Origin of the sequence: Micromonospora reichwaldensis (genome assembly GCF_031845925.1) — a bacterium.
GTDB lineage: Bacteria > Actinomycetota > Actinomycetes > Mycobacteriales > Micromonosporaceae > Micromonospora > Micromonospora reichwaldensis.
In genome coordinates, this window is record NZ_JAVRFL010000017.1 from 1 (window position 1) to 115,343 (window position 115,343).

Sequence of the window (115,343 nt, forward strand, 5' to 3'; positions counted from 1 at the left end):
GGGGGGGGCTGGGGGGGGGGGGGGGGGGGACGGGTCACTGGCTCTGACTGCCTTTCTTCGGGCCGGCCGGTCGGGTGGGCGACCGGCCGGCCGACGGGTGGGGACCTGGCGCTCAGCCCTTCGTCATCGCGACGGTGCGCAGGTCGAACAGGCCGAGGTTGGTCCACGGCAGCTGCTCGGCCCCGACGACCTTCGGGGAGGCGATGGTGGCGCTGGTGAGGTTGCAGAGCGGGATGAACCACGCCTCGGTGAACAGCCGCTGCCACAGCTGGTGGTACTGCGTGGCGCGCTCCCCCACGCTGGAGCGGGGGTCGGCGGCCCTGGCCGCGATCGGGGCGATGGCCCCGGGGTCGGTGGCGAGCCGGTAGTTGCCGGTGAAGTAGTTGTCCACCGTGCCCGCCGGGTCGAGGCGCGGGTTGAAGGTGTTGGACACCTCCAACTCGAAGTCGCCGGCGATGAAGCGCGCCTCGGTCTCGGAGTTCGGCGTCGGGTTGAGCGTCGCGTCGATGCCGGCCTGGGCCATGGCGGCCTGGATGGCGGTGGCGGGCTGCTCGGTGTTGGTGCCGGCGGAGAAGCTGATCGACACCTTGGCCCCGCCGGCCTCGGCGATCAGCGCCTTGGCCCTGGCCAGGTCGAACTCGTACGGGTAGGTCGCCGCCGGGTCCGCCCACGGGCTGTCCGGGTAGATGCTGCGGGTGGGCGTGCAGGTGTCGGCGAAGAGGGCGCGGATGGCGGCCGGGTCGACCGAGCGGGCGATGGCCTCCCGGACCCGCTTGTCCTTGAGGTCGCCCATGTCGGCGCGCAGCAGGATGCCGAGGACGTTGCGGAACGGGCGGGTGGTGACCTTGAGCTGGCCGGCCTCGCCGAGCTGGCGGGCCTGGACGACCTCGTTGGCCGAGGAGACGAAGCTGAGGTCGGTCTGACCGCTGATGACGCCGTTGAGTCGGGTGGCGCCCTCGGGGACGCGGGTGATCTCCATCCCGGCGAGGCGCCCGGCGTCCGGGTCCCAGTGGGTGCCTTCGGCGCGCTTGACGACGTACTTCTCGTTGGGCACGAACTCCGTGGCGACGTACGGGCCCGAGCCGGCGTTGCCGGGGGCGCGCTTGAGGTCGACGCCGTCGGCGATCGCCTTGGGCGAGACCATCATGCCAGCGGCGGTGGCCAGGGCCGAGGGGAGCACCGCGCCGGTGCCCGGCGTGAGGTTGAGGCGCACGGTGTGCGCGGCGACGACGGTGACGCCGGTGATGGCGGCGAGGTCTTGCTTGATGGTGCTCGTCGGCAGCGTCTTGCCGCGCTCGATGTTGACCTTGACGGCGGTCGCGTCGAAGGGCGTCCCGTCGTGGAAGGTGACGTCGTCGCGCAGGGCGAGCTCGAGGTAGGAGCCGTCCTTGGCGTAGGTCCACGAGGTCGCCAGGCCGGGGACGATCCCGTCCCTGGAGTCGACCATGGTGAGCCGGTCGTAGATCAGCGTGAGGTAGGGGTAACCGCCGGGAGCCGGCTGGGCCGGGTCGAGGTTCTGGAACGGGGACGAGGCCGTGACCCGCAGGACGGCGTCCGGGTCGATCTCCCCCGTGCCGGTGGCGCCGGGGTCGCTGGTCGGGGTGCCGGAGCAGGCTCCGAGGGCGAGGGTGGCGAGCAGGCTGACGGCGACGGCGAGGCGTCGGTGGTGCGGGATGCGGGACAAGGTGCTCCTTTCCTGACCTGCCGCTCCGCGCCGGGAGCGGCTCCGCGGCAGCCGGCGGGGTCCCGGGTGCCCGGGGCGCGGCCGGGTGCCGGCGGGTCGTTCGGCGGTGGCCGTACGGGCGCGGGGGTCACGGTGGGTGGTTGGATGGCGTCGGCGGCGTGATGCCCGCCTGGAGCTGCTCGGCCGTGGCGTCCCCGAGGCTGCCGGCATGCGACGCCCCCCGAAGCCAACCAAGCGCTCGATTGGGACGGTAGGGGCAGGCTGCGGGCGCGTCAATGGGCGGACGCCCGCCGCGACCCACCAAAGGACGCCACCGTGACCCACGAGGGACGACGCCCGGGGTGCAAGCGTTGCCAGCGCGCCACCGGGTCGCTAAAGTGCGATCAAGCAAGCGCTTGGTTGCCCTGATCGGCCGAAGGAGTCCGCCCGGTGGAAACCACCCTCGCCACGGCACAGCCCCGCGACACCGGCATCGACGCCGTCGCCTCAGCCACCCGCCGGCTCGTCGACGCGATCACCCGCGCGGGCGGGGCCATCGACGCCGACGCCGACCGGATCGTGGCCGACCTCGACGGGCTCACCGCCCGGATCGACGCCCACGCCCCGGAGCTTCCCGAGCGGATCGCGACGATGTGGCGCCAGCCCGGCCCGGGCCGTTTCGACCCCGCCGGCGGCACCGAGAACCCGCTGTCGCCGCCGGTGAGTCTCTGGGTCGAGCCGGACGGCTCGCTGCGCGGCGAGGTCACCCTGAGGCTGGCCTTCCAGGGACCACCCGGGCACGTGCACGGTGGCACCTCGGCCATGCTCATGGACCACGCCCTCGGCATCGCCAACGCCCGCGCCGGATACGCCGCGGTGACCGTCGGGCTCGACGTCTCCTTCCGCGCGGCCATCCCGATCGGCTCGACGATCACGATCCTGGCCCGGCACGAGGGGCGCGACGGGCGCAAGGTACGCAGCTCCGGCGAGCTGCGCGTCGGGGACCTGACGTGCGTCACGGCCACGGGCACCTTCGTGCTCATGGACGACCCGTCCACGCGGGACATGTTCCGGCGACTCCCGAGGGAGCAGGGATGAGCCCGACTCCCGACCCCACCAGCACCTCACCCGGTCCGCTCACCGGCCGCGGTGCGCTCGTCATCGGCGGGGGCGGCGGCTTCGGCCGCGCCATCGCCGCCGCGCTGGCCGCCGACGGGGCCGCCGTGACGATCATGGGACGCACCGGGGCGACGCTGCGGGCGGCGGCCACGACGATCGCCGCAGCCGTTCCCGGGGCGCTGCCGGTGCGGGTCAGCGTCGGCGACTCCGCCCTCGATCAGGACGTGGCCGCCGCGGTGCGCGCCGCCGACGAGACCCCGTTGGCGGCCGTCGTCACGACGGTCGGCGGCGGCACCTTCCGTCCCGTGCTCGCCCTCGACGCCGAGACCCTCGAGCACGACTTCCGGCGCAACGTCACGACGGCGCTGCACGCGATCCGGCACGGCGGACAGGCCCTGACCGCGCGCGGCGGGGGCGCGATCGTGTGCACCTCGTCGAGCGCCGGCGGGCACTCCTTCCCGTTCATGCCGTCGTACTCGGTGAGCAAGGCCGCGCTCGAGGCGCTCGTCCGGGTCGCCGCCGACGAGCTCGGCCACCTCGCGGTACGGGTCAACGTCGTACGCCCCGGCATCGTGGCCACCGACGGGAAGAACCCGGGCCTCCTGCTGGCCGACCCCGAGCTGGCCGCCGCGACCGTCGCCGAGAAGCCCCTGTCCCGGGTCGGACGCGCCGAGGACGTCGCCGCCGCGGTCCGCTTCCTGTGCGGTCCCGAGTCCTCCTGGATCACCGGCGCGTGCCTGCCGGTCGAGGGCGGGGCGCACCTGCGCCGCGCGCCCCGGCTGGAGAAGCTCGCCCGGATCGTCAGCGGCGACGAGGTCGTCGACGCCGCCCTGGCGGGCCGCATCCGATGACGGCGGCACAGGCGCCTGCCGGCCGGATGGAGCTGGTCACGACGCTGCCGCCGACGACGGCGCTGCGTGAGGTGCCCGCGGTCGTGGCGCGCATCGAACGGCTCGGCTTCGACACCGTGCACGTCCCCGAGACGACGCACGACTCCCTGGCGGTCGCCCTGCTCGCGGCCGAGCACACCAGCCGGATCACCGTACGCACCAGCATGACGCTGGCCTTCCCCCGCAGCCCGATGGTGACCGCGTACGCCGCGTGGGACCTCGCGCGGTTCTCCGAGGGTCGCTTCCAGCTCGGGCTGGCCACCCAGGTACGCGGCAACATCGTCGGCCGCTTCTCGGTGCCGTGGGACCGGCCGGCCGAGAACCTGCGCGACTACCTCGCCTCGATCCGGGCGATCTTCGCCGCGTTCACGGCGAACGGGCCACTGGAGCACGAGGGCAGCCACTACCGTTTCACCCGACTCCAGCCCTACTTCAACCCCGGCCCGCTGTCGACCGCGGCCCCGGCGCTCTACACCGGCGGGGTCAACCGGCGCGTCTGCGAGGTGGCCGGCGAGCTCGCCGACGGCTTCGTCACCCACGCGACGAACTCGCACCCGAGCCACCTGCGCACGGTCGTGCTCCCCGCGCTCCGCGCCGGGGCCGCGCGGGCCGGACGCGCCGGGATTCCGCGGGTCGTCGTCGTGTCCAAGTCGATCACCGGTCCGACGCCGGCCGCACTCGCCGCGAGCCGCGACTCCGCCCGCCAGGAGCTGGCGTTCCTCTTCTCCACGCCGGCCTACCGCACGACCCTGGACCGGCTCGGCCTGGGCCGGATCGGCGGACGGCTCGCCGGGATGGCCGCCTCCGGGCGCTGGGCGGGACTCGCCGACACCCTCGACGACGAGACCCTGGCCACGCTCATCCCGCACGGCACCTACGCCGAACTGCCGGGCGTGCTCGCGCGGGCCTACGGCGGGCTCGCCGACGGGCTCGGGCTCGGGCTGCCGCTCGACCCGGCGGACGACGAGGACTTCGGCGCGCTGCTCGAACGCCTCCGGGACATCCCGACGAGCACCACGGCCTGCGACCCGCCCGCGACCGACGGCCCCGACGACGAGGCCACCGGCGCGGCGCGCGGCGGCGCCGGAACGGAGGCCCTGTCATGACCGCACGCATCGGGCTGCTCACCCCGGTCGTCGTCCAGCACCCCCGCACCGCGGCCGCCTGGGAACGCGACGTCCTGGCCGGCCCCGACGTCGGCGGTACGCTGCTGGCCATCGCCCGCGCCGCCGACGACCTGGGCTACCACCACCTGACGTGCAGCGAGCACGTCGCGGTGCCCGCTCCGATCGCCGCCGAGCGGGGCGGGACGTACTTCGACCCCGTGGCCACGCTGTCGTTCCTCGCCTCGGCGACGCGCCGCGTCCGGCTCGCGACGAACGTCGTCGTCATCGGCTACCACCACCCGTTGGCCCTCGCCAAGACCTACGGCACCCTCGACCTGCTCAGCAACGGGCGCGTCATCCTCGGGGTCGGCGTCGGCAGCCTCCAGGAGGAGTTCGACCTGCTCGGCGCCGAGTTCGCCGGGCGCGGCGCGGTCGCGGACGAGGCGATCGCGGCCCTGCGCGCCGCCTGGGGCAGGGCCGTGCCGCACCACGAGGGGCCCCGGTTCACGTTCACCGACTTCGTCGTCGAACCACACGCGCCGCGCACCACGGTGCCGCTGTGGTTCGGTGGACGCACCCGCCGCTCGCTGCGCCGTGCCGTGGCGTACGGCACCGGGTGGGCGCCGTTCGGCCTCGGGCCGCAGGAGCTGACCCGCCTGTGGCACTCCGTGGAGCGCCCGGACGGCTTCGACCTCGTGCTGCAGGTCCCGCCGCTGGACCCGCTCGGTGACCCGGACGGCTCCCGCGAGCACCTGCGCACGGCCGATGCCGTCGGGGCGACCGCGGTCAACGCGAGCCTCGTGGCCACCTCGGCGGCCCATTACCTCGCGCAGATGGCCGCGCTGCGCGAACTCGCCCCGGAACGCTTCGAGACGACCGCGGCCACGACCTGACCGGCCACCGGCCCGCGAGAAGCCCGCTCGGAAGGAACCCACCATGACCGACTCGCAGCCCGACCGGCTCGCCCGACTCGAGGCGCGCCTGGAGCAGGCCGAACGGCGCCTCGCCGCCGCCGAGGACCGGCTCGCCCTGTGGCAGATCGTCGCCGGCTACGGCCCCGCCGTCGACAGCGGCTCAGCCGAGGCCACCGCCCGGATGTGGACCGAGGAGGGCGTGTACGACACGTACCCGGTCGTGCTCGACGGCCGGGACGCGCTGCGCGCCATGGTGACCGGTGAGCGGCACCAGGCCCTGATCCACTCCGGCGCCGCGCACCTCATGGGCCTGCCGCACATCGTCGTCGATGGCGACCGGGCCGTCGTGACGAACTACTCGCAGCTCGTGCTCCACGCTCCCGACGAGAACGGCTACCGGATCTGGCGCACCGGCTCCAACCGGTGGGAGTTCACCCGCACCGACGAGGGCTGGAAGGTGACCCACCGCTGGAACCGCCAGCTCGACGGCACCGACGAGGGCCGCGACATCCTCGCCCGCGCCGTCGACCCCGGGGCCTGAGCCCGTACGCGTCGGCCTCAGCGCCCCGGCCCGGCGCCCGCGCGTGGGGTCCGGCGCCCACGGTCAGGCCTCGTTGGGCATGTTCGACCAGCCCTTGCCGTCGACCCGCGCGTACCAGCCCGAGGCGGCCAGGGTCCCTCCGTCGACGGGAATGGTGTGCCCGGTGACGAAGCGGGCGTCGTCGCTGGCGAGGAACTCCACGACGGCGGCGTAGTCGTCGGGCTCGCCGAAGCGCCCGACGGGGATCCACGTGCGGATGAGCCCCGGGTCACGGCCGCGCAGCATCGCCGCCGCCGGCGTCTGGGGCGTGTCGGCGAGGTCGGGCGCGATCGCGTTGACCCGCACCCCGTGGCCGGCGACCTCGACGGAGAGGCTCCGGGTGAAGGCGCTGACCCCGGCGTTGTAGGCGGAGTACGGAGCGCACGCCGGGATGCCCCGGAAGGCCTCGACTGTCGAGTTGTTGACGATGGCGCCACGGCCCCGCTCGACCATGCCGGGCAGCAGCGCGTGGGTCATCGCGAGCACGTGCCACAGGTTGACCTCGTAGAGCGCCTGCCACTGCTGCGGGTTCGAGTGCAGGAAGGTCCTGGCGGCCGGACGGAAGTCGCCGACGTTGTTGACGAGCACGTCGACCCGCCCCGAGTCGAGGGCCGACGCGGCGGCGACCGCGGCGGCGACACCGTCGGCGGTGCGTACGTCGGCGAGGACGACCTCGACCTCGCCGCCGGCGCCACGGATGTCGGCGGCGGTGTCGACGGCGGCCTCCCCGTCGATGTCGACGAGGACGACGCGGGCACCCGCGGCGGCGAGACGGCGGGAGATGCCGCCGCCGATCCCACGGGCGCCGCCGGTGACGACCGCGATCTGGTCCGCGAGCCTGCGGGTGGCGCTCATCTGCCGGTCACTTCCTCGTCGGTCCTGATCGCGGAGACGCGATGGCGTTCGATCCAGTTGATGGTCACGGCGCGCCGCGTGAAGGCCCAGCCGTCGTCGGTGCGCGCGTACTCGTCGTCGTAGTGCAGGAACCAGACCAGGTCCGAGGGCCCTTCGCGACCGGGCAGCAGGTGGTGGGCCGTGCCGCGGACCCGGCCACGGGCCCCGGTCGGCGTCGGCAGGTAGCGGGCCCCGGCCACGACGTGGGTCGTCGCCAGCGTCCCGGCGAGTGCCCCGAGCGCGGCCACGACAGCGGGGCGACCGACGTGGGACACGTGGGGGTCGAGGTGAGCCGGCGGATCGGGGACGACGAGGACGCCGTCCGGGACGAAGAGCGCGCCGACCGCGGCGGCGTCACGGTCGTCGGCGGCCGCCGCATACGTCCCGGAGAGTACGCGCAACGCGGTGAGGTCGGCCGCGTCGAGGCTGGTCACGACCTGGGAGCGGTCGCCGCGCGCACGACCTCGACGAGCTCGGCGGCGGCACGCTCGCAGTCACCGCGGGTGTAGCCGAGCAGTGCGGTCTCGGCCGGATCCGGTTCGTAGGCGAGGACGGTCCCGCGGCCCTGGACGATCATCGAGTCGGGCATGAAGGGGTGCGGCTCGTCGCGCTCGGCGATGGTGCGGTTGCCCCCGGCCGCGTCGACGAGCAGCTGAAAGAACTGCGCGAACGTGAGGTTGGCGTCACCGACGAGGTACGCCGCACCCGCCGTGCCGCGGTCGAGCGCGCCGCCGATCGCCTCGGCCAGGGACCGGGCCGACAGGTAGTTCGTGCCGCCGGCCGGTGCGTGGTCGGGGATCTGCGGCTCGTTGCCGGCCGCCCAGGACACCATGCGGCGGTAGCGCTTGGCCGTGATGCCGGGGATGGCACCGATGATCGAGGGCGGGTTGAGGGTGCAGACCGTGAAGGAGGCGTCCGCCAGCGCCCGGGCCCCCTCGTCCGCGTCGCGGCGGGCGGCGACGTAGGCGTGGGAGTCGGCCAGGTCGGGTCGCAGGTGGTGGTAGTAGCTGCCGACCTGGACGAAGCGGGAGACACCCGCGCTCTTGGCGAGCGCGGCGAAGGCCGGCACTCCCGCGCTCTGGGTCTCCTTCCAGAACCGGGTCTCGTCCACGTCGCGGGGCAGGTGGCGCACGTCCTGGCCCGCGGCGAAGACGACCGCGTCGAAGGGCGCCAGGTCCGCGCGGGTGAAGGTCTGGCGGGTGTAGTCCCCGACCAGGACGGGCAGGCCGGCGACGGGCGAGTCCGCGTCGACCGCCCCCCGGGCGGCGACGGTGACGTCGTCCCCCCGGTCCCGCAGGTGGAGGGCGGCGTGGGCCCCGATCATGCCGGTACCACCGACGACGAGCACCTTCATCGTGAGGTCTCCTTGCGTAGTGAGGCGACTCTCCGGCGCGCGTCCGGGAGCCCGCATGGCAGCCGAGTTTACCAACCAAGCGATAGGTAGGTTAGTGGTGCGGGTGTGCGCGCTGACGCAACAGCTGTGCACTCGCCCGTAAGGACAGCCGTGTGCCGCGGCGAGCATGCTCGTTCCACAACGTCCGCAACAGACGGAGGAACCCATGCGAGATCTACGGAGAATCCGGGTCCTGGCGACAGCCGCCGCAGTCGTCGCGCTGCTCACCGCCGCCGCGTCCCCGGCGCGGGCGGACACCACGCTGGAGGTGAGACCGGGTCTCAGCCCGTTCTTCTCCGACGGCAAGAACGGCAGCGGACCCCGGGAGTACGTGACCCGCAACCTGAGCACGGAGGCCCGCAACCAGTACCTGCGCAGCTGCAGGTCGGGCTACTCCTGCTACGCCGTGGGAGAGGGCGACGGTCAGCACACCTTCTTCGAGCTCTACTACTGCGACAATCGGAATCTCACGAACTTCCTGGGCCGTGGCGCCGCCGTCAACCACCAGACGGACGAGGCGGTCGCGTACCTCCGCGACAGAGAAAGCGTGACGAGACAGGAGATCAACCCGGACAACATCCCGGTCTCCGTCGACTGGAACCCGATCTGGTACATCCACCCGTGCTGACCCGGCGAGCGGGCCCGCGCCGTCGTGATCCCGGGGGCGACGGCGCGGGCCCGCGGTCGTGCACGCACCTCTCCCCCGGGTGCGCCCACCGGCGGCCGGACGGCGACTACCCCGGCACCCCGAGCACGTGCGTGCTGCCGGTGCGCGCCGGCCACGGCAGCGCCGCGCGGTCGAGCTTGCCGTTGGCGGTGGCGGGGAAGCCGTCCACGAACACCACCGCGGCCGGCACCATGTAGTCCGGCAGCGCGGCGGCCACGTGCCGGCGCAGCTCCCGTACGGTCGGACGGCAGCCGGGGGCCGGCACGACGTAGACCACCAGGGCGCGCTCGCCGTCGCGGTCCGGCCGGGCCAGCGCCACCACGTCCTTCACGCCGGAGTGCCCGCGCAGGCGGTGCTCGACCTCGGCCAGCTCCACCCGGGCACCCCGGATCTTGACCTGCCCGTCGACCCGGCCGAGGAAGGTCAGCACCCCGTCGGGGCCGAAGCTCGCCCGGTCGCCGGTGCGGTAGAGCCGGCCGCGCGGGTCGGGCCCGAGCGTGTCCGGGACGAACCGCTGCCGGGTCAGCTCCGGCTGACGGTGGTAGCCGAAAGCGAGGACGTCGCCGCCGATGAGCAGGTCGCCCGGCACACCTACCGGGCACGGCCGCAGGTCCTCGTCGACCACCCAGTACTGCGCGTTGTCGATCGGCCGCCCGTACGGGATGCTCCGCCAGGCCGGGTCGACCGTGCCGACCTCGAACCAGTTCGACCAGACGGTCGCCTCGGTCGCGCCGCCGAGGCTGACGATCGTCGCCCCGGTGAAGACCGACCGCACCTCGTCCGGCAACGTCAACGGCGTGTAGTCGCCGCTGAGGTAGACCAGCCGCAGGTCGCCGGTTCCGGCGGCGCCCCCGTGCGCGCCGAGCAGCGGCGCGAGGTGGGCCAGCGTGGTCGGCGCCGAGTTCCAGTACGTCACCGGCTCCCGCAGCAGCACGTCGAGCAGCAGCTCCGGGTCGCACCGCTGCGCGTCGTCGGCGACGTAGACGCCCGCCCCGTACGCGGGCAGGCCGAGCAGGTCGAAGACGGACAGGTCGAAGCCGAGCGAGGTGACCGACAGGCCCAGGTCGTGCGGGCCGAAGCCGTGCGTGCGGCGGCACCAGGCGAAGAGGTTGTGCAGCGACCGGTGCGCCACGGCGACGCCGTTGGGGCGGCCGGTGCTGCCGGAGGTGAAGACCACGTAGGCGGTGGAGTCCGCGCCGGTGCCGGGCTCCGGGCTCCGCAGCTCGCGGTGGTCCGGGGCCGGGGCGTCGGCGGGCACCGTGCGCACCCCCGGCGGCGCCGGCCAGCCGTCCTCGCCCGCCGCGCCGACCAGCAGCCGCACACCGGCCTCGGCCAGCAGGGTGTGCGCGCGCTCCGCAGGGAGCGCCGGCTCGACCGGCACGTAGCAGCCGCCCGCCTTCAGCACCCCGTACACGGCGACCGCCAGCAGCGGGCCGCGCGGCACCCGGATGCCCACCGGCGTCTCGGGTCCGGCCCCCTGGTCGCGCAGCGCCCACGCCAGCCGGTTGGCGAGCCGGTCCAGCTCGCCGAAGCTGAGCGCACCGCCGGCCCAGCGCACCGCCACGGCGTGCGGACGGAGCCGGGCCTGCGCCTCGAACAGCCGGTGCACCGGGCCGTCCGCGGCGTACGCGCGGGCGGTGGCGTTCCACGCCCGCTGCTGCGCGGCCGGATCGGGCACGGCCGGGTCGGGTGCGGCCGGCCCGGGCACGGCCGGGTCGGTCGACGGGCGGCGCGGCGTGGTGGTCATCGGCTGCCGGCCAGCACGGCACTGATCACGTCGGTCAGGTGCACCAGGAGCGGCGGCTTCATGATTCCGATGTGGTCCCCCGGCACCCGGTGCAGCTCGATCCCGCCGTCGATCAGCTCCTCCCACCGTTCGAGGTAGTCGGCGAACGTCTGACCGGAGGACACCACGTGCTGGCCGTTGGCGAGCGCGTCGCTGGCGATCAGGTGCAGCCTGCCGGCGTAACGGGGGTTCGGGTACTCGATGAGCGCCTGCAACGACTCCCGCCAGACCCGGACCATCCGCGGCCAGGCGGCGCCGACGCCGCGCTCGGGCAGCGCCATGCCTTCCTTCTCGTCGATGTCGTTGGCCACCCGCTCGTAGAGGTCCATGATCTCGGCGCGCCGCTCGGGCGTGTCCGCCTCCGGCCCGCCCCGGTCGATCTGCAGCACCAGCTTCTCCAGCCGGCGCACGAAGCCCATCTGCTCGTAGAACTTCGGCCGGGTCTGCGCGTCCAGCACCGGGTCGAGGAGCATGAAGGTCACCTCCTCACCGGCGTCCAGCAGCAGGGTGGCGAGCTCCGCCGCGATCGTGCTGCCGCCGCACCAGCTGAACAGCCGGTACGGCCCGTGCGGCTGGGCGGCCCGCAGTTCGTCGAAGTGCCGGCGGGCCATCTCGGCGGCGGTCGGGATCGTGGCGTGGTCGCCGTGCGGCTTCGGCCACTCGAACGCGGCCAGCGGTAGCTCCGGGTCCAGGTACGGCAGGAAGCGCTGGAACCAGTGGGCGCTCCCCCCGCCGGGGTGGATGCAGAACAGCGGCGTGGCGCTGCCGCGCCGCAGCCACAGCAGCGCCCGGTTGCGGCTGCCGGGCGCGGCCGGCGCCTCGGGGCCGCCGACCGCGCCGTCGGTGATCGCGGCGGCCAGCCGCGCGACGGTCTGGTGCTCCAGGAAGGCCCGGAACGTCAGCTCCACGCCGTGCGACTCCCGCAACAGCGAGATGACCCGCATCATCGCCATCGAGTGCCCGCCGAGGTCGAAGAAGTCGTCGTCGATGCCGACCCGGTCCAGCCGCAGCACCTGCGCCCAAGCGTCGGCGACGGTCTGCTCCAGCGGCGTCCGGGGCGCCACCGGCGCGATCTGCGCGGCGGCGGGCCTCGGCTCGGCCGCGACCAGCGCGGCGCGGTCGACCTTGCCCGAGGCGGTGACCGGGAACTGCCCGACGACGTGGCAACGGGTCGGCACCATGTGCGCCGGCAGCCGGCGGCGTACGTGCTCGCGCAGCTCGGCCGGGGACGGGGCGGCGCCGCAGCTGCCGGCGGTGAGCCGGACGAACGCCACGAGCGTCGCCTCCTCGGTGCCCGCCGCGGCGACGGCGACGGCCGCGGCGGCGACGCTGGGGTGCGCCTCGAGCGCGTGCTCGACCTCGCCCAGCTCGATGCGGAAGCCGCGGACGCTGACCTGCTGGTCGCCGCGCCCGTGGAAGCGCAGCGAGCCGTCGGCGGCGCGGGAGACCACGTCGCCGGTGCGGTACATCCGGCTGCCGGGCGGTCCGAACGGGTCCGGGACGAACCGGTCGGCGGTCAGCGCCGGGCGGCCGAGGTAGCCGCGGGCCAGGCCCGCGCCGGCGACGTGCAGCTCGCCGCGCGCCCCGGCGGGCAGGGGCCGGCCGTCGACGTCCAGGACGTGGCACCGCACGTTTGCCAGCGGGGTGCCGATCGACGGCATCCGCTCCGGCGAGCCGGGGGCGACCGGCGCGTACGTGGCGGCGACGCATGCCTCGGTGGGGCCGTAGAGGTTGACGAACGCGGCGTGCCGCGCCCACCGGTCGGCCTGCCCGGCGGGGCACGCCTCGCCGCCGACCAGGGTGACCCGCAGCCGCGGGAAGTCCGCCGGGTCCAGTCGGCTCAGCATCGACGGCGGCAGGAAGAGGTGGGTCAGCGTGGCCGCCTCGGCGCGCAGGTCGCCCGGGTCACGGTCGGGCCCGGGCAGCACCAGCTCGGCGCCGGCGGTGAGCGCGGCGACCAGCTCCGACACGGACGCGTCGAAGCCCACCGGGAAGAACTGGAGCATCCGGTCGCCCGGCCGGACGTCGAAGACCTCCTGCTGGGCGTGCCGGAGGTTGAGCAGCGCCCGGTGCGGTACGGCGACCCCCTTGGGCCGCCCGGTCGAGCCGGACGTGTAGGTGACGTACGCCAGGTCGTCCGGCGCCACCGTCACCTCTGGCGCGGTGACCGGCATGTCGAGCTGGGCGGACTCGTCGGTCACGTCGACCGTCGGCACGCCCGCCGGACCGGCCTGGACGAGGCCGGCCGGCAGCCGCCCGGCGGCGAGCAGCACCGCGGCTGCCGTGTCGTCGAGCATGAACCGCAGCCGTTCGACCGGGTACGCCGGATCCAGCGGCAGGAACGCGCCGCCCGCCTTCAGCACGGCCAGTACGCAGACGGCGACGTCGGGCGTCCGCGGCAGGCAGATGCCGACGACCGTGCCCGGGCCGACGCCGAGCGCGCGCAGCCGGTGCGCCAGCCGGTTCGCGCGTAGCTCCAGCTCGGCGTAGTAGACCTTGACGACGCCCTGCCGCAGCGCGACGGCGGTGGGCGCGGACCGGGCCTGCCGCTCGATCAGCCGGTGCACCGGCTCATCGGTGGGGATCGCCCGGTCGGTGCGGTTCGGGTCGACGAGCACCCGCTCGCGGTCGGCCGGCGCCAGCGTCACGGTCCGCGGCGACGGCGACACAGCCGGGGTGGCGTCGGGGTCGCGGGCGGCACCGGGCCCGGCCGTGCTGGCGGCCATCGACGCCAGCACCTGCCGGTAGGTCCGGCCGACCAGCTCCAGGTACGGCCGGCCGATCCTGCTCGGCCGGCCGAGCAGGCGCAGGTGGCCGGGGAACGACACCGCGGAGAACGGCTGCTCGCTCGGGCTGAAGTCGGCCTCCAGGTCGATGCCGGAGTCCCAGTCGAGCATGTGGAAGTCCAGGTACGTGAAGCTGACGTCGACCAGCGCCGAGGCGTGCCGGCCGTCGCGCCGCATCGCGGCCATCGGGTAGCGCCGGTGCGGCCACATCCGGGCCTCCCGTGCGAAGACCGTCCGCACCAGCTCCGGCCAGCTCGCGGCGGTCAGGTCGGCGGGGAACGGCACCGTGTTCAGGTACATGCCGATCACCTCGTCGCCGCGCAGCCGCTCCGGCCGGCCGTTGCCGACCAGCCCGGTGAAGAAGCGCTGCCGCCCGGTGACCACGCCCCAGGCCGCGAGGTGGGCGGCGTGCAGCACGCTCTTCAGCGACGCCCCCGCGTCGGCCGCGAGCCGGCGCAGCGCCGGTTCCAGGTCGGCGTACTCGACGACGACCTGTTCCGGCGCGTCGTCGGCGCCGTCCGGCTCCTCGGCCCCGTCCGCCTGGCCGCCCCACTCGGCCGGGATCTCCAGCTTGTCGGCGGCCGTGATCGTGGCCGTCCAGAAGTCCCGGTCGGCCGCCGAGCGCAGCGACTCCTGCTCGGCGGCGACGAAGTCGGCGAACCGGACGGCCGGCAGCGGCACCGGCCGGGGCACGCCGCCCCGGCGCAGCGTCCGGTAGTACGCGAGCAGCTCGGCGATCACCGACGTGTGGCTCCAGCCGTCGAGGATCGCGTGGCACTCGACGTGGGTGAGCCACCACTCGCGGTCGCCGGTCTGGTGCACCGTGTAGCGCAGCAGCGGCGGCACGGCCAGGTCGAACGGCGCGGCACGCTGGGCGAGCAGGAAGTCGTCGAGGACCTGGCGCCGCGCGGCCGGCGGCAGGTCCCGCAGGTCGTCCAGGTCCACCGGCAGCTCGGCGCTGCGGTGCACCAGTTGCAGCGGCCGCGTGTAGCCGGCGAGCGCGAACGAGGTACGCAGGATCTCGTGCCGCCGCACCAGCAGTGCCGCGGCAGCGCGCAGGTCGGCCAGGTCGAACGGCGTCTCGTCCTCGATCCGGTAGCAGCTGACGTTCACGTAGACCGGCCGCTGCGCGGCCAGCATCTCGTACACCATTCCGGCCTGGATCTCGCCCATCGGGTACGCGTCGACCAGGCCCGGCGGCAGCAGCGCGCGGTCGGCCTCGGACAGCAGCGCGAACGGCGCCACGACCGGCTGCTCGGTCACCTCGGCCGGCTGCTCCGGCGCCCGGGTGCCGACCAGTTCGGCCAGCTCGGCCACCGTGGCGTGGCGGAACAGGTCGTGCACCGACACCGGCAGGCCGGCCGCCCGCAGCGCCCCGACGGCGCGGATGGCCCGGATCGAGTCGCCGCCGTGCGCGAAGAACGCGTCGTGCCGGCCCACCGCGTCGACGCCGAGCGCGTCGGCCACGGCGCGCGCGATCGTCCGCTCCACCGGGGTGCGTGGCGCTTCCGCCACCGGCGCGGTGTCGCTGGGCGGTGCGGGCAGCGCGCGATGATCGACCTTGCCGGCGGCGGTCAGCGGCAGCGCGTCGAGCACCACCCACCGCGCGGGCACCAGCTGGCGGGGCAACCGGGCCCGGGCGTACGCGGCGACGGCGTCCCGGTCGACCGCCGGCCCGACCTGCCCGGCGCCGGCCCCGGCGGCCGGGCCGACGAGGTACGCGACGAGCCGGTCGTCGTGCACGGTGACCACGGCGGCGGCGACGTCCGGGTGCGCGGTGAGCACCGCCTCGACCTCGCCCGGCTCGATCCGGTGGCCGTGCCGCTTCACCTGCCGGTCCAGCCGGCCCAGGTACTCGATCGTCCCGTCGGCGCGGTACCGGGCCAGGTCGCCGGTGCGGTAGAGCCGGTCCCCCGGCTGCGTGCCGAACGGGTCCGGCACGAACCGGTCGGCCGTCTGCGCGGGGCGGCCCAGGTAGCCGCGGGCGAGCTGGACGCCGGCCACCACCAGCTCGCCGGGCACGCCGACGGGCAGCAGCCGCAGGTCCGGGTCGACGACGTGGGCGCGGGTGTTGGCGACCGGCCGGCCGATCGTGACCGGTTCCCCGGGCAGGCACCGCGCCGTGGTCACGTCGATCGTCGCCTCGGTCGGGCCGTAGAGGTTGTGCAGCTCGCAGCCGATCCGCTCGGAGACGGCCGCCGCCAGCCCGTCCGGGAGCGGCTCGCCGCTGGCGAAGATCCGGCGTACCGAGGGCAGCCCGCCGATCGGCGTGTCGAGGAAGGCGCGCAGCATCGACGGTACGAAGTGCAGCGTGGTGACACCGTGCTCGGCGATCGCCGCCGCCAGGTACGCCGGGTCCCGGTGCCCGCCGGGGCGGGCGACGACGAGCGTCGCGCCGGTGATCAGCGGCCAGAACAGCTCCCAGACCGAGACGTCGAAGCCGTACGGCGTCTTGTGCAGCACCCGGTCGGTGGCGTCGAGCGGGTACTCGCGCTGCATCCAGGTGAGCCGGTTCACGAGCGCGCGGTGGGTGATCACGACGCCCTTGGGCCGGCCGGTCGAGCCGGAGGTGTGCAGCACGTACGCCGGGTGGTCCGGGTCGGGGTCGCCGGGCGGCGGCCCGTGCGGGGCGGTGGCGTCCGCGTCGGGCCGGAGCAGCCTGCGCGTGGCGGTGCCGATGGTGTCCCGGTCGGTCACCACGACCCGTACCGCGGCGTCGGTGAGCAACTGCTCCAGCCGCTGCGGCGGGCTCTCGGTGTCCAGCGGCAGGTAGGCGCCGCCGGCGGTGAGCACAGCCAGCAGCGCAATCACCAGGTCCGGGCCGCGCTCCAGGCACACCCCGACCACCGACTCGGGACCGACGCCGGCCGCGCGCAGCCGCAGCGCCAGCGCGGTGACGCGGGCGTCGAGTTCGGCGTACGACAGGCTCCGCTGCGCGGTCCGCACGGCCACCGCGTCCCCGGTGGCCGCCACCTGGGCCCGGAACAGCGCGGGCAGCGTGGTGGCCGGCACGTCGGTCGCGGTGTCGTTCCAGCCGGCCAGCAACTGCTCGCGCTCGGCCGGCGGGAGGATGTCGATGTCGGCCAGCGGGACGTCCGGGGCCGCCGCCACCCCGGCCAGCAGCCGACCGACGTGTGCCACGAAGCGCTCGATCGTGGCGCGGTCGAACAGGCTGGTGGCGTAGACCGCGGCACCGGCGAGCGAGCCGTCCGGGCCCGGGCCCACCGACAGGGTCAGGTCGAACTTGGCGTCGGCGAACGGGATCGGCACCGACAGGACGTCCAGTCCCGGCGCCTGGAAGCCGTCCGGCCCGGCCTCCTGCCAGACGAACATGGTCGAGAAGAGCGCCGTCCGGGCGGGGTCGCGGACCGGCGCCAGCTCCTCGACGAGCTGCTCGAACGGCAGCTCCTGGTGGGCGAAGGCGTCCAGCGACGTACGGCGGACCCGCTCGACCAGCTCGCCGAACGTCGGTTCGCCGGCCAGGTCGGCCCGCACCACGACGGTGTCCACGAAGAGCCCGATGAGGCCCTGCACGTCGTCGTGCCCACGGCCGGCGACCGGGGTGCCGACCGTGACGTCGGTCCGGCCGCTCCACCGCCCGAGCACGACCGCGTACGCCGCCAGCAGGACCATGAACGGCGTGGCCCGGTGGCGGCGGGCCAGCTCACCGAGGGCCGTCGCCACCTCGGCGGGCACGGTGAACGGCACGACGTCGCCGGCGGAGTCCCGTACCGCCGGCCGGGGCCGGTCGGCCGGCAGGTCCACCGGCGTGGCGCCGGCGAGCTGGCGGCGCCAGTACGGCAGCTGGGTCTCGCGCAGCTCGGCGGTCCGCTGCCGCTGCCAGGCGGCCACGTCGGCGTACTGGGCGGGCAGCGGGGGGAGGTCCGCCGGGCGACCGTCGAGCGCGGCGGCGTAGCGGTGGCGCAGCTCGTCGAGCAGCAGACCCTCCGACCAGAGGTCCATGGCGATGTGGTGGGTGGTGAGCAGCAGCAGATGCTGCTCGGGTTCCCGCCGCACGAGCAGGGCACGGAGGATGGGCCCGGCGGCCAGGTCGATCGGTTCGCGGTCGACGGAGACGAGCCGGTTCAGCAACCCACACTGGGTGTCGCCGTCCAGGTGGGTGAGGTCGCGGATCGGCAGCGGGACCGGGGCGGGCGGATCGATCAGCTGCACCGGCTCGCCGTCGGGGCCGACCGGGTAGCGGGTGCGCAGCACCTCGTGCCGGGCCACCAGCCCGTCCAGCGCGACCCGCAGCGCGTCGACGTCCAGCCGGCTACCCGGCCGGTCGGTCATGTGCAGCGCGATCTGCACCAGGTACTCGACGCCGCCGGGGCGCAGCCGGTCGAGGATCCACAGCCGACGCTGGGCGTACGACAGGGGTGGCGGGTCCGCCCGCGACGCCAGGGGGATGCCCGGCTCGGGGAGCGGCTCGAGGCCGAGCAGCCGGCGCTCCAGCAGCTTCTCGTGCGGGGTGGGCGACTCCAGCATCTCGGTCATCGGGTTCCTTCCCGGGCGGCTCGGGACAGCAGGTCCTGCACCTGGCTGTCGGAGAGTCGGCTGACGTCGGCGCGGACCGCGGCGGTGACCACGGCCGCGAGTCCGGCCACGGAGGTGGCCTCGAACAGGACCTGCAGAGGGAGATCGACGGCGAACGTCTGCCGCAGCGCGGTACGCACCCGGGCGACCAGCAGCGAGTGGCCGCCGAGGTCGAAGAAGTCGTCGTCGGCGGCGATGTCGTCGATGCCGAGCACCCGCGACCAGATCCCGGCGACGACCTGCTCGACCGGGCCGGCCGGCGCCGCCGGGTCGGGTGCCGGCGGAACTGCCGCAGACGCCGGCACGGCCGGCGCGCCGGGCGCCGGGGCCGGCCGGACCGCCGGGGCCTGCGGTTCGCGGGTCGACCGCTCCAGCAGCGCCACGTAGTCCTCGGCGAGCCGGAGCATCGTCGTCCGGTCGAACAGGCCGCCGGCGTACTCGAGAACGCACCGCAGGTCTCCGGCCGCGGTGCGGCAGACCGTGAACACCAGGTCGAACTTGGCGTCGGTGGCGTTCATGGGCAGCGGCCACACCGTGGCGCCGCCGATCGTGCCGGGCGTCTCCGCCGTGTGCAGGACCTGGAACATGATCTCGAACAGCGGGTTGCGGGCGGGGTCGCGACGGGGCCGGACCGCCGCCACGACGTCCTCGAACGGCACGTCGTTGTGCACGAGCGCGGCCAGCACCGTCGTGCGCACCCGGTCCAGCACCTCGGCGAACGACGGTTCGCCCGCCAGGTCGGTCCGCAGCACCAGGGTGTTGACGAAGAAGCCGATCAGGTCCTCGGTCTCCGGCACGTCCCGCCCTGCGGCGGGCATCCCGACGGCGATGTCGGTGCGGCCGGTCCGGTGCGCCAGCAGCACCTGGAAGGCCGCCAGCAGCGTCATGAACGCGGTCGTGCCGTGTCGCTCGCCGGCGGCGGCGACCAGCCGGGCGACGTGCCGCGGCACGTCCACGGCGAGCATGTCGCCGCTGGGGTCGCGGCGGCTGCCGCGCGGGCGGTCGGTGGGCAGCAGGACCGGTTCGAGCCCGGCGAGCTGGTCCCGCCAGTAGCCGATGCCGGCCGCGCCGGCGGCCTCGCGCCGGGCCCGCTGCCAGGCCGCGACGTCGGCGTACTGCACCGCCGGCGGCGCCGGCACGGGCCGGCCGGCCGCCAACGCGCGGTACGCGTGGTCCAGGTCGCGCAGCAGCACGTCGCACGACCAGGCGTCGGCGGCGATGTGGTGCAGGGTGAGGCCGACCAGGTGCTCCGTCGGCGCGAGCCGTACCACCATGACCCGCAGCGGGTGCTCCCGGCGCAGGTCGAACGGCCGGCCCGCCGCCGTGTCGAGCAGCGCCGCCGCCCGGGTCGTGGCGTCCGCTCCCCCGGTCAGGTCCACGACCGTCACGTCGGCCGGGCCGGGCGGGTCGACGACCTGCACCGGCTCGCCGTCGCTGTCCCGGTACCGGGTACGCAGCACCTCGTGCCGGCCGACGACCGCGGTCACGGCGCGGGCGAACACCGCGGGATCCCACGGCCCGCGCAGGCGCATCCGCAGCCAGACGAGGTATTCGGTGCCGTCGCCGTGCAGCCCGTCGAGGAACCACAGCCGCTCCTGCCCGGGCGACAGCCGCAGCGCGCCGGTGCGCGGCACCGGCCGGATCCGGGTGCCGCTCGGCGGCGGGGCGTTCGTCTGGTCGGGCATCCGGCTCGGCATCGGCGGTCTCCCCTTCACCGGCGGTCGGCGTCGGATCGAGACTGGTGGAGGCGAGCGGGCCGGAGCCAGAGAAGGACCGGCAGAGGCGTTGCCGGTCCTTCTCTGTCCGGGCACGAGCCGCGATCGGCAGAGTGGCATCGAGTCGGCGCACGGGACACCGGACGCAGGAGCGGGTCCGGACGCCCGGGACGGGACACCGACGACGGCCCCTGCTACCGAAAGGCGCGGCGACATGCCCGGAACGATCGCGGTACGGACGATGGCGTCGTTCCTGCCGCAACGGTCGGTCGCGGTGGCGGAGCTGCCGGAGCTGGCGTACCTGGGGCCGGCCGAGCGGGAACTCTGCGCCGGCCTCGGCATCGACCGGGTGCGTACCGACCTGGAGCTGGACGCGTTCGACCTGGCCGCGGGAGCGGCCACCCGGGCGCTGGGCGCCGCCGGGCTGGACCCGGCACGCATCGGGGCGCTGGTCGTGGTGGAGTCCCGCGCGCCGGCCACCCTGATGAGCTCCGCCGAGACCCGGCTACAGGCGTACCTCGGTGCCGACCGGGCCCTGACCTTCGCCGTCGGCGGGCTGGGCTGCGTGTCGACCACGCCGGCGCTGCTGGTGGCGCGCGGCCTGCTGGCCGCCGACCCGGACCTGACCGACGTCCTCGTCGTGCACGGCAGTACGCCGGCCACGCCCCGGCGCTACCGGCACCCCGTCACCGTCAGCGGCGACGGGGGCATGGCCGTGGTCGTCTCGCGGGACGGGCCGCTGCGGGTGCGCGACGTGCTCCAGGAGACCGACGGCCGCTACTGGGACCTGTTCCGGGTGGACTACCGGGACCGCCCGTCGGCCCGCTGGACCGAGCAGTGCCGCGACCCCCGGGAGTACTCCTTCCAGCTGGCGCTGGAGAGCCGCAACCGGCTGCGCGCGATGTACCGGAGCCTGCTCGACCGCAACGGGCTGACGCCTACGGACGTCGCCCGGCACGTGAGCCACAACCTGTCGGCGGGCGCGTTCCGGTTCGTCGAGGAGACGCTCGGGGTGACGGTCGCCCCGACCTGCCGCGACAACCTGCGCGACCTGGGCCACCTCGGCGCGAACGACGTCCTGCTCAACCTGGCGACCGAGATCGGCACCGGGCGGCTGCGGGGCGGCGAGCGGGCCGTACTGATCAGCTCCAGCCCTGTGGCCGCCTGGAGCATGGTGCTGGTCGAGTTCGACGGCGATCCCGTTGCGGCCGTCGCGGGAGACTGAGATGGGAGTGGGGATGGGAGCACCGGACCGGCCCGCGGTGGCGCGGGAGCTGCACGACTTCATCGCCCCGGCGGTGTCCGGACCGATCGGCCCGGACGAGGACTACTTCGCGCTCGGCCTGCTCAACTCGCTGTTCGCGATCGAGCTGGTGGTGTTCGTGGAGCGGCGCTTCGACATCGAGGTCGAGGTGGCCGACCTCGACCTCGACCACTTCCGCACGATCTCCCGGCTGACCGACTTCGTGCTGGCCAAGACCGCCGGCCGCACCGGGATCCCGGCGTGACCGCCGCGGTCGCGCCGCCGGCCCTCGACGGTCTCGGCGACGACCTCGCCGCGGCGGCGCGCGACGAGGCGGCCCGCTGGGACCGGGACGGCGCGCTGCCCACCGGGGTACGCCGCGCCGCGGCGGTCGCCGGGCTGCTCACCGCTGACCTGCCGGTCGGGCACGGCGGCCTCGGCGCCACACCGGCGCAGGTCGGTGAGCTGTGCGCCCGGCTCGGCGGCGTGTGCGGCGCGCTGCGCGCGCTGGTCACCGTGCAGGCCATGGTCGCCGCGGCCGTCCTGCGCTGGGGCACCGCCGGGCAGCGGGCGCGCTGGCTGCCCGCGTTCGCCCGCGGTGAGCTGCTCGCCGGCTTCGCCGCCACCGAGGCCGGCGCGGGCAGCGACCTGACCGCCGTCGACACCCGCATCCGGGCCGTCGGCGGTGGCCGGCAGCCGACCCTGGAGCTGACCGGGGCCAAGCGTTGGGTGACCTTCGGCCAGGTCGCCGACGTGCTACTGGTGCTCGGGGTGCTGGACGGCCGGCACACCGCCGTGCTCGTCGAGACCGACCGGGCCGGCGTGACGCGGCAGCCGGTCGAGGGCCAGCTCGGCCTGCGGGCCGCCCAGCTGGCCCACGTCCAGCTCGACGGCGTACGGGTCCCGGCGGCGAACCGCGTCGCACCGCCCGGGTTCGGCCTGTCGCACGTCGCTGCCACCGCACTCGACCACGGCCGGTTCACGGTCGGCTGGGGCTGCGTGGGCATGGCCGAGGCGTGCCTGCGGGACATGACCGACCACGTGCTCACCCGCCGGCAGGGCGGCACCCTGCTCGCCGAGCACCAGACCGTACGGGGGCTGCTCGGCCGGGCCGCGGTGGACACCGCCGCCGCGCGGGAACTCGCCGCCCGGGCCGCCCGGTGGCGGGCCGCCGGTGCTCCCGACGCGATCGCCGGCACGGTCGCGGCGAAGTACGCGGCGGCGCGCACCGCCGCCCTGGTCGCCGGCACGGCCGTGCAGGTCCTCGGTGCGGCCGGCTGCGCCCCGGACAGCCGGGCCGGCCGGTTCTACCGGGACGCCAAGGTCATGGAGATCATCGAGGGCTCCGTCCAGGTGGCCGAGCTGCACATCGCCGACCACCTGCTGCGACGCGCCCGTGCGGCGGGGCCGGGAGGGCGGCCGTGACCAGCATGGTGAAGTGCCTGGTCTGGGATCTCGACGACACGCTGTGGGACGGCGTCGTGCTGGAGGGCGACGAGCCGGTGCCGTTCCCCGCCGCCGTACGCACGCTGCACGCCCTGGACCGGCGCGGCGTCCTGCACGCCGTGGCCAGCCGGGGCGAGCGTGCCGCCGCCACCGCCCACCTGGCCGCGCACGGCCTGCTCGACCTGTTCACCCGGGTCGAGGTGGGCTGGGGCGCCAAGTCCCTCGCGGTCACCCGGATCGCCGCCGACCTGGGCATCGGCCTGGACACCGTCGCGTTCGTCGACAACGACCCGGTGGAGCGCGCCGAGGTGGCCGCCGCGCTGCCGGTCGTGCGCTGCCACCCGGCCGACGCCGTCGCCGAACTGCCGGCGCTGCCCGAGTTCGCCCACGAGTTCGTCACCGAGGAGTCCCGGCAGCGCCGCCAGCTCTACCGGACCGACGAGCGACGCCGGGCCGCCGAGGCCACGCATGCCGGGCCGCCCGCGGACTTCCTCGCCTCGCTCGGCCTGGTGCTGGAGGTGCGCCGGGCCGGCCCGGCCGACCTCGCCCGCGCGCACGAGCTGACCGTACGCACCCACCAGCTGAACACCACCGGAGTCACGTTCAGCCTGGCGGAGCTGCGCGCGCTGTGCGCGTCGCCGCGGCACGAGGTGCTGGTGGCGCGGCTGCGGGACAGGTTCGGCTCCTACGGCACGGTCGGGCTGGCCGTCACCGAGCTGCGGCCGGCCGCGACCGTACTGCGGCTGCTGCTGATGTCGTGCCGGGTGCTGTCCCGCGGCGCCGGCGCGGCCCTGCTCGACCACCTCGTGCACACCGCGCTCGCCGCGGGCCGGCGGCCGGTGGCGGAGTTCGTGCCCACCGCGGTCAACCGGCAGATGCTGGTCACGCTGCGCTTCGCCGGCTTCGCCGTCGAGGACGACGCGGGCGACCGGTGGACGCTCGCGATCGACCCGGCCCGGCCGCCGGCCGCGCGGGCACACCCGGTGCGGGTGGTGACGGCGTGAGCGGGCACAGCGGACGGATCATCAGGCGCGGCGAGGGGGGAGCATGAGCGGAACCGTCGGGGTGGTCGGCGCCGGCACGATGGGGCTCGGCATCGCCCAGTGCCTGGCCGAGGGCGGTTACGACGTGGTCGTGGTCGACCCGACGCTCGGGTCGGCGACCGGGGTGGCGGCGGCGGTGGACCGGCTGCGTACCGGGCTGCGGCAGGCCCGACTGCTGGCCCCGCACCGCGTGGGCGAGCCGGTGGCCCGGGTGACCGAGCGGATCAGCTGGGCCGACCGGACCGCCGGGCTCGACCGGGCCGGGTACGTGATCGAGTGCGCGCCGGAACGCATCCCGCTCAAGGAACGGATCTTCGGCGAGCTGGATGCCGTCTGTCCACCCTCGACCGTGCTCGCGTCGGTCACCTCCGCCATCCCCATCGACCGGCTCGCCGCCAGCACCCGCCGGCCGGACCGGGTGGTCGGGACGCACTTCATGAACCCCGCGCCCCTCAGGGACTCCGTCGAGGTGGTGCGGGCGCCACGGACCAGCGCGGACGCTCTCCAGCGCACCCTCGACCTGCTCGCCGCGATCGGCAAGACCGGCATCGTGGTCGCCGACGGGCCGGGCTTCGTGATCAACCGCGTGTTGATGCTCACCGTGAACGAGGCCGCCGAGGTCGTCGGTCAGGGCACCGCCGACGCCGCGACCGTCGACCGGGTCTTCCAGGAGTGCCTCGGCCACGCGACGGGTCCGCTGCGTACCGCCGACCTGATCGGCCTGGACACCGTCGTCGACACGCTCCTGGTGCTGCTCGAGTGCACCGGTGACCCCCGCTTCCGGCCCGGGCGCACACTGCGGGAACTGGTGGACGCGGGCCGGTACGGGCGCAAGAGCGGCAGCGGTTTCCACCAGTACCCGCGGCCGGTCGCGACCGCCGCCACCTGACCACCGCCGGGATCCGCGTCCAGCCTCCCGCACGGCTGGCCGGGTCAGCCTGGGGTGAGGACGCAGAACTCGTTGCCTTCCGGGTCGGCGAGGACCGTCCACGGGACATCGCGGTCCAGGTCGACGGCGGTGGCGCCGAGATTCCGCAGTCTGGCCGCCTCGGCCGCCGGGTCGTCACCCGGGTACGGGCGGACGTCGAGGTGGACGCGGTTCCACCCGGTCTTCACGTCGGGTGTGCGGAGGAACCGCAGGTAGGGGCCGACGTCCTTGGCGGAGCGCAGCACCGCCTCGTGGTCGGTCACCTCGTGCAGGGCCCAGTCCATGGCCTCGCCCCAGAACCGCGCCATGGCTCGCGGATCCGCGCAGTCGACCACCACCGCGGCGATCGGTCCGGTGTCGTGGTGGAGCGGTCGGGGGTCCAGCACGCAGAACTCGTTGCCCTCCGGGTCGGCCAGGACCGTCCACGGGACGTCGCCCTGGCCCACGTCGGCAGGTGTCGCGCCGAGCTCCTTCAGGCGCGCGACCACCTCGGCCTGGTGGGCTGCCGAGGTGGTGGCGAGGTCGACGTGCACGCGGTTCTTCACCGTCTTGGGTTCCGGGGAGACGATGAGGTCGATGCAGACCGCGACGGGGTCGGGGTAGACGAAGCCCTCGGGTTCGAGGTTGGTCACGCCGGGCCCCTCGCTGGAGACTCCCCAGCCGAGCGCCTCCGCCCAGAAACCGCCAAGCGCGGAGTCGTCCCGGGCCTTCATGTTGATCTGCACGAGCCGCGTCGCCACACCGGCAATGCTAGGGCCCGTCGAGTCGACGGTCGTGCCCGTACCGGGTGATCGTTCGGCGTGTCATCCCGGTGCCGGCTGGCGCACACCCCCTAAAGCGTCCTAGGACATTGGTTCCACGGTGGAGTCCTGGACCGGTCAGGCGCGCCGGCGGGCGTTGAGCCGGGCGGCCTGGCGCGTCAGGTGGTCCCGTTCGGCGAGGTTGGGCGCCTTCCGGGCCGCTTCGGCGTACAGCCGTGCCGCCGTCGCCAGGTCACCGTCGCGCTCGTGCAGGTACGCCGCCACCGCCGCGTGGCGGGGCAGCGAGTCGTCCAGCGCCACGAGCGCCGCCAGGCCGGCGCGCGGCCCGTCGGCCTCGCCGACGGCCACCGCGCGGTTGAGCCGGACGACCGGGCTGTCGGTCAGGCGCACGAGCTCGTCGTACCACTCGACGATCTGCACCCAGTCGGTCTCCCCGGCGGTGGGCGCGTCGGCGTGCAGCGCCGCGACGGCTGCCTGGGCCTGGAACTCGCCCAGCCGGTCGCGGGCGAGGGCGGCCTGCAGGATCTCGACGCCCTCGGCGATCGAGGTGGTGTCCCACCGGCTGCGGTCCTGCGCGGCGAGCGGCACCAGGCTGCCGTCGGGCGCGCTCCGGGCGGCGCGCCGGGCGTGGTGCAACAGCATGAGGGCGAGCAGCCCCGCCACCTCGGGATGGTCGATCGCCGCCGCGAGCTGCCGGGTGAGCCGGATGGCCTCGGCGGCGAGGTCGACATCGCCGGAGTAGCCCTCGTTGAAGACCAGGTACAGGACGCGCAGTACGGTCGCGACGTCGCCGGGCTGGTTGAACCGCACGCCGGAGACGGTGCGTTTGGCCCGGCTGATGCGTTGCGCCATGGTCGCCTCGGGCACCAGGTACGCCTGGGCGATCTGGCGGGTGGTCAGCCCGCCGACGGCACGCAGCGTGAGCGCGACCGCCGACGCCGGCGTCAGCGACGGGTGGGCGCACAGGAAGTAGAGCTGGAGCGTGTCGTCCACCGTGGGCGTGGGCCCGGGCGCGGGCTCCTCGTCGACGAGGTCCTCACGCCGACGGCGGGCGGCGTCCGCCCGCGTCGCGTCGAGGAACCGACGCCAGGCCACGGTGACCAGCCAGGCCTTCGGGTCGCGCGGCGGGTCGGCCGGCCAGGTGCGCACCGCCTCGACCAGCGCGTCCTGTACGGCATCCTCGGCCGCCGCGAAGTCAGCTCCGCGGCGGACGAGGATCCCGAGCACGCCGGGCGTGAGGCTCCGGAGCAGGGCCTCCTGCATCAGGTCACTCCGTGATGGTGGGCGGCGCGGTCAGGAACGGGCGCAGCTCGAGCCACTCGTGGATCGGCTTCCCGCCCGCCCCGGGGGCGGCCGACAGCTCCCCGGCCAGCTCGACGGCGCGCTCGTAGCTGTCGACGTCGATCACCATCCAGCCGGCGATGAGGTCCTTGGTCTCGGCGAACGGGCCGTCGGTGACCGGCGGGCGCCCCTCGCCGTCGTACCGGACGAACGTCCCCTCGGGGGCGAGCGCCTGACCGTCGACGAACTCGCCGGTCCCCTCGAGCCGGGTCGCGAAGTCCTGCATGTACTGCACGTGCGCCGAGATCTCCTCCGGCGTCCACTGGTCCATGGGTACGTCGTTGACCCCGGCCGGTGCGCCCCGGTAGTGCTTGAGCAGCAGGTACTTGGCCATCGTGTTTCCCCTCTCGGTGCGGGTGCGAACCCATTCTGATCGCGTCCACCACGGGGACGGAGCCGGTCCCGGGTTCTCGACATCGCCGTCCGGATATTTCTGGGTCGATCTCGCACCCGGGCCCGGAGCGCCCGGGGTTCTCCGGGCCGGAGGAGCCTTGCGCGAGCGTCACACGGAAACTATGTTATCGATAACATCGATGCTTTCCCATGGCTTGTCGGGCGGTCGCGCGGTCGTTCCGACCGCCGCGCCCGTGGCACGCACCACCCGTCCCGCACCTCTTCCCCGACGTCACGCCCGCCCCGGCGACGGCGTGCCGCCGGGCCCTTCGGCCGGCCGGACCACCCGCCGACGGCTGGCCCGTCCTGACTCGGCCGGTCCCACAACCAGCACCCGAAAGCACCCGGAGGCCTCGATGCCCACTCCCTTCCTCAACCGTCGACTCCTGCTCAGGTCCGCCGGCGTGGTCGCCGTCGCCACCACCGGCGGGCCCGTCCTCGGCGCCGTCGCCGGCGGCGGCGTGGCGAGCGCCGCCCTGCCCCCGGCCCGGTCCGACATCGGCGTCTCCGCCTACGCGTTCGAGCCCGGCCAGGTCCGGCTGTCGGCGAGCCGCTGGCAGGAGAACCAGAGCCGCACGCTGACCTACCTGCGGTTCGTCGACGTCGACCGGTTGCTCTACAACTTCCGCGCCAACCACCGCCTCTCCACGGCCGGCGCCGCGCCGACCGGCGGCTGGGACGCCCCGACGTTTCCGTTCCGCACCCACATGCAGGGGCACTTCCTGACCGCCTGGGCCCACGCCTGGGCGGTGCTCGGGGACGCCACCTGCCGGGACAAGGCCAACCGCATGGTGGCGGAGCTGGCCAAGTGCCAGGCCAACAACGCCGCCGCCGGCTTCAACGCCGGATACCTGTCCGGCTTTCCGGAGTCGGACTTCACCGCGCTGGAGGCGCGGACGCTGGGCAACGGCAACGTGCCGTACTACTGCGTCCACAAGACGCTCGCCGGGCTGCTCGACGTCTGGCGTCTCGTCGGCAACACCCAGGCCCGCGACGTGCTGCTGGCGCTCGCCGGCTGGGTCGACTGGCGCACCGCCCGGCTCACCACCGCCCAGATGCAGGCCATGCTGGGCACCGAGTTCGGCGGCATGAACGCCGTCCTGACGGACCTGTACCAGCAGACCGGCACCGCCCGATGGCTCGCCGCCGCCCAGCGGTTCGACCACGACGCCGTGTTCAACCCCCTCGCCGCCAACTCCGACCAGCTCAACGGGCTGCACGCCAACACGCAGGTGCCGAAGTGGATCGGCGCGGCCCGGGAGTTCAAGGCCACCGGCACCACCCGGTACCGGGACATCGCCAGCAACGCGTGGAACATCACCGTCGACGCGCACAGCTACGTGATCGGCGGCAACAGCCAGGCCGAGCACTTCCGCTCCCCCGACGCCATCGCCGGGTACCTGCGCACCGACACCTGCGAGGCCTGCAACACCTACAACATGCTGAAGCTGACCCGGGAGCTGTGGCTGCTGGACCCGAACCGGGCCGCCTACTTCGACTTCTACGAGCGGGCGCTGCTCAACCACATGATCGGCCAGCAGAACCCGGCCGACGACCACGGCCACGTCACCTACTTCACGCCGCTGAACCCGGGCGGCCGGCGCGGGGTCGGTCCGGCGTGGGGCGGGGGCACCTGGAGCACCGACTACGACTCGTTCTGGTGCTGCCAGGGCACCGGTCTGGAAACCAACACCACGCTGGCGGACTCCATCTACTTCCACGACGGCACCACGTTGACGGTGAACCTGTTCATGCCATCGGTACTCACCTGGACGCAGCGCGGGATCACGGTCACCCAGACCACCTCGTACCCGGTCAGCGACACCACCACCCTGACCGTGACCGGCCCGGCCGGCGGAGCGTGGACGATGCGGATCCGGATCCCCGGATGGACCAGCGGCGCCAGCGTCAGCGTCAACGGCACGCCGCAGAACATCGCCACGACCCCCGGCAGCTACGCCAGTCTCACCCGCTCCTGGGCCTCCGGCGACGTGGTCACGGTCCGGCTGCCGATGCGGGTCGTCATGTCCGCCGCCAACGACAACGCCGCGGTGCAGGCCGTCACGTACGGCCCGGTGGTGCTGTCCGGCAACTACGGCAACACCGCCCTGAGCGGGCTGCCCACGCTGAGCACCGGTTCGATCACGCGGACCAGCACCAGCGCCCTCGCGTTCACCGCCGTCGCCAACGGCGCCACGGTCGCCCTCGGGCCGTTCCACGACGCGCACGGGCACAACTACACCGTCTACTGGAGCGTCGCCGGCAACGGCGGCGGCGCCGCGAGCTTCCGCCTGGTCAACGCGGCCAGCGGCCTGGTGCTCGGCATCCGGGACATGTCCACCGCCGACGGCGGCCTCGCCCTCCAGTGGGGCGACACCGGCACCGCCGACCACGACTGGCAGCTCCTGCCCGGTGGGTCGACGGTCCGGCTGCGCAACGTCCACAGCGGCAAGGTGCTCGGCGTGGAGAACATGTCCACCGCCGACAACGCGCGCGTCCTCCAGTGGGCCGACAACGGCACCGCCGACCACGACTGGACGCCCGTCGACGTGGGCGACGGCACGCACAAGCTGCGCAACGCGCACACCGGCAAGCTGCTCGCCATCTCCGGCGCCGCCACCGTCCAGGGCGCCCAGGCGGTGCAGGACCAGGACAACGGCAGCCTGGACAACCAGTGGCGGTTCGTGCCCAACGGCGCCCGCCGGATCCAGAACCTCGCCAGCGGGCTCGTGCTCGGGGTGCGGGACATGTCCACCGCCGACGGCGGCCTCGTCATCCAGTGGGGTGACACCGGCACCGCCGACCACCTGTGGACCGCGATCGTGGACACCGGCGGCTATCTGCGGCTGCGCAACTCGCACAGTGGCAGGGTGCTCGGGGTCGAGGGCGGCGCCAGCGCCGCCGGCGCCCGGATCGTGCAGTGGGCCGACAACGGCGCGAACGACCACCGGTGGCGAGTGCGGTACGGCGGCAACGGCTACTTCCGCGTCCAGTGCGCCAACGGCGGCCGGGTCCTGGGGGTGAGCGGCGGCTCCGGCAGCCAGGGCGCGCAGATCGTCCTCGGCACCGACAGCGGAGCGGCCGACCAGCGTTGGCGGTTCGTCTGAGCCGTGTCGCGAGGACCTCCACCCGGCCCTAACGGCGCGGTGGCGCTCCGACGCTGCGGCGGGCGACCAGGCTCGGTGCGACCGTCTGCCGAAGCGGGCCGACGACCTGCGACGACTCGATCTGGGCGAGCAGCAGGTCCAGGCTCGCCCGGGCGACGGCGGCGAAGTCGGGCCGCACGGTGGTCAGCGGCGGGATGAAGTACGCCGCCTCGGGCACGTCGTCGAAGCCGACCACGCTGATGTCGTCCGGCACCCGCAGGCCGTGCTCGTGCAGCGCCCGCAGCACGCCCAGCGCCAAGTGGTCGTTGGCGGTGAACACCGCGGTGACCTCCGGCATCCGGGCGAGCATCTGCCCGCACCGGTAGCCGGCCGCCGCGGACCAGTCCGCCGGGATCAGCGGCGGCGCCTCGGCTCCCGCCGACCGCAGGGCCTCCCGCCACCCCTCGATCCGGCCCGCGCTGTCGAACCAGTCGGGCGGGCCGGACACGTGCCAGACCGTCCGGTGCCCGGCGTCGAGGAGGTGCTGCGTGGCGGCCCGGGCACCGGCGACCTGGTCGACCGTCACCAGCGGGATCGGCCGCCGCGGGTCGCCGTCGACGGTGACCAGGGGTACGTCCTTCGGCAGCCGTCCGAGCGCCTCCCCGGCCGACTCGACAGGCGCGATCACCACGATGCCGGCGACCCGGTGCGCGAGGTGCCGCTCCACCGCCGCGGAGATGGACTGGTGGTCGAGGTCGCTCACGCTGCCGACGCTGACCGCGAAACCCGCCTCGGCGGCCGCCTGCTCCAGGGCGGTCAGCAGCGACGCCGGGCCGAAGAGGGTGGTGTTCTGCGCGACCACGCCGATCACCTGGGACCGGCCGGTGACCAGCGCCCGCGCCGCACGGTTGGGCCGGTAGCCCAGCTCGGTGATCGCCGCCTGGACGCGCAGCCGGGTCTGCTCGCGTACGTTGGGGTGCCCGTTGAGGACCCGGGACACCGTCTGGTGGGAGACGCCTGCGAGGCGAGCCACGTCCGTCATCGCGGGACTGCGCACGGCCACCTCACTTCCCCCGCCTGCCCGTCGACGATCGCACACGTCGGCGTCGACGGGAGCGGCCATCGTGTTGCTGCCTCCGCCACGGCGACGTGTGCCGGGTGACCGGTGGAAACGCCGACAGTCTACGCCAGTTGTCCCGTCGGCCAGGGTGCGGCTGAGCCGGCACACCAGACGGGACTACCGGCGGCGCGCGCTCGGGGCGGGAGCGGTTTCCGATGGTTCCCCGCACCCGCCCCGGAGCATTCGCCGGACGATCCTCAGGCTCTCGTACGCCTGGGAACGGTGCCCGGTGTCATGGTGTCGTCAGGGTGAACCGGCGCACCGTCACCTGGCCGCCCAACGACTGGGTGGCGTAGTTGAAGATGCCGAACCGGTATCCCATGAAGAACTGCCAGGCGTTGTTGAGGGTCAGGGCGTTGCCCAGCGGAACGAACGTGACCCCGTCGGTGCTGTACGAGAACCTCGCCTGGCGCCCCGAGCCGGGCCGGATGTCGGCGTTGGCGCGCAACCAGATCCGCCCGCCGGACACCGGTGCGCTGGCGATCTCGGTGCCGGTGCCGGTGGTGTTCCAGTTGTCGGTACCCATGGTCAGGCCGTTGGTCATGACCACCCGCGTGGCCCCGTTGTCGCGCTTGACGCCGATCCACGCCGAGGTGTCGCGCAGCATCGCCAGCCCGGTCCGGTCACCGTCGCGCATCGTGGAGTAGTCCAGTTCGATGGTGCCCGTCGAGGTCGGACCCTGGATCCGGTGGGTCACCGTGTTGCGCGCCCGGTAGAGGTCGTTGGTCACCGTCGCGGTCTGCAGGCGCAGCCCGTTCTCCACCGACCACCGGCTGTTGTCCGGGTTGTGGTTCCACTCGTACTGGACGCCGAGGGTGGTGCCGGGGAAGGTGTCGGTCCCGGTGAGCGGCTTGACCGGACGCGACGGCAGCGGGTTGGGGTAGTTGACGCCCCAGGCGCCGTTGACCGTCTGCACCTGGGGCCAGCCGTCGCTGGTCCAGGTGATGGGGGCCAGCGTCGGCATCCGGCCACCGGGGTACGCGTCGGTGAACGCCATGTAGTACCAGCCGCCGTTCTGGGTCTGCACCAGTCCGCCCTGGTGCGGCACCCCACCGCCGGAGATCGGACCCGGCATGTTGAGCAGCACCTGCCGCTGCTCGTACGGGCCGAACGGGCCGTTTGTCGACTTCAGCACGTACTGGCCGTTGGCCGGGCGGGTGAGCCAGATGTAGTAGGCGCCGTTGCGCTTGTAGAAGCGCGCTCCCTCCAGCGTGCCGATGCTCGACGGTGTCTGGTACACCTGCTGGGCCCGCACCTGGTTGCGTCCGTCCGGCGACAACTGGGCCACGCTGATCGTGCCGTTGCCGTACGCGACGTACATGGTGTCGTTGTCGTCGACGAGCATCCCGGCGTCGTAGTAGCAGTTGGGGATGGTGGCGTGGCGGCTCCACGTGCCGTCGACGGCGGACGCGGTGTAGATGTGCGTCTGGGCGAAGTCGATGCAGCCGGCCCAGTAGAAGGTGCGGTTGCTCGGCCGGTAGTTCAGCGTGGAGGCCCAGATGCCGTCGACGTACCCGTGGCCGCCGTTGGCCAGGTCGTACTTCGGGCCGAAGTCCAGCCGGGGCACCGAGTGCCCGGCGAACTCCCAGTTCACCAGGTCCCACGACCGCAGCACGGGGGCGCCGGGCGAGTAGTGCATGGTGGAGGCCGACATGTAGTAGACATCGCCGACCCGGATGATGTCGACGTCGGCGAAGTCCTGCCAGACCACCGGGTTGGTGAAGGTGCCGCCGGGGTTGCCGCTGTCGCCGACGCGGACCAGCTGCCACTGCTGATGGCCACCGTTGAAGTCGTCGTACTGCACGATGTTGCCGCCGTCAGCGGTGGAGGCGTTCTGCACCTCGACCACCTTGTTCGAGTTCCGGTTGATCAACCGCACGTACCCGTCGGCTGAGTCCGCCAGCCGGAACTGCTGGTTCGTCCCGTTGCCGTCGCTCCACTGCACGATGCTGGCGCCGTTGGCCGTGGAGAAGTTGTAGACGTCGAGCACCTTGCCCGAGTGGCGGGACTTCAACCGGTAGTACCCGCCGCCGGAGTCGACGAACTGCCACTGCTGCCCGTTGCCGTTGTTGCGCGACCACTGCGTGATCCGCGCCCCGTCGTTCGTGGCCCCGTTGTACAGGTCCAGCACCTTGCCACTGTTGCGGTTCACCAACACGTACCACGCGTTGGTGTCCACCGTCGCCGCCGAAGCCGGCCCCGGAGACACCGCGACGAGCCCGCTCGCCGCGAGCACCGCGACCACCGCGGCCGAGACACGCGACAACCAACCACGCCGTCGGGGCACAGCCCGCGAGGGCCCACCAATGGCAACCATGATCCTCCTTCGAGAGCGCTGACACGATCCGGATTCCGTCGGGGGCGTCACCCGGGCGCCCGCGGCCACCGCGGCGATCATTCGTCCCGGATGTGATCGCTCACAGATTCGGCCACCGTCATGACGCGCAGAGTCGCACGACCCCGGCAAGGAGGTCTTCGGCCGGCATGCCCTTGGAGGCCGATCGCCCCATCCATCGACTGTGAGCGATAACATGGCGTTCGTCAAGACGTCACGCATGAGGCGGGACAGCGACCGGAACGCCGACGGGGGGCCCTCCCGGGGCACGGGAGGACCACCCGGGATCACCGACGGAATCGGCCAGCGGGCCAGGTCGAGGGCGCGCTGGTGGTTGCCCTCCTGCGCGGGTCAGAACCCCCGGGCGAGGCGGTAGTAGGCCTGGTTCCACCGGATCTCGTCGGCGAAGCGGCGTGGCTCGGTGTGCTCGTCGATGACGACCAGCTCCGTGCGTACCATCTCGGCCAGGTCGTGCAGCTCCTCCACGCCCACCGCCTGGGACAGCACGGTGTGGTGCGGGGCGCCGGCGGTGATCCAGGCCTCCGCCGAGCCGGCCAGGTGCGGGCGGGGCCGCCACACGGCCCGCGCGACCGGCAGCCGGCGCAGCGGGTGCGGCGGCGCCACCACGTCGACCTCGTTGGCCACCAGGCGGAAGCGCTCCCCCATGTCCGCGAGGCCGAGCACCACCGCCGGGCCGGGCGCGGCGTCGAACACCAGCCTGACCGGGTCCTCGCGGCCGCCGATGCTCAACGGGTGGACCTCGACCTTCGGGGTGTCACCGGCGATCGTCGGGCAGACCTCGAGCATGTGGGCGCCGAGCACCAGCTCGTCGCCCGGCGTGAGGTCGTAGGTGTAGTCCTCCATGAAGGACGTCCCACCCTCGACGCCGACCGCCATCGACTTGAGCGTGTGCACCAGCACCGAGGTCTTCCAGTCGCCCTCGCCGCCGAAGCCGTAGCCGTCGGCCATGAGTCGCTGCACGGCGATGCCGGGCAGTTGGCGCAGGCCGCCGAGGTCCTCGAAGTTGGTGGTGAAGGCCCGGAAGCCGCCCTCGTCGAGGAACGCGCGCAGGCCGAGTTCGAGGCGCGCGGCGTAGCGCAGCGAGTCGTGGCGCGCCCCGCCGGGCCGCAGCTGCGGGTCGACCCTGAAGGTGTCGTCGTACTCCTTGACCAGGTCGTCGATCTGCGCGTCGGCCACCTGGTCGACGACCGCGACGAGGTCGTTGACGCCGTACGTGTTGACCGAGACGCCGAAGCGCAGCTCCGCCTCGACCTTGTCGCCCTCGGTCACGGCGACGTCGCGCATGTTGTCGCCGAAGCGGGCCAGCCGCAGCGACCGCATCGCCGAGTAGCCGAGCGCGGCCCGGGCCCAGGCGCCGACCCGGGCGGTCACCCGGGGGTCGCTGACGTGCCCGGCGACGGTCTTGCGGGCGACGCCGAGCCGGGTCTGGATGAAGCCGAACTCGCGGTCGCCGTGCGCGGCCTGGTTGAGGTTCATGAAGTCCATGTCGATCTCGTCCCAGGGCAGCAGGACGTTGGCCTGGGTGTGCAGGTGCAGCAGCGGCGTCCGCAGGGCGTCCAGGCCGGCGATCCACATCTTGGCCGGTGAGAAGGTGTGCATCCAGGCGATCACCCCGACCACACCCTGCGCGGCGGCGTCCCGACAGGCCTTGAGGATGTCGGCGCTGGAGGTCAGGACCGGCTTCCAGACCACCCGGACGGGGATCCCCGGCGCGTCGTCGAGCTGCGCGGCGATCTGCCGGGACTGCTCGGCGACCTGCCGGAGGGTGTCCTCGCCGTACAGGCCCTGACTTCCGGTGAGGAACCAGACCTCGGGTTGGGGGTGCGTTGCCATGCAGTTGCCTTCCGCGAGATGGGCGGTCACTTGAAGCGGATGCCGATGAGGCGCTGGAGGAGGATGAAGGCGAAGAGCAGGCCACCGATCACGATCCTCGTCCACCAGGAGTTGAGGCTCCCGTCGAAGGTGATCAGGGTCTGGATCACGCCCAGCACCAGCACGCCCAGCACGGTGCCGAAGACGTAGCCGGACCCGCCGGTGAGCACGGTGCCGCCGATGACGACGGCCGCGATCACGTCCAGCTCCATGCCGATGGCGATCAGCGGTGCGCCGGAGAGCGTGTAGAACGACAGCAGGATGCCGCCGATGGCCGAGCAGAGCCCGCTGACCGTGTAGACGGCGATCCGGGTACGCCCCACCGGCAGGCCCATCAGCAGCGCCGACTGGGGGTTGCCGCCGATCGCGTACACGGTGCGGCCGAAACGGGTGTACGCCAGCACGTACGCGGCGACGAGCACCACCGCGAACGCGATCAGCACGATGATCGACACGAAGTTGCCGCGCGGGTCGCCGATGCGCTCCTGGGAGACGGCCGTCCAGAAGCCGTCGGTGATGGGGATGGACGCGTCGCTGATGAACGTGCACATGCCCCGGGCGAAGAACATCCCGGCGAGGGTGACGATGAACGGCTGGATCTCGAAGAAATGGATCGCGCACCCCATCAGGAACCCGAGCGTCGGGCCGATCAGCAGCGCGACGACCAGCACCAGGGCCGCGGGCAACCCGTCCTGGAGCAGTGACGCCGACACCATGGCGGTCATCGCGACGACGGAGCCGACCGACAGGTCGATGCCGCCGGTCAGGATCACGAAGGTCATGCCGACCGCGACGACCAGCAGGAAGCCGTTGTCGATGAAGACGTTGAAGACGACCTGGACGTTGGAGAACGCCCGGTACTGGGACACGCCGACGCCGTACATGACCAGCAGCAGGGCGAGGGTGGCCAGGACCGGGACGTGCCGCCGGGGCACCCCGGGTCGCCACGCGCGGCCGGTGGTCAGTGACGTGCTGCTCATGCCGGCACCTGCTCCTTCTCCCGCCGCGGTGCCGTGGGCCCGGGCGTGGTTCCGCGACGGCGACGGCTGAACCGGGCCCGGAACGCCGGCGCCTGGATGAGGCACACGGCGATGACGACGACCGCCTTGAACAGCAGGGCCGTCTGCGGCGAGATGTTCATGGCGTACACCGAGGTGGTCAGGGTCTGGATGATCAGCGCGCCGAGGATGGTGCCGCCGAGGGAGAACCGGCCACCGGCGAGTGCGGTGCCGCCGATGACCACCGCGAGGATCGCGTCGAGTTCCACCCAGAGGCCGGCGGCGTTGCCGTCGGCGCTGGACACGTTCGCCGTCATCATGAACCCGGCGATCGCGGCGCAGGCGGCGCTGACCACGTACACGAGGAAGACGACGCGGCTGGACCGGATGCCGGCCAGCCGGCTCGCCTCGGCGTTGCCCCCGACCGACTCGACGATCAGGCCGAGCGCGGTACGCCGGGTGAACGCGGCGATGAGCAGGGCCGCCGCGAGCGCGATGAAGACGGCCAGCGGCAGGGTCAGGAAGTGCCCGAGCCCGATCGCCCGGTACGGCCCGGAGTTGATCGTGATGATCTGGCCCTCGGTGACCAGTTGCGCGAGCCCTCGGCCGGCCACCATGAGGATCAGCGTGGCGATGATGGGCTGGATGCCGATGACGGCGACCAGCACCCCGTTCCAGGCACCGAGCGCGAGCGCGGCGCCGAAGGCCAGCGCGAGCGCCGTGAGCACGGTCGCCGGGCTGGTCTGGTCGGGCGCCTCGCTGATGTGGAGGCAGGCGATGGCGCCGCTGATGGCACAGAGCGATCCGACGGAGAGGTCGATGCCGCCGGTGGCGATGACGAGGGTCATGCCCAGCGCCACCAGCATCAGCGGTGCGCTCAGCCGGAGGATGTCGACCGGGGTGCCGTAGAGGTGCCCGTTCTTGACCTCGATGGAGAGGAAGCCGGGCCGGTAGATCGTGTTGGCCAGGATCATGACCACCAGCACGAGCGCCGGCCAGAACAGGCGGTGGCCGGTCAGCGGGCGGAGGCGGTCGGCGACGACGTTCACCGGATCACCTCCGCACCGGTGGTGCCGCTGGCGATGGTCCGCATGACGCGGTCGGCGTCGAGGGTGTCGTCGTTGTCGAGTTGGGCGACCATCGTCCGGTCACGCATCACGGCGACGCGGTGGCTCAGCCGCAGCACCTCCTCCAGCTCGGCGGAGATGAACAGCACCGCCATGCCGTCGTCGGAGAGCTGGACCACCAGTTTCTGGATCTCGGCCTTCGCGCCGACGTCGATCCCCCGGGTGGGCTCGTCGAGGATCAGCAGGCGCGGCTCGGTGATGAGCCAGCGGGCCAGGAGCACCTTCTGCTGGTTGCCGCCGGAGAGGTTGCGCACCGGCAGGTCCGGGTTCGCCGGCCGGATACTGAGCGCCCGGATGTACTTCTCGACCAGCTCGTCCTGCCGGCGGCGGGGAATCGGCCGTAGCCAGCCGCGTGCCGCCTGCATCGCGAGGATCATGTTCTCCCGCACCGACAGCTCGGGGACGACCCCCTCCGCGCGGCGGTTCTCGGAGCAGAACCCGACGCCTCGGTCGATGGCCTGGACCGGGTTGCGCACCTGCGTCCCGCCGCCGTCGACGACGACCGTGCCGTGGTCGGCGCGATCGGCACCGAACAGCAACCGTGCCACCTCGGTGCGGCCGGAGCCGAGCAGGCCGGCGAGCCCGACCACCTCGCCGGCGTGGATCCGCAGGCTGAAGGGGGCGACCGCGCCCTTGCGGCCCAGCTCCGACGCGTCCACCAGCGGGGCCGCGTCGGACCGGACGGCGGCGGTCCGCTTCTGCTGCTCGTCGAGGCGCTCCAGGACGTCGAGCTCCTTGCCGATCATCTTCTCGACGAGGCTGAGCTGGGGCAGCTCCCCGGTCCGGTACTCCCCCACCAGGGCGCCGTTGCGCAGCACCGTGATGCGGTCGGCGATGCCGTAGACCTGGTCGAGGAAGTGCGTCACGAAGAGGATGCCGATGCCCTCGTCGCGCAGCTGCCGCATGATCCGGAAGAGCTGCGCGACCTCACCGGCGTCCAGGCTGGAGGTCGGCTCGTCGAGGATCAGCACCCGGGCCCGCACGTCGATCGCCCGGGCGATGGCGACCATCTGCTGCACCGCCAGGGAGTACGTGCCGAGCTGCGCGGTGACGTCGATGTCGAGGTCCAGCCGGGCCAGGAGTGCCCGCGCCCGCCGCCGCATCTCGCCCCAGCGGATCGCGCCGAGACGACGGGGCTCCCGACCGATGAAGATGTTCTCCGCCACGGACAGGTTGGTGCAGAGGTTGACCTCCTGGTAGACGGTGCTCACCCCGGAGGCCGACGCCTGCATCGGGCCGGTGAAGGCGACCTGCTCGCCGTCGAGGACGACGGTGCCCTCGTCGAGGGCGTGGACGCCGGTCAACACCTTGATCAGGGTCGACTTGCCGGCACCGTTCTCGCCCATCAGGGCGTGGACCTCGCCCGGGAACAGCCGGAAGTCGACGTCGTGGAGCGCGCGTACCCCGGGGAAGGTCTTGCTGATCCCGGTCATGGTCAGGACCGGACGGCTATCCGTCATCCCATCGGACCTCTTCTGGATGGTGTCGGTAGGACAGGAGCGAGCGACGGGGCCGGGGTCGCCGTCAGCGGACGGCGACCCCGGCGTCGGTCAGTACTTGCGGGTGGGCAGTGCCGCCTTGGCCTGCTCCTGCGTGAAGGTGGTCTCCTCGGTCTCGATCCGGGCGGGCACCTCCTCGCCGGCGTGGACCTTCTTCGCCAGGTCCATCAGCTGCGGGCCGAGCAGCGGGCTGCACTCGGCGATGAAGTTGAACTTGCCGTCGGCGAGGGCCTGCATGCCGTCCTTCACCGCGTCGATGGTGATGATGGTGATGTCCTTGCCGGGCACCTTGCCGGCGGCGGTGATCGCCTCCAGCGCGCCCAGACCCATGTCGTCGTTGTGCGCGAAGAGCACGTCGATCTTCGGGTTGGCCTTGAGGAACTGCTCCATGACCTGCTTACCGTCGGCCCGCTTGAAGTCGCCCGACTGGGAGGCGACGACCTTCAGGTTCGGGTTGGCGGCGATCGCCTTGGCGAAGCCCTCCTTGCGGTCGTTGGCCGGCGCCGAGCCGGTGGTGCCCTGCAACTCGACGACGTTCACCGGCCCGCTGGCGCTCTTGGTCTGCTCCACCAGCCACTCGCCGGCCAGCCGGCCCTCCTTGACGAAGTCCGAGCCGAGGAAGGTCTTGTAGAGCGACTTGTCGGCCGAGTCGACGGAGCGGTCGGTCAGGATCACCGGGATGCCGGCGTCCTTGGCCTCCTTGAGCACGGTGTCCCAGCCGGACTCCACCACCGGCGAGAAGGCGATGACGTCGACCTTCTGCTGAATGAAGTTCCGGATCGCCTTGATCTGGTTCTCCTGCTTCTGCTGCGCGTCGTCGAACTTCAGCTCGATCCCCGCAGCGGCGGCGGCCTCCTTGATCGAGGTGGTGTTCGCCGTCCGCCAGCCGCTCTCCGCGCCGACCTGCGAGAAGCCCAGCGTGATCTTGCCGTCGTCGGCGGAGCCGCCGCCGGTGTCGCTGTTGCCGCAGGCCGCCACGCTGCCCGTGAGCAGCACGGTGGCGACGACCGCGAGCAGGGTGCGTGCCGTTCTCCTGGTTCTCATCGGTTCTCCTCGGTGGGGTGGTCCGGACACGTGGCGCGCGAGTGTCCCGGTGTGGTGGTGAGGTTGGTACGGGAAGGGGCCGTTCCCGGTCAGCCGGGTGCCGGGCGTTGGCCGTAGACGTTCTGGTACCGGTCGTGCAGCGAACTGATGTCGGCCTGCGCCATCGGCAGCGGCTGCCCGAGCGCCCGTGCCAGGTGCGCGGTACGCGCGACGTCCTCGCACATCACCGCGGCCTTGACCGCCGCGCGGGCGTCCCTGCCGATCGTGAAGACCCCGTGGTTACGCATGAGCACCGCGGGCGAGCGGTGCCCCGACAGGGTGCTGACGATCCCCTTGCCGATGTCGTCACCACCGATCAGCGCGAACGGCCCCACCGGTATCTCCCCGCCGAACTCGTCGGCCTGCGCGGTCAGCCAGCACGGGATGGACTCGCCCCGCGCCGCCCAGGCGGTGGCGTAGCTGCTGTGCGTGTGCACGACGCCACCGACCTCCGGCATGGCCCGGTAGACGTAGGCGTGCGCGGCGGTGTCGCTGGACGGCGCGCCGTCCCCGTCGACCACGGTCCCGTTCAGGTCGCACACGACCATGGTGTCCGCCGTCAGGGCGTCGTAGTCGACACCGCTGGGCTTGATCACCATGAGGTCCTGGCCCGGGACCCGCGCCGAGACGTTGCCGGCGGTCCAGGCCACCAGCGCGTACCGGGTCAACTCGCCGTGCAGGCGGGCCACCGTCTCCCGCAGGACGCTCACCTGCCGCGCCACGTCGGTGTTCATCCGATCGCCTCCAGTACCGTGTCGGTCCGCGCCGCGGCCGCGTCCAGGGCCGTGTTCCTGATCGCCCGCAGGCGGAGCATGACGTCGTTGCCGCCGCGGCCGAAGTGGTCGTGCAGCGCGCGGTACTCGGCGTAGAGGGCGTCGTAGGCCCGCGCGTTGTCCGGGTCCGGCTGGTACACGCCCTCGTCCACCCGGCCCATCGCCGCCGAGGCCCGGTGGACGTCCGGGTACGCCCCGGCGGCGACGGCCGCGTGGATCGCCGAGCCGAGCGCCGGGCCCTGGGCGGAGCCGATGATGCCCAGCGGGCGGTTGGTGACGTCGGCGTAGATCTGCATGAGCAGCCGGTTCGAGGCGAGACCACCGGCGACGACCAGGTCGGTGACCGGTATCCCGGCCTCGACGAACGCCTCGATGATCATCCGGGTGCCGAACGCCGTGGACTCCAGCAGCGCCCGGTAGACGTCCTGCGGCCGGGTGGCCAGGGTCAGCCCGACGATCAGGCCGCTGAGGTCGTGGTTGACCAGCGGCGACCGGTTGCCGTTCCACCAGTCCAGCGCGATCAGGCCGTGGGCCCCGACCGGTTGGCCGGCGGCCAGTTCGGTCAACCGCTCGTGCGACGCGGTCCCGGCCGGCGCGGCGTGCCTGACGAACCAGCCGAAGATGTCGCCGACCCCGCTCTGTCCGGCCTCGTAGCCCCACGCGCCCGCGCTGATGCCGCCGTCGACGACACCGCACATGCCGGGCACCTCGGCGGGGTGGGTGCCGTTGAGGACGTGACAGGTGGAGGTGCCCATGATGGCCACCAGTCGACCGGGGCCCAGCGCCTGGGCGGACGCGGCGGTGACGTGGGCGTCGACGTTGCCGACCGCGACCGCGATGCCCGCCGGCAGCCCGGTCCAGGCGGCGGCGCGGGCGCTGAGGGCGCCGGCCCGCTCGCCAAGGGACAGGAGCGGACCATCCAACTTGGTCACGAAGTCGGCGAAGCCCGGGTTGAGGGCGCTCAGGTAGTCGGTCGACGGGTACCGGCCGTCCTGCCGGATGCCCTTGTATCCGGCGGTGCAGACGTTGCGGGTCTCCTCGTCGCACAACTGCCACACGATCCAGTCGGCGGCTTCGACGAAGCGCTCGGCACGGCGGTAGACCTCCGGATCCTCCTCGAGGATCTGGAGGCCCTTGGCGAACTGCCACTCGGCGGAGATCTTGCCGCCGTAGCGGCCGATCCACGGCTCGTGCCGCTCGTGGGCCAACGCGTTGATGCGGTCGGCGTGCGACTGGGCGGCGTGGTGCTTCCACAGCTTCACCCAGGCGTGCGGCCGGTGGCGCAGCTCCGGGACCTCGCACAGCGGGGTGCCGTCGGCGAGCGTCGGCAGGACGGTGCAGGCGGTGAAGTCGGTGCCGATGCCGATGACCTGCGACGGGTCCACGCCGGAGTCGGCCAGGGCGGCGGGGACGGCGTGCCGCAGGACGTCGCGGTAGTCCTCCGGGTCCTGCAGGGCCCAGTCGGGGGGCAGTGCCGGGCCGCCGTCGGGGAGCACGGTCTCGATGACGCCGCGGCGGTACTCGTGCACCGCGGTCCCGACCTCGGCACCATCGCGAACCCGGACCACCAGCGCCCGTCCGGAAAGGGTGCCGTAGTCGACTCCGACCACGTACCGCTCGCCCGCACCGTCCACACTGCTCATGCCCACCTCCGATCAATGACCGGCATAGTGTTAACGCTCACATACAGCGCCGTCAAGACGTCGGCCGACAACAGCTCAGTAACGGAAGGATAGGCGGAGCGTGTGGCCCAGACCAGAGGCGTCACGGCCGGTCACCATTCCCGCACTCCCGGCTGCCCGGACGGGGTGCCGGCGCCCGCTCGGCGGGGACCCGGGGGCCGGAGCGCCCAGCACTGCGGCCCCGGCGACGGATCGACCGTTGTTAGCGAGAACATCAAGCTCTCATCTACGCTCCCACGGTCGCACGACACCAGCCGAGCGCGGACCACCCCTCCGGGGACGCCGACCTCGGTACGCGCACTGAGCTGCGACACTCTCCGACCGGAGACGGCCGGACCGCCACCAACCGTCGCGCAGACGACTCGGCATCGCCACGAGTGATTTACATCAATGGATGTCAGCGATAACATCCGTCTCATCGCGTGGTGTCCCCGGGCAGCCGCCGAGCCGGAGCCGACCGGGGACGCGACGACGGAGGGCGAGCGACGTGATCCGGCACGAGGTCGGCCGAGGGCCGGACGATCCCGTCCCGAGGTATGCCAATCGATGCCCGCGGGCAGGGCCGGGCGACCATCGGCACCGGCCACGCCCCGTGACGCCCTCGTTCGCCGTATCCCGGCGCCGGCGCCCGAACCGACGCCGCTCACCGCTCCGACCGAGGAGGAACACGTGCGCACACCGAGACAATGGCTGGCCGCCGCCCTGGGCGTCCTGGCGGTGGCCCTCGCGACGACCGTCGCGGACGGGGCCGTCGCGCCCCGTCCGGCACAGGCGCTGGACAACGGCGTCGCCCGGACGCCGCCGATGGGTTGGAACACCTGGAACACGTTCGGCTGCAACATCAACGAGACACTCATCCGCCAGACGGCCGACGCGATCGTCGCCAACGGGCTGCGCGACCTCGGCTACCGGTACGTCGTCGTCGACGACTGCTGGTTCAACCCGGACCGGGACGCACAGGGCAACCTCCAGGCGCATCCGCAGCGCTTCCCCAGCGGGATGAAGGCGCTGGGCGACTACCTGCACTCGCGCGGCCTGCTGTTCGGCCTCTACCAGGCGCCGCTGGACCAGACCTGTGCGCAGTACTTCGACGCCTTCCCCGGCTCGACCGGCAGTCTCGGGCACGAGTACCAGGACGCCCGGCAGTTCGCCGCCTGGGGCGTGGACTACCTGAAGTACGACTGGTGCTCCCCCACCGGGACCATCAACGACCAGGTCGCCAGATTCGGCATCATGCGGGACGCGCTGGCCGCCGCCGGCCGGCCGATCGTCTACAGCATCAACCCGAACAGCATCCACGAGAAGACCGGGCCGCAGCGCAACTGGAGCGACGTGGCGAACCTCTGGCGGACCACCGAGGACATCACCAACGCGTGGGACACCGGCCAGACCAACGGCTACCCGATGGGCATCCGGAACATCGTCGACGTCAACGTGCCGCTGGCCGGGTACGCCGCGCCGGGCGGGTTCACCGACCCGGACATGCTGGAGGTCGGCAACGGCGGGATGAACGACACCGAGATGCGCAGCCACTTCGCGCTCTGGTCGATCATGGCGGCGCCGCTCATGATGGGCAACGACCTGCGCTCGGCCAGCGCGGCGACGCTGACCATCCTGCGGAACCAGAACCTCGTCGCGATCAACCAGGACCCGCTCGGGCTCCAGGCGGTCCAGGTGTCGAACGACGGCACCCGGCGGGTGCTGGCGAAGCGGCTGGCCAACGGTGACGTCGCGGTCGCCCTGTTCAACCAGGGCAGCTCCGCCACGACGATCTCCACGACGGCGGCGGCGATCGGCAAGAGCGGCAGCTCGTTCACCCTGCGCGACGCGTGGACCAATGGCACCTCCACCAGCACCGGAACGATCTCCGCGAGCGTCCCGGCGCACGGCACGGTGGTGTACCGGGTCAGCGGCGGCACCACGAACCCGCCGCCCCCCACCACGTTCCGGCTACGCAGCGAATCGGCCGGCCGGTGCCTCGACGTCGACAACTCCCACACCGCCAACGGCACCGGGACGCTCATCTGGGACTGTCACGGCAACGCCAACCAGCAGATCAGCCAGAGCGGGCAGACGCTGCGCGTCCTCGGCAAGTGCCTGGACGTGCCGAGCACCGCCGCCAACGGCACCCGGGTGCAGCTCTGGGACTGCAACGGCGGCACGAACCAGCAGTGGACGTTCAACGGCAACGGCACGGTGAGCAACGTCCGCTCCCCGTCCCTGTGCCTGGACGTCAACAACGGCGGCACCGCCAACGGGACCACGGTCATCCTCTGGTCCTGCCACGGCGGCACCAACCAGCGGTGGAGCCGGGTGTGACCGACGGCCACCGACCGGGTCCGGCCGGCCGGGTGGGCGCGACTGCTCCCACCCGGCCGGCCGGACCGTTCGCCTCCTACTGGAACTGCGTGAAGAACCGCCAGGTCTCCCCCGGCACCCAGGTCCGGGTGCCGCTGTCACCCGGCGCCCCGTCCTGGGGCGCCGCGATGTGTCCCTCGTCGAACGCGATCCACTCCACCGGGTAGCCGGCGGCGCAGCCCGGGTACGCGGTCCGGACGTGGGTCAGGCTGCCGTTCGGGGGCTCGCGCGGGCTCTGCGCGGCGCAGGCGTTGTTCTGCACGAACCGGTCGCGCAGCCACCGGCCGCTCGCGATCGGAAGCACCCCGCGTCACGGGTGAGCCCAGAGTCGCATGTTAGCGATAACAGAGTAACGTATCAATTGATGAGACAAGGCGCGAGCTCGGCGCGGACGTTCGCCAGCCGCGCCGCGGTCGCGGCCCCGGGCACGGCGCACCGGCTTGACATTGACGCTCACCGCCGAGGCCAGTACGGTGCATCGCAGGTAATCGATGTCAACGACGCGACGTTTCGCGTTGCCATCCCAGCACGCGCGATTCTCCGCACGCGCATCGGACACCGCCCACCCGACGTGAGACAGCGTCAGGCAGCCTCGATGTTGATGTTAGCGATAACAGGCGCCTCGCGGTCTCGTGGGTGTGCCGTGGTGCAGCGCCTGCGGTGAGAAGCGCCGGACCGCCCGACACCCTGGGGGTGAGCCTTGAAGCTGACACGTGCACGCCGGATCGGGACGAGAGCCCGGCACGCCATCGCCGTACTCGCCGGCCTGATCTGCACCGTCGCCCTCCTGCCCGGCACCGCGCAGGCCGACAATCCGATCGTCCAGCACATCTACACCGCCGACCCGGCGCCGATGGTGCACAACGGACGCGTCTACGTCTACACCGGGCACGACGAGGACGGCTCGACGTACTTCACCATGCGCGAGTGGCGGGTGTTCTCCTCCGCCGACATGGTCAACTGGACCGACCACGGCGTACCGATGAACCTCGGCACCTTCGCCTGGGCGGACGCGGACGCCTGGGCCGGCCACGTCGTCCCGCGCAACGGAAAGTTCTACTGGTACGTCCCGGTACGGCAGCGCGGCGGCGGAATGGTGATCGGGGTCGGTGTCGCCGACAGCCCTACCGGACCGTTCCGGGACGCGCTCGGCCGCCCCCTGGTCGGCAACGGTGAGATCGACCCGCACGCCTTCGTCGACGACGACGGGCAGGCGTATCTGTACTGGGGCAACCCGAACCTGTGGTACGTGCGGCTCAATCCCGACATGATCTCGTTCTCCGGCAGCCCGACCCGGATCCCGCTCACCACCGCCGGGTTCGGCACCCGAACCGGCAACCCGAGCCGCCCGACCCTCTACGAGGAAGGCCCCTGGGTCTTCAAGCGCAACGGGCTCTACTACAACGTGTTCGCGGCGGAGTGCTGCTCCGAGTTCATCGGCTACTCGACGGCGCCCGGCCCGACGGGACCGTGGACGTATCGGGGCACCGTCATGCCCCGGCAGGGCACCAGCTTCACCAACCACCCCGGCATCGTCGACTTCAACGGCGGGTCGTACTTCTTCTACCACAACGGGGCGCTGCCCGGCGGCGGCGGATTCACCCGCTCCGTGGCGGTGGAGAAGTTCGCCTACAACTCCGACGGCACCATTCCCACGATGAACATGACCACCGCTGGCGCCCCGCAGGTCGGCACGCTGAACCCGTACACCCGGCAGGAGGCCGAGACGATCGCCTGGGGTTCCGGCATCGAGACCGAGCCGTCCAGCGAGGGCGGCATGAACGTCGGCTACCTCGCCAACGGTGACCACATCAAGGTCAAGGGCGTCGCCTTCGGCGCCGGCGCGACCTCCTTCAGCGCCCGGGTGGCGTCCGGGGCGGCCGGCGGCCGGATCGAGGTACGACTGGACAGCGTCACCGGCCCGCTCGCCGGCACCTGCACCGTCGGCGGCACCGGCGGCTGGCAGACGTGGACCACCTCCACCTGCGCGATCAGCGGGGCCACCGGGACCCGCGACCTGTACCTGCGGTTCGCCGGGGGCACCGGGAACCTGTTCAACGTGAACTGGTGGCAGTTCGGCGGCGGGACGGCCACCCCGGCGTACCGGGTCACCAACCGCAACAGTGGCCAGGTCATCGACGTCCAACAGCCGAACCTCGACAACCTCGCCGTGATCGGCCAGTGGACGGGCAACGGACAGAGCTGGCAACAGTGGCGGTTCCTCGACGCGGGCGGGGGCAACGTGCGCCTGCAGAGCGTCCACAGCGGCAAGTGCGTCGACGTGGTGGACTTCTCCACGGCCGACGGGGCCCGGATCGTCCAGTACACCTGCCACGACGGCCTCAACCAGGTGTTCAGCTGGCGATCCACCGGCGATGGCCACCACCAGCTGGTCAACGTCAACAGCAACAAGTGCCTGAACGTGGTCGGCGGCTCCACCGCTCCCGGTGCCGCGTTGGAACAGCGGACGTGCGGCTCCGCCCCCAGCATGCAGTGGTCCCGCGCCTGAGTCGACCTCGGGGAAGGGCTGTGCGGCGACGCCCGACCGTCGCCGCACAGCCCTTCGAGGATCCCGGCGAAACTCGCTGCCTCCGGCAGGAGCGTCGGTCGCGCCCGGGTGGTCATGCCCGGCCCACCCCGCGCTTGACCCGCCCTGCGCCGAAACCTAAACTCACGGTCTGTTAACGCTAACAGCGGCGTCAGTCGATGAGAGCCGACGGGTCATTGACGCCGGGGTCAAGGGCAGTCCCCAGGGCGGCGCTGACCGGTCCGGACCGGACCGGGGCACGCGCGTATCACCACCACCAGCCAGGAGGACGCAGAATGACGCACGATCAGAACAGGCCGGTCAGCGGCGAGCGGCGATTGCTGAGCCGGAGAGCCGTCCTGACGACGATGGGGGCCGTGCCGGTCGCGGCAGCGGCGACCACACTGCTGGGAGCCACGGGAGCCTCGGCCGCGCCGGCGACCGTCAACCTGTCGGCGCAGCGGCAGACGATCAAGGGCTACGGTGCCATGGCCCACGCGGCCTGGATCGGCGACCTGACGGCCGCCCAGCGGGAGACGGCGTTCGGCACCGGCGAGGGTCGGCTGGGCTTCTCCATCCTGCGGATCCCCGTCGGCGAGAGTTCGGCTGACTTCGGCCGTGACCTCGCGACGGCGAAGCGCGCGGCCGAGCTCGGGGTGACCGTCTTCGCCTCGCCGTGGAACCCGCCCGCCAGCATGATCGAGACCTTCACCCGCGGCAGCCAGACCAACGCGAAGCGGCTCCGCTACAGCTCGTACGCCGCCTATGCGCAGCACCTCAACGACTTCACCACGTACATGCGCAACAACGGGGTGCCCCTGTACAGCATCTCGGTGCAGAACGAGCCCGACTACGCGCACGACTGGACGTGGTGGACCTCCGCCGAGATGGTCAGGTTCCTGCGGGAGAACGCCGGCTCGATCAGCACCCGGGTCATGGCACCCGAGTCGTTCCAGTACATCAAGTCCGTGTCGGACCCGATTCTCAACGATCCCACGGCGCTGGCCAACGTGGACATCATCGGGGCCCACCTCTACGGGACGTCGTACTCGAACTTCCCGTACCCGCTCTTCACGCAGAAGGGCGCGGGCAAAGAGCTCTGGATGACCGAGGTCTACTACCCCAACAGCAACACCAACTCGGGCGACGCCTGGCCCGAGGCGCTCGACGTGGGCGAGCACATCCACCGCGCCATGGTGGACGCCGAGTTCCAGGCGTACGTCTGGTGGTATCTGCGGCGCAGCTACGGCCCCATGCGGGAGGACGGCCAGGTCAGCAAGCGCGGTGCCATGATGGCGCACTTCGCCCGGTTCGTCCGGCCCGGCTACACCCGGATCGACGCGACGGCGAACCCGGCATCGAACGTCTACGTCTCGGCGTACCGGGGCGGCAACACCGTCGTCATCGTCGCCGTCAACAAGAACACCTCGTCGGTGGGCCAGCAGTTCAGCCTGTCGGGCACCACCGCTTCCGGCAGCGTCTCGAACTGGCTGACCGACGCGAGCCGGACCGTCGCGCCCCAGAGCGCGCTCACCATGTCGAACGGCTCCCTCACCGTCACGCTGCCCGCCCGAAGCATCATGACCTTCGTGACCAGTGTGAACGGCACCCCGCCGCCCAGCCCGACCCCCACGCCCACCGTCACCCCGCCCCCGGGTGGGGGCACGGGACCCCGGGTCGCCTACACGATGAACTCCTGGGGCTCCGGCTTCACGGCCAGCATCGACATCACCAACACCGGCACCTCGGCGATCAACGGCTGGACGTTGGCCTTCAACCTGCCCTCGGGCCAGTCGATCACCTCGGGCTGGGGTGCCACCTACTCGCCGTCGAGCGGCCAGGTGAGCGCCCGTAACGTCGACTACAACGCCGCGATCGCCCCCGGGGCCACCATCAACATCGGCTTTCAGGCCAACACCAGCGGCAACACCGCCGAGCCGACTGCCTTCACCCTCAACGGCGTCGCCTGCACGGTGGTCTGACCGTTACGACGCAGGGCCCCCACCCTGGAGATTGACCAGATCCGGGTGCGGCCCCTCCGGCAACGGAGGGGCCGCACCCTTCTCAGGGGGCGCGCCGGGGCGTTACACCGAAAATCGAACACTCCACCGCCGGTGTCCCCCGGACGTCTACGACATCCGGGGGGATCCGGTGCCCGTCGTCAGCGTTGCAGGGTCAGCAGACCCGGCCGGTACGGCAGGCGGCCGTAGTCGCCGCCGGAATTGGGGGAACGGCCCTGGTAGAGCAACTGCAGGTTGCAGGGGTCGACGGTCATGGTCTGATCGGCGTTGCTGCGGATCAGCTCGCCGTGGCTGATGTCGTTGGTCCAGGTGGCGCCGCTGTTGGCCTTGCCGGCGAACGGGTTGCTCTCGGTGGCGGCCTGCGGCGTCCACGTACCACCCAGGCTGGTGGCCGTGAACGAGCGGAAGTAGCGCCCCTGCGCGCCGATCGCCTCGACGAGCATGAGGTACCGGTTCTGGCCCTGGAGCTTGTAGACCTGCACCGCCTCGAACAGGTTGTTCGTCGTGTCACTCATGATGGTCGTGTAGGTCGAGCCGAAGCTGCCCGGGAAGTTCCCGATGGGCATGCTGGCCCGGTAGATCTTCCCGTTGTCCCCGGCGAAGAACAGGTACATGTTGGTGTCGTCACCGATGATCGCCTGATCGATCGGCCCGGTGCCGGAGCCGGAGATGCTGCCGGTGAAGAGCGTCTGCGGCGACGACCAGCTGTTCACGTTGGTGGGGTCGCTCGACGTCCGGTAGGAGAAGGCGGGTCCGCCCCACTGGTAGGCGAGTACCCAGATGTTCCTGGGGGCGAAGTAGAACAGTGAGGGCGCGACGGCGGCGAAGGGCATCTGGTTCTGGCTGGCCGAGGCCATGTCGGACCAGTTCGTGAAGAGGCCGAAGTTCATCGAGCCCCACGTCGTTCCCGTGTCGTGCGTGGTCGCGTAGACGAGTTGCCGGCCGTTGTAGGGAGCGTGGGTGAAGTCCTTCAGCGACACCCACCCCGCCCTCGGTTGCGCCAGCGCGCCCGTCGACGACCAGCGGTACGTCGACGGCAGCGCACACGTGCCGGGCGGTGGCGTGGTGGGGTTGCCCCCGCCGTCGACGCGGACGAGCTGCCACTGCTGGTTGTTGCCGTTCCAGTCGTCGTACTGCACGACGTTCCCGCCGTCGGCGGTCGAGGCGCCCTGCACCTCCACCGCCTTGTTGCTGTTCCGGTTGATCAGGCGCACGTAGCCACCGGCGGAGTCGGCCAGCCGGAACTGCTGGTTGGACCCGTTGCCGTCGGCCCACTGCACGATGCTGGCACCGTTGGCGGTCGAGAAGTTGTAGACGTCGAGCACCTTGCCGGACAGCCGCGACTTCAACCGGTAGTAGCCACCGCCGGAGTCCACGAACTGCCACTGCTGCTGGTTGCCGTCGTTGCGCGCCCACTGCACGATCCGCGCGCCGTCGTTCGTGGCCAGGTTGTACACGTCCAGGGCCTTGCCGCTGTTGCGGTTGACCAACACGTACCACGCGCTCGTGTCGACCGTCGCCGCGGCGGCGGGTGCCGACGACACCACCGCCGCGGCGACGCCACCGACCAGCAGGGCCACCCCGGCGGCGACGACCCGCGGCAACCACCCGCGCCGCCGCGACGGCGGCGCAAGAGATGGAGACCTATCGAAGACAGACATGATCCTCCTCAGCTCAGAGATGCCAACGGGATGCCCGGAGATGGGCGCACCGCGACGCGTGGCCGGGCACGAGCGGCAAGAGGTTAGCGCTAACATGACCTGCTTGCGCCCAGGCGCACGCCTGATTCAAGGTCGACAAGCCAGCTCGCCCGGAAAGCCACGCGACGTCGGCCTCAGCCATCGACTGTGAGCGATAACATGCCGTTCGTCAAGACGTAACGTTCCCCACCCGGCTCGCATCGACGTGTCTGACTGGCCTGGTCGCGCGGGTCACCGCCTCCAGCCATGATCGTCTAGTCTGCGCGCGTCACCTCTCGCCGCCATCCTGGACGGTCACCTTGATCTGCATGACCTGCGGGGACGCCACGTCCCCGGCCTTCAACGAGTGCCGGCGCTGCAACACTCCGCTGGGCCAACCGGCGGTCACCCCGGGAGTGCCCACCCATCCCCTGCGCCGTCTGGGCACGGCTGCCGCCGTCGCCGTCGGCGTGGCCAGCCTGCTCTACCTGCCCAGCGGGCTGTTCCCCGTGTTCGGTGTCCAGCTGGCCCGCGCCGCCGCCGAACGCGGCGACCGCGATCTGCTGCTCGGCGCGGTGGCCGCCGAGGTGCTGCTCACCCTGCTCCACCTCTCGGCGGTCCTGACCGCCGCGGTGCTACTGATCATCTGGACCTGGCGCGCGCGCAGGAACCTGGAGGCGTTCCCGGGGGCCCTGCCGACACTGAATTCCGGCTGGGCCATCGCCGGCTGGCTGGTCCCCTTCGCCAACTTCGTCGTGCCGGCCCGGGTGATCGCCAACGTCGCCCGCGACAGCCTCTGGCGACGTGCCACAGCGCTGGTCGGGCTCTGGTGGGCCGCATGGCTGACGTTCAGCGTCGGAGACCGGATCCTGCTCCGCCTCGAGAACCAGCGGTACGACCGGCTGACCCCGTGGCCCCGCAGCGACACGGAGTTCGCCACGTACATCCGCTACTACCAGGACTCGGTCGGCCCCCGGCTGATCCCCACCGTCGCCTGCCTGGTCGCCGGCGCCTCGCTCATCGTGCTGATCCGCCGGATCACCGCCGCCCAGGAGGACCGCATCGCGAAGACGACGCCGATCGGTACCGGGCACGGCGGGCTCGCGCCGGACGCACCCTACGCGGCGCCTCGAAGCGCGCCCGGGCACCCGGCGCCCCCGGCGGGCTCGATGCCGACGTAGCGACGACCGCAGCCGCACGGCGACGCGCCGGGGCAGCCCGGTCACCGTCGCCCTGGGCCAGGCGCGGCAGCCCTCTCGTCCGCGCGGTCGTCGCGGGCGGTTCTCGTCACCGGCCTCGCCCGGCGGCGTCGTGGGCGGCCATGTCCTCCTGCCTGCGGGGTTCCTCACGCAGGACTGCGCAGTGCAGCCAGGTGTCCGGGATGCCGAACCCGTCCACGAGCGTCCGCATGTGCGGGCGCAGCTCCTTGAGCAGGCCGTTCACCACGCCGGTGATCGCCTTCGCACGGGCCGGCGTGAGACGGCCGTGTTCCAGGAACCATCCCTTGTGGGCCTCGATGACGGTGAGCGCGTACAGGTCGCAGACCCGGGAGAGCAGCGCCTGGACCTCCGGGTCCGTCGCGTCCTCGATGCCGGCGACGAACGCCTCCAGGGTGACCCGGTCGACGTGCGCGGCGGCGACGGCGAGGACATGGTCCTGGACGTCGTTGAAGATGTCGAAGGGGCGGTCCTTCTTCGTCGCCGCGCCGTTGCGCAGGCGGCGGACCACGCCGTCGAGGAGGTGCCTCTCGCGGTCCTCGAAGACCTTGAGCTGCCAGCCGCGATCGGTGACGGCGACCTCCTCGTCGCGGCCGGGCACGGCGCTGATCAGCCGCTCGATGACCGACCGCGCGGCGGTGCGCTCGAGCACCATCTCGCGGACCTGTTCGGCGACGAAGGACGCGCGTCCCCAGCCGTCCAACGAGCCGAACTCGTCCCGGTAGCCGGTGAGCAGCCCCTTGGCCACCAGCTGAAGCAGCACGGTGTTGTCGCCCTCGAACGTGGTGAAGACGTCGGTGTCGGCCTTGAGGGCGGGCAGCCGGTTCTCGGCCAGGTAGCCGGCGCCGCCGCACGCCTCGCGGCACATCTGGATGGTGCGGGTGGCGTGCCAGGTCTGTGCCGCCTTGAGACCGGCCGCCCGGGACTCCAGCTCCCGCTGCCGGTGCGCGTCGACCGGCCCGTCGCCGCCCTGCACCTCGTTCAGCGCGGCGACCAGCTCGGCCTGGGCGAAGTGCAGCGCGTACGTGGTGGCCAGGGCGGGCAGCAGCTTGCGCTGGTGGGCCAGGTAGTCGTTGAGCAGCACCTCCCGGTCCGCGTCGGGCGTGTCGAACTGGCGGCGGATGTCGCCGTAGCGCACCGCGATGGTCAGCGCCGACTTGGTCGCCGCCGACGCGGCGCCGCCCACGCTCACCCGACCCCGGACCAGGGTGCCGAGCATGGTGAAGAAGCGCCGGGCGTCGTCCTCGATCGGGCTGGAGTACGTCCCGTCCTCCGCGACCTGACCGTAGCGGTCCAGCAGCATGTCCCGTGGCACCCGCACGTGGTCGAAGCTGAGCCGCCCGTTGTCGACACCGAGCAGGCCGGCCTTGGGCCCGGCGTCGCCGATGGTCACGCCCGGCAGCGGGTCGCCCTGCGCGTCGCGGATCGGCACCAGCCACGCGTGCACACCGTGCCGCCGCCCCTCGGTGATCAGCTGCGCGAAGACCACGGCCATCCGCCCGTCCCGGGCCGCGTTGCCGATGTAGTCCTTGCGGGCCGCCTCGTGCGGGGTGTGCAGATCGAAGGTCTGCGTCCGCGGGTCGTACGTGCAGGTGGTGCGCAGCTGCTGGACGTCGGAGCCGTGGCCGGTCTCGGTCATCGCGAAACAGCCGAGGATCTTGCCCGAGATGATGTCCCGCAGGTAGGCGTCGTGGTGCCGGCGGGTGCCGAGGGCGTCGACCGCACCGCCGAACAGGCCCCACTGCACGCCCGCCTTGACCATCAGCGACAGGTCGACCTGCGCCAGCATCTCGCAGGCCACGATAGAACCGCCGACGTCGGATCTGCCGCCGTACTCGGTGGGGAAGGCCGACGCGATGCCCAGCTTGACGGGAAGCTCGGCGATCAACCGGGTGATCCGCTCACGCGCCTGGTCACCGGTCTCGCCGTACACCGGGAGGAAGCGCGCGTCGAGCTGGTCCCGGTGCGCGTTGCGGACCTCGGCCCACGGCCCGTCGAGCAGGTCCCGCAGGCGGGTGACCTCGATGCGGCCGGACGCGTGATCGGACATGGTCACCCCTCGGAATAGCGGATATATGGTCACACTCCGTACCCGATCCAGGATACCGGCCACCCCCGGCATCAAGATCCGGCAGGGACAGGTCGCGGCGACCGCCTCCGGGACGCTGGGCCAGCCGGCCGTCGCCCCCTCGGCCAGCGGCCGGCGGTGCGCCGGGTACCCGACGAATCCGGTTGGCGACAGCCCACGCCCCTTCACCCTCGGCGACGGCTCTGACACTCTGCACCCGACAGGTAACCCTTCGGACTGGGCGGGTCGAGAGCGATGGCGAAGCGTTGGTTGATCACGGGGTGTTCGAGCGGACTCGGTCAGGCCCTCGCGGCCCGGCTCGCCGCCGAGGGCGAGCAGGTGCTGGCGACGGCCCGGCGGCCGGAGACCCTCGACGCGTTGGTGGCCCGGCATCCGGGCACCGTGGTGGCCGCCGCGCTGGACGTACGGGATCCGGCGCAGTGCGTGGCGGCGGTCGAGCGGGCGGTGGACGCCTTCGGCGGCGTCGACGTCCTGGTCAACAACGCCGCCTACGGCCAGTTCGGGACCTTCGAGGAGGTCTCCGACGCGGAACTCGCCGCGCAGTTCGACACCAACGTGTTCGGGCCGTGGCGGCTCACCCGGGCCGTGCTGCCGGTGTGGCGGGCGCAGCGCCACGGGCATGCGGTCTTCGTCAGCTCGGTCGCCGGCATGGTTCCCTTCCCCGGGCTGGCCGCGTACACGGCGAGCAAGTTCGCGGTGGAGGGGGCGGCCGAATCGCTGGCCGCCGAGGCCGGGCACCTCGGGGTGAAGGTCACCATCCTCCAGCCGGGCGGCTTCGCCACCGGATACAGCGGCAACCTGGTGATGCCGGAGCAACGGATCCCGGAGTACACGGCGGTCAGCGACGGCCTGCTCGGCGCGCTGCGCAGCATGAACACCAAGATCGAGGTGAACTCCCCCGAGCTCTTCGCCGACGTGGTCTGGCGGCTCAGCCAGCTGGAGTCGCCGCCGCTCCGGCTGCCGGTGGGTCCGGACTCGGAGACCTTCCTGGAGGCCGCCTACGACGCCCGGCGCAGTGAGTACGACCAGGTCGTCAAGGCAGGTCATCACACCCTCGCGTGACCCTCGCCCGGGCTCGGCCGTCCACGGCGGTCGGCGGACGGGCCGATTTCGACGACAGCTGGACCCTCCCGCAGCCGCCGACGCCGGCCAGCAGGCACCTGTCCGGGACGTGGCCGGACGCGGGCGCAGCGGGACGGTGATCCCCCGCCGGGTGCGCCACCCGGCCGGGTCGGGGCGACGTCCGCGCGGGCCCCGGCCGGCACGACACGCACGCGGCCGGTCGCGGCTGACCGTCGCGGTGGACGGCGTCGCGCCGCGTTCAAAACTGCCGCACGGCCAGCAGGCCGAGGGCGGCCACGAGCACGACGCCCGCCGTGACGGTGATCGTCCGGATCCGTACCCGCAGGTCGGCGTCCCACCTGTCGCCGGTGCCGGCGGCGCGGCGGGCCAGCGGGGTCATCGCGCGTCCGACACCGAATCCGATCCCGGCGAGCATCGCGACGGGCAGCCGCTGGCCGCCGAGGAGCAGAGCGACCGCCAGCACGTACGGAGCGCTCGCCGAAACGTAGGTGCGCACCCCGGTGCCCATCTCGAAGCCGAACTGCAACGCCCCACGCCGCAGGCTGCGCTGGAGCACGTCCTGCGGCACCTGCCGGGCGTTCTGCGGCAGCCGGATCGGCACCAGACCCACCTCGCGGAGCAGCCCCAGCACCGCCACCGCCACGATGCCCGCGTACCGCCACGGGACGGGCAGGGGCGCGGACAGGCCGGAGAGCAACCCCAGCACCAACCCGCTGAGCAGGCCGCCGGCGATCAACCCCACGACGAACAGGGTGAGGACGACGCCCTGCCGATCTCGATCCCGCCACCCGGGCGAGGCCAGCGCGTGCGCGCTGTTGTGCGTTCAAACGGAGCCGGAGAGCGTGTAACCCGCGAGCCCTCCGATCATCGCCCAGGTGAGCACGTGCCCGTACGCGGCGGCGGCGAGCGCACCGACGGCGAGCAGCAGCAGGGGTACGAGAGGGTCGCCGGCCCGGCGTAGTGCCGCCCGGGCGTGCCCGGGCAGTGTCCGGGTCATACGGCGGCGCCGGTCAGCGTCCGCCAGGAGTTGACCCCGACGACCCCGTCGACCGTGAGCCCGTTCTGCCGCTGGAAGTCGCGCGCCGCGCTGTCCGTCGCCGAGCCGAAGGCCCCGTCGACCACCAGCGCGTAGCCGCGCCTGTTCAGCTGGCGCTGCACGGCGCTGACGGCGTGGCCGCTGTTGCCGGAGCGGACCGTGCTCACGAGCTTCGGCCAGGTGGTCGCGTCGACGACACCGGTGGCCCCGAGGCCCGCCGCCGTCTGGAAGCTCTTCACCTTCGCCTCCGTGTCGCCGCCGAAGATCCCGTCGATGTCGGTCGCGTGCCCGCGGGCGGTCAGCAGGTGCTGCACGGTGTAGACGTTCACCCCCGTGTTGCTCCGCTGGGTGGTGGGCCAGCTGGCCGTGCCCAGGCATCCGCACCTGGTGTTCCAGCGGCAGATCGACTTCACCCAGCCCGAGCTGGTCTTCTTGTACCCGTCGTGGCACCGGCGTTCGACCGAGCAGGCACAGGCGCCGCACGCCCCGTTGTACGCCCACAGCCAGCCGTCGTAGGTGCCGCCGTAGCACTGGTTCGGCCGCAGGATCCAGGTGACGCCGTCGTTCTTGTGGAATCCGACGTACGTTCCGCTGGTGTTGCAGGAGTCGGCGAAGATCGTGCTCGGGCCGCACCCCGGTGAGCAGTTGTGGTCGCTGGCGTACGTCGGGCACCCGGCATAGATCGTGTAGCCGTCGGCGTACGCGCGGCGGGCCGCCGGGAACACGCTGAGCGCGGCCATACCCACCGCGGTGCCCGCCCGGAGCAGGGTGCGTCGCGACAGCGCCCATCCCGCGCGCCTGCGGCCGCCCGGCTGCACCGGCACCCGCCGGACGGCGGCCCCGGTCCCCGGGTCGTCCCCGCGCAACCAGGGCACCGTGTCGATACCGGTCATGCCCGATCTCCCTGATTCGTGGCGACCACCGGTGCGGGGCCGCCGGGTGGGCTGTCGACTTCGTCGAGCAGGCGGTGCAGTGCCGCCCGGGAGCCGATCGGCTCGGCGCGGAGCACCCGCCCGGCCGCGTCGACCACGGTGGCGAACGGCGTGGCGAGGGCGTCGTACCGCTCGAACAGGTCCGCCTGCCCGCCGAGCACGGTGATCGGCAGCTCCGCCGCCCGCGCCGGGGGGTCCTCCCGGTAGAGAGCCCGGAACTCCAGGCCGGGACGGGTGTGCTCGCCCGCCTCGGCCAGCACCTCGGTGCACGTCCCGCAGTCGGGCTCCAGGAAGAGCAGCACCAGCGGAACCGTCGGGGCCGCCGGCGCCAGCCGGGCGAATCCGGGGGCCGGTGCGCCGGGCCGCAGACCGACCGACTCGGGACGGCGCTGGACCGCCCCGCTCGACAGCGCGTGCACCTGGCGTACCAGGCCCGAGACCGTGAAGGCCAACAGGAGGATCGCGATCCAGCTCAGGATCAGTGCGCTGGTCTGGAAGCTCATCCGGCAATGCCTCCCTCTGTCGTGCCGATGGACCGGCGGGTCGTGGGCCGCCCGGCTGTCGCCGTCGCCGGCTCGTACATCGCGGCGGGCAGGTGCCACAGCAGCGTGGTGAACGTGGCGGAGGCCAGCAGCACGACGGCGAGGGCGGCGTCGGCCCGTTCCGGCGCGACGATCGCGCCGGACAGCGACAGCGCGAGCACTGCCAGCCCGGCGAGGATCGCCGCCCGTGCCACCACCCAACCGGTCATCGGCAGGTCCACCCGGGAGCATCCGCACGGCCCGGCGCGCCCGGTCGCCCGCACGTACAGGCCGTAGCCGGCGTAGAGGGCGAGTAACGCGCCGCTGCCGACGAGGACGGCGACGAGCAGGCGCTCACCGGCGGGGTGGAGCAGCGCCACGATCCCGGCGCCGGCGAGCAGTCCCTCGCCGGCGATGGCGACGACGGCGACCGCGACCGGAGCCGGAAGCACCCGGTGCGCGGCCAGGGCCCGGGCGAGCGCCGCCGGCCGTGACAGGTGCTCGGCGGTGCTGACGAGCAGGGTGAGCAGGACGGTGTACGTGGCCACGCCGGCCAGCAGCCCGGACATCCCGACCTACCGGACCGTCTGGACGCGGAGCCGGTCGACCAGGGTGGGCACCTGCTCCACGGCCGTGTCGCCGAACGGCACCAGGCTGAGCCAGGCGTCCGCCGCGGCCAGCACGAAGTAGGGCTGCCCGTCGGGCAGGACGTCCCGGAAGAGCTCGCCCGCCCGCGTCTGGAGGCCGCGCCAGGAGGGCAACTGTCCGGCACGCTGCTTGGTGAGCGGTGCGATCTCCAGCAGGCCGAGCCCGGGGATCTCCTTGAGGACGGTGGCGGGTTCGGCGAACTCGGCCCCGGTCTTCGAGGCCGGGCGCAGGGCCAGCCCGTCGTCGTGCTCCTCGACGCGCAGGGTCCGCAACGCCCCGAGCAGATCGGTGGTCGTCGCGCCGTACATCTCGGTGAAGAAGCAGTGTCGTCGTCCCCGCCAGACCGCCACGAGCCGCTCCTCGGCCAGCTGGATCTGCGGGTCGTAGGACCGGATGCGCGCGGTCGCCAGCGTGCCGCCCTGGTAGGTGAGTTCCTCGTCGAACGTCTCGACGCCGAGCGTGCGGGCCACGTCGTCCGCGAGCCCGACCGCGCCGGCCGTGAACTCGTGCAGTCGGCCGCCGATCGTCACGTCGGCCACGGAGGTGAACGGTGCGCTCAGGTCGAGTGAGCCATCGAGCATGAACCGACCCTGGTCGATCGCCCGATGCGTCACCGGCGCCCCACTGGCTGCCATGCGCCCGCCCTTCGTCCGGGTACGGAACTTACCAACGGCACGGTATACGGATCTGTAAATATATGACAAGGTCGATTGTTGTCACCGGGTGGTGACAGTCCCGGCCCAGCGCGCCGACGCCGCGCATGCGCGCCGCCCGGCCCGAGCGCACGGGCCAGGGAGGACGCCGACCGGCCGGTAGGGTCGTCCGCGTGGATCTGGACGACACCGCCGCCCGGCTCGGCGTACCCGTCGAGGACATCGAACGCCTGCACCGGCTCGCCGGCGACCGGCCGTCGGCGCCGCTGCCCGCCAGGGCCGACGCGCCCTCACTCCTTGACCGGCTCGCGGTGCGGCCGGACGACGCCGCCGAGATCATGGCGGGCTGGCCCGGTCCCGACTCTCCGCTGTGGACTCCCGAGCTGCGCTGGCTGCTCGACCGGTCGATCGCCCTGGTCCGCGCCGACCTCGGGGGCCACGCCTGGCTGCCGCCCGGTCCGGCGCTGCCGCGCGAGCGGGGCCCCGCCTGGCGGCATCTCTACGTGTACGCGTACCTGGCCCTGGTCGACGTCGCCAGGGGGTACCACCGCGACCACGGCATCGCCGACGCCGTCTCGTGGGCGACCCTCGCGGACCTGGGCCGCAACCTCGCGATCGACCGGCGGATGCGCCGCGAGGGCTGGCCGGTCATGCAGAGCTGGCTGACGCTGCACGCGCGCGGCGGCCTCTACGAGCTGGGCCGGCTGCAACACCAGCGCGGAGACACCAGCATCGCCCTGCACATCCCCGAGTCGGGGCCGCTGACCCCGGAGGCGGTCACGGCGTCGCTCGACGAGGCCCGGGCGTTCTTCCCGCGCCACTTCCCCGACGAGCGCCACACGGCGTTCTCCTGCGGCTCGTGGCTGCTGGATCCGCAACTGCTGGAGTACCTGCCCGGGGACTCCCACATCGCCCGGTTCCAGCGGAGGTTCGAGCTGGAGCCCCACGAGGATCCGGATCCGGAGGGGCTGGACGCCGACGTCGAGGTGCTGCGGTTCGTGTTCCGCACGCTGAGCACGCCGCTCGACGAGCTGCCGCGCCGCACCGTGCTCCAGCGCGCGGTCGTCGATCACCTGAAGGCCGGCCGCCACTGGCAGTGGCGCCGCGGCCGCCTCCCGTTCTAGCCACACCCGTCAGCCGGGCACGGCGACCCGGGAACAGCAGCGGGGCCGCCGGTGTCCGGCGGCCCCGCTGCGGTGGCGACTGTCAGACGATCTCCACCCCGTAGACGCTCAGCGCCTCGGTGACCGGCTGGAAGTAGGTGGTTCCGCCGGAGGAGCAGTTGCCGCTGCCGCCCGAGGTCAGGCCCAGGGCGGTACTTCCGCTGAAGAGCGCGCCGCCGCTGTCGCCCGGCTCGGCGCAGACCGTGGTGCGGATCAGCCCACTGACGCTGCCCTCGGCGTAGTTCACCGTGGCGTTGGTCGCCTCGACCGCGCCGCCGTGCAGGCCGGTGGTGCTGCCGGAGCGCTGCACCGACTGCCCGACGTAGGCGTCGGCCGCGCCGGTGATGTCGCGGGTGGTGCCGTCGTAGAGGTAGACGCTGCCGTCGGCGGCGGCCGGGTTGGTGTGCTGCACGATGCCGTAGTCGTTACCGGGGAAGCTGCCGGTGCCGCCGGTGCCGAGCAGGTTGCCCTGCCCGGAGTCGGCGTACCAGTTGGCGGTGATGTCGGTGCAGTGCCCGGCGGTGAGGAAGTAGTGGGTGTCGCCGCTGCGGACGTTGAAGCCGAGCGAGCAGCGGCCGCCGCCCTCGGCGTAGATGGCCTCGCCGCCGGCGGCCCGGGTGCTGAGCGTGCCGGCCTCCCGCTGGATGCGGACGGTACCGCCGAGCCGCTCCGCGACGGCCTCGACGCGGTCCAGCTTCGCGCCGGTCACCGTGCTGTCGACGGAGACCACGACCTGGTTGGTCGCCGGGTCGGTCCACCAGGCGGTGCCGGGCACCCGCGCGGCGCTGTCCAGCGCGGCGGTGGCCCGGGCGAGGTCCTTCGCACCTCGGGCGACGAGCTTCGGGGTCGCGCCGGCCGCGCGGACCTTGCGGGCAGCGGCGTCGTCGGTCACGGTGACGACCATGGCGCCGTCGGCCCCGGCGTACGCCCCGCCGGAGCGGTCGCCGAGTGCGGCGGCGAGCGCGGTGGCCTGGTCGGGGGAAGCGGGCGTCGCGGGTGCTGCCTGAGCGGGACTGCTGGTCAACGTGCCGACGACCAGCGCGCCGGCCACCGACAGTGCGGTGACGCGGCGCAGCGAGGACCCGGAGTGTCGCATGTGGTACCTCCATGGAGCTGAGCACGGGCTGCCTGTCAGGTAGCCCCGGGCACCCGATCGGTTGGTGAGGCTCACCCGACCGGAGGCGTTTGATCTATTCATAGATCTCATATTGATTGCAAGAGTGATGGTTGGCCTGACTCGGCCGCTTCTCATACCTTGGGTCCGGAGAGCCCGACGAGTGGCGCCTGCGGCGATTAGTCGCTATTCGCCGCGACTTGGCAGGTCAGCAAGCCCGGCCCGCGACCCGCCTGTCGGCTCCCGCCACCCACCACGACCGGATGGCGGGACACCGCCGCAACATCGAAAAATCCGGTGGCGGCCGACGGCTCGGCCGGAACCGCACACGTCGACGCCCCCGCAACATCGACGGCCAGGCACCGGATCCGGCGTCCTGGGCCGGGCGGACCCGGCCCCCGCGCCGAACCCACCCCTCAGTTCCACCCGATCGCCACATCGAGTCGATCTGCACCTATCCCTAAACATCGATGTAGTGCTATTAATCGTTCACCAACCGGTGGACCTTGGAGGGGTACATGACCAGATCCCGAACGCTGAGCCTGCTCGCAGGCGTCCTCTCCGCGACACTCGCGGTACTGGGGCTGGCCAGCCCGGCGCAGGCCGCCGGCCACCACTACGTGGCGCTCGGCGACTCGTACGCCTCAGGTGTCGGCGCCGGCAGCTACACCACGGAGAGCGGCGCCTGCAAGCGCAGCACCAAGGCGTTCTCCGCCCTCTGGGCGGCGGCCAACGCGCCGGCCTCCTACAAGTCGGTGGCCTGCGGCGGCGCGAAGACGACCGACGTGATCAACTCCCAGGTCGCCGCGCTCAGCGCACAGACCACCCTGGTCAGCATCACCATCGGCGGCAACGACGCCGGGTTCGGCACCATCATGAGCACCTGCGCCCTCCAGGGCTCCAGCGCCTGCATCGCCGCGGTGGACGCGGCCCAGGTCCAGGCCCGGGCGAACCTCCCCGGCCTGCTCGACCGGGCCTACGCCGCGATCCGCAGCAAGGCCCCGAACGCGAAGGTCGTGGTGCTGAGCTACCCGGTCTTCTACCAGCTCGGCACGGTCTGCCTCGGCATCGGCGAGGCGGCCCGCGCGAAGGTCAACGAGGGCATCAACCTGGCCGACAGCCTGATCGCCGCCGCCGCGGCCCGCGCCGGGTTCACCTTCGCCGACGTACGCGGCATCTTCGTCGGCCACCAGATCTGCAGCGGCAACAAGTGGATCCACTCCGTCGACATCCTGAACCTGTCGAACTCGTACCACCCGATGGCGACCGGGCAGTCCCTCGGTTACCTCCCGGTGTTCACCCAGGCGGTCGGCCAGTCCGCCACCGCCAAGAAGGCCGGAGCCAAGGCGTAGCCGCGAGGTCTCCGGTTCGGGCCTGTTCCCGCCGAACAGCCCCCTACCGGAGACCTCGCCCCCGCCCGGCGTCAGGATGCCCCCGCCCAGGCCGTGGACGCACGCCCCACGTGGAACGACGCCGCGCGGGCTGTGGCGTCTCCCCCGGCCCCTGGGAAGCCGCCGTCAGGACTTCGCCAACAGCTCGAACAGGCTCGAGAATCCCTGAGCGCCGAAGCCGTCAGCGATCCGGCGGTCCATCAGGCCCTTGACCTCCCGCATCCGCACGGCCTCCACGCCGATGGATTCCCGATGGCTGATCAGGTCGTCCATCAGCGCTGCCTGGACCTTGAGCGGGCCGAGATCCGGTGGGTACTCGCCGGCCCTGACCGCGTTGCCGATCGACGTCAACAGCGGTGGCAGCGCGGCCACGTTGTTGGCGGCACGCTCCGCGAACTCCGCCACGTCGACCCCTTCCGCCTGCACCAGCCTGAGCGTGTGCAGGAATCCGATGAGGATCTCGTAGCCCACCGCGACCTGCGCCATGAACTCGACGGCGGCCGAGCCGGCATCCTCCCCGTGGTAGACGACCGTGCCCAACTCCCGCAGCATCGGCCCGTGCGCCTCGAAGGCGGTGCGGGAACCGCTGAACGGGAACATGACGTGCGGCGTACCGACGTAGGGCGGATCTCCCATGATCTTGCCGTCGAGGTACTCGGCGCCGCGCGCTCCCGCCCAGCGATCGTTGGCCCGTGCCTGCTGAGGCGAGCCGCTCGTCAGGTTCACCAGGACCTTGCCCGCGACTGCGGCGTCCACGGCATTGAGCACCTTGTCGACCGCTGCGCCGTCGAGCAGACACACCACGACGAGCGGGCTCGCGGCCGCCGCCTCCGCGGCGGTCGCGGCGGCCGTGGCGCCGGCGTCGACCAGCGGCAGGGCCTTGCTCGCGGTCCGGTTCCAGACCGTCGTACGGTGTCCGCGGTCGAGGAACGTCCTGGCGATCGCCGATCCCATGTCACCGAGGCCGAGCACGGTGACCTGGCTGGCCCGGTTGGTCGGATCGGCTGTGGTCGTTGTCAGCATGACTTCCTCTCGTCTCTCACTCAGGTGGTAGTGGTGCGTCAGGAGACGCGAGACCTCCGTCGCCACGCACGGTCTCGTCCTGCACGCCGTGCTGCTCCCGCCGCCGGGCTGCTACCCGAGCTGGCGCTCCGCGCGGACGGCGGCGACGGCGGCTGCCATGCGGGTGAGGCGCGCGCCCTGGAAGCGGGCCGTGTCGAGGACGGCCTGGGCATACCCGGGATCCTGGCCGGCGCGGCTCTCCACGAGACTGACGCCGTACGGGTTTCCACCGGCGGCGTGTGCGGTGTCGTAGTTCAGGTAGCCGGTGGGCAGGATGACCGCTCCCCAGTGGTGGAAGGTCTGGTAGAGGCTGAGCAGGGTGGCCTCCTGCCCACCGTGCTCCTCGTAGGTGGCGGTGAAGCCGGTCGCCGGCTTGTCGGCCAGTTCCTCCGCCTGCCATGGGGCGGTCGTGGTGTCGAGGAACTGGCGCAGCTGGGAGCAGACGTTCCCGAACCGGGTCGGCGTGCCGAAGGCGTACCCGTCGGCCCACCGGAGGTCGTCCAGGGTGGCGAGCGGGACATCGGCGGTGGCGTCGAGGTGGGCCCGCCACTGCGGTCTGGCATCGACGACCCGCTCCGGTGCCAACTCGGCCACCCGACGCAGGCGGACCTCCGCGCCGGCGTCGGCCGCGCCGTCGACGAACGCCTGCGCGAGCCGGTGCACGGTGCCGGTGGCGGAGTAGTAGATGACGGCGATCCTGGCGTCGGTCTGCACGGTTGCCTCCTGGGTCGGCGCGGTTCTCGGTCAACCGTGCCGGGCAGGCTTACCGTCCGCTGACCGTCCCCTGACCGATGCCGCCGAGCGCCGCGTCGTCGAGGTCGAACTGCGCGCCGCGGCTCATCTCGGCAGCGAGTTCCCCGCTGCCGAGCGCCTCCCGGAGGCGGCCGGTCACGCGCTGGACGTCGTGCCGTTCGCCGGGGGGCAGCGGCGCTCCGGCGGCCTCGCGCAGCGTGCGGGCCGCGCCGAGCAGCCGCGCGGCACGGCGCGGGTCACCGCCGAGGCTGGTGGCCCCGGCCAGCCCTTCGAGGGCCAGGGCGACCGCCCGGTGGTCTCCGGCGGCGCACGCCGCGTCGAGCGACTCACGGTGGCGGCGCTCGGCGAGGACGGCGTCGCCGCGGTGCTCCGCGATGAACCCCAACTCGGCCAGCGCGAGCGCGCGGCCCGGCAGGTAGCCGGCGTGCCGGTTCCAGTCGAGCAGGTCATGCTGCTGGGCCTCGGCGGCGTCGAGGTCGCCCCGCCGTCGCGCGATCATCGCCAGGCCCGTGCCGGCGAAGGCGGCGGCGGAGCGGCTCGACTGTTCCCGCGCGACCTGAAGCGCGCGGTCGTGATTGGCGGCGGCCTCGTCGAGGTCGCCGCGCAACAGCGCGAGCCGACCGATGCAGGCCAGCTGCCGCGACACCGACGTCCACAGCCGCAGGTGCTCGGCGGTGCGCAGCGCCTCCCGGTAGTGCGCGGCGGCCAGGTCGTAGTCGCCGTGGATCTCGGCCAGGGTCCCCAACAGGCTCGTCGGATGCACCTGTCCCCAGCGGTCGCCCAGCTGCCCGAACAGCGACCGGCTGGTCTCGCAGTCACGCTGCGCGGCGGGCAGGTCGCTGCGGTGTACGAGCGCGAGGTCCGCCCGGGTGGCGCAGGCGGCCGCGATGCCCCACTGGTCCCCGTCGGCACGGAACGCCGCCAGCGCCGCGTCGACCAGGTCGGCGGCCTCCCCCGGATCTCCGGAGCCGAGCATCATGGAGGCGAACAACCACCGCGCGAACGCCTTCTCCGGCCCGTCGGCGTCCCGGTAGCGCTCCAGGATCCGCTGCCGGGGAGCGGTCGGATCACCGTCGCGGGTGGCGAGGGCGGTCAGCCACATGTCCGCGTGTCGCCGCAGGGCGTCCGGTGCGACGTCGTCCGCGCTGCCCCCGACGATGTCCAACGCCGTCCGCAGGGACCGGCTCATCTCCCCGAACCGGCCCCGCAGCAGCCGGTACCAGCACAACGAGGTGGCGAGCGCCAAGCCCACGCGGGCCTGACCGTCGGTGGCGGCGACGTCGAGTGCCGCCCGCAGGTTCGCGTTCTCGGCGTCGAGTTCGCGCAGCGCGCGGCTCTGCTCGCGCCCACGTAGCCGCCCTGCGGCCTGCTCGGCGAGACGCGCGAAACACGCGGCGTGGCGGCGACGGGTCGCGCGCAGTTCGCCGGCGCTGTCGAGCTGCTCGAGACCGTAGGCGGCCACCGTCTCCGGCAGCCGGTAGCGTCGCGGGCTCTCGCCGTGCCGCACCATGACCAGCGAGCGGTCGATCAGGCGGGCCAGCACGTCGAGGACCTCGTCCGACGCCACCTGCCCGCCCGGGCACACCTGCTCGGCGGCAGCCAGGGTGGCGCCGTCGGCGAAGACCGCCAGCCGGCGCAGCACCGCGCGTTCGGGAGGCGACAGCAACTCCCAGCTCCAGTCGATCATCGCGCGCAGTCCCTGCTGACGCGCGGGCGCGGTGCGCCGGCCGGACGACAGCAGCCGGAAACGGTCGTCGAGCCGCGCCGCCAGCTCGCCCGGGTCGAGCACGGGCAGCCGGGACGCGGCCAGTTCCAGCGCCAGCGGTACGCCGTCGAGGCGCCGGCAGATGGTGGCGATCGTGTCCGTGTTCCGCGCGTCGACGGTGAACCCCGGCTCGGTGGCGCGGGCGCGGGCTGCGAAGAGCCGGACCGCCGGGGCGTCGGCGATCTGCTCGGCGGTGGCTCCGGGCTCCGGCAGGGCCAGCGGCGGCACCGGAAGGACGACCTCGCCGGGGATCCCGAGCGGTTCGCGGCTCGTCGCCAGGATGCGCAGGTCGGCCGCGGCGCCGAGCAGGCTCTCGGTCAGTTCGGCGATCGGCGCCACCACGTGTTCGCAGTTGTCGAGCAGCAGCAGCATCCGCCGGTCCCGCAGCGCGGCGACCAGCCGTTCCATCGGCTCGCGTGGTCGCTCACCGGGCAGGCCGGGCGGGCTGTCGTCCCGGATCTCCAGGGTCGCCGCCACCATCTCGACGAGCTCGGTGCAGGTCGCCTGGCCGCCGCAGTGCGGCTGGCCGGCCAGCTCGACGAGCCACACCCCGGCGGGGAACGTGTCGGCCAGCACCCGGGCGGCCTCGAGCGCCAACCGGCTCTTCCCCACCCCGCCCATCCCGGTCAGGGTCACCAGCCGCTCGCTCGTGAGCCGCTCCCGTACCGCCTCGACGGCCGTCTCACGCCCGATCAGTCCGCCGTACGGACCGGGTGACACAGGGGCCGGCAGGTTGGTTCGGGCCGGAGTCGACGGCGGTGCCGGCGGCCGCAGGGCGGGGTCCTGGCGCAGGATCGCCCGGTGCAGCTCGGCCAACTCCCGGCCGGGATCGATGCCGAGTTCGTCGCGCACCTGCCGACGGAACTGCTCGTACGCGGACAGGGCCTCACGCTGCCGTCCCGAGCCGTACAGGGCGCGCAGGTGCGCGGCCCGTAGTCGCTCACGCCACGGGTGGCGTGCGACCAGGTCGGCCAGCTCACCGGCGAGCAGGTGGTGCTCACCGAGATCGAGCCGGGCCTCGGCCAGGTCCTCCAGCGCGGCCAGGCGCTGTTCGTCGAGCCGCTCGGCCGCCTGGCGCACGAACCGCTCGTCACTGAAGTCGGCGTACGGGGAGCCGCGCCACAGCGACAGGGCTTCCGTCAGCGTCGCCGCCCGCCCCGCCGGCTCCCGCTGCGCGCGCGAACGCGCCACCAGCGCGGCGAAGCGATTGGCGTCGACCGACTCCGGCGACGCCCGCAGCCGGTAGCCGGCATCGCCGGACTCGACCAGCGCACGGCCACCCGCCTCACCCGTCTCCAACGCGCGGCGCAACTGCGACACCTTGGTCTGGAGTGCCCCGAGCGCCTTGCCCGGCGCCTCGTCACCCCAGAGATCCTCGATCAGCCGGTCGGCGGACACCGGGTGTCCCTCGTGCACCAGCAGGTCAGCCAGGAGAGCCCGAACCTTCAGGCCGGGCACGGTGACGGGTCTGCCGTCCGACGTCCAGACCGCGATCCCGCCCAGCACCCCGAACATCACGACCTTCACACTAGCCAGTCAGCGGTTCCGCCCCGCGAACGTCCGTCGGCCGTCGGCCCGACCACCGGGTCGCGGCGCCGACGCGTACGTCAGCCGGCCGTCAGCCGGTGGTGAGCGACCCCGGGCAGGCTGATCCGAGCCGACACCGGAGGAATGAGATGGATCGTCTGCAAGAGCCCCGGGCCGCTCACGGTCACCGGCCGTTCGCACCAGGGCGGGTGGCCACACCCTGGCTCGCCCTGCTGGCCGGCCCGCTGTCGTACGGGATCGCCGCACCGGCCCTGCTCCTCGACGACGTGGCGCGCGCGACGGGTACCGACGAACAGGCCGCGACCGCGGGCGTGACGGCCTTCGGCTGGGGGATCGCGTTGGGGACGCCGCTGTTGGCGGCGCTGCTGGCCCGGCGCGGCGTACGGGCGGTCCTGACCGTCTCGGCCGCGCTGCTGGGCGCGGGGACGCTCGTGCTCGTGCTGGTGCCGAGCGTGCCGGCGTTGGTGGCCGGTGCGGCGGTGCAGGCACTGGGGTCTGCCGGCCTCACCGTGACGGCGATGAAGCTGGCCGACTCGGCCCGGCAGATGGGGGTGGTCGCCGCGTCGCTGGCGGTCGTCGGGGCCACCGGCCCGCTGACCGGCGCGCTCGTCGCCGACATCTCCTCGTGGCAGGCGGCGCTGGCGTTGCCGCTGCTGGCGGTGCTCGCCGTGCCCGCGGCTCGCCGCGGCACCACCTCGCCGGACGCGGCGCCGGCGTCGTTCGATCCCCTCGGCATGGTTCTGCTGTCCATGCTGGTCACCGCAGCCGTCCTCATCCCGCACCGACCGCTGGTGGCCGGCCCGGCCACTGTCGCGCTGCTGCTCGCGCTGGTGGCCTGGATCAAGATCCGTCCGGACGGCTTCCTGCCCGCCGCGGTGGCAGGCAACGGCCGGTTCCTCGCGGCGTGCGCGTCGGCCTTCGCGCTGGGGGTGGTGAACTTCGCCCTGCTCTACGCCGCGCCGGACCTGCTGCGGGAGCACGCGGGATGGGACAGCACCCGCAGCGGGATCGTGCTGCTGGCGCCGTACCTGCTCGGCGGCTTCTGCTCCGGGTTCCTCGTCGCGGCGTCCGTGCGGGTGCCCCGCCGCGTCGCGGCCACCGCGTTGCTCGTCACCGGCGCCGCCGCGCCGCTGCTGGCGGCGGTCACCACCGCCGTACCGCTGCTGCTCGCGGCGATGACGCTCGGCTCGCTGGCCGCCGCGACCGGCCAGGGCGTACTCGCCCTGGGGGCGACCGGCGTCGTGCCCGCCTCTCACAAGGCCGAGGCCCTGGGCCTGTTCAACCTCGCCTACCTGCTCAGCGTCGCGTTCGGACCGGCGATCGCCGTGACGTTCTCGCATCCGACCGGCTGAGATCAGGCGACGTCCGGCGCGGTGCGCCCAGGCGTCGAGCCCGACGCCTGGGCCGGCCGGCACGAATGTCGCCAGGAGCGCCGAACCGCGTCCTGTCCGGCAGTGCCGGGCCGCCACACCGAGGTGACGGCACTCGAGTCGCTGATGGCGCCGGCCGGGGCCGGCACCATCAGCGGAGCGCAGCTCGACAACGGTGGAAGGTGGGAGGCCCTACTACCAGTTGCAGTTGGCGGCCGGGATCCAGCCGTCCTGCCCCGGCGCCTCGGCCCCGTGGCCGTAGTACCAGGTCTGAATGTCGCTGCCGCCGTACATCGAGTGAACGCGGAAGCCCCGCCCCGGGCTCAGGGTGCGCAGGACGTTGCCCCAGGGCTGGTCGCGCAGCCAGGTGGCCTGGTTGGTCACGCAGATGTCGCCGGGGCTGTCGCTGGCGGCGGCCGGCGCGGCTGCCACCGCCGATCCGGCCGCGACGACGGCCATGACCGCCAGCACGCGTACAACGTTGCGCTTCATACGTTTCCTCTCGATCAGGTGCCTTGCGAGCCAGCCGATTATGCCCAAGACCCCCGACATGGCAAGTCGGTCAGCCTGAGCAGCATCAGGACTTGTGACGGCGAGGAAATGATCGACAGGCGTAAGGCTCCAGGTTGGACGGCAGGCACGCTCCTCGACCGGGCCAGCGCGGATCCTGCGCGTGTCGTACGCCGTCACGGGCCTCCGGTCCCCACCACCGTCCGTGCCGGCGCGCTCCCGGCCACGGTCACTCCCCCAGGATCTCCTGTCGGTACCGGTTTACCGTTGCCGCGACCCGCTCGGGGTCGCGCGGGTCGGCCCGGATGACCACCCGTGCCACGCCCAACTCGCGCAGGGCGTCAGCCTCGGCCCGGGTGGCCGGCGCCCGCGAGGTCACCGCCACCTCGGTCGGATCCCGGCCGAGCGCCGCACACTCGGCTCGGAGCAGGGTCAACAGCTCGGCCAGGCCGGCGGCGTCGACGCCGAGCGGATAGAAGTCGGTGCCGTAGCGGGCGGCCCTGCGGACGGCCGCCCGGCTGTGTCCGCCGATCATGATCGGCACTCCCGAGGGCCGGGTGGGGCGTGGCGCGCTGTGCACCGCGTCGAAGTGCACGGTCGCGCCGTGGTGGGTGGCTGGCGCGTCGGACCAGAGCGTACGCAGCGCGTCGAGGTACTCGTCGGCCCGCCGGCCCCGGTCGGAGAAGGGCACCCCGACGGCGTCGTACTCCTCGCGCAGCCAGCCGACTCCGACTCCGGCGATCAGCCGGCCGCCGCTGAGCACGTCGAGGGTGGCCAGGCGTTTGGCCAGCGCGACGGGATGGTGCAGCGGAAGGATCAGCATCGCGGTGCCGAGCACCAGCCGACTGGTGTGCGCCGCCGCGAAGGTCAGCCAGTGCAGGGGGTCGGGGATGTCGTCGCCGGGCAGCAGGCTCATCCGGCCGCTCGCGTCGTAGGGATAGCTGGAGTGGTAGGCGTCGGGCATCAGCAGGTGCTCGACCGCCCACACCGACTCGCAGCCCAGGCTCTCCAACTGTCGGACGAAGGCGGCGGTGACCCCGGGCTCGGCGGCGCCCGGCCCGCCGAGCATCGGCAGTACGCCGAGTTTCCACCCCATGCGACCCACTCAGCTCGCCGGGCGCAGTTCCCGAGGGCGCTGCACACCCATCGCGGCGCGGTACGCGTCGTCCAGGGCACGCCCGCCGCCCTCCTCGCAGGTCAACACCTCGCCCCGGACGAGGACGTAGCCCCGCGAGACCATCCGACGCAGCACGCCCAGCGCCGGCTCGGCGAGCAGCACCGCCACCCCCTCGGCGGCCAGCGCGGTCACCGTCCGACCGAGTTCCTGCACGACCAGCGGGGCCAGCCCGGTGGTCATCTCGTCCAGCAACAGCACCCGGGGTGAGCCCATCAGCGCCCGCGCCACCACCAGCATCTGCTGCTCACCGCCCGACAGCACGCCGACCAGGCTGCGCCGGCGGGTCCGTAGGATCGGAAACCGGTCCAGCGCGCCCTGCACCGCGCTGCGGGGCAGGTGCAGCAGCTCCGCCATCACCTGGAGATTGTCGACGACGTCGAGATGCGGAAACAGCTGCCGCCCCTGCGGGACGATCGCGATCCCGGCCCGCGCCCGGGCCGCCGGCCGTAGCCGGCTGACATCGTCACCGTCCAGGAACACCCGCCCGGTCGCCGGCACCGAGCCGTAGGCGGCGAGCAGCAGGCTGCTCTTACCCGCGCCGTTCGGCCCGACCAGCGCGGTGACCGAGCCGCCCGGCACCGTCACCGCGGCGTCGGTGAGGGCGCTGGCGTGCCCGTACCGGACACTGAGCCCCTCCACCCTCAACTCATGAGCGGACATCCTCCACCCTCCCCTGGCGTGGCACGCTGTCGTCGGTCGGCGCGGTGGCGTCGGCTCCGGCGGAGGCGTCGCCAGCCACCGCAGCGGTCGCCGCGTCGTCCTCGTCCTCGTCGGCGTCGGTCGAGCCGAAGTAGACCTGCTGCATCTGCGGGCTCGCCAGACACTCCGCGGGCTCGCCGTCGAAGGCGACCCTGCCCCGGTCGAGCAGCAGCACCCGGTCGACCAGTCGGGCGACCAGATCCACGTTGTGGTCGACCAGGATCACCGCGTGACCCCGCCGCTGGACCGTCCGGATCACGTCGGCGATACCGGCCACTCCCTGCGCGTCGGAGCCGGCGAAGGGCTCGTCGAGCAGCAGCACCACCGGGTTCTGGCCCAGTGCCCGACCGACCTCGACGAGGCGTTGCTCGCCGAGGGTCAGGTCGCCCGCCTCGCGGTCGAGACCCTCGATGCCCAGCTCGTGCGCCAACTGGCGGACGCCTTCGCGGTCGGCCGCCCGCTGCGGCCGCACCACGCCGGTGAACGCACCCGCGATCATCCGCCACGGCGTGTTGTGCCGTTGCGCGTGCCGGCCGAGCAGCAGGTTGTCCCGGACGCTGAGGTGCAGCGCGAGCTGCGGGTACTGGAAGGTGCGGCCGAGCCCGGCGCGGGCCCGGCGGGAGGCCGGCCCGGTGAGCCGCTGCCCACGCAGCAGCAGCTCACCGGCGGTGGCCGCCTGCGCACCGGAGATCAGGTCCACCAGCGTCGTCTTGCCGGCGCCGTTCGGGCCGACCAGCCCGAGGATCTCCCCCGCCCGCAGCTCGAACGAGACGTCCGCCAACGCGGTCACCCCGCCGTACCGCTTGGTCAGGCCGCGACCGACCAGAAGCTTCGTCTCATCCACCGGTACGCCTCCTCCGTGGCAGCGCCATCGCGCGCCGTCTCAACTTGTCGGCGTATCCGATCACGCCCTTCGGCGCGACCAGCATGATCACCAGGACCCCCAACGCGAGCAGCAGCGTGCCACTGGCCTGGATCGCCGGGAAGTTCAGGGTCAGCTCGACGGCGAGCACCGCACCCGCGACCGCGCCCCAGGGCGTGCCCGAGCCACCGATCAACGGCATGAAGATGGCCAGGAAGACGATGTTGAGCGTGAAGGTGTCCGGCGTGATGCTGCCGGCCGAGTAGGCGAAGAGGCCACCACCGACCGCGGCGATGGCCGCGCCGAGCGCCAACGCCACCAGGTTCATCATCGGTACGCGGACGCCGGCCGCCTCCACCGCGCGGGGGGCGTCCCGCATGGTCCGTACGATCACGCCCCACGGCGACAGCCGCAACCGGTCCAGCAGGAAGGCGACCACACACACCACGATCACCGAGCCGACCACCACCTGGTAGTGGCTCGGCATCCAGCCGAACAGGCGCAGCGGGCGCAGGTTGCCCAGGCCGCCGGAGCCGCCGGTGAGCCGCTCGCCGTCGATGAGGAACGCGGTGAAGGCCATCCCGAAGAGCAGGGTCACCGCCGCCAGGAAGAACCCGGACAGCCGCCGGGTGGCCAGGCCCAGCAGGACCGCGATGATCGCCGCGACGATCGGGCCGGCGATCCAGGCGAGCAGCAGCGGCAGTTCGGTACGGGTCGAGATCAGCCCGACCGCGTATCCGCCGATGCCCGCGTAGGCGCTGTAGGCCATCGACAGCGAGCCCGCCATCAGGTACGGCACGTACATCCCGAGGGCGATCAGCGCGTAGGTGACGCTGGCGGTGACCAGCGTCTGCCGGTAACCGTCGGAGCCGACCCAGGTCAGGATCAGCACGGCGGCGGCAATCCCGAGGCCCAGCCCACCGATGCCGGGGACCTGCCGGATGTCCCACCTCGGGCGCGCGGCTGCGGAGTGGGGGGCGCTCACGTCGGTCATGCCCGCACCGTCCTGACGAAGAGGCCCTGCGGACGGAAGGCGAAGAACAGCAGCGCGATCAGGAGCATCCCGTAGACGTGCGACTGACCACCGAAGTAGTAGGGCAGGAACACCTCGACCAGGCCGAGCAGCATGCCTCCGAAGAGCGGCGCCCAGACCGAGCCGGTGCCGCCGATCACCACCGCGAGGAAACCGGACAGTGACCAGTGCAGGCCGGAGAGCGAGTGCACCCCGGCCTTCGGCGCGAAGAGCAGACCCGCCACCGCGGCGAGGAAGCCGGCGGCCAGGAAGGCGACCAGTCTGATCCGGTTGACCGGCAGGCCGAGCAGCGCGGCCGCCTGTTTGCTGTCACCCACCGCACGCAGCAGCCGGCCGGTCCGGGTGGCTCTGATCCAGACGGCGGTCACCCCGAAGGTGAGCACGGTCACCCCGATCAGCAGTAGCGAGCCGGGTTGGACGACGATGTCGCCGATCGGCAGGGGATCGAAGGTGGCCAGGTTCTGGCCCGGCAGCGTCGGATGACCGAAGAGGTACCCGGCGATCTGCTGGATGGTGAAGAGCACAGCGGCCACGGCCACCAGGGCGGGCAGCTCGCCGCCGCCGCTGCGCCGCTGCACCGGACGGACCACGCCCAGCTCGGTGCCGGCGGCCAGCAGCAGGGTGACCGCCACCGCGATCCCGGCCGCGGGCCAGACGCCGAGGTCGTACTCGATGACCAACCAGCTCGTGCAGAGCCCGCCCATCATCGCGTAGGGGCCGATGGCGAAGTTGAAGAAACCTGCGCCGACCTGGACCAGGTAGTAGGCCAGGGCCAGCATGCCGAAGAAGCAGCCCATCTCCATCGCGGAGAGCCAGAGCTGGAGGTCTGTCATGTGGAAACTCCTCGGGAACTGCCGCGGGGGCCGGTCGGCAGACCGGCCCCCGCGCCGATCAACCGGAACAGGGCGGTTGGAAGGTGGACCAGGGCCCCTTCGGCTTGTTGTCGTCGCCGAACTCGATCAGGGACAGCCCGCAGAGCCCGTCGGCGCCGAGGTGCTTGGTCGCCGAGAACGACAGGGTGAAGTTGCCCTGCCCGAAGGCGGCCTGGTAGCCGGTGATCCCCTGGATCGCCGCGTTGAGCTTGGCCGGGTCGTCCGGGCCGCCGGCCTTCTCGATGGCCAGCTTGAGCAGTTGCACCGAGTCCCACGCCTGCGCGTCGTACGCGGTCACCTCGTAGTCGTCGCCGTTCTTCTCCTTCAGCAGCTTGGTCAGAGCCTGGGTGCGGGGATTCTCCGAGTTGATCGAACCCATGAAGATCAGGCCCTTCAACGCACCGGCGTTGGCCAGCTTCCAGGAGGACGGCTGGTTGCCGATCGAGGCCAGCGAGAAGCGCGGCTTGCCGGAGAACTGCCTGGCCAGGGTGTTCTGGGCGAGCACCTCGAAGGCGCCGCCGACGCTGGTCACCAGGACGGCGTCCGGATTGGCGTTCTTGAGTCGGGCCACCTGCGCGGAGAGGTCGGAGGCGTTGGCCGCCCCCTTCTCGGTGGCCACCACCGTGACACAGGAGAGCCCGCCGAGCAGCGACTTGTTGAGCGCGGCGATGGTGGTGGTGTCGTCGGTCAGCACCCCCAGCCTGCTGATGTTCGCCGCCTTGAAGGCGCCGCAGTAGACCTCGGCCCAGTCCGCCGTGGTGTTGGCGAGCATGTAGATGAGCTCGTTGTTGGGTGGTTCGACCAACGTGGCGGTGACGCCGGTCGGCGCGATCGCCGGCAACTTGAGCTGGGTCAGCGTCGACTTGGCCTGCATGATCGCCGCGCTGCCGCTCTGCAGGAGCAGCGCCTTGGCACCCTGGCCGGAGAGCTTCTGCAACACCGCGGGCACCTTGGTCGGGTCACTCTCGTCGTTCTCGACGACGAGGCGTAATGGCCGGCCGAGCACCCCGCCCTTGTCGTTGATGTCCTGCACCGCCAGCCTGATCGTCTTGCCGGCGATGGTGCTGTAGGACGCGCCCGGGCCGGTGCTGTCCTCGTCCATCCCGATGATGATGGGCGCCCCTGACGCGGAGCCGTCGGTGGGCTTGTCACTGTCGCCGCCGCCCGCACCACAGGCGGTGAGGGCCAGCAGGGCCGCCAGACCCGCCGCCAGACCGGTGGAACCAATTCTCGATACGACCACTGCTATCCCTGCCTTGCCGGTTGTCAGTGATAGGTAGTTGTGGACTGCACGCGCGGAGCCGGATGACCGCCCCGGCGCGCCGCCCGGTTACCGCTGTCGCGCCCGCGATGGCGCCGATGTTCCCGGCGAGACGTCACTCTCCGCGAGAAACCTAGCAAGCGCTTGGTTGCTCCCCATGATGGTGCCGGCATGACCATGTGTCAAGCACCACAATGCGACGCGCAAGTTACGAAGAAATCAAGAAGGGCGCTCGCCGACGTCGGGGTTCCTCCGCAGGTCGGGGCCCGATCGGGCGGTATGGGCGCCAACTTCCCCTTCCGCCCGGCGGCCGGGGCGGGCGGCTGCGGCGTCCAGGCGGCCGTCGTCCCGGCGGCGCCGATCGGTCGCCCGTGCGCCGAGGGGCGTCGCGCACGCCAGCCACGACCCGGCCCGGGCACCCGCCAGGGCGGGCACCCGGGCCAGTGGGATCTCGCGCCGGCGGAGTTCGCCGGTCAGCGGGGGGCCGGGGTCAGTCGGCGGAGTTCGCCGGTCAGCGGGGGGGGCCGGGGTCAGTTGGCGGAGTTCGCCGGTCAGCGGGGGGCCGGGGTCAGTCGGTAGACGGAGAAGACGAAGTCGGGGCAGACCATCTGGCAGGCGGTGCAGCCGGTGCAGCCCGGGGTCAGCTCGGGAAACCGGTAGCCCTTCTCGTTGACCTCGGCGGACATCACCAGCACCTGGGGCGGGCAGGCCAGAACGCAGAGGTCACAGCCCTTGCACTTCTCGGTGTCGATGACCAGGGTGCCCCGGCTGGCCCCGGCGGGGCTCTTCCGCGCCGTCACGGGCGTGCTCCTTCCCTCGTCGCCTGCACGATGCCGAGCAACCGGTCGGCCTCTCCGGTCGCGGGCGGTGGGGTCTCTGCCACGAACACCCCGCGCCGGCGCAACGCCCGCACCGCGTTCTCGGCGGTCATGAGCACGTGGTCGAGACTCGCCGCGGCAGCGGCCTCGGGATCCCCGCCGACCAGCGCGGCATGTTCGCGACACAGCGCCGCCCGCTCGTCGTCCATCGCGTCCTCGATCGAGAACCTCGCCGCGACCGGCACCAGCCCGCTGAAGGTACGCAGCAGCGCGCGCAGGTGCGGGCCGGCGGCGGCGAGATTGACCACCTTGCGAAACTCACGAGCCAGCCGTTCGAACTCGTCCACCTGGCCGCAGTCGACCAGCGCCTCGATCAGTTTGTCGAGCGTCTCGCGCAGCCCGGCGTCCCCCGAGGCGGCGGCCCGACTGCTGGTCAGGGCGCTGAGCATGCCGTACAGCTCGAACGCCTCACGTACCGTGCCGGCATCGAATTCGGCCACGAACGCGCCCCGGTAGTGCGGCATGCTGACCAGGCCGTCCCGTTCCAGCTGCATCAGCCCTTCCCGGACCGGCACCCGGCTGACACCCAGCGTCGAGGCGATGCCGTCGAGGTCGATCCGGTCCCCGCTGCGCAGCGTGCCGTCGAACAGCAGCCCCAGGATGTAGCCGGCGACGGCCTCGCCCGCCTTCGCCCGCACCAGCGGCGTCATGTGACCAACTCCCCCAGTGGATAGGTCTGTTCCAGTGACCCGCCAAGGTAGCCGGGCCCCTCGGCGGTGGGGACGAACCACCCCGTGGGGCACATGGTGAGGATCTCCACCAGGCTGAACCCGGCACCGGCGAGCTGTGCCTCGAAGGCCTTGCGCAGCATCCGCCTGGTCTGCGCCACCCCGCCGGCGGTGGAGACCGTGCCCCGGGCGACGTACGCCGTCCCCTGAAGGCTGGCGACCAGGTCGGCGACCGGGATCGGGTACCCGTGGGTCTCCGCCTCCCGACCGGCGAGGCTCGTCTTGGTCCGCTGACCGAGCACGGTGGTCGCGGTGAGCTGGCCACCGGTGTCGCCGAAGACGCCGTTGTTGAGCAGGACGCAGGTGATCCGTTCCCCCCGGGCGGCGGCGTGCAGCACCTCCTGCAACCCCTCATTGGCCATGTCACCGTCGCCCTGCATCGTGAAGACGGCGCATTCCGGGCGGACCCGCTTGATGCCGGTGGCGCAGGAGGGCGCCCGCCCGTGCAGGCACTGGAGCACGTCGACGTCCATGATCCGTACGAAGCTGCCGTAGCAGCCGTGTCCGACCACGCCGATCGTCCGCTGCACGATGTCGAGTTCCTGCAACACCTCCAGCAGCAGCCGCAGGGCGACCGGCTCGCCGCACCCGGGACAGAGCGAGTGCTCGCCGAGCAGCAGCGGTGGTTTCGGGTCGGCCACCTTGCGGGCGGGCACGGAGGGCGGGCCGGTCGTGTCGATGATGATCGGTTCCCGGGTCATGCGGGGACACCTCCGGTGAGTGCGGCGAGGATCCGGTCGCGGATGACCGGGGCGTCCATCAGGTCGCCGTAGGCGAGGCCGGACTCGGCGATGCTGACCCCGCCGATGAACCGGACGACCGACCGGTCGGCGGCGTGGATGCGTACGTCGTCGAGCATCTGGCCGGCGTTGAGCTCGAACACCAGCACCCGGCGGGCGCCGGTGGTGGCGGCGGCCAGCGCCTCCCCCGGGAACGGCCAGAGCGACACCGGGCGGAACCAGCCGATCCGGTGCCCCTCGGCCCGCAGTTCCTCGACCACGTACTCGACGAAGAGTGCCGCCGTGCCGAAGGCCACCACGACCGTCTCGGCGTCGTCGACGTACGCCTGCTCGAACCGGGCCTCGACGCCGGCGATCGCGTCGAACTTGTCGGCGACGGCCCGCCAGTGCCGGTCCGGTCCGGGCCCGGGGTCGGTGGCCTTGCCCATGGCCCAGGTCCAGACCTGGCGGGAGCGGCCGGTGCCGCCGCCGGTGCCGTCGAGCACCCAGTCCCGCGCGGGCAACGGTCCGTAGTCGCGAGGTGCCACGGTGACGGAGATCCGGGTCTGGGCGATCAACGGGTCGCCGTAGAGGATCACCGGCGCGCGGTGCAGCTCGGCGAGATGGAACAGCAACTGGGTGTGCTCGACCGCCTCGGTCACGTCCTTCGGCGCGAGGGTGATGGTCCGGTAGTCGCCCCAGCCGCCACCCCGGGTGCACTGGAAGTAGTCCTGCTGGTTGCGGGCCATGTTGAAGACGACGAACGGCGTCTCGTTGAGCGCCGCCTCGGCGATGGTCTCCTGCATGAGGGCGATCCCCTGCCCGCAGGAGCCGGTGGCCGACCGGGTGCCGGCCGCCGCGGCGCCGAGCACCATGTTCGCGCCCTCGATCTCGCTCTCGGCGTTGACGCAGACCCCACCGACCGAGGGCAGTTCGCGCGACATGCTCTCCAGCAGCCCGGTGAACGGTGACATGGGGTAGCCGGCGAAGAAACGGCAGCCGGCTGTGATCGCGGCGGCGGCGATGGCGGCACTGCCCTCCAGCAGCTCCCGGGTCACGACGGCACCCCCACCGTGGCGGCGACCGGCACGGCGGCACCGGCCGCGAGCGCCCGGGCGTTGGCCGGGGCGTGCTGGCGGCGGTACGGCGGCAGCAGCTCGGTCATCGCCTCGACCAGGGCGGCCGGGTCGACCACTCCGGTCACCGCGTTGTACGCCCCGAGAAGGACGAAACCGATGGCCTGCGGCGCGTCGACCGACTTCGCCACGGCGGTGGCGTCCACCGGATGCACCGTCATGGCCGGCAGGCTCCCCGGGTCGACCAGCGGGACGTTGACGACAGCCGGGCCACCGGGGCGCAGCCGGGCCAGGGCCGGCCCGCTGAACCGGTGGTGCACGACGATCGCCGACCAGGCGGCGGCGAGCACCGGCAGGCTCCGCAGCGGCTCGTCACCGATCACCACACCGGCCCGGGACGGGCCGCCGCGCATCTCGCCGCCGTAGTCGGCGGTGAGCATGGCGTAGCGCCCCGCTCGGGTCGCGGCGAGGGCGAGGGTCTTGGCGAGCAACTGGATGCCCTGACCACCGACCCCGGTGACCACGAGTTCCCGCTCCATGCGTCCTCCTGAGTTCGGCACTTGACCTGCTTCGGATATTGAATACAAAATCTAATCGCGAGACAAGGGCAGGGTACGAGCCGTCGAGAGGAACCCGATGCGCGCCGCTGTTCTGCACGGTTTCGGAGACCTCCGGGTCGAGGAGGTGCCCGATCCGCAGGCCGGCCCGGGCGAGGTGCTGATAGACGTCTGCTGCGTACAGCCGAGCGTGACCGAGTGCATGCTGATCGCCGGCGAACCGGTCGCCCTGCACCGCCGGCTGGCCGACGCGCTGGCCACCGGGCCGGTCCGCTTCGGCGGCCACGAGTTCTGCGGCGTGGTGCGGGCGGTCGGCCCCGGGGTGCGCCGGTGCCGGCCGGGTGACCGGGTCACCGCCGTCGAGACCCTGGTCTGCGGAGACTGCGCCGCCTGCCGGAACGACCGCACCGACGCCTGCGTCCGGCCCGAGTTCATCGGGTTCACCCGGCCGGGTGCCCTGGCCGAACGACTGGTCGTACCCGAGACGGCCGTGGTGCCCGTCCCACCCGGGGTGAGTGCGGCCGCCGCGGCGGCGATCCAACCGCTGGCCGGGGCGCTGCACGCGCACGCACTGGCGGCCGTCGCGCCGGGCGAGACGGTGCTGGTCCTCGGCGCCGGGGTGATGGGCCTGTTGGCGATCCAGGTCGCCCGCCGGGGCAACGCCGGCCTGGTCGCGGTCAGCGGCCGGAGCCCCGCCAAACTCGCCCTGGCCCGGCGGTTCGGGGCCGATCTGGTCATCGACGCCACGGCGGCCGGCGCCGACGCGGCGGACCAGGTGCTGGCGGCGGTCCACGACGCGACCGGGGGGATCGGCGCGGACGTGGTGATCGAGACGGCCGGCGGGTCGCCGAGGCTCGGGCTGTCCGGTCCGGACACCCTGGAGTTGGCCGCCCGCTGCGCCCGTCGGGGCGGTCGGGTCGTCGGCGTCTCGGTACTGCCGGACGACGTGCCGGCGTCCCTCGGCCTGCTGCGCGAACGGTCGGTCTCCCTGCTCCACCCCCGCTCCGGAGCCGGCGGCTACTCGCCCTCCGGTAGCGTCTTCGCACACGCCCTGCGCCTGGTCGCCCGGGGCGACGTCGAAGTGGAGCCGCTGATCACCCACCGGTCGACCGGGATCGAGGCGATACCCGAGGCCGTGCGGGTCACCCGGGACAAGGCCGCGCACGGGGCGATCAATCCGGTCCAGGTCCGCCTCGATGTCGACTGGGGGCAGCCGTGAGCCTGCTGATCGGGGAGATCGTCCGGCTGACCGCCCGGATGACACCGACCGCCGTGGCGGCCACCCTGTGCGGGCGGCGGATCACCTTCGGCGAGCTGGACCGGCAGGCGAACCGGACCGCGCACGCGCTCGCCGGCCTGGGGGTGCGGGCCGGCGACCGGGTGGCCTGGTCGACCGCACCGACCCTGCGTACCCTCGACGGTTTTCTGGGCTGTGCCCGCCTCGGCGCCGTCTTCGTGCCGGTCAACCCGGCCCTGTCCGCCACCGAGGCCGAGGCAGTGCTCGCCTACCTGGAGCCCCGGCTGCTGGTCACCGACCGCCCCGACGGGCCGGCGGGCGTGCCGCTCGCCCGCGTCGGCGGGGGGCCGGGCGCGGGCGCCGACCTGGACGCGCTCGCCGCCGGGGCCGCGGCCGACGCGCCGGCCGGCGCCGACCTGCTGGCTGACACCGATCCGCACATCATCTACCTGACCAGTGGCAGCACCGGCCAGCCCAAGGGCGCGCTGGTCAGCCACCGGGCGAGCTGGCTGCGCGCCGCGCCGGGCGGCGGCACCTTCACCGCCGCGATCCGGGGCCCGGGCGGGGTCCTGTGCAGCTTTCCGCTCTACCACTACGGCGGCTGGCACTACGTGCTGGAGGCATGGCAGAACCGCACGGCCGTGCATCTGGTGCCCCGCGCCGACGCGCCCCGGCTCATCGACGTGGTGCGCACCGAACGACCGGCGGCCCTGTACTGCATCCCGGCGGTCTGGGAGCGGCTGCTCGACCCCGAGCACCGCCGGGCCGACCTCTCCTCGCTGCGGCACGCCGACACCGGCACCTCGGCCGTGCCGGTCGAGCTGGTCGAGCGGATCAAGCGCCGGCTGCCCGACACCACCACGACCATCCTGTACGGCTCCACCGAGGCCGGTCGGATGGCCGCGCTGCCCGACGCGGACCTGGCCCGCAAGCCCGGCAGCGTCGGCCGCCCGGCCTTCCCCGGCGCGCTCTGGGTCGCGGCGCCGGGGGCCGGGCAGGTCGGCGAGGTGCGGGTGACCGGGCCGGCGCTGATGTCGGGCTACCACCGGCTGCCGGCGGAGACGGCGGCGGCCCTGCCGGACGGCGTCTACCGCTCGGGCGACCTCGGCCACCTCGACGAGGAGGGGTACCTGCACCTGACCGGCCGGGTCCGGGAGGTGATCCGCACCGGGGGCGAGTCCGTCTCCCCGGTGGAGGTCGAGGGGGCCCTGCGCGACCTGGCCGGCGTCGCCGACGTGGCCGTGGTCGGCCTGCCCGACCCGCGCTGGGGCGAGGTGGTCTGCGCGGTCCTGGTGCTGGCGCCCGGCGCGACCCGGCCGGACGTCGAGGCGGTCCGTCGGCACGTCTCCGGTCGGCTGGCCGGCTTCAAACAGCCCCGCCGGGTGGTCGTGCTGCCCGCCATCCCGCGCACCGCCGCCACCGGTCAGGTGCAGCGCTCCCGGATCCGCGAGTCGTTGCAGTCCTGAGCCGTCCCTCGAGGGCCCGTCGACCGGCCGGCCGGTGGCCGCCGCTGATCCGGTGAGTGACGCCGGGGGCCGCGGCGGGCCGGTCAGCCGGTGCGCAGCCGGGCGCGCAGCTCGGCCTTGGCGATCTTGCCGCCGGAGCCGCGTGGCAGTTCGTCGACGAGTTCCAGCCGCTCCGGCCAGTTCTCCGGGGACACCCCCCGGTCGGCGAGGTGCGTCCGCAGCCCGTCCAGGTCCAGCGTGGCGCCGGGATGCGGCACCACCACCGCGCAGACCCGCTCGCCGTACGTCGGATCGGGCACCGCCACCGCCGCCACCAGGGCGACCGCCGGGTGGGTGCCGACCTGGTCCTCGACGGCCGCCGCGCTGACGTTCTTGCCGCCCCGGATGATGAAGTCCTGCTTGCGGTCGACCACCCGCAGGTAGCCCCGCTCGTCGGCGGTGCAGATGTCCCCCGTCAGCATCCAGCCGTCCGGGGTGAAGAGGTGCTCGTTGGCCTCCGGGTCGGCGAAGTAGCCCAGACAGGTGGCCGGGCCGGCGCAGGCCGCCTGCCCGGGGCCACCCGTGGCGGTGACGTCGGTGCCGTCCTCGGCGAGGAGCCGCACCCGCATCTCCTCGATCACCCGACCCGCCGTGCGCAGCCGGGCGTCGATCCCGTCGTCCACCGTGGTACGCGATAGCGCCCCGGTCTCGTTCGAGCCGAAGAACTGCAACACCTGGGCACCGGTACGGCGCTCGAAGTCGGCCGCCCGCGCGAACGGCACCGCCTCGCCACCGGTGAACATGCACCGCAGCGAGCTGAGGTCGTACCGGCCCGGGTCGGCGTTGAGCATCATGATGAACTGCGTGCTGACGCAGCAGAGCACGGTGACCCGTTCCCGCTCGATCAGCTCCAGCGCGCCGGCGGCGCTGAACCGGGGCATCACCACGGTCGGCGCGCCGAGCAGGGTGGGCGTGAAGTTGGCCGTCCACTGGGCGAAGCCGTACGGGGCGGGGATCAGGGTGAGGAAGACGTCGTCGCCGGTGAGCGCGCCCGCCTCGACGGCGAGATGGTGGTAGTACATCCACCGGTTCTGGTTGTGCACCACGCACTTGGGCATGCCGGTGGTCCCGGAGGTGCCGTTGAGCAGGTGGATCTCGCCCAGGCCGAGGGTCCGCCCGGCGAGCAGTCGACGTTCGACGTCCGTCGGCGCCGGCCAACCCACGTCGGCCAGCGTGGCCGGCAACTCCAGCCGTACGGTCAACGGTAGCCCCTCGACCAGCTCGGCGGCCGGACTCCCCCGGTGCTCGGCGAGACTGATCAGCGCGGTGGCGCCGCTGACGGTGAGCAGGTGTCGAACCTCCAGCCGACCGGCGCGCGGCCCGACCGCCACCACGACGACGCCGGCCTTCAGCGCCGCCAGGTACGCGACGTGCACCAGCACCCCGTCGGGGAGCAGCACCCCGACCCGCTCGCCCCGGGCGAGGCCCTGGCGGAGCAGTACCGCGGCGAGCCGGTCGGAGAGATCGTCGAGCTGCCGCCAACTGACCCGCTCGGTGCCGGTGACGAAGGCGGGCCGTTCGCCGATGGCGACGGCGTGCCGGCGTACCCGGTCGACCAGGGTGTCCGTGCCCCAGCGACCCACCTCGGCCAGCCGGTCCGCGACGTAGCGCTCGTGGGCGCTGCCGGGGGCCGGGGCCGTGCCGGGTGGATAGAGAGCCGAGACCTGGTTCACCTGCACCGCCCCCTACCAAACAAGCGCTTGTTTATGGCATTCTGTGGCCGGACAGCGAGACGTGTCAAGGAGGCGGGATGCGGATCTGGCGGACCTCGGCGGCGGCCGACCTGTTGACCGGGGCGGTCGAACTCGGCGAACGGACCCACCGGTCGTTCGAGGTCGGCGCGGGAATGCTCACCGACCACGTGCCCGGTTCCCCGTCGGTGCTCTCCACCCCGGCTCTGATCGGGCTGCTGGAGGACACCGCCGCCGACATCCTGCGTCCCCGCTTCGCCCCCGGCGCCGCCTCGGTCGGCACCTGGATCGGAGTGCACCACCGCTCCCCGGCACTGGCCGGGGAGCGGGTGGACGTGGTGGCGACGGTCGCCGTCGTGGCCGGCCGACGGGTCACCTTCGACGTGACCGCGTCGGTCGGCGGACGGACCGTCGGCGACGGCCAGGTCACGCAGACCCTGATCCGGGCCGCGGGGCACTGAGCCGGCCACGGCTGCCGTCCGTCGCGACCGCGCCGTCGCCGACCTCGTCACCGCGCCCGACGGGCCGGCCCGCCGTCGACCGCTCAGAGCAGCGCCCGCAGGGCCGACTTGTCGACCTTGCCACCGGCACCCAGCGGCAGCACGGGCAGCCCGACCAGCCGCTCCGGCCAGTTGACCTTGGAAACGCCTGCCGCCTCCAGGTGGACCCGCAACTCGTCCAGGGTCAGCCCGGCGCCGTCCCGGGTGACCACGAAGGCGCAGACCCGCTCCCCCAGCACGTCGTCGGGCATGCCGACCACCGCGACCTGGGCCACGTTCGGATGTCCGCCCACGGCCTCCTCGACCACCGGCGCGCTCACGTTGTGCCCGCCCCGGATGATGAAGTCCGCCGTCCGCCCGGTGATCGAGAGGTACCCGTCGGCGTCCAGCCGCCCCAGGTCTCCGGTGCGCAGCCAGCCGTCCGGGCGGAACAGCAGGCGGTTGGCCGGCTCGTCCCGGAAGTACCCGGAGGTGCAGCCGGGACCGTTCACCGCCACCTGGCCCGGCCCCTCGGTCACCGGGTCACCGTCCGGGTCGAGCAGGCGGAGCCGCATCGCCGGGACCGGCCGCCCGGCCGTCCCCAGCCGTGCCGGACGGGGGTCGGCCACCCGGGTCACCGAGATCGGCCCGGCCTCGTTGGAGCCATAGAACTGCAGGACGGCGCAGCCGGTCCGCTCCTCGAACTCCTCCGCCCGGTGCCGCGGCACCCGCTCCCCGCCGGTGAAGAGCACCCGCAGCGAGCCGAGGTCGCGCCGGGCGAACGCCTCGTGGTTCAACATCATGATGAACTGGCTGGTCACGGCGGCGAGAACGGTCACCCGGTGCCGTTCGATCAGGTCCAGCGTCCCGGCCGGGTCGAACTCGGCGGTCAGCACCGTGGCGAACCGGTACCGGGCGGGCATGACGTGGGCACTCCAGAGTCCGAAGCCGTACGGCGCGGGCAGCGCGCTCAGCACCACCTCGTCCGGGCCGAACGCGCCGGCCTCGGCGGCCAGCGCGGCGAAGTACTTGCGCACGTTCATGCTCTGTCGCACGCACTTGGGCCGCCCGGTGGTGCCCGAGGTGGAGTTGAGGAAGAACAGGTCGTCCGGGCCGAGACCCCGGCCGGCGAGCAGCCCGACGGCCTGCGCCACCGTCGGCACCGTGAGCGGTACGCCGGCCCGGCGCAGCACCGGCACCGCGTCGACCAGGTCCAGTTCCAGGTGCTCGGGAGCACCGGTGAGCCGGGCGATCTCCCCGGCGGGTCGTCCCCGGTGGCGGGACCGGCTGACCAGCGCGACCGCGGCGGTGTGCCGCAGCAGATGGCTGATCTCGGCGTCCCCGGCGCGGGGGCTCAGCCCCACCGTCACCAGGCCGGCCCGCTGCGCGGCCAGGTACGCGACGTGGGTGAGCGCGCCACCGGTGAGCAGCACGGCCAGCGGTTGCCCCGGCGTCCAGCCGGCGAGCACGTACGCCCCGGCCAGCCGGGTCGCCGCCGTGTCGTACTCGCGCCAGGTCAGCGCCCCTTCCGGGGCGTGGAAGGCGATCCCGTCCGGCGCGGCGACGGCGTTGCGCGCCACCAGATCGGCGATCGTGTCGGCGTCCCACGAGCCGTCGGCGTAGTACCGCTCGATCGTCGCCGAGGAGAACTCAGGCACCTGCACCACCGTCCATTCGCAGTACCGCTCCGGTGGCGAACCTCGCCTCCGGTGAACCGAGATAGGCGATCGCGGCGGCGATCTCCTCCGGCTGGGACACCGGCGGGTCGACCAGTGCCCGGCCGTGTGCCAGCAGTCGAGGGTCGGCCCCCGGCACGGGTGTCAAATTCCGGGTCAACGCCGTGTCGATCGATCCGGGGCAGACGCAGGTGACCCGGACCCCGGTGAGCGCGTACTCCACGGCGAGCGCCCGGGTCAACGCGACCACCCCGCCCTTGGCCGCCGAGTAGGCGGCGCTGTACCGGTAGCCACGCACTCCGGCCAGGGACGCGACCGTGACCAGCGCGCCCTGCCGCGCCCTCAGGTGCGGCAGCGCCGCCCGCGCGGTCAGGAAGGTGCCGGTCAGGTTGACCGCGAGCAGGCGGTCCCACTCGGCGAGCGCGACGTCGGTGGTGTGGCCGAAGGAGGCGACCCCGGCGGCGGTCACCACCAGGTCGATGCCACCACCCCAGTCGACCGCCCGGTCGACCGCCTCGGCGACGCCCGCCTCGTCCCGGACGTCCACCGCGATCGCCAGGCCGACCGGGCCGAGGCCGGCGTCGTCGGCGAGCAGGTCGAGGCAGGCGACGCGGGCGCCCTCGGCCGCGAGGCGGCGGGCCGTGGCCCGGCCCAACCCGCTGGCGGCGCCGGTGACCAGCGCGACCCTGCCCTCGTACCGGCCGTTCATCGGTCCACCGCACCGCCACCGGGCGGGACGTCCGGGCCCGGCCCGAAGGTGACCACGCTCAGGTCGGTCACCTCCGAGCGCAGCTCCGCCACGACGCCGTCCTCGGTCATCCGCTTGTCAGCCATCGCCGCCTTCTCGCCGCCGGTCCGCCCCGGCCATCCGCGGTCGCCCCGCGATCCGGCGCACGTCAGCGCGACTCGATCCGCGGAGGCACGCGAAATAACTTACCAAGCGCTTGGTTGGTTGCGCTACCCTGTACGACGAGCGGCACGAGCTGTCGATGCCGCCGGTACACTCCGGAGGCCGTCCGGCGGGAGGACCCGTCGGACGTCCAACGACCAAGGCCCCTGTTCCGTCGAGTCCGTCTGTGAGAAAACATGGCGCGAGAGCCTGGAGTCCGGCGCGAGGCGATCCTCGCCAGTGCCGCCGCACTGTTCGCCAGGAAGGGCGTGGCGGCGACCACGGTCCGGCAGATCGCCGACGACGTCGGCATCCTCTCCGGCAGCCTCTACCACCACTTCGACTCCAAGGAGACGATGGTCGACGAGATCGTCTCCTCCTTCCTCAAGGACCTCCAGCACCGGTACGAGCAGGTCCTGGCCGAGGAGATCGGCGCCCGCCAGCGCCTGCACGACCTGATCGTCGCCTCCCTCGAGGTGGTGGAGGCGCACCCGCACGCCACCGAGATCTACCAGAACGACGTCAACTTCCTGCTCCAGTTCGACCGGTTCGACTACCTGCGCAACGCCGGTCGCCAGGTGCAGAACGTCTGGCTCACGGTGATCGAGGCGGGCATCGCGGAGGGCACCTTCCGGGCCGACGTCGATCCGAAGATCCTCTACCGCCTGATGCGAGACGCGGTGTGGTTGTCCGTCCGCTGGTTCAAGCCCAGCGCGGACCACCCGATCTCCAGCCTGGCCGAGGACTGCACGTCACTCTTCCTGGACGGCCTGACCAGCCGCCCCAAGGACTGACGGCCACGGGCGTCCGGCCGGGCTTCCGACGGCTTTCGGCCACACCTTCCGGCTTCCGGCTCCTGGCCGGACCTCACGGCTTTCGGCCAGACCCTCGGCTTCCGGCCGGGCCCGCTCACGGCTGCTGGCGGAGGTCGCCGGCGAACGCCTCGGCCACGGCCGCGACCGTCCACTCCGGCAGCCGTACGGCGACGGCCGTGCGCGGCGGCTGCACCAGCGACAGTTCATCGCCGTCGACCCGGACGATCCGGCCCGAGATCCCCGCCGCCGCTTCGGAGAGCAGGTACACCACGGCCGGCGCGTTGCTCGCCGGCGGCTTGCCCACGTTCTGTCCGCGGGCCCGGGCGCCCAGATGCCGCTCGAAGGCGTCCGCCATCCGCGTGTGCGCGTTGGGCGAGACCGCGTTGACGCGTACCTCCGTGCCGGCCAGGTCCGCCGCCCAGCACCAGGTCAGCGAGGCGACGCCACCCTTGCTGGCACCGTACGCGGCGAGGGCGGCCGCGCCGGACTGGGAACCGGAGGTCACGTTCACCACCGAGCCGGCGCCGCCCTGCTCGAGCATCGCGCGGATGGCGTGCAGTCCGCAGTAGGCGGTGCCGAGCAGGTTCACCTCCAGCACCCGGCGGAACTCCTCCGGATCCTGCTCCCGGGGATCGGCCAGCCGGAACAGCCCGGCGTTGTTGACCAGTCCGTCCACCCGCCCGTACGCGCGACGACAGTTGTCGATCAACCGGCCGGCGCCGGTCCAGGTGGCGATGTCCGAGTCGTCGGCCAGCGCCCCGATCGCCCCGGCCACCGACGCGGCGGCCGCCGAGTCGACATCGTTGACCACCACCGAGGCGCCCTCGGCGGCGGCGAGTCGGGCGTAGGCCTCGCCGAGGCCACGCCCGGCGCCGGTGATCACGACGGCCTTGCCGGCCAGCACGCCCGGCATCACGAGAGCCGCTCGATGATCAGTGCCATTCCCTGTCCGCCGGCGGTGCACATGGTGACCAGTCCGAACTGCCGGTCACGGAAGCGCAGCGCGTTGATCAGGGTGGTGGTCATCCGGGCCCCCGTCATGCCGAACGGGTGCCCGACCGCGATCGCTCCGCCATGGACGTTGAGCCGGTCCAGGTCGATGCCGAGCATCCGGTAGCTCGGGATCACCTGGGCCGCGAACGCCTCGTTCATCTCCACCAGGTCGATGTCGCCGATGGTGAGCCCGGCGTTGGCCAGCGCCCGCTGGGTGGCCTGCACCGGGCCGAGGCCCATGATCTCCGGGCTGAGCGCGGAGACTCCGGTGGCGACCACCCGGGCCAGGGGGGTCTGACCGAGTTCGCGGGCGCGGATGTCGCTGAGCACCACCAGCGCGGCGGCGCCGTCGTTGAGCGGGCAACAGTTCGCCGCGGTGACCGTGCCGTCCGGCCGGAAGACCGGTTTCAGGGCGCCGACCTTCTCCAGGGTGACGCCCGCACGCGGGCCGTCGTCACGGTCGACGACCGTGCCGTCGGGCAGGGTGACCGGCGTGATGTCGGTGGCCCAGAAACCGTCCATGATCGCCTTCTCGGCCAGGTTCTGGCTGCGGACGGCGAACTCGTCCTGCTCCCGGCGGCTGACCCGGCAGTGCTGGGCCACGTTCTCGGCGGTGTGTCCCATGGCGATGTAGACGTCCGGCTCCGCACCGGCGGACCGCGGGTCGGACCAGTCCGCGCCACCGCCCCGGGCCCGGGCGGCGGTGCGCTCCTCGGCGACGGCGTAGCGGGGGTGATGGGTGCCGGGCATGCCGTCGGCCTTGCCGCGGTCGTAGCGGGAGACCATCTCCACCCCCGCCGAGAGGAAGGCGTGCCCCTCCCCCGCCCTGATCGCGTGCAGAGCCATCCGGGTGGTCTGCACCGAGGAGGCACAGTAACGCTGCACCACGGCGCCGGGCACCCCGTCCAGGCCGAGCCGCACGGCGAGCGTCCGGGCCAGGTTGTAGCCCTGCTCGCCGGCCGGCTGGGCGCACCCGAGCAGTACGTCGTCCAGCGTCCGCGGGTCCAGCGCGGGAACCTGCGCCAGGGCCGCACGGGCGATGTCGGCGATCAGGTCGTCGGCGCGCACGCCGACCAGCGAGCCCTTGCCGGCGCGTCCGATCGGTGAGCGGGCCGCGGCGACGATGACGGCTTCTGGCATCGGTTGTCCCCTTACTGAGTGACCATCCAGCCGCCGTCGACCGGCAGCAGCACGCCGTTGAGGTAGCCGGCGAGCGGGGAGAGCAGGAAGAGCACGGCGCCGGCGACCTCCTCCGGCCGGCCGGCCCGCCCCATCGGGTTGCGGGCCACGAGGTCCCGGCCCAGCCTGGAGGCGGCGAACCCGGCCGTACGCGGGGTGTCGATCAGCCCGGGCGCGACGGTGTTGGCCCGCACCGCCGGGGCGAGCCGGGTCGCCAGGTGCCGGGTGTAGCCGGCGATGGCCGCCTTTCCCGCGCAGTACCAGGCGGAGTCGGTGCCGACCAGGTTGCCGGCGACCGACGCGACGTTGACCACCGCCGCGCCGTCACCCGGTCGGCTGGCCAGCCAGGCGTCGGTGACCGTCCGCACGCTGCCCACGGTGAGCGCGAGCGCACGGTCGAAGTCGACGTCGACGCTGCTGGCCGGGCCGGCGTTGTTGACCAGGTACGTGGTCGGGCCGCTGTCGGCGAACGCGCCTCGCACCGCCGCCGGATCGGCCACATCGACCACCCGCGCGACGGCGCTGCCGCCTGCGGCGGTGATCTCGTCGGCGGTGCCGGTGACCGCGTCGCCGGCCAGGTCCCAGGCCGCCACCCGCAGGCCGACCCGGGCGGCCAGCAGCGCGGTCGCCCGGCCGATCCCGCTGCCGGCTCCGGTGACGACGACGGTGGCGCCGGCCGGGAAAGCGAACTCCATGTCGTTAACCTAACAAGCGCTTGCTTAGATCACAACGGTCGCCCCGCGTACGCCGCCGCCCGCCCGGTGTGCCCGGCTGCCGGGACAGAGCCGACAGCGACTGGGCACAGGCGCCCGGCGCGCCTGGACGTGCGGGCCGCCGCCGCCTCTGGTGACGGCGGCGGCCCGTCGCGGAGTCAGCAGGGGCCGAGGTCGCGCCACTGCGCGGTGAGCCCCGGCTCGGAACCGAGCGTCCACCAGTTCGCCTGCCAGAGCCGGCCGTTGTGCCGCACCCGCTGGCCGCCGAGGTACACCGTGTTCCGGTCCCAGTTCGGCGCGCCGGCACAGTTGGCCGGCGGCGGCGTCGAGGGCGGCGGGGTCGACGGCGGGGGCGAGGAGGGCGGAGACGAGGGCGGCGGCGAGCTGGGCGGCGGCGTGGGGCAGGCTCCGCCCGCGCCGACCGTGTCGGTGTGCGTGGTGCCGGCGGACCGGTGACCGGCCACCCGCGCGGCCACCTGGGCCGGCGTCAGCACCTGCCGGTCGGCGAAGTAGAGCCAGTCGGCCTGCTGCCGGAGCTTCGCGCCGCGCTGCTGGCCCGCCTCGGACGCCGCCCGGTGGCAGTCGCCGGCGACCCCGCCACCGCAGCGGCCTGGCTCGCCGCCCGCGACCTCGCGCCGCCCACCAGCACCGGACACCGCGCATTCGTCACCCCGTCCGCGTAATGGCGGGATCCGGCGGTCGGACCGCCGGCACAGCGAACGCCATCAGACGACATGGCGCTCCTCGTCGGCCGGCAGCCGTGCGGCGACCCGAACCGGTCGCCGCGAACGGGCCGGCGCTGAGTCCTGGTCGGCAGCCCGGCCTCGATGACTTGCGCGGACCAGCATCGAGTGGGGCGCCGGGCCGGCTGCGGTCGCTCCGCCGGATCCGGGCGGCGGCGGCAATGGGCGGAGGCCGCACAAAGGGCGCGCGCATTCGAGTAAATCATCGATGAGCGTCTTGACGGGCCGGTTCGCTGACTCGATAGTCAGGCAACCGTCCCTTGCGTCTGCGGCAGGGGATCTGGCTGCCTGACGGAGTTGAGGTATGAGACCACGTTCCCTGCGGCTGTTCGCGGTCGCGCTTTCGCCACGGCCGCCGGGCCGCCTCCGACGCGTACGTCCACACCGGCTTCGACGGGTCCACTGCCGGCGTCCCGCGCCGCTGACCAGCCACGTCGCCACGGATAGACAGGAGCTCAAGTGATCACGAGAAGAAGCCTGCTGGTTGCCGCGGGTGCGGCGGTGGCCACCGCCGGGCCGTTGGCCCGCCCGGTCGCCGCCGCGCTGCCCCAGGTCGACATGGAGGCGCTCATCAGGGCCGCCCAGATCGACCCCCGCCGGGCGGACACCGCCATCACTGCGGGCGCCAAGGACAGCGTGCTGCTGGTGGAGCGGGCTCTGCAGGCCAGAGGGCTGCTGTCGGCCACGTACGTCGACGGGCACTTCGGCACCAGCACGATCGCCGCGTACGCGGCGTACCAACGGTCCCTCGGCTACACCGGCCTCGACGCGACCGGGCTGCCCGGGCCGTCGTCACTACGGCTGCTCGGCGAGGGCCGATACACCGTCGTCCGCGCCATCTCGCCCGGAAGCGTCGTGACCCTGCGCGGCTTCCAGGTCAACACACGGACCAGGACGATGCTGCTCGAGGCCGAACGCCTGCTCGGGCGCCAACTCACCATCACGCAGGGGTCCTACAACACCGGCGTGGGCGCGTCGGCGGGCACCCACGACGGCGGTGGCGCCCTCGACCTGTCGGTCAGCGGTCTCTCCTCGGCCACCCGGACGGACGTGCTGCGCCGGCTTCGCACAGTGGGCTTCGCCGCCTGGCTGCGCACCCCGAGCCAGGGGGACTGGGGCTACCACATCCACGCCATCGCACTCGCCGACACCGACCAGTCGACAGGCGCGCAGAACCAGGCCGGCGACTACTACCTCGGCCGCAACGGCCTGGCGAACCGCGGCGCCGACGACGGTCCCGCGGTCAGCCCCAAGCGCACCTGGGAGGAATACCAGCGGACCCTCTGACGACGGCAGCCCAGCGTCGCCACTACTCGCATCGATTCCCATGACCAGCACGACCAGGAGGAAAGTTGTCCGTCCGTAGCAGCCGCCCCGTACGCGGCGCCGTCGCTGTGCTCACCACGGTCCTCACGACCGCGGCGGTCGGCCTCACCGGCGCCACCGCCGCACAGGCCGCCGTGAACACCTCCCCGAACCATCTGGTGGTCTACAACAACAACATCGAGAACTGGCTGCCAAGCTCCTGCGCCGACGGTCACATCTGGGACCGGCTGATCACCTACCTCAAGGGCCGGCCACTGAGCCCGGACATCTTCACCGTGCAGCAGGTCTCGAACCAGACGCAGCTCAACACCCTGACCAAGCGCCTCTCCGACGAACTGCCCGGCACCTACGCCGGACAGATCGCGATCGCGAACCCCGGCTCGATGGGCTACACCAGCACCTGCGGCAAGATGAAGAACCAGCAGACCAACGCGGTCATCTACCGCTCCGACCGGTTCACCTACGAGGCCGCCACCCGCTGGCGCTCCGACGCTCCCGCGAACTACGACGCGGGTACCGGCGGATGCCAGAACCTCGAACCCACCAGGAGCAGCCAGGACCGGGTCCACAACATCGGCATCCGGCTGCACGACAACGTCGCCAACCAGGACGTCTCGGTAGCCTCGATCCACTGGCCCACCAACACCTGGCACGGCCCCAAGTGCGCGGACGAGAACATCAAGGAGGCCGACGAGGCGATGGGCCGCCTCGGCGGCGACCTCAAGATCGTCGCGGGCGACGCCAACGCCGAGCCCGACGACGCGGGATGGTGGAACGACGGCAAGAGCTACGGCTACCGCGACCCGATCGCCGAGAAGTGCGGCAGCCGCAACTGCTCCTCGGCGTACGACACGCTGAACAGCCGGCGAATCGACTTCCTGCTGGTCAAGAGCGGCAACGGCTTCAGCAACGTCGCCACCGTCACCGAGTCGATGACCGGCGGGGCGTACTCCGACCACCGCGCCGTCACCGCGTACGTCAACTACTGACCGCGTGGGGCGGCGAGGCCGACAGCACAGGCGCGGCGTCGTCCCGCGTCCCGTGCCCTCGCCGCCCCACCGTGATGAGCAGCGACGTGCTGCACACTCGGCTGCCGCGCCAGCCAGCTGCGATCACGCCACAGGCCGGAGCCCCCGACCGCGGAAACCCGTTAGCGGACCACGGCGAGCACCGCTACCCTGCCAGAGGCCGTGCGAGAGATCGAGGAGGTGGTACCCGTGGATGCAGTATCGACATGGGTGCTCCCCTCCGGGGTCACGGTCGGGCGATAGGTCGTCCGGGAGCGCCGTTCACGAGCACTCCCGAAGGACACGACCATGCGATTCACCTCCGAACAGCGCCTCGACGACGGCGTCCTCGAACGTCGGTTCACCCTCGGTGAGATCCCCGGCATCCTGTGGACGCCGGGATCCGCCTCCGCACCGGTCCCGCTGATCCTGATGGGCCACCCCGGCGGGCTGCACAGGATGTACCCCCGGCTGGTGGCCCGGGCCCGGCACTGCGCGGCGGAGGGCTTCGCCGCAGCCACCCTCGAGCTCCCCTGGAGCGGTGACCGACCCCGTTCCGCCGCCGCCGAGGAGACCCGCGCCGACCTGCACCGGGCGCTGAAGGCCGGTGAGCCGGTCGACGACGAGCTCGTTGATCGGCTCGTCCTCCCGCTGGTCGAGAAGGCGGTCCCGGAGTGGCGGGCCGCCCTGGACGCCCTCCTTCCGCTGCCCGGGATCGGCGGCCCGGTCGGGTACTCGGGAGGGGTGATCTCCATCGGCATCCGGCTGGCGGTGGTCGAGCCGCGCATCTCGGCCGCCCTCCTGTTCGCCGGGAGTTTCGTGCCCCGCACCCTGTTCGAGGAGGCCCGACAGGTCACCATTCCGCTGCAGGTCCTGCTCCAGTGGGACGACGAAGGAAACGACCGGCAGCTGGCCCTGGACCTGTTCGACGCCTTCGGCGCCAGGGAGAAGACGTTGCACGCCAACATGGGCGGGCACACCGGCGTCCCGCACTTCGAGGGGGACGCCGGGAACCGGTTCTTCGCCCGGCACCTGAGGTGAGGCCGCGCCGTCAGGCAGGCACCGTCCCGTTGAGGTACGCGTTGATCTGGTCGATCTCCAGTGCGTTGAAGACCTCAGGCTGCGCGGCGGCCTGGTTCGAGTTGATGATCCGCTTGAACAGGTTGTAGTGCGCCATCGACCGCAGCCCGATGACGCGGTTGGGGGTGACCAGGTAACCGGTGCCGCCGGTGCTCCAGATGAGGTACATCAGTCCATCCTTAGTGACGATCTCAGGGGGAGTTCCGGGCGCCCCGGCGTACGGGGCACCCGTCAGAACCGACTCGGGGTCAACGCGCTGACCGTTCGGCTGGAAGATCTCAAGATGCAGGTGCGGGCCGGTGGAGCGGCCGGTGGATCCGACGTTGCCGATGTGCTGGCCGGCGGCGACCTGCACGCCCGTCCCGACTCTGGGAGCCTCCCGCATGTGCCCGTAGACACTCCGCCAACCGTCGGCGTGCGTGATGGTGGCGTTGTGGCCGAGGCCGCCCGCGCTGTACGACACGCTGGTCACGGTGCCCGCCGCGATCGCACGGATCGGATAGCCGAGGATTCCCGAATAGCTGTAGTCCGTGCCGTTGTGCATCCTGGACACGCCGGTGATCGGATCCGTCCGCATCCCGTACGAGGATGTGACCGGCACCCACTTGTCGAATGGCCGGTTCCATCTCGGCGTCGCGCCGTACGCGGCTTCCGCGAGCCACGCCTCCGGAATGATGCCGGCTGCCAGCGTGGCGGTGACCAGGCCAAGCAGATGGCGGCGGCCGATGCCCCGCGACTCCGCCCCGTCCCCCGGCAGTGTTTCGTCGAGTGTCCGCATTCGGCCCCTTGCTCGCGATGAATGACGACCGGAACCAATCCGCACCGAGGAGACCACCGACTGCGACTTCTGCCCACAGGGAGATGGCCGCTGGTTCGGAACGGGCCGACCAACCCCTTCGGCGGCGAACCAGCGAGCCCGCATGCATCTGGGATCTTGGATATTAGGGTATCGGGCTCCACTGGTGTCAAGACTCGCTTTCCGGCCCCGGTCGGTACGGTCCGGAACCGCGTCGGCCGCCTCAGCGGCGCCGGCACCCGTTCGAGGCCGGGACGTGGCAGGACGATTTACCCGGGCGCCCGGGGCGCCAGGGTCAGGCGGCTCCGCACCTCCGGCGGGCTGTCGAGGCGTACCTCGTACAGCCGCCCCTCGGCGTGCGCCGGCGTCTGGTCCGCGTAGTGCGGCGAGAGGGGGTGGCCCGAGCTGCCGTGGCGGAGCACGTCGCGGATGCGGGTGCTGCCGGAGGGGCCGAACTCCACGACGAAGCGCCAGGGCGCGCCCTCGACCACCTGGCCGTCGCGGTCGGGATACATCAGGCAGACGCTCTGCCCGCCGCCGCTTACCGGGGTCGGGGGCGATCCGTACAGCGAACGCAGCGTGTCCGACACCGCGGCCAGGGGATGCTGGTCCGCGATCCGGTTCGACCTGCCGTAACGCCAGCCGGCGGGGTCGTCGCCGAATCTGTCGGCGAGTCGACGCGCCGCCTCGGTGAGGGCGTCGGCCACGACGACCGGCAGTTCCTCCGTCTCGCCGAGCCGCCGGCGGGCGTCCGCGTCCATCACCAGGTGATCCACATGGAGGGTCACATCGGTCATGGCGTCGGCGACGGCCGCACCGAGCCGGCCGGTGATCCAGCGCTCGGTCAACACGCGGGCCAGCGCCCCGAAGACCAGAGGTGCGGCCTGATCGGCGTCGTCCCTGCCGTCCCAGGTGGCCAACGACTGATGGCCGAACACGGCCAGTGGCGACTCCGGTGGATGCTCGTCGAGCGCCTTCAGCAGGGTGGGCAGGATGCGCTGTGCCCTGCCGTTGCGCAGGTCCATCTGCCACGCGCCGAAGTCGTCCGGGCGGGCCGTCGGCGTCGCCGTCAGCAGTTCCTCGATCCGGTCGGCCCGGTACGGTCCGCCCCAGTCGCTGCCCAGGTGCGGGGCGACCCCGTCGGGCAGGATCTGGTGGTTGGCGCTGACCACGAAGCCCGCTGGCGGATCGACGATCTCCGGTAGCTCGTCGAACCCGAGCGTGGTGCGCCAGCGAGCGGCCACCTCGGCCGCGTCGGCCGGGGCGAGGCCCTCCCGACGGTCCCGGCGGGGCACGATGCCGGCCGCCCGCAGCGCGACCGTGCCGTCCCGGGTCGCGACGACGAGGTTGAGCACGGGCACACCGAAGCCCCGCAGGGTTTCGCGGAACGCCGGGTAGTCGCGCGCCCGCCACATCCGCTGGCAGCTCTCGGCCTCGGTGGACGGGTGCAGACCACTCCAGTAGAGGACCACCGGCTCCACTTCCGCGCCGTCCGGACCCGGCAGGTCGACGTAGCCCGTCCCGCCTGACGCGCGCACGGAGATCCCGGTCCCGCCGCGCACCCGGACGACGCTGGTCTGCGACCACCGTGGCTCTCCCGTCGGGTCCGGCCGCTCCCCCACGGCCAGGTCCTGGGTGTCGATGGTGGAGTTGGTCACCCCCCACGCGAGATCCGGGTTGGCGCCGATCACCAGTCCGGGCACGCCCGGCACCGTCACCCCGTACGCGCGTTCGCCGTCGAGGTCCAGTCCCAGCTGGTACCAGAGGCTCGGCTGGGTGAACAGGATGTGCGGGTCGTTGGCCAGCGCGGCGAAGCCGGTGGCGGACCTGGCCGCAGACACCGCCCACGCGTTCGAACCGCTCCCCTGCCGGCCCGCGAAGAGGTCAGCGAGGTGGGCGGCGCCGCCCGCGGAGAGCAGCGCGGTGTCGCCGCGCCGTGCCGCCGGCCCTGCCGGGGCGTCGGCCCTGATGGTGACGCTGCCGCCGGGCGGGTACTTCGGCGCCAGGAAGCTGCGGACGAACTCCGGTCGCTCCGCCAGCAGCCGGCTACGGAAGACCTCCTGCTGCAGGTTGCGACCCAGGTGGAAGCCGAGCTGCTTGACGATGGCCAGCGAGTCGCCGACCGACCACGGGCCCGGCCGGTACCTCAGGAGGTGGAACTCGGGCGGGAGCTGCCCGCGGCGCCGCATCCGGCGTACCGCGGTGTCGACCCCGTGCGCGAAGGCCGCGAGGTTGGCGCGGGCAGGCGGTGAGAGCAGGGCCTCGCTCTGGTGGGCGGCCCGTTCGAAGGCCAGGGTACGGGCGAGGACGTCCGAACCGGCGGCGCGAGCGCCGAACACCTCCGCCAGTCGTCCGGTCGCCCGCCGGCGCAGGACGTCCATCTGCCACAGCCGGTCGTACGCCATCGCGACCCCGACGCCCACGTGGAGATCACGCTCGTCGCCCGCACGGATCCACGGGATGCCGCGATCGTCGCGGTCGATGTCGACGGTCCCGTGCAGGGCCGCCAGGGAAAGTACCCGGGTGCGCCGGAGCGCACGACTGCTCGGCCAGGCGGCCAGGCGCAGGATGCCCGCCGCGGCTCTCATGACGCCTTTTCGGTCTCCGCCTCCGGGAGGGTGTCGTGGCGGCTCAGGTCGGGGATGCGCCGGCCGACCAGCAGGTAGAGCACGACGCTCACCAAGGCCAGAGAGCCGATGGCGAGGAACATGACCGGCCCGCCGAAGGACGCGAGGACGAGACTGCCGAGGAACGGTCCGGTGAACCCGCCGACCTGCGCGAAGGTCTGTGCGCCGAAGTAGGCTCCGCGCCGTTCCTCGGGCGCGATGCGGTCGACGAGCGCGAATTCCGACGGCACGATCAGGGTCTCGGCGACGGTGAACACCACCATCGCCACGATGTAGTGCCACATCTGCTCGGAGATCGCGAAGCCGGCCATCCCGACGAAGGTGAGGATCCCACCGAGGGTGATGGCGTTCAGCGGGTTGTAACGCTGCACGTAGCCGGCGGCGAAGAGCTGGAGAACGATCACCGCCACCGCGTTGGTGGTCATGACCGCGGCGAGCACCCGGGCGCTGTCGGCGAAGTCGATGACGAAGTTCTGGGCGAGCAGCACCGAGATCCTGCTGTGCACCGTCTCCAACAGGATCGCGCCGATGAGCAGGAGGAGCAGGCGGCGGTCCGACATCACCGCCCGGGCCGACTCGCCCAGCCCTCGGACGATGGCGCCCGTGCTGCGGCCGAGCGTCGTCAGCCCGCTGTCCTCCGTGGACGGTCGTGGCAGTTGCCGCGTGGCCGTCCAGAGGACGGCGAGGTAGACCAGGTACACGACGGCGGCGGCAGGGAAGGATATCCGGGCGCCGGTGAACCCGAGGGCCACGCCGATCAGCGGACCGACGGCGTAGCCGGCGTTGATCGCGAGGTACTGGTAGGAGAACCACTTCACCCGCAGCGCGACGGGGAGCAGGTCGCTGATGAGTACCTTCGCGACCGGGCTGAAGGCACTGGTGGCGAACGCCATGGACGCGTTGAAGGCGAAGGCCGTCACGGCGTCGCGGGCGAAGTAGAACCCGACGAAGCTGCCGATCACCACCAGCAGGCAGGAGAGCAGGACCCGGCGGCGTCCCACGATGTCGGAGAGCGCGCCGCCGAGGAACCCACCGGAGATGCCGAACAGGACGGATGAGCCGATGACCAGGCCGACCGTCGAGACGGACAGGCCGAGTTCGTTGCGGAGGTAGATGGCGAGGAAGGGAATCGTCACGCCGTTGGCCAGGCTCATCACGCCGGAACCGCCGACGAGGATCCTGGCCAGTCGCGGTGGGCGGAACGCTGCGCTCGCAGCCGGCTCCCGGGTCAACTCGGGTTTCCTTCCGTCTTGTCCTGCTGGTGCTGGAATTCGGTCATTGCCTCGGCGACGGTAGCCGCTCCGGGGTCACGCAACATGCCCTCGTGGCTGGTGGCCACCACCGTCTCGGTCAGGTCCGGCAGCACCAGGTGCCAGCCCTCGGTGTGCCCGCCGTCGTCGGTGGACCTCTCCAGGCCCGCCACCAGCAGCAGTGCGGGCACGGCCAGTGCGGGCGCGGGCTCTGCCATGACCCGTCCCAACGTCCGGTAGTCCTCGAAGGCGTGGGCGAGCCCGCCGATCGTGGCAGCCAGCCCGGGTGCCGCGGTGGAGGCGGCCCACCGCAGGAGTTCCGTGTCGGCCATCCCGGCGGCGGACTGCGGGGAGAGCTCGCGCCACCGGCGGGTGTGCTCGGGAAACGCGAGGGCCACGTCGGAGAGGAAGGCGACCAGCCGGGTCCGCTGGTCGTCGGAGAGGCGCTGGCGCAGGTGTTGCGGGCTCGGTGCGTCGAGCAGGGTGATGCTCCGCACCCGGCGGCCGGCCGCCCGTACCGCGTGGGCGAGGTGCAGCGCCATCGCCCCACCCAGGGAGTGTCCGACGAGGTGGACCCCGGGATCGACGACGGGCAGCAGCTCGGCCAGGCACGCCTGCGCGGCGACGGCGGCGGACGGCGTGCCGTCCTGGGCCCGGAGGAGGTCGCGGGTGTGCAGGGCGTGGAACGGGCGGTCGCGGACGTGCGTCGACAGCCGCGCCATCGAGGCTGCGATCCCGAAGACGCCGGGCAGCGCCACCACGGGTGCCCGGCCTGCCGCGGAGTCCCCCAGCGGCAACAGGTCGACCGGGCGGCGGGACGCGGCACCCGGTCCGGCCTGTCGGGCCCGGCGGACCGCGCCCGACACCGCCCGTACCGTCGGCGCCCTCAGGAAGTCGCGCAGCGGGACGACGACACCGAACTGCCGGCGTACGGCGGCCAGCAGGCGTGTCGCCAGCAGGGAGTTCCCGCCCTGCCGGAAGAAGTCGGTGTCCGGGTCGACCTCGGTGCCGGGCAGCAGCTCGGCCAGGATCGCCAGCAGGGACCGCGTGACGTCGTCGACGCCCGCGGGCACGTGTGGCGTCAGGACGGAGCCGGGGTCGGGCAGGGCTGCCCGGTCGAGTTTGCCGTTGGCGGTTCGCGGCAACGCGTCGACGAGGACGAACGCCGACGGAACGGCGTACCCCGGAAGCCGACCCTCCATCCAGGAGCGCACCTCCGCCGGGCCGGCGTCACCGTCACCGACGACATACGCCACCAGCCGCGTTCCCGTGCCGGGTGCGGTGTGCGGCACCACCGCGGCCTGCCGCACCCCGGGCAGGGCGAGCAGGGCGGCGTGCACCTCCCCCAGCTCCAGGCGGTAGCCGCGGATCTTGACCTGGTCGTCGTCGCGCCCGTGGTACTCGTACTCGCCGGAGGGCGTCCGCCGGGCGAGGTCCCCGGAGCGATATCCGCGTACGGGCCGGCCCTGCGCGTCGGTGACGGTGACGAACCGCTGCGCGGTGAGTTCCGGCTGCCCCAGGTATCCGAGGGCCACGCCCGCGCCCGTGACGATGATCTGCCCGATCCGACCGTCGGCGACCGGCTGGTCGTCGGTGTCCCACAGCAGGAAGTCGAGGTCGGGAAGGGGCGCGCCGATCAGGCTGGTCGTGCCGGCGAGGTCGGGGGCGAGGATCCGGCGGTACGACGCGTGGACGGTGGTCTCGGTGATCCCGTACATGTTGACCAGTTCGGGCGCGGCGTCGCCGTACTTGGCGACCCACGGCCGCAGGTCCGCGAACCGGAGCGCCTCACCGCCGAAGACCACCCACCGCAGCGGCAGCCGGTCGTCGTACTCGTCCTCCTGGGCCGCCAGCGAACTGAAGGCGGTGGGCGTCTGGCTGAGCATCGTGACCCGCTCCGCCCGCAGCAGGCGCCGCAGGGCTACCGGGTCCCGCATGACCTCGCCCGCGACGACGACCACACACCCGCCGGTGAGCAGCGCCCCCCACATCTCCCACACCGAGAAGTCGAAGGCGAACGAGTGCGCCATGGTCCACACGTCGCCCGGCCCGAACCCGAACAGTGGCTGCGTGGTGCCGATCAGGCGCAGGACGTTGGCGTGGGAGACCTCGATTCCCTTGGGACGGCCGGTCGTGCCCGAGGTGTGGATGACGTACGCCCGGTCGGTGGGCGCGATCGGGCGGACCGGTGCGGCGGGCGGGTCCGGCTGCTCCCCGCCGCCGTCCGGCGCGTCGAGCAGGACAGCCGCGGCCGTCGCGGGCAGGGAGTCGGCCAGCGTACCCGTGGTGATCACCAGGGACGGCGCCGCGTCACCGACGATCGTGCCGGTACGGGCGGCGGGCGCCTCCGGGTCGAGCGGCAGGTACGCGGCACCCGTGCGGAGCACCGCCAGCGCCGCCACGATCATCCGCGCCGAGCGGGGCAGCAGCACGCCGACCGGCCGGCCGGACGGCGCGACGGCCGCGATCCGGCCGGCCAGGGCCCGGGAGGCGGTGGCCAGTTCCCGGTACGTCAGGGCCTGCCGGTCGCAGCGGACGGCGACCCGGTCGGGGTGCCGTCCGGCGACCTCGTCGAAGGCGGCGACCAGGTTGTCGGCGGTGACCGGTGCGGTGGCGACCGGGCCGACCTCCGGTGTGGACACCTCGCGGCGTCCGGCGAGCCGCCGACGCAGCCGTAGCGCGCGTTCGGTCGACGTCATGAGCATCTCTCCCCAGGTCTCGTCCCGCCGGTCCTCACAGGGCGAGCACCAGCGGGACGATCAGCCCTGCCGCTTCGACCCGCGACACGTACGCGCCCCAGTGCGGGGAGTCGATGAGCGTCGCCGTCGCGCGGTGGTCGATCTCCAGGGACTGGCCGCTCACCTCCCGCCAGATCTCCCCGAGCGCCCCGCGGTCCCCGTCGTCGACGAGCGTCGCCTCCTCCACCGGCCGGTCCGGGCTGCCCAGGAAGAACCTCAGCAGCCGGTCGGCCGCCCCGGCGAGCCGGTCGACGGCCTCCGGGGTGAACAGCGACCGGTCGTACTCGATGGTCAGCCCGATCCGGTCCTCGTCGGTGAAGTGCAGCAACAGGTCGAAGCGGCTCGTCTGCGCGCCCAGCGGGGTCACGCTCGTGTCCAGGCCCGGCAGCGCGGCGACACCGTGCATCGACCGGGCGACGGAGACCACGACCTGCACCAGGGGGTTTACCCCGGGTCGACGGGGTGCTCCCACGAGGTCCACGATCTTCTGCAACGGCAGGCTCTGGTGGTCCAGGGCGTTCAGGGCGCTGTCCCGGACCGATGCGACGACGGCCCGCGCGCTGTGCTCCGGGTCGACCTGGTAGCGGAACGGCACGGTGTTGGCGAAGAAGCCGACGAGGTCCCTCGTCTCCGCCGGGTGCCGACCGGCGACGGCCGCGCCGATCACCACGTCCGACTGCTGGGCGAGCTTCGCCATCAGCACCGCGCTGACGGCGTGCACGACCATGAAGAGGGTCACGTGGTGCTGCTGCGCGAACGCCCTGACCTCGGCGGAGAAGGTCTCGTCCCACTCCCGGCGGCGCCGGCCCGCGGTCCGCGTACGGTCCTCGGTCCGCTCCAGGTCGGTCGCGAGGGCGAGTTCCCCGTCGTAGCCCTTCAGGTAGGACCGCCAGAAGTCGCCGTCGCGTCGGGCCGGCGCCGATTCGAGGTGGTCCTGCTGCCAGCGGGAGTAGTCGCCGTACTGGATCGGCAGCGGGGGCAGGTCCGCCTCCCGTCCCGCCCGGTGGGCCGCGTACGACTCCGCGATCTCCCGCAGGATCAGCTCGTTGGACCAGCCGTCCGTGACCACGTGGTGGCTCGTCCATTCGAGCACGTGCTCCCGGTCGGCGAAGCGGTACAGGGTGGCCCGGGTCAGCACGCCGCCGAGGTCGATGCGCCGCGTCGCCCGCTGCCGGACGTACTCCAGCATCGCCTCGGTGTCCCCCTCCGCGACCGCCGCGTCGGTGGCCTCCCGGACCCGCAGGTGCGGCTTCGCGTCGGGGTCCACGACCAGCAACGGCACGCCGTCGCGTTCGACGATCCGGCTGGACAACACCTCGTGCCGCGCGACGAGCCGGTCGACGGCCGCCCGCAGCGCGATCACGTCGAGGTCACCACGCAGATGTAGGAGGTACCCGTCGGTGTAGGCGCCGTCGGAGTCGAGCTGGTCGAGGTACCAGAGGCTCGACTGCGCCATGGACAGCGGGAACTCCCGCAGGCCGGCGGGCCTCGCCGGGACCGATACCTCCGATTCCCGGTCGTCGGTCAGCGCCGCCTCGACCCGGGCGGCGAAACCCCGTAGCGTCGGGTTCTCGAACAGCTCCCGGATCGGCAGGCGGACCCCGAGGCGGTCCCCCAGCCGGGCGAGGACCTGCGTCGCGTGCAGGGAGTGCCCGCCCAGATCGAAGAAGCTGACCTGGGGCCCGGGCCGGCGACCGGGGAGCACGGAGGCCCAGATCTCGGCGACGGCCTCCTCCGTCGGGGTCATCGGGGCGGGGCTGTCCCCGGTCGGTTCGTCGACCGGGGACAGGGCCGTCGCCGCCAGCGCGCGGGTGTCGACCTTGCCGTGGCTCGTCCGCGGCAACTGGTCGACGCGGACGAGGAAGTCCGGGATGGCGTTGCGGGGCAGGACCTGGCTGAGCCCGGAGCGCACCTCCTCGGGCCGCAGGTCCCGGCGGACCAGGGAGCCCTCGGTCGCACCGCCGGCGCCGCCGGAGACCACCTCCGGTACGAAGAACCCGGCGAGTTGCTTGCCGCCGTCGGCGGACTGCCGGACGATCACCACGCTCTCCTGGACGCCCTCGACGCCGGCGAGGGCGCGGCCGACCTCGTCCAGTTCGACCCGGTTCCCTCTGATCTTGAGCTGGTTGTCGATCCGGCCGAGGAACTCCACCGAGCCGTCAGCCAGCCGGCGGCCGCGGTCACCGGTCCGGTACATGACGCCGTCCCCGTCGCCGGCGAAGGGGTCGCTGACGAAGACCGCGGCGGTCCGGTCGGGGTCGTTGACGTAGCCGCCGCCGACGCAGACGCCACCGGCGTACAGCTCGCCCGGCGTGCCGGTGGGCACCGGCTCCCGGCCGCCGTCCAGCACGTACAGGGCGGTGTTGCGCGCGGGCCGGCCGAGGGGGACGGAGGCGTCCCGCTCGTCGACGTCCGCCGCGACGAGGTGGTGCAGGACGTCGTCGGACGTCTCGGTCGCCCCCCACATGTTCAGCAGCCCCACCCCGGGCAGCAGCCGGCGGAACGTGTTGGCGGACTGCGGGGTCAGCGTCTCCGCCTGCGAGGCGACCCAGCGCAGGCGGAACGGGGGGAACGCGTCGACGCCGTAGAACGCGAGTTCGGCGCACATGATGTTGAGCACGGAGGGCGTCACCTCCAGCACGGTGACCCCGTCCTCGGCCACGGCCCGCAGCAGCGACGCCGCGTCCTGACCGATCTCGTCCGGGTAGATCACGGTCGTGGCGCCGACGGCGAGCGGTGCGAGGAACTGCCAGACGGAGATGTCGAAGGTGGCGGCGGCGTCCTGGGCCAGCCGGTCGCCGGGCCGCAGGTCCAGTTGCTGGATCTTGGCGTCGATGTGGTTGAGCATGCCGTCGTGCCGGATCAGGGCACCCTTGGGGTCGCCCGTGGATCCCGAGGTGAAGAGGATGTACGCGCTGTCCCGACCGCCCGGTGCGGGGCCGAGCGCGACCGGCGTGCCGGCGGCGGCGAGGACGTCCGCCAGATCGGCCAGCTCGACCTCACCGATCGCGGCCAACGCGGCGCGGTGCGTCTTGTCGCACACCACCAGCCTCGCCTCCGCCCGTTGGACCATGCGGGCGACGCGTGCGGCCGGGCCCTGCGGCAGCGGCAGGTACACCGCGCCGAGGCGGAGGATGGCGAGGGTGACGACGAGGTAGTCGATGTTCCGGCCGCTGGCCAGGCCGACCACGGTGCCGTGGCCCACCTGCCGGTCACGCAGCCATCCGGCCGCCCGCTCGACGTGCGCGGCGAGCTCCCGGTAGGTAATCTCGCGGCCGCGGCAGACGGCGGCCACCTCGTCGGGGAACGTCCGCACCGAATGGGCCATCCGTTCGAGGAAGCCCGTGGCCGTCGCCGGCTCGACCGGCCCGCGTGAGATCTCCACCAACGCCCGGTACCGCTGCTCACCGAGCAGCGCGACCTGCGTCGGCTCGTCGTCTGGCTGGTCGACGACGCTGGTCAGCGCCCGCAGGAAGATGTCCGCCACCTCGTGGAGCTGGTCCTCCGAGATCCGCTCCATGTTCGCTTCGAGGTCGAGCGTGAGCAGTCGACTGAACGGATCCTTGTTGAACTCGGCCCGCAGGGTGAAGTTCGTCTGGATGTAGCCGAAGCCGTCGACCACCTCGATGCCCGTGGCGTGGGCGAGCCGTTCGTAGCCGTGGAAGTGGGTGTAGTTGAACATGATGTCGGTCAGCTCGGGCACGCCGGCGAGACGGAGCATCTCGGCGTGCGGGAAGCGCCGTACCGGCAGCAGCTCCCGCTCCTTGTCGCTGGCCGCCGCGATCAGGTCGCGCCAGGTGCGACCCCGCGGCCGGAGCCGGAAGGGTACGAGGTTGAGGTGCAGGCCGATGACCTCTGTGCCGCCCTCCTCCTCGACCCGCCCGTTGGCGGCGACGCCGAGCACGACGTCGTCGCGTCCCGTGAGCGCCATCACCACCCGCGAGTGGACGGCCATCACCACGTGTTTGACCGACACCCCGCAGGCGGCGGCGAGCTGGTGCAGGCGGTCGGAGAGTTCCGCCGGGAGGTCCACGCTGAGGAAGCCCATCCGCCCCTCGTGGACGGCGCCGGAGCCCCGGGCCAGGCGGGGCAGCAGGCTCGGCTCGACGTCGGCCAGCTCCCGCCGCCAGAACTCCCGGACCGCCTCGTCGCGGAGCACGGCCTGTTCCTCGGCGATGAAGTCGGCGTACCGGCGGACGGGCAGGGCACGGTCGTGCGACGCGATGCCCTGCAGGTCCTGCCAGTAGTCGACGAGGATCTCCGCGAGCAGTGACGTCTCGCTCCACCCGTCGAACATCGTGTCGTGGAAGCTCATGGAGAACATGAACTCGTCCGGGCCGAGCAGGTGCGCCGTGAACCGGACCAGTGGCGGCTGCGCCCAGTCGTACGGGTTGCTCATCTCCCGGCGTTGCCAGGCCTCGAACTCGGCCAGCTGCCGGTCCTCGTCGAACCGGCTCAGGTCCGTCACGTTCAGCGGGGTCCGGGCCCGCGCGTGGACGACCTGGAGCGGTTGCGAGAAGCCGGACAGGTGGAACGACGTCCGCAGGATCTCGTGGCGCTCGGTCACCCGCGCGAGCGCGCGGCTCATGGCGTCGTGGTCGAACCTGGCGCGCAACCGGAACATGAAGATGTCGCAGTACATGTTGACGCCCTCGGCGTACGCGCTGTGGAAGAGCACGCCGGCCTGGAGGGTGGCCAACGGGTAGGCGTCGACCGCGTCGGCCGGCAGGTGCGCCCGGTCCGCCGGATCGATGAGGCTGAACGGCGCGACCGGCGGGTCGACCGACTCGTCCGTGGTGACCGCGTACGCGGCCAGCGCACGGGGCGTTTTCAGCTCGTAGATGTCGGCCAGGTCCAGCGTCATCCCGCGGTTCGCCGCCGCCGCACGCAGCTGCACGGCGATGATGGAGTCCCCGCCGATGCCGAAGAAGGAGTCGTCGGGTCCCACCCCCTCGACGCCGAGCACCTCCTCGAACAGCGCGCAGATCGCCCGCTCCACCGTCGCCGTCGAAGCGTCGGCGACCGCCTCCGTGGCCATCGGCGCCCGGAGCTGGTTGGCCGGGGTCGGTGCGGGCAGGAGCGTGAAGTCGACCTTCCCGTTGGCGTTCAGGGGGATCTCCGGCACCGGGACGACGAACGCCGGGAGCATGTACGACGGCAGGCTCGCCCGCAGCAGTTCCGGAACATCCCCCAGCTCGCAGCCGGGGTCGTGGGTCACGTACGCGACGATCTGCGTCCGGTTGCTGCCGCCGCCCGCCGCCGCCTGACCGGCCCGGACGAGACTGCGGACCGAGGAGATCCGCCCGGACACCGCCTCCTGCTTCACCACCGGATTGCGCTGCGGCCGCGCCCGACGGACCGTCACCGCGACCTGCCCGACGCCGGGTACCGCGGTCAGCGCCGCGTGGATCTCCCCGAGCTCGACCCGGTGCCCACGGATCTTGACCTGGTCGTCGGCCCGCCCCAGGTACTCGTACTCCCCGTCGGGGGTCAGCCGCGCGAGGTCACCGGACCGGTATCCCCGCACGGGCCTGCCGTCGACGGTCAGGTCGAGGAACCGCTCAGCGGTCGCTCCGGGCTGGCCCAGGTATCCGATCGCCACCCCCGGTCCGGTCACGATGATCTCGCCGGTCCGGCCCGGGTCCACCGGCCGGCCCTGCTCGTCCCCGAGCAGGAAGTCGAGGTCCGCCAGCGGACGACCGATGAGGCTGGCCGTGCTCGTCAGGTCGGCCGCCAGGACCCTGCGGTACGAGGAGTGGACCGTCGTCTCCGTGATGCCGTACATGTTGATTAGCTGCGGCTGCTGGTCGCCGTACCTGTCCACCCAGGGCCGGAGGTCACCGAAGCGCAGCGCCTCGCCGCCGAAGACCACCCACTTCAGCGGCAGCCTGTCGGGCTGGGAGACCTCGTGCGCCACCAGGCTGTTGAAGGCGGTGGGCGTCTGGCTGAGCATCGTCACCCGTTCGTCGGCGAGCAACGCGCGGAAGGCCACCGGGTCCCGCGCGACGTCCTGTCCCACGACGACCAGCCGGCCGCCGGACAGCAGCGCGCCCCACATCTCCCAGACGGAGAAGTCGAAGGCGAACGAATGGAACATCGTCCAGACGTCCCCGGCGCCGAAGCCGAACTGCGGCCGGGTGGCCCGGATCAGGCGCAGCACGTTGCCGTGGCTGACCTCCACGCCCTTCGGCCGCCCGGTGGTGCCCGAGGTGTAGATCACGTAGGCGCGGGTGTCCCACGCCGCGGGGCACGGCCCGCCGGTGTCGTCGCCGTGGTCCTCCGCGGCGTCCTGCGGCCCCAGCACCGGGATGTCGGGCGGCAGCAGCTGCGCCAGCTCGGGAGTCGTCACCACCACCGAGGGCGTCGCGTCGGCCACGATCAGCCTCAGCCGGGCGGCGGGGGTGGACGGATCGACCGGCACGTACGCCGCGCCCACCCACAGCACCGCCAGGCTCGCGACCACCATGTCCACCGAACGCGGCAGGAGCAGCAGCACCGGACGCGACGGGTCGTCGACCCGCGCCCTGATCGCCGCGGCGAGCGCCGTCGAGCGGGCGGCCACCTCGGCGTACGACATCCGCCGGTCTCCGCAGCACACCGCGACGCTGTCCGGGTGAGCGCGGACGACCTCGTCGAACGACTCCACCAGATTACCGACGGCACCATCGGAAGCAGTCATCATCTCCGCCTTAGCTGAGTCGAACCGGGTCGTGGGCGAGTGCTGTGGACGGCCGTCGGACCAACCGGGCGAGGTTCTCGGAGAACCGCCGGCACACCTCGGCTGCCGTCTCCGCCGACACGAGATTGCGTTGATGGACGAGGCGGAACGCGAGTCCGCCCGCGTCGAGGGCGCCGTAGAGGCTCGTCGCGAAGGCGACGTCCACGGGCGGCACGTCGACCGTCTCGACGTCGTGGGAACCGATCCGTCGCCGCCGTCGGCTCCAGGGCACGGACAGTCCGACGTCGCCGCCGTCCACCGGCTGCTGGAGCGTCAGCGTCGCCTGGAAGAGCGGATTCTGGCCGTGCCGGTCCGCGGCGAGTGCCCGGACCAGGTCGCTGAAGGGAACGTCCGCCGTCGACAGTGCCGCCCGCAGTTCCCGCCACAGGCGTTCCTCGAGTGCCGACGGATCGGGCCGGTCGGTCAGGTCACCGAGGACGGGCACCATGTTGACCAGGTAGCCGACGGTGCCGGCGAAGCGCTGGTCGGTGCGCCCGTGGTGCGGTGCGCCGACCACGATCCGCGGCTCCCCGGTCACCTCGTGCAGGGCTTGGACGTAGGCGGCCAGCAGGGAGACGAACGGGGTGAAGCCGCGCCGCGCCGCGTGCCGGTGGAGGGCCCGTACGACGTCCGGGTCGGCCTCGAAGTCGAGCCAGCCGGCCCGGTGCCGGTCCGGGTCCGGCCGTCGGCGTGCAGACCCGCCGCCAGCAGGCCGTTGCGGAAAGAGTACGAGGTCACGCAGTGGCCGCCACTTCTCCGCCAGGGCCGTGACCCGGTCACGCCGGTCGGGATCGCGTCGCGCCTGCTGCTGCAGCCGGGCCCAGTCGGTGGCGTCCGCCGCGCCCGGTCCCGCCGTGGCCGGTGGGGCGTCGCCGCCCGTGATCCGGGGCAGGATCTCGGCGAGCAGGAGCTGGAGCGACCAGTGGTCGACGACCGCGTGATGACACGCCACGAGAAGCACCGTGCCGTCCGGCGGGTACGCCACCCCCACCCGCACCAACGGGCCCTTCACCAGGTCGAAGGGGCGGTAGGCCCGCTCGTGCAGGTAGGCCCGTACCGCCTCGTCGGGGCCGTCCGGGAAGGCCCGGCACTCCCAGTCGACCGTGCCCTGCCCATGCACGTTCTGGACGCCGGATCCGAGCGGTCCGAGGGTCGTACGCAGCGCGGGGTGCCGCGCGACGGCCTCGTCGATCGCGGCCCGCAGCAGGTCCTCGTCGACGCGGCCGGAGAGGCGCAGGGCGATCGCCAGGTTGTTCGCCCGGTTGCCGCGGGACACCTCGTCGTAGAAGTGCAGCTCCACCTGGCCGGCCGAGGCGGGGCTCACCGCGCCGGTCTCCGCCGGCAGCGGCACGGCGGCCGGGCCGGGGCTCGCGGCGGCGGCGACCAGCTCGGCCACCGACCGGTCGCCGAAGAACAGCTCGGCGTCCAGGGTGCCGTCCACCAACCGCTCGACCGCCGCCTTGAGTTCGATCAGACGCAGCGAACCGAGTCCCAGCGCCGCCAGCGGCAGCGACGCGTCCCACTCGGTCCCTTCGAGGTTCGCGTACCGCCGGACGAGCTGTTCCACCGCAAGGGACCGGTCGCCGGGGTGGGTGTCGGCGGCGGCCCGCCCGGGCGCCACGGACGGGACCGCCGGCACGACGAGCTTGAGCCGCCCGCCGACGAACTGCTCCCTGGTGGCCCGCCGGCGGACCTTCCCGCTGGAGGTCTTCGGTATCGCGCCGGGCATGACGACGACCACGTCGTCGAGGTCCAACCCGCACTCGGTGGCCACCCGACGCCGCAGCCCACCGGTCAACGACGCGAGCAGCGCGGGGTCCGCGAGCAGCCGCGCCAGCCCGCTGCGGGAGGCCTCGACCACCAGCACCACCCGCTGGTCACCGGTCTCCGGCTGGAACGCCGCGGCGCCGCCCTGGCGCAGGTGCGCGTCGCCCGCGGTGGCGACGGCCTCGATGTCGTGCGGGTGGTAGTTGCGGCCCGCGCGGATGATCAGATCCTTCTGGCGCCCCGCGACGTAGAGTTCGCCGTCGTGCATCGCGCCGAGGTCCCCGGTACGCAGGAACGTCCCCTGCCGGCCGCCGACGGTGGCGGCGAACGTCGCGGCGGAGTCGGACCTGCCCCAGTACCCGGCGGCCACCCCGCCGGAGCTCACGCAGATCTCGCCCACCTCGCCCGCCGCGCAGGGTGCGCCGTCGGCGCGGCGCACGGCGACCGCCGTACCCGGTGGCGGGGTGCCGCAGGAGACCAGCGTGACCGGGTCCGTCCCCGCTGCTCCGGTCGCCCCCGTCAGCCGGCCCGTCTCGAGGGCGTGCCGGTCGAAGGTGCCGGCGCGGTAGCCGGTCGACGCCTCGGGGCCGCTGACGAAGAGTGTCGCCTCCGCCAGGCCGTAGCACGGATAGAACGCCCGGCGGTCGAACCCGAGCGGCGCGTACGCGGCGGAGAACGCGTCCATCGTCCGCCCGTCCACCGGCTCCGCGCCGTTGAAGGCGATCCGCCACGAGCTGAGGTCGATCCCGTCGAGCAGCCCGGCGTCGAAGCGGTCCGCCAGGAGCTGGTAGGCGAAGTTGGGTCCACCGGAGAGGGTCGCCCTGAACCGGGACACCTCCGCCGGCCACCGCAGCGGATTGCGGACGAACGCGAACGTGTCGAGCAGGATCGCCGGTACGCCCACGAACAGCGGCAGCAACGTGGTGCCGATGAGACCCATGTCGTGGTACATCGGCAGCCAGCTGAGCACCACGTCGTCGGTGGTGATCCCGAAGCCGGCCGCGATGGCCCGGTGGTTGTCGGTGAGGTTGCCGTGGCCGACCATGACCCCCTTGGGATCGCCCGTCGATCCGGAGGTGTACTGGAGGAAGGCGAGGTCGCCCGGCGCCGGCCGGTGGGGGCCCACCGGAGCGGCCTGCGCCCGCACCGCCTCGATCGGGTGCACCGCCGGTCCGCCCGGCTCGGCCGCCAGCCCCGACAGCGCTTCGACCAGCTTCGCGGTGGTCAGCGCGTGGGTGGCTCCGCAGTCGCGCACGACGGTGGTGACGCGGTCGAGGCGCGCGTTCGGGCCCGGCGGGTAGAGCGGCACCGCGACCACGTTGGCGTAGAGGCAGCCGAGGAAGGCCGTGACGTAGTCGAGACCGGGTGGGAAGAGCAGCAGCGCCCGGTCGCCGGGTTCGGCGATCGACCGCAGGTGGCCGGCCACGGTACGAGCGCCCTCGTCGAGCTGCCCGTACGTGGTGGTGGTCGTCGCCCCGGCACTGTCGACGAAGGTCAGCGCGGGGTCGTCGGCCCGGGTGTCCGCCCAGGCCGACAGGGCCGCGATGAGCGAGGTGTGCGTCATGGTCGTCGCTCAGTGGACCGGGGCCAGGGACGCTTCGTCGCTGACGGCGTCCGGGCTGTCCTCGTCGACCAGCAGCTGGACCTGGTCCACGGCGGCGCGGATCCGGCGGACGACCTCCGCTCTGCTGGAGCCCGTGGCGATGACGTGCCCCAGGCGGTCGTAGCCGTTTCGCGGTGGCCGCACGGACGTGCCGGGGGACGCCGTCACGGCCACCTGTTCGACGCCGTCGAGGTGCTCGATCTCCGCCCCGGCCGCGGTACCCCGGAGCGTCCCGGGTCGGGGAGCCACCAGGAACTCGATCGCGGCGTACCCGTGCGTGGTCGAGGAGAGCCGGGTCGGTCCCCCGACGGCCGCGGCCAGCTGCGCGGCGAGCAGGTCCGAGCCGGTGGCGAGGCGGTAGAGCTCGGGGATCATCCCGCCGGCCGGGCGGGGATTGATCTCGATGATGGCCGGGCCGGACGGCGTGAGGCGTACCTCGGTGTGGGTCGCCCCGTGTGACATCCCGACCGTGGCGAGCGCCCGCAGGACGGCATCCACCATCTCGGTCGCCTGGTCCGCCGGCAGGTCCGCGGGGAAGACGTGACCGAGCTCCGCGAAGTACGGCCCACCGGTCACCTGCTTCTCGGTGATCCCGAGACAGCGGTTCCCGGTGCTCTCGCCGAACACCTCGACGCTGAACTCGGCACCCCGCACGTACTCCTCGACCAGCGCGCAGCGGGCGGTCGGCATGCCCCGGACGTTGACGCGCATCGCCAGGACCGCCGCCACGTGCGCGGTCGCCTCCTCGACGGTGGCGCAGAGCAGCACGGCGTTCGAGCCGGAGTCGTCCGCGGGCTTGACCACGCACGGCAGTCCGACCTCGCGCACCGCGGCAGCGGCCCGCGCCGGGTCCGTCACCGCGACGAAGCGGGGTTGCCGGATCCCGCTGTCCCGCAGTGCCTCCCGCAGCAGGGCCTTGTTCCGACAGGCGGCCACGGCTGCCGGCGGGTTACCCGGCAGTCCCAGCCAGTCGGCCAGCTCGGCGGCGAGCACGGTGTAGAAGTCGCTCGTCGTAGTCACCCCGGCGAGCTGTTCACGACGGAACCTGCCCTGGATGAGCGAGCGCAGGGCCGGCAGGTCGTGAGTCTCGCAGACGATGACCTCGCAGTCGGTGTCGGCGAGCCCCGGGTAGCGGTCGGGACGGTCGGTGAGCAGCACCGGACGCAGCCCCATCCGTCGTGCGACGCTCAGGGCGAGCACGCCGGTCCCGCTCGTGTTCGCCTCCAGGAACAACAGGTGCCGCTCGCCGTCCGTACGCGGGACGTCGTCCGTCCGCGACCAGCTCACGGCGACCTCGCCGGGGCTGATCGGACGCGGCCGGTCCGCCGCGTCCATCTCGTCCAGGCGGTCGGCGGCCCATCCGTCGTCGTAGACGGTCTGCGCGTACCGGTCGCCGCGATCGGGGAAGATGCCGACGATCCGGGTCCCCGGCTCCGCCCGGCGAGCCACGTCCTTCAACACCTGGTAGACCGAGCCCGACGTGTTGCCGCCGAAGATCTGCTGCTCGCGGGCCAGGTCACGGGTGGCACCGAACGCCTCCCGGTCGTTGAGCCAGTGCACCTCGTCGATCTGGCGACGGTCCAGGTTGGCGGGCTCGAGGCTGTTGCCGAGTCCGCCCTGCAACCTGGTGGGCACGTCCGGCTGACCGAACAGCACGCTGCCCACGCAGTCCACCCCCACCACCCGCAGCTCGGGCAGCGCGCGTCGCAGCGCCCGGGCCGAGCCGCACAGCGATCCACCGGTGCCGACCGCCCCGACCAGGACGTCGAAGGAGGTGAGGTCCCCCAGCAGCTCCCCGGCCAGGGACCGGTACGCACCCGGGTTGTCCGGATTCCGGTACTGCTCGGGAAAGAACGCACCCGGCAGGGCTTCGAGGAGCTCGTGCAGCCGTTCGAGGCGGGCACCCTGCCAGCCCTGGCTGGACATCCGGTCGACGACGTGCACCTGGCAGCCCAGGGCGCGCAGCTTGGCGAGGGTCACGGGGTCGATCCGGGGGTCGGTGACGACGTGCACCGGATGGCCCAGGGCGGTGCCGACGAGGGCGACTCCCAGCGCCATCGTGCCGGAGGAACTCTCGACGATCGGCGCACCCGGTCGGAGCACGCCCAGCCGTCTGGCCTCGAGGATCACGTAGCGGGCGACCCGGTCCTTCATCGCGAAGAGGTTCTGGAGTTCGAGTTTGGCGTACACCTCGACGCGCGGGTCGACATCCATTCTCAGCCTGATCAACGGCGTGTGCCCGATGGCGTCGACGACGTTCTGGAAGATCACGCGCTGGCCCCCGATCGTCCGTGGGTGCCGACGTCGCTCGCGCCCACCCGGGCTGCTCCGCTAAAGATCGTCATTCTTCCCCGATTCGACGCTCATCGACGCCCGAGCAGTGCCCGAGCGGAACCTCGCCGTTCACGA

87 protein-coding genes (1 of these 87 running past the window's edge) are annotated in these 115,343 nt (G+C 72.8%); 27 read left to right on the forward strand and 60 right to left on the reverse strand.

From position 1 onward, the window contains the following. Positions 1 to 112 precede the first annotated feature (112 nt). Positions 113 to 1,684, reverse strand: a complete 1,572-nt coding sequence (locus RM555_RS15980; protein ID WP_311412482.1) for an ABC transporter substrate-binding protein — start codon at positions 1,682 to 1,684, stop codon at positions 113 to 115. Positions 1,685 to 2,113: 429 nt separating this feature from the next. Here RM555_RS15980 and RM555_RS15985 point away from each other — a divergent pair, with 429 nt between their 5' ends. The 5 genes from RM555_RS15985 to RM555_RS16005 are packed head-to-tail and all read left to right on the forward strand — an operon-like array spanning position 2,114 to position 6,233. After that, positions 2,114 to 2,761, forward strand: coding sequence for a PaaI family thioesterase (locus RM555_RS15985; RefSeq protein ID WP_311412483.1), 648 nt, complete (start codon positions 2,114 to 2,116; stop codon positions 2,759 to 2,761). After that, a complete protein-coding gene (locus tag RM555_RS15990; RefSeq protein WP_311412484.1) occupies positions 2,758 to 3,633 on the forward strand; it encodes an SDR family NAD(P)-dependent oxidoreductase in 876 nt (291 codons plus the stop codon). Before RM555_RS15985 ends, RM555_RS15990 begins: the two co-directional genes overlap by 4 nt. Further along, positions 3,630 to 4,778, forward strand: coding sequence for a TIGR03617 family F420-dependent LLM class oxidoreductase (locus RM555_RS15995; RefSeq protein WP_311412485.1), 1,149 nt, complete (start codon positions 3,630 to 3,632; stop codon positions 4,776 to 4,778). The genes RM555_RS15990 and RM555_RS15995 overlap by 4 nt, the downstream gene beginning before the upstream one ends. Next, entirely contained in the window at positions 4,775 to 5,671 is an 897-nt protein-coding gene (locus RM555_RS16000; protein WP_311412486.1) for a TIGR03619 family F420-dependent LLM class oxidoreductase, read from the forward strand. The genes RM555_RS15995 and RM555_RS16000 overlap by 4 nt, the downstream gene beginning before the upstream one ends. A gap of 43 nt (positions 5,672 to 5,714) precedes the next feature. Beyond that, positions 5,715 to 6,233: a nuclear transport factor 2 family protein gene (locus RM555_RS16005; RefSeq protein WP_311412487.1), complete on the forward strand. Its 519-nt coding sequence runs from the start codon at positions 5,715 to 5,717 to the stop codon at positions 6,231 to 6,233. Between the two features lie 63 nt (positions 6,234 to 6,296). Here RM555_RS16005 and RM555_RS16010 read toward each other — a convergent pair whose 3' ends face one another. Genes RM555_RS16010 through RM555_RS16020 form a run of 3 tightly spaced genes read right to left on the reverse strand, consistent with a single transcriptional unit; the run spans position 6,297 to position 8,520 of the window. Next, on the reverse strand, positions 6,297 to 7,127 hold the full coding sequence (locus RM555_RS16010; protein WP_311412488.1) for an SDR family NAD(P)-dependent oxidoreductase: 831 nt from the start codon (positions 7,125 to 7,127) through the stop codon (positions 6,297 to 6,299). Continuing rightward, positions 7,124 to 7,600 (reverse strand): nuclear transport factor 2 family protein, encoded by a 477-nt coding sequence (locus RM555_RS16015; RefSeq protein ID WP_311412489.1) that lies wholly within the window; start codon positions 7,598 to 7,600, stop codon positions 7,124 to 7,126. The genes RM555_RS16010 and RM555_RS16015 overlap by 4 nt, the downstream gene beginning before the upstream one ends. Continuing rightward, on the reverse strand, positions 7,597 to 8,520 hold the full coding sequence (locus RM555_RS16020; protein ID WP_311412490.1) for an NAD-dependent epimerase/dehydratase family protein: 924 nt from the start codon (positions 8,518 to 8,520) through the stop codon (positions 7,597 to 7,599). The genes RM555_RS16015 and RM555_RS16020 overlap by 4 nt, the downstream gene beginning before the upstream one ends. 205 nt (positions 8,521 to 8,725) lie before the next feature. On the opposite strand from RM555_RS16020, the gene RM555_RS16025 reads away from it, so the two are divergent. Next, a complete protein-coding gene (locus RM555_RS16025) occupies positions 8,726 to 9,187 on the forward strand; it encodes a hypothetical protein (protein ID WP_311412491.1) in 462 nt (153 codons plus the stop codon). A gap of 106 nt (positions 9,188 to 9,293) precedes the next feature. On the opposite strand, the gene RM555_RS16030 is transcribed toward RM555_RS16025, so the two are convergent. From RM555_RS16030 to RM555_RS16040, 3 genes are read right to left on the reverse strand one after another with little or no spacing between them, the layout of a single operon-like run. Further along, positions 9,294 to 10,973 carry an amino acid adenylation domain-containing protein gene (locus RM555_RS16030; RefSeq protein WP_311412492.1) on the reverse strand — a complete coding sequence of 560 codons (1,680 nt, stop codon included), beginning with the start codon at positions 10,971 to 10,973 and terminating at the stop codon, positions 9,294 to 9,296. Beyond that, on the reverse strand, positions 10,970 to 18,295 hold the full coding sequence (locus RM555_RS16035) for a non-ribosomal peptide synthetase (RefSeq protein ID WP_311412493.1): 7,326 nt from the start codon (positions 18,293 to 18,295) through the stop codon (positions 10,970 to 10,972). Before RM555_RS16035 ends, RM555_RS16030 begins: the two co-directional genes overlap by 4 nt. Next, positions 18,292 to 20,031 carry a condensation domain-containing protein gene (locus RM555_RS16040; RefSeq protein WP_311412494.1) on the reverse strand — a complete coding sequence of 580 codons (1,740 nt, stop codon included), beginning with the start codon at positions 20,029 to 20,031 and terminating at the stop codon, positions 18,292 to 18,294. Before RM555_RS16040 ends, RM555_RS16035 begins: the two co-directional genes overlap by 4 nt. A gap of 232 nt (positions 20,032 to 20,263) precedes the next feature. On the opposite strand from RM555_RS16040, the gene RM555_RS16045 reads away from it, so the two are divergent. Genes RM555_RS16045 through RM555_RS16065 form a run of 5 tightly spaced genes read left to right on the forward strand, consistent with a single transcriptional unit; the run spans position 20,264 to position 24,670 of the window. Further along, positions 20,264 to 21,274 (forward strand): ketoacyl-ACP synthase III family protein, encoded by a 1,011-nt coding sequence (locus tag RM555_RS16045; RefSeq protein WP_311412495.1) that lies wholly within the window; start codon positions 20,264 to 20,266, stop codon positions 21,272 to 21,274. A 13-nt stretch (positions 21,275 to 21,287) separates the two neighbouring features. Continuing rightward, a complete protein-coding gene (locus tag RM555_RS16050) occupies positions 21,288 to 21,557 on the forward strand; it encodes an acyl carrier protein (RefSeq protein WP_311412496.1) in 270 nt (89 codons plus the stop codon). Beyond that, positions 21,554 to 22,717, forward strand: a complete 1,164-nt coding sequence (locus RM555_RS16055; protein WP_311412497.1) for an acyl-CoA dehydrogenase family protein — start codon at positions 21,554 to 21,556, stop codon at positions 22,715 to 22,717. Before RM555_RS16050 ends, RM555_RS16055 begins: the two co-directional genes overlap by 4 nt. Before the next feature lie 5 nt (positions 22,718 to 22,722). Then, positions 22,723 to 23,742 carry an HAD-IIIC family phosphatase gene (locus tag RM555_RS16060; RefSeq protein WP_311412585.1) on the forward strand — a complete coding sequence of 340 codons (1,020 nt, stop codon included), beginning with the start codon at positions 22,723 to 22,725 and terminating at the stop codon, positions 23,740 to 23,742. Between the two features lie 43 nt (positions 23,743 to 23,785). Further along, a complete protein-coding gene (locus RM555_RS16065; protein ID WP_311412498.1) occupies positions 23,786 to 24,670 on the forward strand; it encodes a 3-hydroxyacyl-CoA dehydrogenase family protein in 885 nt (294 codons plus the stop codon). A 44-nt stretch (positions 24,671 to 24,714) separates the two neighbouring features. On the opposite strand, the gene RM555_RS16070 is transcribed toward RM555_RS16065, so the two are convergent. From RM555_RS16070 to RM555_RS16080, 3 genes are all read right to left on the reverse strand, one after another. Beyond that, on the reverse strand, positions 24,715 to 25,449 hold the full coding sequence (locus tag RM555_RS16070; protein WP_311412499.1) for a VOC family protein: 735 nt from the start codon (positions 25,447 to 25,449) through the stop codon (positions 24,715 to 24,717). Positions 25,450 to 25,587: 138 nt separating this feature from the next. Continuing rightward, a complete protein-coding gene (locus tag RM555_RS16075) occupies positions 25,588 to 26,733 on the reverse strand; it encodes an RNA polymerase sigma factor (protein ID WP_311412500.1) in 1,146 nt (381 codons plus the stop codon). Between the two features lie 4 nt (positions 26,734 to 26,737). Next, the gene (locus tag RM555_RS16080; RefSeq protein WP_151452857.1) at positions 26,738 to 27,145 is read right to left on the reverse strand and encodes a YciI family protein; all 408 of its coding nucleotides are present in this window, start codon (positions 27,143 to 27,145) and stop codon (positions 26,738 to 26,740) included. 415 nt (positions 27,146 to 27,560) lie between these two features. Here RM555_RS16080 and RM555_RS16085 point away from each other — a divergent pair, with 415 nt between their 5' ends. After that, a complete protein-coding gene (locus RM555_RS16085) occupies positions 27,561 to 30,311 on the forward strand; it encodes a beta-L-arabinofuranosidase domain-containing protein (protein ID WP_311412501.1) in 2,751 nt (916 codons plus the stop codon). Between the two features lie 28 nt (positions 30,312 to 30,339). Here RM555_RS16085 and RM555_RS16090 read toward each other — a convergent pair whose 3' ends face one another. From RM555_RS16090 to araB, 9 genes are all read right to left on the reverse strand, one after another. Beyond that, positions 30,340 to 31,332 (reverse strand): LacI family DNA-binding transcriptional regulator, encoded by a 993-nt coding sequence (locus tag RM555_RS16090; RefSeq protein WP_311412502.1) that lies wholly within the window; start codon positions 31,330 to 31,332, stop codon positions 30,340 to 30,342. 310 nt (positions 31,333 to 31,642) lie between these two features. Continuing rightward, on the reverse strand, positions 31,643 to 33,727 hold the full coding sequence (locus tag RM555_RS16095; RefSeq protein ID WP_311412503.1) for an RICIN domain-containing protein: 2,085 nt from the start codon (positions 33,725 to 33,727) through the stop codon (positions 31,643 to 31,645). A gap of 369 nt (positions 33,728 to 34,096) precedes the next feature. Then, positions 34,097 to 35,599, reverse strand: coding sequence for an L-arabinose isomerase (araA, locus tag RM555_RS16100; RefSeq protein WP_311412504.1), 1,503 nt, complete (start codon positions 35,597 to 35,599; stop codon positions 34,097 to 34,099). Between the two features lie 26 nt (positions 35,600 to 35,625). Then, positions 35,626 to 36,618 carry a galactofuranose ABC transporter, permease protein YjfF gene (gene yjfF, locus RM555_RS16105; RefSeq protein ID WP_311412505.1) on the reverse strand — a complete coding sequence of 331 codons (993 nt, stop codon included), beginning with the start codon at positions 36,616 to 36,618 and terminating at the stop codon, positions 35,626 to 35,628. Then, positions 36,615 to 37,685 (reverse strand): ABC transporter permease, encoded by a 1,071-nt coding sequence (locus RM555_RS16110; protein WP_311412506.1) that lies wholly within the window; start codon positions 37,683 to 37,685, stop codon positions 36,615 to 36,617. Before RM555_RS16110 ends, yjfF begins: the two co-directional genes overlap by 4 nt. Continuing rightward, positions 37,682 to 39,223, reverse strand: a complete 1,542-nt coding sequence (locus tag RM555_RS16115) for a sugar ABC transporter ATP-binding protein (protein WP_311412507.1) — start codon at positions 39,221 to 39,223, stop codon at positions 37,682 to 37,684. Before RM555_RS16115 ends, RM555_RS16110 begins: the two co-directional genes overlap by 4 nt. A 90-nt stretch (positions 39,224 to 39,313) precedes the next feature. Beyond that, positions 39,314 to 40,306, reverse strand: coding sequence for an ABC transporter substrate-binding protein (locus RM555_RS16120; protein WP_311412508.1), 993 nt, complete (start codon positions 40,304 to 40,306; stop codon positions 39,314 to 39,316). Positions 40,307 to 40,395: 89 nt separating this feature from the next. Next, positions 40,396 to 41,079 carry an L-ribulose-5-phosphate 4-epimerase gene (locus RM555_RS16125; protein ID WP_311412509.1) on the reverse strand — a complete coding sequence of 228 codons (684 nt, stop codon included), beginning with the start codon at positions 41,077 to 41,079 and terminating at the stop codon, positions 40,396 to 40,398. Further along, positions 41,076 to 42,761 (reverse strand): ribulokinase, encoded by a 1,686-nt coding sequence (araB, locus tag RM555_RS16130; RefSeq protein WP_311412510.1) that lies wholly within the window; start codon positions 42,759 to 42,761, stop codon positions 41,076 to 41,078. Before araB ends, RM555_RS16125 begins: the two co-directional genes overlap by 4 nt. An 843-nt stretch (positions 42,762 to 43,604) precedes the next feature. On the opposite strand from araB, the gene RM555_RS16135 reads away from it, so the two are divergent. After that, positions 43,605 to 45,119, forward strand: a complete 1,515-nt coding sequence (locus RM555_RS16135; RefSeq protein ID WP_311412586.1) for a glycoside hydrolase family 27 protein — start codon at positions 43,605 to 43,607, stop codon at positions 45,117 to 45,119. Between the two features lie 76 nt (positions 45,120 to 45,195). On the opposite strand, the gene RM555_RS16140 is transcribed toward RM555_RS16135, so the two are convergent. Next, positions 45,196 to 45,462, reverse strand: coding sequence for a hypothetical protein (locus tag RM555_RS16140; RefSeq protein ID WP_311412511.1), 267 nt, complete (start codon positions 45,460 to 45,462; stop codon positions 45,196 to 45,198). Between the two features lie 396 nt (positions 45,463 to 45,858). Here RM555_RS16140 and RM555_RS16145 point away from each other — a divergent pair, with 396 nt between their 5' ends. Then, positions 45,859 to 47,667 (forward strand): family 43 glycosylhydrolase, encoded by a 1,809-nt coding sequence (locus RM555_RS16145; protein WP_396888784.1) that lies wholly within the window; start codon positions 45,859 to 45,861, stop codon positions 47,665 to 47,667. A 386-nt stretch (positions 47,668 to 48,053) separates the two neighbouring features. Next, positions 48,054 to 49,667, forward strand: a complete 1,614-nt coding sequence (locus RM555_RS16150; RefSeq protein WP_311412588.1) for a cellulose binding domain-containing protein — start codon at positions 48,054 to 48,056, stop codon at positions 49,665 to 49,667. A gap of 179 nt (positions 49,668 to 49,846) precedes the next feature. Here RM555_RS16150 and RM555_RS16155 read toward each other — a convergent pair whose 3' ends face one another. After that, positions 49,847 to 51,367, reverse strand: coding sequence for a non-reducing end alpha-L-arabinofuranosidase family hydrolase (locus RM555_RS16155; RefSeq protein WP_311412512.1), 1,521 nt, complete (start codon positions 51,365 to 51,367; stop codon positions 49,847 to 49,849). Positions 51,368 to 51,714: 347 nt separating this feature from the next. Between RM555_RS16155 and RM555_RS16160 the strand changes: the two genes are divergently transcribed. Continuing rightward, a complete protein-coding gene (locus RM555_RS16160) occupies positions 51,715 to 52,566 on the forward strand; it encodes a DUF4328 domain-containing protein (RefSeq protein ID WP_311412513.1) in 852 nt (283 codons plus the stop codon). Between the two features lie 106 nt (positions 52,567 to 52,672). Here RM555_RS16160 and RM555_RS16165 read toward each other — a convergent pair whose 3' ends face one another. Further along, positions 52,673 to 54,652 (reverse strand): acyl-CoA dehydrogenase family protein, encoded by a 1,980-nt coding sequence (locus RM555_RS16165; protein ID WP_311412514.1) that lies wholly within the window; start codon positions 54,650 to 54,652, stop codon positions 52,673 to 52,675. A gap of 273 nt (positions 54,653 to 54,925) precedes the next feature. Between RM555_RS16165 and RM555_RS16170 the strand changes: the two genes are divergently transcribed. Beyond that, a complete protein-coding gene (locus tag RM555_RS16170) occupies positions 54,926 to 55,753 on the forward strand; it encodes an SDR family oxidoreductase (protein ID WP_311412515.1) in 828 nt (275 codons plus the stop codon). Positions 55,754 to 56,012: 259 nt separating this feature from the next. Here the strand turns inward: RM555_RS16170 and RM555_RS16175 are convergent, their stop codons facing one another. The 6 genes from RM555_RS16175 to RM555_RS16200 all read right to left on the reverse strand — a co-directional run bounded on the left by RM555_RS16175 (position 56,013) and on the right by RM555_RS16200 (position 59,492). Further along, positions 56,013 to 56,516: a hypothetical protein gene (locus tag RM555_RS16175; RefSeq protein ID WP_311412516.1), complete on the reverse strand. Its 504-nt coding sequence runs from the start codon at positions 56,514 to 56,516 to the stop codon at positions 56,013 to 56,015. 81 nt (positions 56,517 to 56,597) lie between these two features. Further along, positions 56,598 to 56,771, reverse strand: a complete 174-nt coding sequence (locus tag RM555_RS16180; RefSeq protein ID WP_311412517.1) for a hypothetical protein — start codon at positions 56,769 to 56,771, stop codon at positions 56,598 to 56,600. After that, complete coding sequence (locus tag RM555_RS16185; RefSeq protein ID WP_311412518.1) at positions 56,768 to 57,703, reverse strand: peptidoglycan-binding domain-containing protein; 936 nt, start codon at positions 57,701 to 57,703, stop codon at positions 56,768 to 56,770. The genes RM555_RS16180 and RM555_RS16185 overlap by 4 nt, the downstream gene beginning before the upstream one ends. Next, on the reverse strand, positions 57,700 to 58,245 hold the full coding sequence (locus RM555_RS16190; RefSeq protein ID WP_311412519.1) for a hypothetical protein: 546 nt from the start codon (positions 58,243 to 58,245) through the stop codon (positions 57,700 to 57,702). The genes RM555_RS16185 and RM555_RS16190 overlap by 4 nt, the downstream gene beginning before the upstream one ends. Beyond that, the gene (locus RM555_RS16195) at positions 58,242 to 58,832 is read right to left on the reverse strand and encodes a MauE/DoxX family redox-associated membrane protein (RefSeq protein WP_311412520.1); all 591 of its coding nucleotides are present in this window, start codon (positions 58,830 to 58,832) and stop codon (positions 58,242 to 58,244) included. The genes RM555_RS16190 and RM555_RS16195 overlap by 4 nt, the downstream gene beginning before the upstream one ends. A gap of 6 nt (positions 58,833 to 58,838) precedes the next feature. Then, a complete protein-coding gene (locus RM555_RS16200; protein ID WP_311412521.1) occupies positions 58,839 to 59,492 on the reverse strand; it encodes a hypothetical protein in 654 nt (217 codons plus the stop codon). A 245-nt stretch (positions 59,493 to 59,737) separates the two neighbouring features. On the opposite strand from RM555_RS16200, the gene RM555_RS16205 reads away from it, so the two are divergent. Continuing rightward, positions 59,738 to 60,688, forward strand: coding sequence for an acyltransferase domain-containing protein (locus RM555_RS16205; RefSeq protein WP_311412522.1), 951 nt, complete (start codon positions 59,738 to 59,740; stop codon positions 60,686 to 60,688). Between the two features lie 82 nt (positions 60,689 to 60,770). Here the strand turns inward: RM555_RS16205 and RM555_RS16210 are convergent, their stop codons facing one another. Further along, the gene (locus RM555_RS16210; protein ID WP_311412523.1) at positions 60,771 to 61,823 is read right to left on the reverse strand and encodes a S1 family peptidase; all 1,053 of its coding nucleotides are present in this window, start codon (positions 61,821 to 61,823) and stop codon (positions 60,771 to 60,773) included. Between the two features lie 536 nt (positions 61,824 to 62,359). Between RM555_RS16210 and RM555_RS16215 the strand changes: the two genes are divergently transcribed. Beyond that, the gene (locus tag RM555_RS16215) at positions 62,360 to 63,193 is read left to right on the forward strand and encodes an SGNH/GDSL hydrolase family protein (protein ID WP_311412524.1); all 834 of its coding nucleotides are present in this window, start codon (positions 62,360 to 62,362) and stop codon (positions 63,191 to 63,193) included. Between the two features lie 165 nt (positions 63,194 to 63,358). On the opposite strand, the gene RM555_RS16220 is transcribed toward RM555_RS16215, so the two are convergent. From RM555_RS16220 to RM555_RS16230, 3 genes are read right to left on the reverse strand one after another with little or no spacing between them, the layout of a single operon-like run. Then, complete coding sequence (locus RM555_RS16220; RefSeq protein WP_311412525.1) at positions 63,359 to 64,321, reverse strand: NAD(P)-dependent oxidoreductase; 963 nt, start codon at positions 64,319 to 64,321, stop codon at positions 63,359 to 63,361. 45 nt (positions 64,322 to 64,366) lie between these two features. Beyond that, complete coding sequence (gene wrbA / locus RM555_RS16225; RefSeq protein ID WP_311412526.1) at positions 64,367 to 65,008, reverse strand: NAD(P)H:quinone oxidoreductase; 642 nt, start codon at positions 65,006 to 65,008, stop codon at positions 64,367 to 64,369. A gap of 49 nt (positions 65,009 to 65,057) precedes the next feature. Continuing rightward, on the reverse strand, positions 65,058 to 68,339 hold the full coding sequence (locus RM555_RS16230; RefSeq protein WP_311412527.1) for a BTAD domain-containing putative transcriptional regulator: 3,282 nt from the start codon (positions 68,337 to 68,339) through the stop codon (positions 65,058 to 65,060). A 209-nt stretch (positions 68,340 to 68,548) separates the two neighbouring features. On the opposite strand from RM555_RS16230, the gene RM555_RS16235 reads away from it, so the two are divergent. Next, positions 68,549 to 69,712, forward strand: coding sequence for an MFS transporter (locus RM555_RS16235; protein WP_311412528.1), 1,164 nt, complete (start codon positions 68,549 to 68,551; stop codon positions 69,710 to 69,712). Positions 69,713 to 69,925: 213 nt separating this feature from the next. Here RM555_RS16235 and RM555_RS16240 read toward each other — a convergent pair whose 3' ends face one another. The 12 genes from RM555_RS16240 to RM555_RS16295 form a co-directional block, all read right to left on the reverse strand. Then, positions 69,926 to 70,222 (reverse strand): hypothetical protein, encoded by a 297-nt coding sequence (locus RM555_RS16240; RefSeq protein WP_311412529.1) that lies wholly within the window; start codon positions 70,220 to 70,222, stop codon positions 69,926 to 69,928. A 247-nt stretch (positions 70,223 to 70,469) separates the two neighbouring features. Then, the gene (locus RM555_RS16245; protein WP_311412530.1) at positions 70,470 to 71,336 is read right to left on the reverse strand and encodes an LLM class F420-dependent oxidoreductase; all 867 of its coding nucleotides are present in this window, start codon (positions 71,334 to 71,336) and stop codon (positions 70,470 to 70,472) included. A gap of 9 nt (positions 71,337 to 71,345) precedes the next feature. Next, the gene (locus RM555_RS16250) at positions 71,346 to 72,077 is read right to left on the reverse strand and encodes an ABC transporter ATP-binding protein (protein WP_311412531.1); all 732 of its coding nucleotides are present in this window, start codon (positions 72,075 to 72,077) and stop codon (positions 71,346 to 71,348) included. Then, positions 72,064 to 72,960, reverse strand: coding sequence for an ABC transporter ATP-binding protein (locus tag RM555_RS16255; RefSeq protein WP_311412532.1), 897 nt, complete (start codon positions 72,958 to 72,960; stop codon positions 72,064 to 72,066). Before RM555_RS16255 ends, RM555_RS16250 begins: the two co-directional genes overlap by 14 nt. Then, positions 72,953 to 73,972 (reverse strand): branched-chain amino acid ABC transporter permease, encoded by a 1,020-nt coding sequence (locus RM555_RS16260; RefSeq protein ID WP_311412533.1) that lies wholly within the window; start codon positions 73,970 to 73,972, stop codon positions 72,953 to 72,955. The genes RM555_RS16255 and RM555_RS16260 overlap by 8 nt, the downstream gene beginning before the upstream one ends. Continuing rightward, entirely contained in the window at positions 73,969 to 74,844 is an 876-nt protein-coding gene (locus RM555_RS16265) for a branched-chain amino acid ABC transporter permease (protein ID WP_311412534.1), read from the reverse strand. The genes RM555_RS16260 and RM555_RS16265 overlap by 4 nt, the downstream gene beginning before the upstream one ends. A 58-nt stretch (positions 74,845 to 74,902) precedes the next feature. Continuing rightward, positions 74,903 to 76,126: an ABC transporter substrate-binding protein gene (locus RM555_RS16270; protein WP_396888785.1), complete on the reverse strand. Its 1,224-nt coding sequence runs from the start codon at positions 76,124 to 76,126 to the stop codon at positions 74,903 to 74,905. Positions 76,127 to 76,695: 569 nt separating this feature from the next. Then, positions 76,696 to 76,944, reverse strand: coding sequence for a 4Fe-4S dicluster domain-containing protein (locus RM555_RS16275; protein ID WP_311412536.1), 249 nt, complete (start codon positions 76,942 to 76,944; stop codon positions 76,696 to 76,698). After that, a complete protein-coding gene (locus tag RM555_RS16280; RefSeq protein WP_311412537.1) occupies positions 76,941 to 77,672 on the reverse strand; it encodes a GntR family transcriptional regulator in 732 nt (243 codons plus the stop codon). Before RM555_RS16280 ends, RM555_RS16275 begins: the two co-directional genes overlap by 4 nt. Beyond that, on the reverse strand, positions 77,669 to 78,451 hold the full coding sequence (locus RM555_RS16285; protein ID WP_311412538.1) for a thiamine pyrophosphate-dependent enzyme: 783 nt from the start codon (positions 78,449 to 78,451) through the stop codon (positions 77,669 to 77,671). Before RM555_RS16285 ends, RM555_RS16280 begins: the two co-directional genes overlap by 4 nt. Continuing rightward, a complete protein-coding gene (locus RM555_RS16290; RefSeq protein ID WP_311412539.1) occupies positions 78,448 to 79,527 on the reverse strand; it encodes a hypothetical protein in 1,080 nt (359 codons plus the stop codon). Before RM555_RS16290 ends, RM555_RS16285 begins: the two co-directional genes overlap by 4 nt. After that, complete coding sequence (locus tag RM555_RS16295; RefSeq protein WP_311412540.1) at positions 79,524 to 80,084, reverse strand: 2-oxoacid:acceptor oxidoreductase family protein; 561 nt, start codon at positions 80,082 to 80,084, stop codon at positions 79,524 to 79,526. Before RM555_RS16295 ends, RM555_RS16290 begins: the two co-directional genes overlap by 4 nt. A gap of 97 nt (positions 80,085 to 80,181) precedes the next feature. Between RM555_RS16295 and RM555_RS16300 the strand changes: the two genes are divergently transcribed. Both RM555_RS16300 and RM555_RS16305 read left to right on the forward strand, forming a co-directional pair. Then, positions 80,182 to 81,321, forward strand: coding sequence for a zinc-dependent alcohol dehydrogenase (locus RM555_RS16300; protein ID WP_311412541.1), 1,140 nt, complete (start codon positions 80,182 to 80,184; stop codon positions 81,319 to 81,321). Then, complete coding sequence (locus RM555_RS16305; protein ID WP_311412542.1) at positions 81,318 to 82,805, forward strand: class I adenylate-forming enzyme family protein; 1,488 nt, start codon at positions 81,318 to 81,320, stop codon at positions 82,803 to 82,805. The genes RM555_RS16300 and RM555_RS16305 overlap by 4 nt, the downstream gene beginning before the upstream one ends. 83 nt (positions 82,806 to 82,888) lie before the next feature. On the opposite strand, the gene RM555_RS16310 is transcribed toward RM555_RS16305, so the two are convergent. Continuing rightward, a complete protein-coding gene (locus RM555_RS16310) occupies positions 82,889 to 84,517 on the reverse strand; it encodes a class I adenylate-forming enzyme family protein (RefSeq protein ID WP_311412543.1) in 1,629 nt (542 codons plus the stop codon). Between the two features lie 77 nt (positions 84,518 to 84,594). On the opposite strand from RM555_RS16310, the gene RM555_RS16315 reads away from it, so the two are divergent. Then, positions 84,595 to 84,996 (forward strand): thioesterase family protein, encoded by a 402-nt coding sequence (locus tag RM555_RS16315; protein WP_311412544.1) that lies wholly within the window; start codon positions 84,595 to 84,597, stop codon positions 84,994 to 84,996. Between the two features lie 83 nt (positions 84,997 to 85,079). On the opposite strand, the gene RM555_RS16320 is transcribed toward RM555_RS16315, so the two are convergent. The 3 genes from RM555_RS16320 to RM555_RS16330 are packed head-to-tail and all read right to left on the reverse strand — an operon-like array spanning position 85,080 to position 87,524. Next, positions 85,080 to 86,672, reverse strand: a complete 1,593-nt coding sequence (locus RM555_RS16320; RefSeq protein ID WP_311412545.1) for a class I adenylate-forming enzyme family protein — start codon at positions 86,670 to 86,672, stop codon at positions 85,080 to 85,082. Continuing rightward, positions 86,665 to 87,399: an SDR family NAD(P)-dependent oxidoreductase gene (locus RM555_RS16325; RefSeq protein WP_311412546.1), complete on the reverse strand. Its 735-nt coding sequence runs from the start codon at positions 87,397 to 87,399 to the stop codon at positions 86,665 to 86,667. The genes RM555_RS16320 and RM555_RS16325 overlap by 8 nt, the downstream gene beginning before the upstream one ends. Next, positions 87,396 to 87,524: a hypothetical protein gene (locus tag RM555_RS16330; RefSeq protein WP_311412547.1), complete on the reverse strand. Its 129-nt coding sequence runs from the start codon at positions 87,522 to 87,524 to the stop codon at positions 87,396 to 87,398. The genes RM555_RS16325 and RM555_RS16330 overlap by 4 nt, the downstream gene beginning before the upstream one ends. Positions 87,525 to 87,776: 252 nt before the next feature. On the opposite strand from RM555_RS16330, the gene RM555_RS16335 reads away from it, so the two are divergent. After that, positions 87,777 to 88,373: a TetR/AcrR family transcriptional regulator gene (locus RM555_RS16335; protein WP_132236701.1), complete on the forward strand. Its 597-nt coding sequence runs from the start codon at positions 87,777 to 87,779 to the stop codon at positions 88,371 to 88,373. Between the two features lie 115 nt (positions 88,374 to 88,488). Here the strand turns inward: RM555_RS16335 and RM555_RS16340 are convergent, their stop codons facing one another. The 4 genes from RM555_RS16340 to RM555_RS16355 form a co-directional block, all read right to left on the reverse strand. Continuing rightward, a complete protein-coding gene (locus RM555_RS16340) occupies positions 88,489 to 89,307 on the reverse strand; it encodes an SDR family NAD(P)-dependent oxidoreductase (protein WP_311412548.1) in 819 nt (272 codons plus the stop codon). Then, on the reverse strand, positions 89,307 to 90,527 hold the full coding sequence (locus RM555_RS16345) for an acetyl-CoA C-acetyltransferase (RefSeq protein ID WP_311412549.1): 1,221 nt from the start codon (positions 90,525 to 90,527) through the stop codon (positions 89,307 to 89,309). Before RM555_RS16345 ends, RM555_RS16340 begins: the two co-directional genes overlap by 1 nt. 11 nt (positions 90,528 to 90,538) lie before the next feature. Beyond that, entirely contained in the window at positions 90,539 to 91,261 is a 723-nt protein-coding gene (locus RM555_RS16350; protein WP_311412550.1) for an SDR family NAD(P)-dependent oxidoreductase, read from the reverse strand. 176 nt (positions 91,262 to 91,437) lie between these two features. Then, positions 91,438 to 91,935 (reverse strand): carbohydrate-binding protein, encoded by a 498-nt coding sequence (locus RM555_RS16355; protein WP_311412551.1) that lies wholly within the window; start codon positions 91,933 to 91,935, stop codon positions 91,438 to 91,440. Positions 91,936 to 92,481: 546 nt separating this feature from the next. On the opposite strand from RM555_RS16355, the gene RM555_RS16360 reads away from it, so the two are divergent. From RM555_RS16360 to RM555_RS16370, 3 genes are all read left to right on the forward strand, one after another. Continuing rightward, complete coding sequence (locus tag RM555_RS16360) at positions 92,482 to 93,309, forward strand: peptidoglycan-binding domain-containing protein (protein WP_311412552.1); 828 nt, start codon at positions 92,482 to 92,484, stop codon at positions 93,307 to 93,309. 65 nt (positions 93,310 to 93,374) lie between these two features. Continuing rightward, positions 93,375 to 94,337: an exonuclease/endonuclease/phosphatase family protein gene (locus RM555_RS16365; protein WP_311412553.1), complete on the forward strand. Its 963-nt coding sequence runs from the start codon at positions 93,375 to 93,377 to the stop codon at positions 94,335 to 94,337. Between the two features lie 327 nt (positions 94,338 to 94,664). After that, a complete protein-coding gene (locus RM555_RS16370; RefSeq protein ID WP_311412554.1) occupies positions 94,665 to 95,396 on the forward strand; it encodes an alpha/beta hydrolase in 732 nt (243 codons plus the stop codon). Between the two features lie 10 nt (positions 95,397 to 95,406). On the opposite strand, the gene RM555_RS16375 is transcribed toward RM555_RS16370, so the two are convergent. The 8 genes from RM555_RS16375 to RM555_RS16410 form a co-directional block, all read right to left on the reverse strand. Further along, positions 95,407 to 96,213, reverse strand: a complete 807-nt coding sequence (locus tag RM555_RS16375) for a M23 family metallopeptidase (protein WP_311412555.1) — start codon at positions 96,211 to 96,213, stop codon at positions 95,407 to 95,409. Positions 96,214 to 96,500: 287 nt separating this feature from the next. Further along, positions 96,501 to 98,819, reverse strand: a complete 2,319-nt coding sequence (locus RM555_RS16380; protein ID WP_311412556.1) for a penicillin acylase family protein — start codon at positions 98,817 to 98,819, stop codon at positions 96,501 to 96,503. Beyond that, entirely contained in the window at positions 98,816 to 100,090 is a 1,275-nt protein-coding gene (locus RM555_RS16385; protein ID WP_311412557.1) for an MFS transporter, read from the reverse strand. Before RM555_RS16385 ends, RM555_RS16380 begins: the two co-directional genes overlap by 4 nt. Then, entirely contained in the window at positions 100,087 to 102,807 is a 2,721-nt protein-coding gene (locus RM555_RS16390; RefSeq protein WP_311412558.1) for an amino acid adenylation domain-containing protein, read from the reverse strand. Before RM555_RS16390 ends, RM555_RS16385 begins: the two co-directional genes overlap by 4 nt. Before the next feature lie 34 nt (positions 102,808 to 102,841). Beyond that, the gene (locus RM555_RS16395) at positions 102,842 to 109,525 is read right to left on the reverse strand and encodes a non-ribosomal peptide synthetase (protein WP_311412559.1); all 6,684 of its coding nucleotides are present in this window, start codon (positions 109,523 to 109,525) and stop codon (positions 102,842 to 102,844) included. Positions 109,526 to 109,535: 10 nt separating this feature from the next. Then, positions 109,536 to 112,895 carry a fatty acyl-AMP ligase gene (locus RM555_RS16400; protein WP_311412560.1) on the reverse strand — a complete coding sequence of 1,120 codons (3,360 nt, stop codon included), beginning with the start codon at positions 112,893 to 112,895 and terminating at the stop codon, positions 109,536 to 109,538. A 9-nt stretch (positions 112,896 to 112,904) separates the two neighbouring features. Continuing rightward, positions 112,905 to 115,205 (reverse strand): pyridoxal-phosphate dependent enzyme, encoded by a 2,301-nt coding sequence (locus RM555_RS16405; protein ID WP_311412561.1) that lies wholly within the window; start codon positions 115,203 to 115,205, stop codon positions 112,905 to 112,907. A 92-nt stretch (positions 115,206 to 115,297) separates the two neighbouring features. After that, positions 115,298 to 115,343, reverse strand: partial view of an argininosuccinate lyase gene (locus RM555_RS16410; RefSeq protein WP_311412562.1) — the 3' end only. The gene runs 1,379 nt beyond the window's last position; the window shows 46 of its 1,425 coding nt (coding positions 1,380-1,425); the start codon falls outside the window, past its right edge — the gene reads right to left on this strand; it ends in the stop codon at positions 115,298 to 115,300.

Coding starts and splice junctions, on each gene's coding strand:
- RM555_RS16035 (WP_311412493.1), bottom strand. CDS start 18,295: ATGACCGAGATGCTGGAGTCGCCCACCCCGCACGAGAAGCTGCTGGAG.
- RM555_RS16280 (WP_311412537.1), bottom strand. CDS start 77,672: ATGACGCCGCTGGTGCGGGCGAAGGCGGGCGAGGCCGTCGCCGGCTAC.
- RM555_RS16155 (WP_311412512.1), bottom strand. CDS start 51,367: ATGTCTGTCTTCGATAGGTCTCCATCTCTTGCGCCGCCGTCGCGGCGG.
- RM555_RS16250 (WP_311412531.1), bottom strand. CDS start 72,077: ATGTCCGCTCATGAGTTGAGGGTGGAGGGGCTCAGTGTCCGGTACGGG.
- RM555_RS16210 (WP_311412523.1), bottom strand. CDS start 61,823: ATGCGACACTCCGGGTCCTCGCTGCGCCGCGTCACCGCACTGTCGGTG.
- RM555_RS16335 (WP_132236701.1), top strand. CDS start 87,777: ATGGCGCGAGAGCCTGGAGTCCGGCGCGAGGCGATCCTCGCCAGTGCC.
- RM555_RS16375 (WP_311412555.1), bottom strand. CDS start 96,213: ATGCGGACACTCGACGAAACACTGCCGGGGGACGGGGCGGAGTCGCGG.
- RM555_RS16050 (WP_311412496.1), top strand. CDS start 21,288: ATGGGAGCACCGGACCGGCCCGCGGTGGCGCGGGAGCTGCACGACTTC.
- RM555_RS16165 (WP_311412514.1), bottom strand. CDS start 54,652: ATGTCCGATCACGCGTCCGGCCGCATCGAGGTCACCCGCCTGCGGGAC.
- RM555_RS16095 (WP_311412503.1), bottom strand. CDS start 33,727: ATGGTTGCCATTGGTGGGCCCTCGCGGGCTGTGCCCCGACGGCGTGGT.
- RM555_RS16170 (WP_311412515.1), top strand. CDS start 54,926: ATGGCGAAGCGTTGGTTGATCACGGGGTGTTCGAGCGGACTCGGTCAG.
- RM555_RS16295 (WP_311412540.1), bottom strand. CDS start 80,084: ATGGAGCGGGAACTCGTGGTCACCGGGGTCGGTGGTCAGGGCATCCAG.
- RM555_RS16000 (WP_311412486.1), top strand. CDS start 4,775: ATGACCGCACGCATCGGGCTGCTCACCCCGGTCGTCGTCCAGCACCCC.
- RM555_RS16260 (WP_311412533.1), bottom strand. CDS start 73,972: ATGACCGACGTGAGCGCCCCCCACTCCGCAGCCGCGCGCCCGAGGTGG.
- RM555_RS16020 (WP_311412490.1), bottom strand. CDS start 8,520: ATGAAGGTGCTCGTCGTCGGTGGTACCGGCATGATCGGGGCCCACGCC.
- RM555_RS16190 (WP_311412519.1), bottom strand. CDS start 58,245: ATGAGCTTCCAGACCAGCGCACTGATCCTGAGCTGGATCGCGATCCTC.
- RM555_RS16265 (WP_311412534.1), bottom strand. CDS start 74,844: ATGACAGACCTCCAGCTCTGGCTCTCCGCGATGGAGATGGGCTGCTTC.
- RM555_RS16200 (WP_311412521.1), bottom strand. CDS start 59,492: ATGCTCGATGGCTCACTCGACCTGAGCGCACCGTTCACCTCCGTGGCC.
- RM555_RS16090 (WP_311412502.1), bottom strand. CDS start 31,332: ATGACGGACGTGGCTCGCCTCGCAGGCGTCTCCCACCAGACGGTGTCC.
- RM555_RS16065 (WP_311412498.1), top strand. CDS start 23,786: ATGAGCGGAACCGTCGGGGTGGTCGGCGCCGGCACGATGGGGCTCGGC.
- RM555_RS16285 (WP_311412538.1), bottom strand. CDS start 78,451: ATGACCCGGGAACCGATCATCATCGACACGACCGGCCCGCCCTCCGTG.
- araA (WP_311412504.1), bottom strand. CDS start 35,599: ATGGCAACGCACCCCCAACCCGAGGTCTGGTTCCTCACCGGAAGTCAG.
- RM555_RS16010 (WP_311412488.1), bottom strand. CDS start 7,127: ATGAGCGCCACCCGCAGGCTCGCGGACCAGATCGCGGTCGTCACCGGC.
- RM555_RS16060 (WP_311412585.1), top strand. CDS start 22,723: ATGGTGAAGTGCCTGGTCTGGGATCTCGACGACACGCTGTGGGACGGC.
- RM555_RS16245 (WP_311412530.1), bottom strand. CDS start 71,336: ATGGGGTGGAAACTCGGCGTACTGCCGATGCTCGGCGGGCCGGGCGCC.
- RM555_RS16150 (WP_311412588.1), top strand. CDS start 48,054: ATGGGGGCCGTGCCGGTCGCGGCAGCGGCGACCACACTGCTGGGAGCC.
- RM555_RS16180 (WP_311412517.1), bottom strand. CDS start 56,771: ATGACCCGGACACTGCCCGGGCACGCCCGGGCGGCACTACGCCGGGCC.
- RM555_RS16325 (WP_311412546.1), bottom strand. CDS start 87,399: ATGAACGGCCGGTACGAGGGCAGGGTCGCGCTGGTCACCGGCGCCGCC.
- RM555_RS16380 (WP_311412556.1), bottom strand. CDS start 98,819: ATGAGAGCCGCGGCGGGCATCCTGCGCCTGGCCGCCTGGCCGAGCAGT.
- RM555_RS16045 (WP_311412495.1), top strand. CDS start 20,264: ATGCCCGGAACGATCGCGGTACGGACGATGGCGTCGTTCCTGCCGCAA.
- RM555_RS16040 (WP_311412494.1), bottom strand. CDS start 20,031: ATGCCGAGCCGGATGCCCGACCAGACGAACGCCCCGCCGCCGAGCGGC.
- RM555_RS16075 (WP_311412500.1), bottom strand. CDS start 26,733: ATGCAGGAGGCCCTGCTCCGGAGCCTCACGCCCGGCGTGCTCGGGATC.
- RM555_RS16080 (WP_151452857.1), bottom strand. CDS start 27,145: ATGGCCAAGTACCTGCTGCTCAAGCACTACCGGGGCGCACCGGCCGGG.
- RM555_RS16300 (WP_311412541.1), top strand. CDS start 80,182: ATGCGCGCCGCTGTTCTGCACGGTTTCGGAGACCTCCGGGTCGAGGAG.
- RM555_RS16345 (WP_311412549.1), bottom strand. CDS start 90,527: ATGCCAGAAGCCGTCATCGTCGCCGCGGCCCGCTCACCGATCGGACGC.
- RM555_RS16400 (WP_311412560.1), bottom strand. CDS start 112,895: ATGACGCACACCTCGCTCATCGCGGCCCTGTCGGCCTGGGCGGACACC.
- RM555_RS16125 (WP_311412509.1), bottom strand. CDS start 41,079: ATGAACACCGACGTGGCGCGGCAGGTGAGCGTCCTGCGGGAGACGGTG.
- RM555_RS16215 (WP_311412524.1), top strand. CDS start 62,360: ATGACCAGATCCCGAACGCTGAGCCTGCTCGCAGGCGTCCTCTCCGCG.
- RM555_RS16160 (WP_311412513.1), top strand. CDS start 51,715: ATGACCTGCGGGGACGCCACGTCCCCGGCCTTCAACGAGTGCCGGCGC.
- RM555_RS15995 (WP_311412485.1), top strand. CDS start 3,630: ATGACGGCGGCACAGGCGCCTGCCGGCCGGATGGAGCTGGTCACGACG.
- RM555_RS16005 (WP_311412487.1), top strand. CDS start 5,715: ATGACCGACTCGCAGCCCGACCGGCTCGCCCGACTCGAGGCGCGCCTG.
- RM555_RS16330 (WP_311412547.1), bottom strand. CDS start 87,524: ATGGCTGACAAGCGGATGACCGAGGACGGCGTCGTGGCGGAGCTGCGC.
- RM555_RS16030 (WP_311412492.1), bottom strand. CDS start 10,973: ATGACCACCACGCCGCGCCGCCCGTCGACCGACCCGGCCGTGCCCGGG.
- RM555_RS16370 (WP_311412554.1), top strand. CDS start 94,665: ATGCGATTCACCTCCGAACAGCGCCTCGACGACGGCGTCCTCGAACGT.
- RM555_RS16135 (WP_311412586.1), top strand. CDS start 43,605: ATGGGTTGGAACACCTGGAACACGTTCGGCTGCAACATCAACGAGACA.
- RM555_RS16350 (WP_311412550.1), bottom strand. CDS start 91,261: ATGGAGTTCGCTTTCCCGGCCGGCGCCACCGTCGTCGTCACCGGAGCC.
- RM555_RS16390 (WP_311412558.1), bottom strand. CDS start 102,807: ATGACGTCGACCGAACGCGCGCTACGGCTGCGTCGGCGGCTCGCCGGA.
- RM555_RS16025 (WP_311412491.1), top strand. CDS start 8,726: ATGCGAGATCTACGGAGAATCCGGGTCCTGGCGACAGCCGCCGCAGTC.
- yjfF (WP_311412505.1), bottom strand. CDS start 36,618: ATGAGCAGCACGTCACTGACCACCGGCCGCGCGTGGCGACCCGGGGTG.
- RM555_RS16340 (WP_311412548.1), bottom strand. CDS start 89,307: ATGCCGGGCGTGCTGGCCGGCAAGGCCGTCGTGATCACCGGCGCCGGG.
- RM555_RS16085 (WP_311412501.1), top strand. CDS start 27,561: ATGCCCACTCCCTTCCTCAACCGTCGACTCCTGCTCAGGTCCGCCGGC.
- RM555_RS15990 (WP_311412484.1), top strand. CDS start 2,758: ATGAGCCCGACTCCCGACCCCACCAGCACCTCACCCGGTCCGCTCACC.
- RM555_RS16195 (WP_311412520.1), bottom strand. CDS start 58,832: ATGTCCGGGCTGCTGGCCGGCGTGGCCACGTACACCGTCCTGCTCACC.
- RM555_RS16115 (WP_311412507.1), bottom strand. CDS start 39,223: ATGACGGATAGCCGTCCGGTCCTGACCATGACCGGGATCAGCAAGACC.
- RM555_RS16240 (WP_311412529.1), bottom strand. CDS start 70,222: ATGAAGCGCAACGTTGTACGCGTGCTGGCGGTCATGGCCGTCGTCGCG.
- araB (WP_311412510.1), bottom strand. CDS start 42,761: ATGAGCAGTGTGGACGGTGCGGGCGAGCGGTACGTGGTCGGAGTCGAC.
- RM555_RS16120 (WP_311412508.1), bottom strand. CDS start 40,306: ATGAGAACCAGGAGAACGGCACGCACCCTGCTCGCGGTCGTCGCCACC.
- RM555_RS16315 (WP_311412544.1), top strand. CDS start 84,595: ATGCGGATCTGGCGGACCTCGGCGGCGGCCGACCTGTTGACCGGGGCG.
- RM555_RS16185 (WP_311412518.1), bottom strand. CDS start 57,703: ATGACCGGTATCGACACGGTGCCCTGGTTGCGCGGGGACGACCCGGGG.
- RM555_RS16395 (WP_311412559.1), bottom strand. CDS start 109,525: ATGACTGCTTCCGATGGTGCCGTCGGTAATCTGGTGGAGTCGTTCGAC.